Origin of the sequence: Dietzia sp. CH92, assembly GCF_032248695.1 — a bacterium.
GTDB lineage: Bacteria > Actinomycetota > Actinomycetes > Mycobacteriales > Mycobacteriaceae > Dietzia.
This window is the reverse complement of sequence record NZ_JAVHXC010000001.1, coordinates 111,548-226,890: the sequence shown is the minus strand read 5'-3', so window position 1 is coordinate 226,890 and position 115,343 is coordinate 111,548. Positions and strand designations below refer to the sequence as shown.

Annotated in this window: 103 protein-coding genes and 1 tRNA gene (2 of these 104 running past the window's edge); 74 read left to right on the top strand and 30 right to left on the bottom strand. The window is 72.2% G+C overall.

From position 1 onward, the window contains the following. The 27 genes from carA to secG form a co-directional block, all read left to right on the top strand. Window positions 1-758, top strand: the 3' portion of a protein-coding gene (gene carA, locus RWK90_RS01080; RefSeq protein WP_314033843.1) for a glutamine-hydrolyzing carbamoyl-phosphate synthase small subunit. Its footprint begins 451 nt before the window's first position; only the last 758 of its 1,209 coding nucleotides appear in the window; its start codon lies off the left edge, out of view; it ends in the stop codon at window positions 756-758. Then, window positions 758-4,117 (top strand): carbamoyl-phosphate synthase large subunit, encoded by a 3,360-nt coding sequence (carB, locus tag RWK90_RS01075; protein ID WP_314033841.1) that lies wholly within the window; start codon window positions 758-760, stop codon window positions 4,115-4,117. Before carA ends, carB begins: the two co-directional genes overlap by 1 nt. Further along, complete coding sequence (gene pyrF, locus RWK90_RS01070; RefSeq protein ID WP_314033839.1) at window positions 4,117-4,968, top strand: orotidine-5'-phosphate decarboxylase; 852 nt, start codon at window positions 4,117-4,119, stop codon at window positions 4,966-4,968. Before carB ends, pyrF begins: the two co-directional genes overlap by 1 nt. A 425-nt stretch (window positions 4,969-5,393) precedes the next feature. Continuing rightward, entirely contained in the window at window positions 5,394-5,717 is a 324-nt protein-coding gene (gene mihF, locus RWK90_RS01065) for an integration host factor, actinobacterial type (RefSeq protein WP_007631925.1), read from the top strand. Between the two features lie 7 nt (window positions 5,718-5,724). After that, a complete protein-coding gene (gmk, locus tag RWK90_RS01060) occupies window positions 5,725-6,327 on the top strand; it encodes a guanylate kinase (protein ID WP_314033832.1) in 603 nt (200 codons plus the stop codon). 64 nt (window positions 6,328-6,391) lie between these two features. Next, window positions 6,392-6,676 carry a DNA-directed RNA polymerase subunit omega gene (rpoZ, locus tag RWK90_RS01055; RefSeq protein ID WP_314033830.1) on the top strand — a complete coding sequence of 95 codons (285 nt, stop codon included), beginning with the start codon at window positions 6,392-6,394 and terminating at the stop codon, window positions 6,674-6,676. Next, window positions 6,673-7,953: a bifunctional phosphopantothenoylcysteine decarboxylase/phosphopantothenate--cysteine ligase CoaBC gene (gene coaBC, locus RWK90_RS01050; RefSeq protein ID WP_314033828.1), complete on the top strand. Its 1,281-nt coding sequence runs from the start codon at window positions 6,673-6,675 to the stop codon at window positions 7,951-7,953. Before rpoZ ends, coaBC begins: the two co-directional genes overlap by 4 nt. A gap of 61 nt (window positions 7,954-8,014) precedes the next feature. Then, entirely contained in the window at window positions 8,015-9,226 is a 1,212-nt protein-coding gene (gene metK / locus RWK90_RS01045; protein WP_314033826.1) for a methionine adenosyltransferase, read from the top strand. 46 nt (window positions 9,227-9,272) lie between these two features. After that, a complete protein-coding gene (locus tag RWK90_RS01040; RefSeq protein WP_314033824.1) occupies window positions 9,273-11,318 on the top strand; it encodes a primosomal protein N' in 2,046 nt (681 codons plus the stop codon). Between the two features lie 58 nt (window positions 11,319-11,376). Next, on the top strand, window positions 11,377-11,931 hold the full coding sequence (def, locus tag RWK90_RS01035) for a peptide deformylase (protein WP_314033822.1): 555 nt from the start codon (window positions 11,377-11,379) through the stop codon (window positions 11,929-11,931). 3 nt (window positions 11,932-11,934) lie between these two features. Next, a complete protein-coding gene (gene fmt / locus RWK90_RS01030) occupies window positions 11,935-12,867 on the top strand; it encodes a methionyl-tRNA formyltransferase (RefSeq protein WP_314033820.1) in 933 nt (310 codons plus the stop codon). Between the two features lie 206 nt (window positions 12,868-13,073). Further along, complete coding sequence (locus tag RWK90_RS01025) at window positions 13,074-14,411, top strand: RsmB/NOP family class I SAM-dependent RNA methyltransferase (protein ID WP_396230250.1); 1,338 nt, start codon at window positions 13,074-13,076, stop codon at window positions 14,409-14,411. Continuing rightward, window positions 14,404-15,318, top strand: coding sequence for an alpha/beta fold hydrolase (locus tag RWK90_RS01020; protein WP_314033816.1), 915 nt, complete (start codon window positions 14,404-14,406; stop codon window positions 15,316-15,318). The genes RWK90_RS01025 and RWK90_RS01020 overlap by 8 nt, the downstream gene beginning before the upstream one ends. Before the next feature lie 68 nt (window positions 15,319-15,386). Next, window positions 15,387-16,055 (top strand): ribulose-phosphate 3-epimerase, encoded by a 669-nt coding sequence (gene rpe, locus RWK90_RS01015; RefSeq protein ID WP_314033814.1) that lies wholly within the window; start codon window positions 15,387-15,389, stop codon window positions 16,053-16,055. Between the two features lie 2 nt (window positions 16,056-16,057). Beyond that, window positions 16,058-17,104, top strand: a complete 1,047-nt coding sequence (gene ribD, locus RWK90_RS01010; protein WP_314034716.1) for a bifunctional diaminohydroxyphosphoribosylaminopyrimidine deaminase/5-amino-6-(5-phosphoribosylamino)uracil reductase RibD — start codon at window positions 16,058-16,060, stop codon at window positions 17,102-17,104. Then, entirely contained in the window at window positions 17,104-17,727 is a 624-nt protein-coding gene (locus tag RWK90_RS01005; protein WP_314033813.1) for a riboflavin synthase, read from the top strand. Before ribD ends, RWK90_RS01005 begins: the two co-directional genes overlap by 1 nt. A 75-nt stretch (window positions 17,728-17,802) precedes the next feature. Further along, the gene (locus RWK90_RS01000) at window positions 17,803-19,071 is read left to right on the top strand and encodes a bifunctional 3,4-dihydroxy-2-butanone-4-phosphate synthase/GTP cyclohydrolase II (protein WP_314033811.1); all 1,269 of its coding nucleotides are present in this window, start codon (window positions 17,803-17,805) and stop codon (window positions 19,069-19,071) included. Then, on the top strand, window positions 19,068-19,544 hold the full coding sequence (ribH, locus tag RWK90_RS00995) for a 6,7-dimethyl-8-ribityllumazine synthase (RefSeq protein ID WP_314033810.1): 477 nt from the start codon (window positions 19,068-19,070) through the stop codon (window positions 19,542-19,544). Before RWK90_RS01000 ends, ribH begins: the two co-directional genes overlap by 4 nt. Then, window positions 19,541-20,014: a PH domain-containing protein gene (locus RWK90_RS00990; RefSeq protein WP_314033808.1), complete on the top strand. Its 474-nt coding sequence runs from the start codon at window positions 19,541-19,543 to the stop codon at window positions 20,012-20,014. The genes ribH and RWK90_RS00990 overlap by 4 nt, the downstream gene beginning before the upstream one ends. A gap of 6 nt (window positions 20,015-20,020) precedes the next feature. Continuing rightward, on the top strand, window positions 20,021-22,138 hold the full coding sequence (gene uvrC, locus RWK90_RS00985) for an excinuclease ABC subunit UvrC (RefSeq protein ID WP_314033807.1): 2,118 nt from the start codon (window positions 20,021-20,023) through the stop codon (window positions 22,136-22,138). 4 nt (window positions 22,139-22,142) lie between these two features. Further along, entirely contained in the window at window positions 22,143-23,021 is an 879-nt protein-coding gene (rapZ, locus tag RWK90_RS00980) for an RNase adapter RapZ (protein ID WP_314033804.1), read from the top strand. A gap of 8 nt (window positions 23,022-23,029) precedes the next feature. Then, entirely contained in the window at window positions 23,030-24,013 is a 984-nt protein-coding gene (gene yvcK / locus RWK90_RS00975) for a uridine diphosphate-N-acetylglucosamine-binding protein YvcK (RefSeq protein WP_314033802.1), read from the top strand. Window positions 24,014-24,038: 25 nt separating this feature from the next. Further along, window positions 24,039-25,022: a DNA-binding protein WhiA gene (whiA, locus tag RWK90_RS00970; RefSeq protein ID WP_314033800.1), complete on the top strand. Its 984-nt coding sequence runs from the start codon at window positions 24,039-24,041 to the stop codon at window positions 25,020-25,022. Between the two features lie 121 nt (window positions 25,023-25,143). Next, window positions 25,144-26,160, top strand: coding sequence for a type I glyceraldehyde-3-phosphate dehydrogenase (gap, locus tag RWK90_RS00965; protein WP_314033798.1), 1,017 nt, complete (start codon window positions 25,144-25,146; stop codon window positions 26,158-26,160). Window positions 26,161-26,314: 154 nt separating this feature from the next. Beyond that, window positions 26,315-27,532 (top strand): phosphoglycerate kinase, encoded by a 1,218-nt coding sequence (locus RWK90_RS00960; RefSeq protein ID WP_314033796.1) that lies wholly within the window; start codon window positions 26,315-26,317, stop codon window positions 27,530-27,532. Between the two features lie 30 nt (window positions 27,533-27,562). Beyond that, window positions 27,563-28,348, top strand: coding sequence for a triose-phosphate isomerase (gene tpiA / locus RWK90_RS00955; protein WP_314033793.1), 786 nt, complete (start codon window positions 27,563-27,565; stop codon window positions 28,346-28,348). A 123-nt stretch (window positions 28,349-28,471) separates the two neighbouring features. Continuing rightward, a complete protein-coding gene (gene secG / locus RWK90_RS00950; protein WP_314033792.1) occupies window positions 28,472-28,705 on the top strand; it encodes a preprotein translocase subunit SecG in 234 nt (77 codons plus the stop codon). A gap of 98 nt (window positions 28,706-28,803) precedes the next feature. Here the strand turns inward: secG and pgl are convergent, their stop codons facing one another. The 5 genes from pgl to tkt form a co-directional block, all read right to left on the bottom strand. Further along, on the bottom strand, window positions 28,804-29,526 hold the full coding sequence (pgl, locus tag RWK90_RS00945; protein WP_314033789.1) for a 6-phosphogluconolactonase: 723 nt from the start codon (window positions 29,524-29,526) through the stop codon (window positions 28,804-28,806). A gap of 74 nt (window positions 29,527-29,600) precedes the next feature. After that, window positions 29,601-30,521, bottom strand: a complete 921-nt coding sequence (locus RWK90_RS00940; RefSeq protein WP_314034714.1) for a glucose-6-phosphate dehydrogenase assembly protein OpcA — start codon at window positions 30,519-30,521, stop codon at window positions 29,601-29,603. Then, window positions 30,518-32,098: a glucose-6-phosphate dehydrogenase gene (gene zwf, locus RWK90_RS00935; RefSeq protein WP_396230249.1), complete on the bottom strand. Its 1,581-nt coding sequence runs from the start codon at window positions 32,096-32,098 to the stop codon at window positions 30,518-30,520. The genes RWK90_RS00940 and zwf overlap by 4 nt, the downstream gene beginning before the upstream one ends. Beyond that, entirely contained in the window at window positions 32,095-33,204 is a 1,110-nt protein-coding gene (gene tal, locus RWK90_RS00930; protein ID WP_314033787.1) for a transaldolase, read from the bottom strand. Before tal ends, zwf begins: the two co-directional genes overlap by 4 nt. Next, window positions 33,201-35,309 carry a transketolase gene (gene tkt, locus RWK90_RS00925; protein WP_314033785.1) on the bottom strand — a complete coding sequence of 703 codons (2,109 nt, stop codon included), beginning with the start codon at window positions 35,307-35,309 and terminating at the stop codon, window positions 33,201-33,203. The genes tal and tkt overlap by 4 nt, the downstream gene beginning before the upstream one ends. A 284-nt stretch (window positions 35,310-35,593) precedes the next feature. On the opposite strand from tkt, the gene RWK90_RS00920 reads away from it, so the two are divergent. Continuing rightward, complete coding sequence (locus tag RWK90_RS00920) at window positions 35,594-36,502, top strand: heme o synthase (protein WP_396230248.1); 909 nt, start codon at window positions 35,594-35,596, stop codon at window positions 36,500-36,502. Between the two features lie 67 nt (window positions 36,503-36,569). Here the strand turns inward: RWK90_RS00920 and RWK90_RS00915 are convergent, their stop codons facing one another. Then, the gene (locus tag RWK90_RS00915) at window positions 36,570-37,538 is read right to left on the bottom strand and encodes a quinone oxidoreductase (RefSeq protein ID WP_314033781.1); all 969 of its coding nucleotides are present in this window, start codon (window positions 37,536-37,538) and stop codon (window positions 36,570-36,572) included. A 531-nt stretch (window positions 37,539-38,069) separates the two neighbouring features. Between RWK90_RS00915 and RWK90_RS00910 the strand changes: the two genes are divergently transcribed. Beyond that, complete coding sequence (locus tag RWK90_RS00910) at window positions 38,070-39,380, top strand: hypothetical protein (protein ID WP_314033779.1); 1,311 nt, start codon at window positions 38,070-38,072, stop codon at window positions 39,378-39,380. A gap of 156 nt (window positions 39,381-39,536) precedes the next feature. On the opposite strand, the gene RWK90_RS00905 is transcribed toward RWK90_RS00910, so the two are convergent. From RWK90_RS00905 to mptB, 4 genes are read right to left on the bottom strand one after another with little or no spacing between them, the layout of a single operon-like run. Then, window positions 39,537-40,520 carry a COX15/CtaA family protein gene (locus tag RWK90_RS00905; protein ID WP_314033777.1) on the bottom strand — a complete coding sequence of 328 codons (984 nt, stop codon included), beginning with the start codon at window positions 40,518-40,520 and terminating at the stop codon, window positions 39,537-39,539. A gap of 38 nt (window positions 40,521-40,558) precedes the next feature. Next, window positions 40,559-41,350 carry an ABC transporter permease gene (locus RWK90_RS00900; protein WP_314033775.1) on the bottom strand — a complete coding sequence of 264 codons (792 nt, stop codon included), beginning with the start codon at window positions 41,348-41,350 and terminating at the stop codon, window positions 40,559-40,561. Next, complete coding sequence (locus RWK90_RS00895) at window positions 41,347-42,282, bottom strand: ABC transporter ATP-binding protein (protein WP_314033773.1); 936 nt, start codon at window positions 42,280-42,282, stop codon at window positions 41,347-41,349. The genes RWK90_RS00900 and RWK90_RS00895 overlap by 4 nt, the downstream gene beginning before the upstream one ends. A 25-nt stretch (window positions 42,283-42,307) precedes the next feature. Beyond that, entirely contained in the window at window positions 42,308-43,894 is a 1,587-nt protein-coding gene (gene mptB / locus RWK90_RS00890) for a polyprenol phosphomannose-dependent alpha 1,6 mannosyltransferase MptB (RefSeq protein ID WP_314033771.1), read from the bottom strand. A gap of 155 nt (window positions 43,895-44,049) precedes the next feature. Between mptB and RWK90_RS00885 the strand changes: the two genes are divergently transcribed. The 7 genes from RWK90_RS00885 to RWK90_RS00855 all read left to right on the top strand — a co-directional run bounded on the left by RWK90_RS00885 (window position 44,050) and on the right by RWK90_RS00855 (window position 50,488). Beyond that, complete coding sequence (locus tag RWK90_RS00885) at window positions 44,050-44,787, top strand: MarR family transcriptional regulator (protein WP_314033769.1); 738 nt, start codon at window positions 44,050-44,052, stop codon at window positions 44,785-44,787. Continuing rightward, complete coding sequence (gene sufB / locus RWK90_RS00880; protein WP_314033767.1) at window positions 44,784-46,235, top strand: Fe-S cluster assembly protein SufB; 1,452 nt, start codon at window positions 44,784-44,786, stop codon at window positions 46,233-46,235. The genes RWK90_RS00885 and sufB overlap by 4 nt, the downstream gene beginning before the upstream one ends. A 4-nt stretch (window positions 46,236-46,239) precedes the next feature. Beyond that, window positions 46,240-47,448: a Fe-S cluster assembly protein SufD gene (gene sufD / locus RWK90_RS00875; protein ID WP_314033765.1), complete on the top strand. Its 1,209-nt coding sequence runs from the start codon at window positions 46,240-46,242 to the stop codon at window positions 47,446-47,448. A 61-nt stretch (window positions 47,449-47,509) separates the two neighbouring features. Beyond that, a complete protein-coding gene (gene sufC, locus RWK90_RS00870; protein ID WP_259876187.1) occupies window positions 47,510-48,280 on the top strand; it encodes a Fe-S cluster assembly ATPase SufC in 771 nt (256 codons plus the stop codon). Between the two features lie 19 nt (window positions 48,281-48,299). Continuing rightward, entirely contained in the window at window positions 48,300-49,562 is a 1,263-nt protein-coding gene (locus RWK90_RS00865; protein ID WP_314033762.1) for a cysteine desulfurase, read from the top strand. Beyond that, window positions 49,559-50,011: a Fe-S cluster assembly sulfur transfer protein SufU gene (gene sufU, locus RWK90_RS00860; RefSeq protein WP_106386065.1), complete on the top strand. Its 453-nt coding sequence runs from the start codon at window positions 49,559-49,561 to the stop codon at window positions 50,009-50,011. The genes RWK90_RS00865 and sufU overlap by 4 nt, the downstream gene beginning before the upstream one ends. 6 nt (window positions 50,012-50,017) lie before the next feature. Next, on the top strand, window positions 50,018-50,488 hold the full coding sequence (locus tag RWK90_RS00855) for a metal-sulfur cluster assembly factor (protein WP_106386064.1): 471 nt from the start codon (window positions 50,018-50,020) through the stop codon (window positions 50,486-50,488). 88 nt (window positions 50,489-50,576) lie between these two features. Here the strand turns inward: RWK90_RS00855 and RWK90_RS00850 are convergent, their stop codons facing one another. After that, window positions 50,577-51,791: a lycopene cyclase family protein gene (locus tag RWK90_RS00850; RefSeq protein WP_314033758.1), complete on the bottom strand. Its 1,215-nt coding sequence runs from the start codon at window positions 51,789-51,791 to the stop codon at window positions 50,577-50,579. Between the two features lie 34 nt (window positions 51,792-51,825). Here RWK90_RS00850 and RWK90_RS00845 point away from each other — a divergent pair, with 34 nt between their 5' ends. The 4 genes from RWK90_RS00845 (at window position 51,826) to RWK90_RS00830 (ending at window position 55,782) form a co-directional block, all read left to right on the top strand. After that, a complete protein-coding gene (locus RWK90_RS00845; protein WP_314033756.1) occupies window positions 51,826-52,608 on the top strand; it encodes a thioesterase family protein in 783 nt (260 codons plus the stop codon). A gap of 485 nt (window positions 52,609-53,093) precedes the next feature. After that, window positions 53,094-54,725, top strand: a complete 1,632-nt coding sequence (locus tag RWK90_RS00840) for an ABC-F family ATP-binding cassette domain-containing protein (RefSeq protein WP_314033754.1) — start codon at window positions 53,094-53,096, stop codon at window positions 54,723-54,725. A 203-nt stretch (window positions 54,726-54,928) separates the two neighbouring features. Then, window positions 54,929-55,360, top strand: a complete 432-nt coding sequence (locus RWK90_RS00835; protein ID WP_314033752.1) for a universal stress protein — start codon at window positions 54,929-54,931, stop codon at window positions 55,358-55,360. 74 nt (window positions 55,361-55,434) lie between these two features. Then, window positions 55,435-55,782 (top strand): hypothetical protein, encoded by a 348-nt coding sequence (locus RWK90_RS00830; protein ID WP_314033750.1) that lies wholly within the window; start codon window positions 55,435-55,437, stop codon window positions 55,780-55,782. A gap of 56 nt (window positions 55,783-55,838) precedes the next feature. On the opposite strand, the gene RWK90_RS00825 is transcribed toward RWK90_RS00830, so the two are convergent. From RWK90_RS00825 to acnA, 5 genes are all read right to left on the bottom strand, one after another. Continuing rightward, window positions 55,839-57,458, bottom strand: coding sequence for an aminotransferase class V-fold PLP-dependent enzyme (locus tag RWK90_RS00825; RefSeq protein WP_314033748.1), 1,620 nt, complete (start codon window positions 57,456-57,458; stop codon window positions 55,839-55,841). Continuing rightward, on the bottom strand, window positions 57,455-58,882 hold the full coding sequence (locus RWK90_RS00820) for an MFS transporter (RefSeq protein WP_314033745.1): 1,428 nt from the start codon (window positions 58,880-58,882) through the stop codon (window positions 57,455-57,457). Before RWK90_RS00820 ends, RWK90_RS00825 begins: the two co-directional genes overlap by 4 nt. A 250-nt stretch (window positions 58,883-59,132) precedes the next feature. Continuing rightward, window positions 59,133-59,975 carry an aldo/keto reductase gene (locus tag RWK90_RS00815; protein ID WP_314033743.1) on the bottom strand — a complete coding sequence of 281 codons (843 nt, stop codon included), beginning with the start codon at window positions 59,973-59,975 and terminating at the stop codon, window positions 59,133-59,135. A gap of 30 nt (window positions 59,976-60,005) precedes the next feature. Continuing rightward, on the bottom strand, window positions 60,006-60,575 hold the full coding sequence (locus RWK90_RS00810; protein WP_314033741.1) for a helix-turn-helix domain-containing protein: 570 nt from the start codon (window positions 60,573-60,575) through the stop codon (window positions 60,006-60,008). 91 nt (window positions 60,576-60,666) lie between these two features. After that, window positions 60,667-63,468 (bottom strand): aconitate hydratase AcnA, encoded by a 2,802-nt coding sequence (gene acnA, locus RWK90_RS00805; protein WP_314033739.1) that lies wholly within the window; start codon window positions 63,466-63,468, stop codon window positions 60,667-60,669. Window positions 63,469-63,711: 243 nt separating this feature from the next. Here acnA and RWK90_RS00800 point away from each other — a divergent pair, with 243 nt between their 5' ends. From RWK90_RS00800 to RWK90_RS00765, 8 genes are all read left to right on the top strand, one after another. After that, window positions 63,712-64,248 carry a DUF6676 family protein gene (locus RWK90_RS00800; protein WP_314033737.1) on the top strand — a complete coding sequence of 179 codons (537 nt, stop codon included), beginning with the start codon at window positions 63,712-63,714 and terminating at the stop codon, window positions 64,246-64,248. Window positions 64,249-64,636: 388 nt separating this feature from the next. Continuing rightward, window positions 64,637-66,190: an NlpC/P60 family protein gene (locus tag RWK90_RS00795; RefSeq protein ID WP_314033735.1), complete on the top strand. Its 1,554-nt coding sequence runs from the start codon at window positions 64,637-64,639 to the stop codon at window positions 66,188-66,190. Between the two features lie 89 nt (window positions 66,191-66,279). Then, window positions 66,280-67,341, top strand: a complete 1,062-nt coding sequence (locus RWK90_RS00790; protein ID WP_314033732.1) for a MoxR family ATPase — start codon at window positions 66,280-66,282, stop codon at window positions 67,339-67,341. After that, on the top strand, window positions 67,338-68,321 hold the full coding sequence (locus tag RWK90_RS00785) for a DUF58 domain-containing protein (RefSeq protein ID WP_314033731.1): 984 nt from the start codon (window positions 67,338-67,340) through the stop codon (window positions 68,319-68,321). The genes RWK90_RS00790 and RWK90_RS00785 overlap by 4 nt, the downstream gene beginning before the upstream one ends. After that, on the top strand, window positions 68,318-69,298 hold the full coding sequence (locus tag RWK90_RS00780) for a VWA domain-containing protein (RefSeq protein ID WP_314033729.1): 981 nt from the start codon (window positions 68,318-68,320) through the stop codon (window positions 69,296-69,298). The genes RWK90_RS00785 and RWK90_RS00780 overlap by 4 nt, the downstream gene beginning before the upstream one ends. Window positions 69,299-69,364: 66 nt before the next feature. Then, window positions 69,365-70,096 (top strand): 3-oxoacyl-ACP reductase FabG1, encoded by a 732-nt coding sequence (gene fabG1 / locus RWK90_RS00775; protein WP_314033726.1) that lies wholly within the window; start codon window positions 69,365-69,367, stop codon window positions 70,094-70,096. 1 nt (window position 70,097) lies between these two features. Beyond that, window positions 70,098-70,946, top strand: a complete 849-nt coding sequence (gene inhA / locus RWK90_RS00770) for an NADH-dependent enoyl-ACP reductase InhA (RefSeq protein ID WP_314033724.1) — start codon at window positions 70,098-70,100, stop codon at window positions 70,944-70,946. 4 nt (window positions 70,947-70,950) lie between these two features. Beyond that, window positions 70,951-72,015, top strand: coding sequence for a ferrochelatase (locus tag RWK90_RS00765; RefSeq protein ID WP_314033722.1), 1,065 nt, complete (start codon window positions 70,951-70,953; stop codon window positions 72,013-72,015). 73 nt (window positions 72,016-72,088) lie between these two features. Here RWK90_RS00765 and RWK90_RS00760 read toward each other — a convergent pair whose 3' ends face one another. Then, complete coding sequence (locus RWK90_RS00760; protein WP_314033720.1) at window positions 72,089-72,907, bottom strand: hypothetical protein; 819 nt, start codon at window positions 72,905-72,907, stop codon at window positions 72,089-72,091. A gap of 68 nt (window positions 72,908-72,975) precedes the next feature. On the opposite strand from RWK90_RS00760, the gene RWK90_RS00755 reads away from it, so the two are divergent. Then, the gene (locus tag RWK90_RS00755; protein WP_396230247.1) at window positions 72,976-73,797 is read left to right on the top strand and encodes a DUF3097 domain-containing protein; all 822 of its coding nucleotides are present in this window, start codon (window positions 72,976-72,978) and stop codon (window positions 73,795-73,797) included. Here the strand turns inward: RWK90_RS00755 and RWK90_RS00750 are convergent. Next, window positions 73,781-74,416: a TVP38/TMEM64 family protein gene (locus RWK90_RS00750; protein WP_314033718.1), complete on the bottom strand. Its 636-nt coding sequence runs from the start codon at window positions 74,414-74,416 to the stop codon at window positions 73,781-73,783. The genes RWK90_RS00755 and RWK90_RS00750 overlap by 17 nt on opposite strands. A 162-nt stretch (window positions 74,417-74,578) precedes the next feature. On the opposite strand from RWK90_RS00750, the gene RWK90_RS00745 reads away from it, so the two are divergent. The 3 genes from RWK90_RS00745 to meaB all read left to right on the top strand — a co-directional run bounded on the left by RWK90_RS00745 (window position 74,579) and on the right by meaB (window position 79,807). After that, complete coding sequence (locus tag RWK90_RS00745) at window positions 74,579-76,417, top strand: methylmalonyl-CoA mutase family protein (RefSeq protein ID WP_314033716.1); 1,839 nt, start codon at window positions 74,579-74,581, stop codon at window positions 76,415-76,417. A gap of 1 nt (window position 76,418) precedes the next feature. Then, window positions 76,419-78,707 carry a methylmalonyl-CoA mutase gene (gene scpA / locus RWK90_RS00740; protein WP_314033714.1) on the top strand — a complete coding sequence of 763 codons (2,289 nt, stop codon included), beginning with the start codon at window positions 76,419-76,421 and terminating at the stop codon, window positions 78,705-78,707. A 92-nt stretch (window positions 78,708-78,799) separates the two neighbouring features. Then, window positions 78,800-79,807 (top strand): methylmalonyl Co-A mutase-associated GTPase MeaB, encoded by a 1,008-nt coding sequence (meaB, locus tag RWK90_RS00735; RefSeq protein ID WP_314033712.1) that lies wholly within the window; start codon window positions 78,800-78,802, stop codon window positions 79,805-79,807. Window positions 79,808-79,829: 22 nt separating this feature from the next. Here the strand turns inward: meaB and RWK90_RS00730 are convergent, their stop codons facing one another. Beyond that, the gene (locus tag RWK90_RS00730) at window positions 79,830-81,335 is read right to left on the bottom strand and encodes an acyltransferase (RefSeq protein WP_314033710.1); all 1,506 of its coding nucleotides are present in this window, start codon (window positions 81,333-81,335) and stop codon (window positions 79,830-79,832) included. A gap of 147 nt (window positions 81,336-81,482) precedes the next feature. Here RWK90_RS00730 and RWK90_RS00725 point away from each other — a divergent pair, with 147 nt between their 5' ends. Beyond that, entirely contained in the window at window positions 81,483-82,547 is a 1,065-nt protein-coding gene (locus RWK90_RS00725) for an NAD(P)/FAD-dependent oxidoreductase (protein WP_314033709.1), read from the top strand. Here the strand turns inward: RWK90_RS00725 and RWK90_RS00720 are convergent. From RWK90_RS00720 to RWK90_RS00700, 5 genes are all read right to left on the bottom strand, one after another. Continuing rightward, window positions 82,544-83,542: a nucleoside hydrolase gene (locus tag RWK90_RS00720; RefSeq protein ID WP_314033707.1), complete on the bottom strand. Its 999-nt coding sequence runs from the start codon at window positions 83,540-83,542 to the stop codon at window positions 82,544-82,546. The genes RWK90_RS00725 and RWK90_RS00720 overlap by 4 nt on opposite strands. Further along, window positions 83,539-84,045 (bottom strand): DUF664 domain-containing protein, encoded by a 507-nt coding sequence (locus tag RWK90_RS00715; RefSeq protein ID WP_314033705.1) that lies wholly within the window; start codon window positions 84,043-84,045, stop codon window positions 83,539-83,541. Before RWK90_RS00715 ends, RWK90_RS00720 begins: the two co-directional genes overlap by 4 nt. Continuing rightward, window positions 84,042-85,505, bottom strand: coding sequence for an SDR family NAD(P)-dependent oxidoreductase (locus tag RWK90_RS00710; RefSeq protein ID WP_314033703.1), 1,464 nt, complete (start codon window positions 85,503-85,505; stop codon window positions 84,042-84,044). The genes RWK90_RS00715 and RWK90_RS00710 overlap by 4 nt, the downstream gene beginning before the upstream one ends. Window positions 85,506-85,538: 33 nt before the next feature. Next, on the bottom strand, window positions 85,539-86,321 hold the full coding sequence (locus RWK90_RS00705; protein WP_314033702.1) for a hypothetical protein: 783 nt from the start codon (window positions 86,319-86,321) through the stop codon (window positions 85,539-85,541). A gap of 78 nt (window positions 86,322-86,399) precedes the next feature. After that, window positions 86,400-86,485, bottom strand: a tRNA-Leu gene (locus tag RWK90_RS00700). Window positions 86,486-86,676: 191 nt separating this feature from the next. On the opposite strand from RWK90_RS00700, the gene RWK90_RS00695 reads away from it, so the two are divergent. Beyond that, a complete protein-coding gene (locus tag RWK90_RS00695; RefSeq protein ID WP_314033700.1) occupies window positions 86,677-87,219 on the top strand; it encodes a YbhB/YbcL family Raf kinase inhibitor-like protein in 543 nt (180 codons plus the stop codon). A gap of 46 nt (window positions 87,220-87,265) precedes the next feature. Here RWK90_RS00695 and RWK90_RS00690 read toward each other — a convergent pair whose 3' ends face one another. Together RWK90_RS00690 and RWK90_RS00685 are read right to left on the bottom strand one after the other, a co-directional pair. Next, entirely contained in the window at window positions 87,266-88,333 is a 1,068-nt protein-coding gene (locus tag RWK90_RS00690; RefSeq protein ID WP_314033698.1) for a quinone-dependent dihydroorotate dehydrogenase, read from the bottom strand. A gap of 35 nt (window positions 88,334-88,368) precedes the next feature. Then, window positions 88,369-89,400 (bottom strand): hypothetical protein, encoded by a 1,032-nt coding sequence (locus RWK90_RS00685; protein ID WP_314033696.1) that lies wholly within the window; start codon window positions 89,398-89,400, stop codon window positions 88,369-88,371. 171 nt (window positions 89,401-89,571) lie between these two features. Here RWK90_RS00685 and RWK90_RS00680 point away from each other — a divergent pair, with 171 nt between their 5' ends. From RWK90_RS00680 to mshC, 5 genes are read left to right on the top strand one after another with little or no spacing between them, the layout of a single operon-like run. Continuing rightward, window positions 89,572-90,417 (top strand): undecaprenyl-diphosphate phosphatase, encoded by an 846-nt coding sequence (locus tag RWK90_RS00680; RefSeq protein WP_314034708.1) that lies wholly within the window; start codon window positions 89,572-89,574, stop codon window positions 90,415-90,417. 33 nt (window positions 90,418-90,450) lie between these two features. Continuing rightward, window positions 90,451-91,155 carry a histidine phosphatase family protein gene (locus tag RWK90_RS00675; RefSeq protein WP_314033695.1) on the top strand — a complete coding sequence of 235 codons (705 nt, stop codon included), beginning with the start codon at window positions 90,451-90,453 and terminating at the stop codon, window positions 91,153-91,155. Window positions 91,156-91,195: 40 nt separating this feature from the next. After that, complete coding sequence (locus tag RWK90_RS00670) at window positions 91,196-91,783, top strand: DUF3090 domain-containing protein (protein ID WP_314033693.1); 588 nt, start codon at window positions 91,196-91,198, stop codon at window positions 91,781-91,783. Continuing rightward, the gene (locus RWK90_RS00665; RefSeq protein WP_314033691.1) at window positions 91,780-92,562 is read left to right on the top strand and encodes an SCO1664 family protein; all 783 of its coding nucleotides are present in this window, start codon (window positions 91,780-91,782) and stop codon (window positions 92,560-92,562) included. Before RWK90_RS00670 ends, RWK90_RS00665 begins: the two co-directional genes overlap by 4 nt. Window positions 92,563-92,587: 25 nt before the next feature. Beyond that, window positions 92,588-93,841, top strand: coding sequence for a cysteine--1-D-myo-inosityl 2-amino-2-deoxy-alpha-D-glucopyranoside ligase (gene mshC, locus RWK90_RS00660; RefSeq protein ID WP_314033689.1), 1,254 nt, complete (start codon window positions 92,588-92,590; stop codon window positions 93,839-93,841). A 49-nt stretch (window positions 93,842-93,890) separates the two neighbouring features. Here mshC and RWK90_RS00655 read toward each other — a convergent pair whose 3' ends face one another. After that, a complete protein-coding gene (locus RWK90_RS00655) occupies window positions 93,891-94,817 on the bottom strand; it encodes a PAC2 family protein (RefSeq protein WP_314033687.1) in 927 nt (308 codons plus the stop codon). Window positions 94,818-94,867: 50 nt separating this feature from the next. Between RWK90_RS00655 and metH the strand changes: the two genes are divergently transcribed. From metH to hisG, 5 genes are all read left to right on the top strand, one after another. Then, window positions 94,868-98,428, top strand: a complete 3,561-nt coding sequence (metH, locus tag RWK90_RS00650; protein ID WP_314033685.1) for a methionine synthase — start codon at window positions 94,868-94,870, stop codon at window positions 98,426-98,428. 70 nt (window positions 98,429-98,498) lie between these two features. Beyond that, window positions 98,499-99,023: a hypothetical protein gene (locus tag RWK90_RS00645; RefSeq protein ID WP_314033683.1), complete on the top strand. Its 525-nt coding sequence runs from the start codon at window positions 98,499-98,501 to the stop codon at window positions 99,021-99,023. Between the two features lie 71 nt (window positions 99,024-99,094). Further along, window positions 99,095-99,802 (top strand): HAD family hydrolase, encoded by a 708-nt coding sequence (locus tag RWK90_RS00640; RefSeq protein ID WP_314033681.1) that lies wholly within the window; start codon window positions 99,095-99,097, stop codon window positions 99,800-99,802. Next, a complete protein-coding gene (locus tag RWK90_RS00635; RefSeq protein ID WP_314033679.1) occupies window positions 99,799-100,071 on the top strand; it encodes a phosphoribosyl-ATP diphosphatase in 273 nt (90 codons plus the stop codon). Before RWK90_RS00640 ends, RWK90_RS00635 begins: the two co-directional genes overlap by 4 nt. 50 nt (window positions 100,072-100,121) lie before the next feature. After that, complete coding sequence (gene hisG, locus RWK90_RS00630) at window positions 100,122-100,973, top strand: ATP phosphoribosyltransferase (RefSeq protein WP_314033677.1); 852 nt, start codon at window positions 100,122-100,124, stop codon at window positions 100,971-100,973. 71 nt (window positions 100,974-101,044) lie between these two features. Here hisG and RWK90_RS00625 read toward each other — a convergent pair whose 3' ends face one another. Together RWK90_RS00625 and RWK90_RS00620 are read right to left on the bottom strand one after the other, a co-directional pair. Beyond that, complete coding sequence (locus RWK90_RS00625; RefSeq protein WP_396230257.1) at window positions 101,045-101,812, bottom strand: thioesterase family protein; 768 nt, start codon at window positions 101,810-101,812, stop codon at window positions 101,045-101,047. Beyond that, on the bottom strand, window positions 101,812-102,723 hold the full coding sequence (locus RWK90_RS00620) for a RecB family exonuclease (RefSeq protein WP_314033673.1): 912 nt from the start codon (window positions 102,721-102,723) through the stop codon (window positions 101,812-101,814). Before RWK90_RS00620 ends, RWK90_RS00625 begins: the two co-directional genes overlap by 1 nt. Window positions 102,724-102,782: 59 nt before the next feature. Here RWK90_RS00620 and RWK90_RS00615 point away from each other — a divergent pair, with 59 nt between their 5' ends. From RWK90_RS00615 to RWK90_RS00570, 10 genes are all read left to right on the top strand, one after another. Further along, on the top strand, window positions 102,783-103,622 hold the full coding sequence (locus tag RWK90_RS00615; RefSeq protein ID WP_314033671.1) for a tRNA (adenine-N1)-methyltransferase: 840 nt from the start codon (window positions 102,783-102,785) through the stop codon (window positions 103,620-103,622). A gap of 94 nt (window positions 103,623-103,716) precedes the next feature. Further along, window positions 103,717-105,417, top strand: a complete 1,701-nt coding sequence (gene arc, locus RWK90_RS00610; RefSeq protein WP_396230246.1) for a proteasome ATPase — start codon at window positions 103,717-103,719, stop codon at window positions 105,415-105,417. Next, window positions 105,414-106,922, top strand: a complete 1,509-nt coding sequence (dop, locus tag RWK90_RS00605) for a depupylase/deamidase Dop (protein WP_314033669.1) — start codon at window positions 105,414-105,416, stop codon at window positions 106,920-106,922. Before arc ends, dop begins: the two co-directional genes overlap by 4 nt. Before the next feature lie 56 nt (window positions 106,923-106,978). Further along, a complete protein-coding gene (locus RWK90_RS00600) occupies window positions 106,979-107,155 on the top strand; it encodes a ubiquitin-like protein Pup (RefSeq protein ID WP_314033667.1) in 177 nt (58 codons plus the stop codon). Between the two features lie 6 nt (window positions 107,156-107,161). Beyond that, on the top strand, window positions 107,162-108,568 hold the full coding sequence (gene pafA, locus RWK90_RS00595; RefSeq protein ID WP_314033665.1) for a Pup--protein ligase: 1,407 nt from the start codon (window positions 107,162-107,164) through the stop codon (window positions 108,566-108,568). Window positions 108,569-108,579: 11 nt separating this feature from the next. Next, window positions 108,580-109,548, top strand: a complete 969-nt coding sequence (locus tag RWK90_RS00590; protein ID WP_314033664.1) for a WYL domain-containing protein — start codon at window positions 108,580-108,582, stop codon at window positions 109,546-109,548. Beyond that, window positions 109,545-110,507: a WYL domain-containing protein gene (locus tag RWK90_RS00585; RefSeq protein ID WP_314033661.1), complete on the top strand. Its 963-nt coding sequence runs from the start codon at window positions 109,545-109,547 to the stop codon at window positions 110,505-110,507. Before RWK90_RS00590 ends, RWK90_RS00585 begins: the two co-directional genes overlap by 4 nt. A gap of 108 nt (window positions 110,508-110,615) precedes the next feature. Then, the gene (gene tatA, locus RWK90_RS00580) at window positions 110,616-111,059 is read left to right on the top strand and encodes a Sec-independent protein translocase subunit TatA (RefSeq protein ID WP_314033659.1); all 444 of its coding nucleotides are present in this window, start codon (window positions 110,616-110,618) and stop codon (window positions 111,057-111,059) included. A gap of 114 nt (window positions 111,060-111,173) precedes the next feature. Continuing rightward, complete coding sequence (gene tatC, locus RWK90_RS00575) at window positions 111,174-112,187, top strand: twin-arginine translocase subunit TatC (RefSeq protein WP_314034704.1); 1,014 nt, start codon at window positions 111,174-111,176, stop codon at window positions 112,185-112,187. Beyond that, window positions 112,171-114,831: a DEAD/DEAH box helicase gene (locus RWK90_RS00570; protein ID WP_314033657.1), complete on the top strand. Its 2,661-nt coding sequence runs from the start codon at window positions 112,171-112,173 to the stop codon at window positions 114,829-114,831. The genes tatC and RWK90_RS00570 overlap by 17 nt, the downstream gene beginning before the upstream one ends. Window positions 114,832-114,853: 22 nt before the next feature. Here the strand turns inward: RWK90_RS00570 and RWK90_RS00565 are convergent, their stop codons facing one another. Beyond that, on the bottom strand, window positions 114,854-115,343 hold the 3' portion of the coding sequence (locus RWK90_RS00565) for a 5'-3' exonuclease H3TH domain-containing protein (protein WP_314033655.1). It continues 440 nt past the right edge of the window; only the last 490 of its 930 coding nucleotides appear in the window; its start codon lies beyond the right edge, outside the window; it ends in the stop codon at window positions 114,854-114,856.

The window sequence follows — 115,343 nt, the reverse complement described above, 5'->3', positions numbered from 1 at the left end:
GCATCTTCTCCGGGGCCGACCTGGCCGACGACGAGACGATGCTCGCCGCGGTCCGCGCCCAGCCGTCGATGGCCGGGGCCTCCCTGTCGGACGAGGTCACCACCGACGAGCCGTACGTGGTCGAGCCCGAGGGCGAGGCCCGGTTCACCGTGGCGGCCCTCGATCTGGGCATCAAGTCCAACACCCCGCGCATGCTCGCGGCACGAGGCGTCCGGGTCCACGTGATCCCCGCCGGGTCGTCCCTCCAGGACGTCCTCGACCTCGACGTCGACGGGGTCTTCCTCTCCAACGGCCCCGGCGACCCGGCGACCGCCGACGCCGCCGTGCACCTGACCAAGGAGGTCCTCGGTCAGGGCCTGCCGTTCTTCGGCATCTGCTTCGGCAACCAGATCCTCGGGCGGGCGCTCGGGCTGGAGACCTACAAGATGCGTTTCGGCCACCGCGGCACCAATATCCCGGTCATCGAGAAGGCCACCGGTTCCGTCGCGATCACCTCCCAGAACCACGGGTTCGCCCTCCGCGCCCCGGAGAACGAGACCTGGGAGACCCCCTGGGGCACCGCGACCGTCACCCACGTGTGTGCCAACGACGGCACCGTCGAGGGCGTCGCCCTCACCGACGGCAGCGCGTTCTCCGTCCAGTACCACCCCGAGGCGGCCGCGGGCCCCCGCGACGCGGCGGACCTCTTCGACCGCTTCGTCGCCCTGCTCGGCTCCTCCGACACCGGCTCCGCAGACTCCAGAAAGGGCTCGAACTGATGCCCCGGCGCACAGACATCAACCACGTCCTCGTCATCGGCTCCGGCCCGATCGTCATCGGCCAGGCCTGTGAGTTCGACTACTCCGGGACCCAGGCGTGCCGCGTGCTCAAGTCGGAGGGCCTGCGCGTGACGCTGGTCAACTCCAACCCGGCCACGATCATGACCGACCCGGAGTTCGCCGACGCGACCTACGTCGAGCCGATCACCCCCGAGTACATCGACAAGATCTTCGTCCGCGAGGCCGAGCAGGGCCATCCCGTCGACGCGGTCCTCGCGACCCTGGGCGGACAGACCGCGCTCAACGCCGCCATGCAGCTCGACGCGCAGGGGATCCTCGCCAAGCACGGCGTGGAGCTCATCGGCGCCGACATCCCCGCGATCAACCGCGGCGAGGACCGCCAGACCTTCAAGGACATCGTCGCCAGCGTCGGCGGGGAGTCCGCGCGCAGCGCAGTGTGCCACACCATGGAGGAGGTCCACGCGACGGTCGCCGAGCTCGGCCTGCCCGTCGTCGTCCGCCCGTCCTTCACCATGGGCGGCCTCGGTTCCGGGCTCGCGTACACCACGGAGGACCTCGAGCGGATCGCCGGCGGTGGGCTGTCCGCCTCGCCCACCGCGAACGTCCTCATCGAGGAGTCCATCCTCGGGTGGAAGGAGTTCGAGCTCGAGCTCATGCGCGACAACAAGGACAACGTCGTCGTCATCTGTTCCATCGAGAACGTCGACGCCCTCGGCGTGCACACCGGCGACTCGGTGACGGTCGCGCCGTCGATGACGCTGACCGACCGCGAGTTCCAGAACATGCGCGACCTCGGCATCGCGATCATCCGCGAGGTCGGCGTGGACACCGGCGGCTGCAACATCCAGTTCGCCGTCAACCCGGTCGACGGCCGCATCGTCGTGATCGAGATGAACCCGCGCGTGTCCCGCTCGTCGGCGCTGGCCTCCAAGGCCACCGGCTTCCCGATCGCCAAGATCGCGGCCCGCCTCGCCATCGGCTACTCGCTCGACGAGATCACCAACGACATCACGGGGGAGACCCCGGCGTGCTTCGAGCCGACCCTCGACTACGTCGTCGTCAAGGCCCCGCGCTTCGCGTTCGAGAAGTTCCCCGGTGCCGACGACACCCTCACCACCACGATGAAGTCGGTGGGCGAGGCCATGAGCCTCGGCCGCAACTACCGCGAGGCGCTCGGCAAGGTCATGCGCTCGCTCGAGACCAAGGCCGCCGGCTTCTGGACCCTGCCCGACGAGGTCATCGCCCCGGGTCGCTCCACCGACCTGGCCGCCGTGCTCGACGATCTGCGCCGCCCGACCGAGGGCCGTATGTACGACGTCGAGCTCGCGCTGCGCCTCGGGGCCACGGTCGAGCAGGTCCACGAGGCCTCGGGCATCGACCCCTGGTTCGTGGACGAGGTCGCCGCACTGGTCGAGCTGCGTCAGGAGATCGTCGACGCGCCGGTCGTCGACGAGCCCCTGCTGCGGCGCGCCAAGCACAACGGGCTGTCCGACGCGCAGATCGCGGCGCTGCGCCCCGAGTTCGCCGGGGCCGAGGGCGTACAGCGCCTGCGGCACCGCCTGGGGGTGCGCCCCGTCTACAAGACGGTCGACACGTGCGCCGCGGAGTTCGAGGCCAAGACCCCGTACCACTACTCCACCTACGAACTCGACCCCGCCGCCGAGTCGGAGGTAACGCCGCAGACCGAGCGGGAGAAGGTCATCATCCTGGGCTCCGGCCCCAACCGGATCGGCCAGGGCATCGAGTTCGACTACTCGTGCGTGCACGCCGCCCTCACCCTGTCCGAGGCCGGATACGAGACCGTCATGGTCAACTGCAACCCGGAGACCGTCTCGACCGACTACGACACGGCGGACCGCCTCTACTTCGAGCCGCTCACGTTCGAGGACGTCATGGAGGTCTACCACGCCGAGTCCGAGTCGGGAACGGTCGCGGGCGTCCTGGTCCAGCTCGGCGGACAGACCCCGCTCGGCCTGGCCGCACAGCTCGAGGAGGCCGGGGTGCCGATCGTCGGCACCAGCCCGTCCGCCATCGACCTGGCCGAGGACCGCCGCGAGTTCGGTGAGGTGCTGGTGCGCGCCGGCCTGCCCGCCCCCGCGTTCGGCACCGCGATCAACGCGGACGAGGCCACGACCATCGCCGCGGACATCGGATACCCGGTCCTCGTGCGCCCGTCGTACGTGCTGGGCGGCCGGGGCATGGAGATCGTCTACGACGAGGCCTCCCTGCGCTCCTACATCGACCGGGCGACCGAGATCAGCCCGGACCGGCCGGTCCTGGTGGACCGCTTCCTCGACGACGCCGTCGAGATCGACGTCGACATCCTCTGTGACGGCACGGAGGTCTACCTCGGCGGCGTGATGGAGCACATCGAGGAGGCCGGCATCCACTCCGGTGACTCCGCCTGCGCGCTCCCGCCGATCACCCTCGGCCAGGACGACATCGACCGGGTGCGCCGCTCGAGCGAGGCCCTGGCCTTCGGCATCGGCGTCAAGGGGCTGATGAACGTCCAGTACGCCATCAAGGACGACGTCCTCTACGTCCTCGAGGCCAACCCGCGCGCCAGCCGCACCGTGCCGTTCGTCTCCAAGGCGACCGGCGTCCACCTGGCCAAGGCCTGCGCCCGGATCATGATGGGCGAGTCGATCGCCGCGCTGCGCGAGGAGGGGCTCCTGCCCTCCGACCGCGACGGCGGCTCGCTGCCCGCCGACGCACCCGTCGCGGTCAAGGAGGCGGTCCTGCCGTTCAACCGCTTCCGCACCCCGGACGGCGACACCGTCGACTCCCTGCTGAGCCCCGAGATGAAGTCGACCGGCGAGGTCATGGGCATCGGGCCCGACTTCGCCGTCGCCTTCGCCAAGGCACAGCTCGCCGCCGAGGGGGTCCTGCCGACCTCGGGGACCGCGTTCGTCTCGGTCGCGAACCGGGACAAGCGCTCGATGGTCTTCCCGGCGCAGCGCCTCGCCGCGCTCGGGTTCACCGTGCTGGCCACCGAGGGGACCGCGCTCATGCTGCGGCGCTACGGGATCGCGTGCGAGACCGTGGCCAAGCTCAGCGAGTCGGGCACGGGTCCCGTGGACGCCGAGGGCAACGCGGTGCGGACGATCGTCGACCGCATCAACGCCGACGAGGTGGATCTCATCCTCAACATCGCCTCCTCGACGGGCGGCACCCGGGCGGACGGGCACGAGATCCGCTCCGCCGCCATCTCGCGTCGAGTCCCGTGTGTCACGACCGTCCAGGGAGCGACGGCCGCCGTCCACGGCATCGAGGCGACACGCCGCGGAGACGTCACCGTCAGCCCGCTGCAGGACCTGCACTCGGGGTTCGCCTCCTGATGAACGTCTCCGTCCCCCGGGCCCCCTTCGGCGAGCGGTTGCGCTCGGCCGTCTCCGCCCGCGGCAACCTGTGCGTGGGGATCGATCCACACCCCGCACTGCTCGAGGCGTGGGGGCTCGGGGCGGACGCCGACGGTCTCGCCGAGTTCGCCCACCGGTCGCTCGAGGCGTTCGCGGACCTGGTGCCCGCGGTCAAGCCGCAGGTGGCGTTCTTCGAGGAACACGGCTCGGCCGGCATCGGCGTCCTCGAACAGGTCCTCGCCCGGATCGGCGAGGCCGGTGCGCTGTCCGTCGCCGACGCCAAACGCGGCGACATCGGCTCCACGATGGCCGGATACGCACGGGCGTGGCTACGTGACGGCTCGCCCCTCGCGAGCGACGCACTCACGGTCTCCCCGTACCTGGGGGTCGGTGCGCTGGACGCGGCCTTCGCCGCGGCCTCGGACACCGGTCGCGGAGTGTTCGTCCTCGCCCGGACGTCCAATCCCGAGGCGGGTCCGCTGCAGCGGTCGGTGGGCGAGTCCGGTGCGGTCGCCCAGGCCGTCATCGACGAGGTGGCACGCCGCAACGGCGCCGCCACCGCGGGGGCACCCGGGTCGTTCGGCGTCGTCGTGGGTGCGACGGTGTCCGACCCGCCCCGGCTCGACGACCTGAACGGCCCGGTCCTCATGCCCGGGGTGGGGGAGCAGGGCGGCACCGTCGAGGACGTCAGACGGATCGCCGGACCGGCTCTGCCGCACACCCTGGTCAACGTCTCGCGGCACGTCCTGCGGGCGGGACCGGACGTCGACGCCATGAGGACCGTCGTACGGGACCTGGCGGCCCGGTACAGGTTCACCGAGCCCGCCTGAGCCACCGGGAGTGCCTCACCGGTGCCCCGACGTCGCCGCCCGACTCGTCAAGCGGGGTCCGGCGACCCCGCCGATCAGGGGCGCGCGAGTGGCCCGACTCGCGGTGCCGGAGCGGCGCCGCTAGTCTTCTCCTCAACCTCACTACGCCTATGCGCAGTTCAGACGGGGTGCCGCAACGGGCCCCGCGCTGGTACGGGGCCCCTCGGCCGCGTACTGTTGCTGAGGTCATCAGGCCCGGAAACCTGGACATCCCCTCGTGGGAGTCATCAACGCCCGGGTACGGTGAGCACGAGGGAGCGCCCGCTCCCGGGGATGATCCGCAGCCCGCGGACGCGCCGGGGACGGTCACCGCACACCAGGCGGGGGTGTCCTACGGTGGACACCCGCGTGAGTCATGAGACACACACGAACGAGACGGAGGAATTGTGGCCCTTCCCCAGTTGACCGATGAGCAGCGCGCTGCTGCTCTGGAGAAGGCGGCTGCCGCCCGTCGCGCCCGGGCTGAGCTCAAGGAGCGCCTGAAGCGCGGCGGCACCGACCTCAAGCAGGTGCTCAAGGATGCCGAGAGCGACGAGATCCTCGGCAAGATGAAGGTCTCGGCGCTGCTCGAGGCCCTGCCGAAGGTGGGCAAGGTCAAGGCTCAGGAGATCATGACCGAGCTGGAGATCGCGCCCACGCGCCGTCTGCGTGGTCTCGGTGACCGCCAGCGCCGTGCGCTGCTCGAGCGGTTCGACTTCACGGTCGACTGATCGGCGAATGAACACACCGTCGTCCGGGGCCGCCCCGGAGACGACGGCGAAGAGGGGCCGGCTGATCGTCTTGGCCGGCCCCTCCGCTGTCGGCAAGTCAACCGTCGTCGCCCGCCTGCGCGAGCGCCTGTCCGATCTCTACTTCAGCGTCTCCATGACGACCCGCGATCCCCGCCCCGGCGAGGTCGACGGCCGCGACTACTTCTTCGTCACCACGGAGGAGTTCCGACGGGCCGTGGCGGAGGGCCGCATGCTCGAGTGGGCGGAGATCCACCGGGGTCTCCAGCTCTCGGGCACCCCCGCCGAACCCGTCCGCCGTGCCCTCGACGAGGGCCGCCCGGTCCTCATCGAGGTCGATCTGGCCGGTGTCCGGCAGATCCGCGAGTCCCTGCCGGAGGGGACGACCGTCTTTCTGGCACCCCCGTCGTGGGAGGATCTCGAGGTCCGCCTGCGCGGGCGCGGAACCGAACCGGACGACGTCGTCGCCCGCCGGCTGGAGACGGCCAGGGTCGAGATGGAGGCCCGCGGCGAGTTCGACGTCGTCGTCGTCAACGACGAACTCGAGTCCGCCGTGGACGAGTTGGTATCATTGCTGGTCGGCCGCGACTAGCGCCGGACCAGCGTCACCAGGGTGTCACCAGACACCGCCCGCAGTACCCAGAGGAGATCACATAGTGGCCACCATCGAAGCCGCAGCGGCCACCCCGCTGTACGACACCCCGATCGGCATCACCAACCCGCCGATCGACGAGCTGCTCGAGCGGGCGTCCTCCAAGTACGCGCTCGTGATCTTCGCCGCCAAGCGCGCGCGCCAGATCAACTCGTACTACAACCAGATCGAGGAGGGCATTCTCGAGTACGTCGGCCCCCTGGTCGACCCCGGCCTGCACGAGAAGCCGTTGACCATCGCGCTGCGCGAGCTGCACTCCGATCTGCTCGACTGCGCCGAGGGCGAGTGAGCCCCTCCGGGGACGACATGCGCGGCGCGCGCGTCGTCGTCGGAGTGGGCGGCGGGATCGCCGCCTACAAGGCCTGCGGCCTGATCCGGCTGCTCACCGAGTCCGGATGCCACGTCGACGTCGTCCCCACCGAGGCGGCCCTGCGATTCGTCGGGACCGCCACGTTCGAGGCACTGTCCGGTAACCCCGTCTCCACCGGGGTGTTCTCGGACGTGCCGTCGGTCCGCCACGTCGCCCTCGGGCAACGGGCGGACCTCGTCGTCGTCGCCCCCGCCACCGCCGACCTGCTCGCCCGCGCGGCGACGGGCCGGGCCGACGACCTCCTCACCTCCACCCTCCTCACCGCGCGGTGCCCCGTGCTGCTCGCCCCGGCGATGCACACCGAGATGTGGGAACACCCCGCCACCCGGCGCAACGTCGACACGCTGCGGGGGGACGGCATCCACGTCATGCCGCCGGCCTCGGGACGCCTCACCGGCGCCGACACCGGCGCGGGCCGGCTGCCCGAGCCCGCGGACATCGCCCGGCTCGCCTGGCTGCTCCTCGACGGCGGGACCCTGCCGTGGGACCTGGCGGGTCGCCACGTCGTGGTGACCTCGGGCGGGACGCGCGAGGAGATCGACCCCGTCCGCTTCCTCGGGAACCGGAGTTCCGGCAAGCAGGGGCACGCCATCGCCGCCGTCGCGGCGGCCCGCGGCGCCCGTGTCACGCTCGTGACGTCCTCCGACCTCCCGGTCCCCGCGGCCGTCGAGGCCGTCCACATCGAGTCCGCGCTCGAGCTGCGGGCGCAGACCCTGCGCGCCGCCGCCCGCGCCGACGTGGTGATCAAGGCCGCCGCCGTCGCCGATTTCCGTCCCGCGGACGTCTCCGACTCGAAGCTCAAGAAGGGCAGCGAGTCGGAGCCGGCGGAGATCCGTCTGCAGCGCAACCCGGACATCCTCGCCGACCTCGTCGCGGCGCGCGGCGCCGGGGACGTCCCCGCCGGGTGTGTGCTCGTGGGCTTCGCCGCCGAGACGGGGGACGCCTCGGGGACCGTCCTCGAGCACGGCCGCGCGAAGCTGGCCCGGAAGGGTTGCGATCTCCTCGTCGTCAACGAAGTCGGCCGCGACACCACCTTCGGCGAGGACGTCAACGGCGGGTGGATCCTCGACGCCGACGGTGGGGAGACCACGGTGGACCGGGCGAGCAAGGATGTGCTGGCGGACCGGCTCCTCGACGCGGTCGCGGCCATCGCTCACCGCCGGACCCGGCGGAGTGACGCAGACCGCACCGACTAGTCTGTCCTCACGCGATCGGCACCGATCACACGCGATCCCAGACATGGAAGAGAGAACCACTGTGACGCAGGCACGTCGGCTGTTCACCAGCGAGTCCGTGACCGAAGGACACCCGGACAAGATCTGTGACGCGATCTCGGACTCGATCCTGGACGCGATGCTGGAGCAGGACCCGGCGGCCCGCGTGGCCGTGGAGACCATGGTCACCACCGGCCTGGTGCATGTCGCGGGCGAGGTCAAGACCACCGGCTACGTGGAGATCCCGCAGCTGATCCGCGACAAGATCGTCGAGATCGGGTACGACTCCTCCGACAAGGGCTTCGACGGCGTCTCCTGCGGCGTGTCGATCTCCATCGGACAGCAGTCCCCGGAGATCGCCCAGGGTGTGGACACCTCGCACGAGGCGCGGACCTCCACCGAGTCGGTCGAGGACGCCATCGCCCGCCAGGGTGCGGGGGACCAGGGCCTGATGTTCGGCTACGCCTGCTCGGACACCCCCGAGCTGATGCCGCTGCCTATCGCTCTGGCCCACCGCCTGTCGCGACGCCTGACCGAGGTCCGTAAGAGCGGCACGCTGGACTACCTGCGTCCGGACGGCAAGACCCAGGTCACCATCGAGTACGACGGGGACAAGGCGGTCCGGCTGGACACCATCGTCATCTCCACCCAGCACGCGGACGGCATCGACCTCGAGACCACGCTGCGCGACGACCTGACAGCGCACGTGATCAACCCCGTGCTGGCCGACGCGGCCGGGGGGATCGACACCTCCGACTTCCGTCTGCTGGTCAACCCCACCGGCCGGTTCGTGCTCGGTGGCCCGATGGGCGACGCCGGTCTGACCGGGCGCAAGATCATCGTCGACACCTACGGCGGCATGGCCCGCCACGGCGGCGGCGCCTTCTCGGGCAAGGACCCGTCCAAGGTCGACCGCTCCGCCGCCTACGCCATGCGCTGGGTCGCCAAGAACATCGTCGCCGCCGGCCTGGCCGAGCGCGTCGAGGTCCAGGTCGCCTACGCCATCGGCAAGGCCGCCCCCGTGGGGCTGTTCGTCGAGGCCTTCGGCACCGAGAAGGTCGCCATCGACCGGCTCCAGCAGGCCGTGACCGAGGTCTTCGACCTGCGCCCGGGCGCCATCATCCGCGACCTGGACCTCAAGCGCCCCATCTACGCCCCCACCGCGGCCTACGGACACTTCGGACGCACCGACATCGACCTTCCCTGGGAGCGCACCGACCGCGTCGACGAGCTCAAGAAGGCCGCCGGGCTGTAGAGCCTCCGGTCCCCGGGTGTCGTAGCGGGGTGCGAGGATTCCCGACGTGACGACAACGCGCCCGGCGACCCGGGTCGCGGCGGCCGAGAGCCCCGTGGCCCGGGTCCTGCCGTTGCTCGGCGTGCCCCACCTCGACCGCGAGTTCGACTACCGCGTGCCCGAGTCGCTGTCGGCGGACGCCGTGCCCGGGGTGCGCGTGCGGGTCCGGTTCGCAGGGCGCCTGGTGGACGGTTTCCTCGTCGAACGCACCGCGCACACCGACCACCAGGGGGAGCTGGCCTGGCTGGAACGGGTGGTCTCACCGGAACCCGTCCTCACCCCGGCGCTCCTGCGCCTGGTCGACCTGGTCGCCCGCCGCTGGGTCGGCACCCGCTCCGACGTGCTCCGCCTGGCCATCCCGCCGCGCCACGCCGCCGCGGAGAAGTCCGTCCCCGAGGCGGAGCCGCCGGTGGGCGTCTCGCTCGGCCCGGTCGAACTGCCCGCCGGTTGGGAGGACCATCCCATGGTCGCCCGGTTCCTCGAGGCGGTCACGGCCGGCGTGCCCGCGCGCGGGGTGTGGACGGTACCCCCGGGCCGGGACTGGGCGCGGTCCCTGGCGGCCCTGGCCGATTCGGTGCGTCGGCGTGGACTCCAGGTCCTGCTCATCGTCCCGGACCAGCGGGACGTCGATCGCCTGGCCGCGGCCTGCCGTGAGGTGGTCGGTGGCGGGTCGGCCGGCCGCGATCTGGTGGCCGACCTGTCGGCGGGGGTGGGGCCGTCGGCCCGGTACCGGCGATGGCTGCGCGCGGTCCGCGGCCACGCCCGGATCGTCGTCGGCACCCGCAGTTCCGTGTTCGCCCCGTTGCCGGAACTGGGCCTCGTGGTGCTGCACGACGACGGTGACGACTCGTTCGTCGAACCCCGCGCCCCGTACCCCCACACCCGCGACGTCGCCGCCCAACGCTCAGCCCTCGAGGGGACGCCGTTGCTGCTGACGTCCGTCGACCGCACGCCCGAGGTGGCGGAGTACGTGCGGACCGGGTGGGCGCACGAGATCCGGCCGCGGGCGGGCCTGGTGCGGGAGCTGGCCCCGCGGGTGATCGCCGTGACGGACGCCGATCCCGTCCAGGCCCGCGACGTGGCGGGCGGACGAACCCGGCTGCCGGCCGTCGCACTGACGATGGCGCGCGAGGCGATCGACGTGGACGCCCCGGTGCTCGTCCAGGTGCCCCGGAAGGGGTACATCCCCACGCTGCTCTGCGGGTCCTGCCGGACGCCGGCGCGGTGCCGCCGGTGCAACGGCCCCCTGCGGGCGGGACGCATGGACGAGGTCTACGGGCCGGTGGAGCTGGCGTGCGGATGGTGCGGGGCGCCGGAACCGGGGTTCCGTTGCGTGAGCTGCGGATCCCGCGCCCTGCGGGCCGGGGTCGTCGGTGCCGGGCGCACCGCGGAGGAACTGGGGCGGATGTTCCCCGGGGTGCGGATCCGCACCAGCGGGGGAGGGGAGATCCTCGACTCGGTGCCGGCGACCCCCGCGATCATCGTGTGCACGCCGGGCGCCGAGCCTGTCGCCGAGGGCGGTTACGGCGCCGCGCTGCTGCTGGACTCGTGGGCGCTGCTCGGGCGCCCCGACCTGCGGGCCGTGCAGAACGCGCTCCGGCTGTGGATCGGTGCCGCCGGTCTCGTCCGCCCGGCCGATGCGGGCGGCAGGGTGTTCCTGTCGGCCGACTCGGAGTCCGCGGTCTCCCAGGCGTTGGTGCGGTGGGACCCGCAGGGGTGGGCGGAGCGCGAGCTGGCCGACCGGGCGGAGGTCGGGTTCCCTCCCGCCGTGCACATGATCGCGGTCGACGGCCCCGCAGCGGCCCTGGCCGAGTTCCTCGAGGACTTCCGGTTCGCGGACGCCGTCGAGGTGCTCGGCCCCGTCGATCTGCCCGCCGGGGAGGAACTCCCCGGTCATGACGAGGTCCGCGACCCGGAGCGGGTCCTGCTGCGGGTCCCCCCGGCACTGCTCAACGACGTCGCCGCGGAACTGCGGGCCCTCGTCGTCCGGCGGGCGGGCAGACGTACCGCCAGCCCACTGCGCGTCCGCCTCGATCCCGTGCACATCGGGTGAGCGCCGGAGCGCCTAGAATGGTCGTTCACCACTTCCGCCCCGAGGAGACCCGATACGCATGACCGTCCACCCCGTCCGGCTCTTCGGCGATCCCGTTCTGCGGACCCCCGCCGACCCCGTCACCTCCTTCGACGACAGGCTGGCACGTACGGTCACCGACCTCATGGACACCGTCGATCACGAGGAGGGCGCCGGTCTGGCCGCCCCGCAGATCGGCCTGTCCACCCGGGTGTTCGTCTACACCTGTGGAGGACGGCGGGGTCACCTGGTCAACCCGGAGTGGGAGGCGATCGGCGACGAGACCGTCGAGGAGAAGGAGGGGTGCCTCTCCATCCCCGGGGTGTCGCTGCCCACCGAGCGCTTCGCCCGGGTCCGCGCCCGCGGGTTCGACCTCCACGGTGAGCCCGTGAGCTTCGAGGCCGAGGGCATCCTCGCCCGCGCGGTCCAACACGAGATCGATCATCTCGACGGCGTGCTGTTCCTCCAGCGGCTCACCCCGGAGCGTCGCCGCACGGCGATGGCCGAGATCCGCAACTCCACGTGGTTCGGCAGCGCTGCCGTCAGCGCCGGGGTCGTCTACGACGATCTGGCCGACGCGATGGCGGTGAGGTGACCGGTGCGTCTCGTCTTCGCCGGCACCCCCGAGGTCGCCGTCCCGTCCCTGCAGGCCCTCCTCGACAGTGACCGCCACGAGGTGGTGGCCGTGATCTCGCGACCCGACGCCCGGACCGGGCGGGGGCGCGGGCTGTCCCGCAGTCCGGTCGCGGCTGCCGCCGACGCCGCGGGGGTCGAGGTCCTCACCCCGCCGAACGCGCGCGATCCCGAGTTCGCCGAGCGTCTGCTCGCCCTGGCACCCGACGCCGTGCCGGTGGTCGCCTACGGCCACCTCGTTCCCCGGCCGGTGCTCGAGATCCCGGCCCACGGCTGGATCAACCTCCACTTCTCACTCCTGCCCGCGTGGCGGGGCGCCGCCCCCGTCAACGCCGCGATCGCCGCCGGCGACGAGGTCACCGGCGCCACGACGTTCCGTCTGGACGAGGGGATGGACACCGGGCCCGTGCTCGGGACGATGACCGAGACCGTCCGTCCCCGGGACACCGCCGGCGAGCTCCTGGGCAGGCTGGCGGAGTCCGGGGCCGGGTTGTTGGTCGCCACGCTCGACGGTCTCGAGACCGGCGAGTTGCGGGAGGTCCCGCAGTTGAAGGACGGGGTCTCCTACGCGGGCAAGCTCACGGTCGAGGACGCTCGGGTGCGGTGGGCGGACCCGGCACTGGCGGTGGACCGGCACATCCGTTCGGTCACCCCCGCCCCCGGTGCGTGGACGACGCTGAACGGGCAGCGGGTGAAGATCGGCTCGGCCCGCCCGGCCGACGACACCGCACCCGCCCTCGAGCCCGGGCACATCGCGTGGGACAAGAGGACCTTCCACGTCGGCACCGCGTCCGCACCCATGGCGATCGAGACCATCCAACCCCCGGGGAAGAAGATGATGAACGCGCTCGACTGGATCCGCGGCGCACGCCTCGACGACGAGGCGGCCTTCGAGTGAGCAGCGACCGTCAGGCGCCCGGGGGAGACGACCGGCGCCGGGGAGAGCAGCAGGCGCGGGGCCGCGATCAGCAGAGCCGCCGCCCCTCGGGCGGCCGCCAGCCACAGGACCGCCGCCGGGGACAGCAGCGCCCCCAGCAGCGCCCCCGGCAGAGCGCCCAGAAACCACAGCGACGGCCCGATGCGCGAGCGGTGGCGTTGGCCGTGATGGCGGCCGTCCGTGAACGGCAGGCGTACGCCAACCTCACGCTCCCGGCCGAGCTGCGGCGGGCGAAGCTCGACTCCCGGGACGCGGCCCTGGCCACCGAACTGACCTACGGCACCCTGCGCGCGCAGGGACTGCTCGACCGCATCATCACGCTCGCCTCGTCGCGTCCCGTCGAGGAGATCGACCCGCCGGTGCTCGACCTGGTCCGGCTGGGCGCGTACCAACTGCTGTTCACCCGCATCGGCGCCCACGCGGCCGTCGACACCAGCGTCGAGGCGGCGCGCACGGCGGGCCTCGGCCGAGCGGGGGCGTTCGTCAACGCCGTGCTGCGCAAGGTCTCGGCCCGGGATCTCGACTCATGGCTCGACGCGCTGCGCGAGGGGGTGACCGACCCGGTGGCGCGGATGGCGGTGGGGACCGCCCACCCCGAATGGATCGCCCGCGCGTTCGCCGACTCTCTCGGCGCCGCCGCCGGGGAACTACCCGACCTGCTCGCGGCCGACGACGCGCGGCCCAAGGTCCACCTGGCCGCGCGACCCGGTGCGATCTCGGCGGAGGAGCTCGCCCTGGTCACCGGTGGGCGCGAGGGCGAGCTGTCCCCGTACGCCGTCCACCTGGACTCCGGGGACCCGGGCACGCTCGACGCGGTGCGCGAGGGCATGGCGGCGGTGCAGGACGAGGGCAGCCAACTGGTCGCGCTGGCCGCGGCGCGGGCCCCGCTCACGGGCCCAGACACGGGTCGCTGGCTCGACCTGGCCGCCGGCCCGGGCGGCAAGGCGGTGATGTTGGGCGCGCTCGCGGAGATCGAGGGCGGGACCCTCACCGGCGTCGAGGTGTCGCCGCACCGGGCCGACCTCGTCCGCGAGGCCACACGGGACCTGCCGGTGACCGTGCACACGGCCGACGGGCGGGACCCCGGGCTCGAGCCCGGCTTCGACCGCGTGCTCCTCGACGCACCGTGCTCGGGGTTGGGTGCACTACGTCGTCGCCCGGAGGCGCGCTGGCGCAAGACCGCGGCGGACATCCCGGGCCTGGTCGCGCTGCAGCGCGAGCTTCTCGACTCGGCTCTGCGGCTGGTCCGTCCGGGGGGTGTGGTGCTGTACGCGACGTGCTCGCCACACCTGTCGGAGACGGTGTCGGTGGTCCGGGAGGCGGCACGCCGGGACGACGTGGAGACCCTCGACGTGAGGGAGATCCTCGCGGGCATCGGGACCGGGTTCGGCGAGGGCGGCGCACACGCCGCGCCGGGGGACGGCCCGTGGGTGCAGCTCTGGCCGCACCGGCACGGCACCGATGCGATGTTCATGGCGGCGCTGCGACGGAGGCACGATGCGTGACGAGACCCGGTTCACCTCGCACGGGGTGGACTGTGCGGCCTGGATCTACCGCCCGGACGCGCCGGCCGGTGACCCCTCGGCGACGGCGCCGGCCGTCGTCATGGCCCACGGGTTCGGATGCATCCGGGACCTGCGTCTGCCCGCGTACGCCGAACGGTTCCGCGACGCGGGCTTCGTGGTGGTGGTCTTCGACTACCGGCACTTCGGGGCGAGCGGCGGGTCTCCCCGTCAACTGCTCGACATCGGCCGCCAGCTGGACGACTGGCGGTCGGCGCTCGCCTTCACCCGTGCCCTGCCCGGGGTGGACCCGGACCGCGTCATCGCGTGGGGCACGTCGTTCTCCGGAGGGCACGTCCTCACCCTCGCGGGGACGGGGGAGCGGTTGGCGGGGGTCGTCGCCCAGGTGCCCCACGTCAGCGGGCCGGCCGCTGTCCGGGCGACGGGCCTCGCCGCCGTACGCCGGCTCGCCCCGGCCGTGCTCGACGACCTGTGGCGCGCGATGCGGCATCGGGAACCGCGTTATGTCCCCCTCGTCGGTCGCCCGGGGGACACGGCGGTCATGACGAGCCCCGACGCCGATCCCGCCGTCGACCGGCTGGTGGCCGACTCGGGGGTACGCCGCACCGATTTCCGCGACGACGTCGCCGCGCGGATCCTGGCGCGGATCGGCTTCTACTCGCCGATCCGCCGGGCCCGCCGGATCACCTGCCCCACGCTGGTCCAGATCGCGACCGGGGACGCCATCACCCCCGCGGCCACCGCACGCCGGGCCGCGGAGCGGATCCCGCACGGCCGGTACCTGGAGTACCCGTGCGAGCACTTCGACCCTTACGTCGATCCGCACTTCGAGAAGATCGTCGCGGACCAGGTGGAGTTCTGCCTGTCACTAACGGGCCCGACCGCCTGACCCACGGGGCGCGGTGACGGTCCCCGCCGTCGGCCGGCCCCGGAACGCGCCCGCCTAGACTGGACGCCATGTCGTACAAGCCGCTCATCGCGCCGTCGATCCTGTCCGCCGACTTCGCCCGCCTGGACCGTGAGATCGAGCGCATCCCGTCCGCCGACTGGATCCACGTGGACGTCATGGACGGTCACTTCGTCCCCAACCTGTCCTTCGGGGCGCCGGTGGCGAAGGCGGTGGGCCGGGTGACGGACACGTTCATGGACTGCCATCTCATGATCGAGAACCCGCTGCGCTGGGTGGCCGACTACGTGGACGCCGGCGCCTCGAACGTGACGTTCCATCTCGAGGCCGCCGACGACCCGGTGGCGGTGGCTGACCTGCTGCACGCCAGGGGCTGCCGGGCCGGGGTGTCGATCAAGCCGGGGACGCCCGCCGAGATGTGCTTCGAGCTCCTCGAGCACGTGGACCTGGTGCTGGTGATGAGCGTCGAGCCGGGCTTCGGCGGTCAGAAGTTCATGCCGGAGATGGTGGACAAGGTCCGCGCCCTGCGGGCCGAGATCGACCGCCGCGGTCTGGACGTGCTCATCCAGATCGACGGCGGGATCGATGCCGACACGATCGGGGAGTGCGCGGCCGCCGGGTGCGACGTGTTCGTGGCCGGGTCCGCGGTCTACGGCGCGCCGGACCCGGACGCGATGATCGGGACCCTGCGCGAGCGGGCACTCGCCGCGCGGACGTGAACGTGCCCCGGGACGGCGCGCGCGGCCGGGAACGCCGCGCCCTGGCCGAGGCGATCGCGGTCTCCCGGTCCGCCCTCGGCGTGAGCACCCCCAACCCGCCTGTCGGTGCGGTAGTGCTCGACGCGGCCGGCGCGGTGGTCGGCCGCGGGGCGACCGAGGCCCCGGGCGGGCGGCACGCGGAGGTGGTGGCCCTGGACGCCGCGGGCGAGAGCGCGCGCGGGGGGACGCTCGTGGTGACGCTCGAACCGTGCGACCACCACGGCCGCACCGGCCCGTGCACCGCCCGGGCGCTGGACTCCGGGGTCGCGCGCGTGGTCTACGCGGTGTCCGACCCCAACCCGGTGGCCGCCGGCGGGGCCGCGACCCTGCGGCGGGCGGGGGTCGACGTGGCCAGGGGCGACGACGACGAGGTGAGCGCCGCCGAGAACGGCCCGCTGAGGGCGTGGCTCCACCGTCAGGCCCACGGCCGACCGTTCGTCACGTGGAAGTACGCGGCCAGCCTGGACGGCAGGGTGGCCGCGGCCGACGGGTCGAGCAAGTGGATCACCGGGCCCGATTCGCGCCGCCACGCCCACGCCCGGCGGCAGGAGATCGACGCCCTCGTCGTCGGCACCGGGACCCTCACCGCCGACGACCCGGCACTGACCGCCCGCCTCGACCACGGCGGCCTCGCCGCCCGGCAACCCCTCCGGGCGGTGATGGGACTGACCGACGTCCCGGCCGGCGCGGCGGTGCGTGGCGACGACGGCCGGTTCCGGCACCTCGCCACCCGCGACCCCGCCGAGGCGCTGGCGATGCTGGGCGACGTGTGCCACGTCCTCGTCGAGGGCGGGCCGCGACTGGCCGGGGCGTTCCTCGCCGCCGGGCTCGTCGACGAGGTCGAGGCCTATCTCGCCCCGCTCGTGCTGGGCGACGGGCGCCCGGCCGTCTCCGGCGCCGGCGTCACCACCCTCGCCGGGGCGCACGGCTTCACCCTGCGTGAGACCACCGTGCTCAGCACGGACATCCACCTGCGCATGACAGCCAGGCCGACGGAAGGAACCCGCTGATGTTCACCGGAATCGTGGAGGAGCTCGGCACCCTCGAGTCCATCGACCGTCGGGGCGACTCGGCGCGCCTGCGGATCCGCGGCCCGTTGGTGACCTCCGACGCCGGCCACGGCGACTCGATCGCCGTCAACGGCGTCTGTCTCACCGTCACCGACTGGGAGACCGGCGGCCACTTCGACGTGGACGTCATGGCCGAGACCCTCGACCGCACCGCACTGGCCGCCCTCGCGCCGGGGGACCCCGTCAACCTCGAGCGCGCCATGCGCGCCGACGCGCGCTTCGGCGGGCACATCGTGCAGGGCCACGTCGACGGCACCGGCCGGCTCCTGGACCGCGTCGAGCACGAGCACTGGCACGTCCTGCGCATCTCCCTGCCCGCCGACCTCGCCCGGTACGTGGTGGAGAAGGGGTCCATCACCGTCTCCGGCACCTCGCTCACCGTCTCGGCGGTCAGCGCGTCGGGGGCGGCGGACGCGTGGTTCGAGGTCTCCCTCATCCCCACCACGCTCGACGCCACGATCCTCGGCGGCCTCGGAGTCGGCGACCCCGTCAACCTCGAGGTGGACGTGCTGGCCAAGTACGTCGAGCGTCTGCTGGACGGACGCGGTGGCGGGCCCGCCTGACCGGATGCGCCATACTTGAGCCCGGACCCGTGGCCGCCGCCCGGGCCCGTCCTGAGACGAGGAGACCCCGCAGCAGTGACCACCTTCGACGGCATCGAGCGAGCCATCGCCGACATCGCGGCGGGACGGGCCGTGGTGGTGGTGGACAGCGAGGACCGCGAGAACGAGGGCGACCTGATCTTCGCCGCCGAGCTCGCCACCCCCGAACTCATGGGCTTCCTTGTGCGCTACTCCTCCGGCTATGTGTGCGTCGCACTCGAGGCCGAGGACTGCCTCCGGCTCGACCTGCCGCCCATGCGGGCGATCAACGAGGACCGTCACGACACCGCCTACACCGTCACCGTGGACGCGCGCACCGGCGTGTCCACCGGCATCTCGGCCGCCGACCGCGCCCGGACCGCCCGTCTGCTCGCCGCCGCCGACACGGTGCCGGGCGACTTCACCCGCCCGGGACACGTGGTGCCCCTGCGCGCCCGGCCCGGCGGTGTCCTCACCCGCCCCGGCCACACCGAGTCCGCCGTCGACCTGGCCCGTCTGGCCGGACTGCGCCCCGCCGGCGTGATCTGCGAGATCGTGTCCGAAGAGGACCCCACCACCATGGCCCGCACCCCCGAGCTGCGGCGCTTCGCCGACGAGCACGGGCTGGCGATGGTGACCATCGAGGCCCTGCAGGCGTGGCGTCGCGCCCACGAGGTGCAGGTGGTCCACGAGGCCGCGGCCCGCGTGCCCACCCCCGCCGGCACCCTCACCGCGCACGGCTATCGCGACACCCTCCAGGGCGTCGAACACGTGGCGATGGTCGCCGGCGACATCTCCGGCGACGACCCGGTCTCCGTGCGCATCCACTCCGAATGCCTCACCGGTGACGTCTTCCACTCCCTGCGGTGTGACTGCGGTCCCCAGCTCGACGCCGCCGTCGACGCCGTGTGCGCGGAGGGGCGCGGTGTCGTGCTCTACATGCGCGGACACGAGGGACGCGGGATCGGGCTCGTCCAGAAGCTGCGCGCCTACCAGCTCCAGGACTCCGGCCGCGACACCGTCGACGCCAACCTCGACCTGGGGCTGCCCGCCGACGCCCGCGACTTCAGCCTCGCGGCGCAGATGCTGCGGGACCTCGGCGTGACGCGGGTGCGACTCATGACCAACAACCCGGCCAAGGCCGACGCCCTCCGCGCCGGTGGGGTAGAGGTGGTGGAGCGGGTGCCCATGCCCACCGCGGTCACCCCCGAGAACCTGCGGTACCTGCGGACCAAGCGCGACCGGATGGGCCACCTGCTCGAGGGGCTGGACGAGGGCCCCGCCGACCCGGCCGGCGCCGACGTGAACGGAGAGGATCAGCGATGAGCGGCAGCGGAAGACCCGAACCGGTCGTCCCCGACGCCCGCGGCCTGCGCCTCGGCGTGGTGGCCTCGACCTGGCACCAGGAGATCTGCACCCAGCTCGTCGACCGTGCCCTGGCCGTGGCCGAGGCCTCCGGCGCCGCCGTCACCCTCGCCCGCGTCACCGGGGCGGTCGAGCTGCCCGTCGTGGCCCAGGAACTCGCGCGGACCCACGACGCCGTCGTCGCGCTCGGCGTGGTCATCCGCGGCGCCACGCCCCACTTCGACTACGTGTGCCGCTCGGTGACCGACGGCCTGACCCGCATCGCCCTCGACGAGGCCACGCCCGTCGCGCACGGGGTCCTCACCACCGAGAACGAGGAGCAGGCCCGCGACCGCGACGGCCACGACGGCGCCGCGGAGGACAAGGGCGGGGAGGCGGTCGCCGCCGCCCTCGGCGCCGCGATCACCCTGCGTGAGCTGAGGACCGTCCGATGAGCGGGGACTGGGAGTTCGAGCACACGCCCCGGCGCATGCGCATCACCGTGATCGCGCTCGCCGTGCTCGTCGTCGTCGTCCACGTCATCTGGGCGGTCATCCTCGTCGACGGCGACACCGGCGTGACCATCGGCGTCCCCGACCAGCTGGCCTTCGTGGTCACCGGCCTCATCTTCGCCGGGCTCCTCCTCACCCTCCTGCGCATCCGCGTCCGCGCCGGGAGCGAGGGCGTCGAGCTGCGTGGACCCCTGCGCACCCGGGGCTGGGGCTGGGAGCACATCGTCGGCGTGACCTTCCCCCGCTCGAGCTACTGGCCGCGACTCGAGCTGCCCGCGTACGAGCACGCCGGGATCTGGGCCATCCAGACCTTCGACGGCCGCGAGGGCGTCGAGGCCATGTCCCGGTTGCGCGAGGTCATCCGCACCCACAAGCCCTCGGCCGCCGACCCCGAGACCGTCGCCGACCGCTGATCCGCCGTGGCCGACCCGCGTACCTACCGCCCGGCCCCCGGCTCGATCCCCACGGAGCCGGGGGTCTACCGCTTCCGTGACGAGCACGGGCGCGTCATCTACGTGGGCAAGGCCAAGAACCTCCGCGCCCGGCTGAGCTCCTACTTCGCCGACCTGTCGCTGCTGCACCCGCGCACCCGCCAGATGGTGACCTCCGCCGCCGGCGTGCAGTGGACCGTCGTGTCCACCGAGGTCGAGGCGCTCCAGCTCGAGTACACGTGGATCAAGAAGTACGACCCGCGGTTCAACGTCCGCTACCGCGACGACAAGACCTATCCGATGCTCGCCGTCACCGTCGGCGAGGAGGTCCCGCGCGCGTTCGTCTACCGCGGGCCCCGACGCCCGGGCACCCGCTACTTCGGTCCCTACTCCCACGCGTGGGCCATCCGCGACACCCTCGACACGCTGCAGCGGGTCTTCCCCGTCCGCTCGTGCTCGGCCGGGGTGTACAAGCGTCAGGCCCAACTCGGACGCCCGTGCCTGCTCGGCTACATCGACAAGTGCGCAGCCCCGTGCATCGGCCGCGTCACCCCGGACGAGCACCGGCTCATCGTCAACGAGCTCATCGACTTCCTCGCCGGCCGCACCGACGCCATCATGCGGCGCATCGAGAAGCGGATGATGGAGGCCTCCGCCGACCTGGACTTCGAACGCGCCGCGCGCCTGCGCGACGACCTCGGGGCGATGCGCCGCGCGATGGAGAAGCAGGCCGTGGTGCTGGGCGACGGCACCGACGCCGACGTCGTGGGCGTCGAGGTCGACGAACTGCAGGTCTCCGTCCAGGTCTTCCACGTGCGCGGCGGACGCATCCGCGGTCAGCGCGGGTGGGTGGTCGAACACGCGCACGGCGTCGACGAGGACGGCGAGTTCGACGCGGCCCGGGCGATCCCCGGCGTGGTGTCCGACTACCTCGCCCAGTTCTACGGCGGCGAGGCCGACCTCGCGGAGGCGGCCGAGTCCGGCGACATCGCCTCCGCCGTGCCCCGCGAGGTGCTGGTGCCGGCCCTGCCCGAGGACTCCGACGAGCTCGCCGACTGGCTCTCCGGCCTGCGTGGGTCGCGCGTGTCCCTGCGGGTGCCCCGGCGCGGGGACAAGCGGGCCCTGGCCGAGACGGTGCACCGCAACGCCGTCGAGGCCCTGACCCAGCACAAACTGCGCCGCAGCGGGGACCTCACCGCCCGTTCCGCCGCCCTGCAGGAGATCCAGGAGACCCTCGAGCTGGACTCGGCGCCGCTGCGGATCGAGTGCGTGGACATCTCCCACACCCAGGGCACCGACGTCATGGCCTCCCTCGTGGTGTTCGAGGACGGCATCCCCCGCAAGAGCGACTACCGCCTCTACCGCATCCGGGACGCCGCCGGGGACGGCCACTCCGACGACGTCGCCAGCATCGCCGAGGTCACCCGCCGACGCTTCCGGCGCCACCACGAGGACCCCGCGCTCACCCCCGACGAGACGGACGGACCGGTCGACGACGAGGCGGGCGGCACCGACGCCACCCCGCCCGCCCGCCGGTTCGCCTATCCGCCGCAGTTGTTCGTGGTCGACGGCGGGCGCCCGCAGGTCGAGGCGGCAGCCGAGGTGCTGTCCGAGCTCGGGGTGACCGACGTGCCGGTGATCGGCATCGCCAAGCGGCTGGAGGAGATCTGGCTGCCGGGGGAGGAGTACCCCGTCATCTTCCCGCGCCACGGCGAGGGGCTGTTCCTGCTCCAGCGCCTGCGCGACGAGGCCCACCGGTTCGCCATCCGCGCGCACCGGGGCGCGCGCTCCAAGCGGATGACGGCGTCCGTGCTCGACGACGTGCCCGGCCTCGGGCCCACCCGCCGCGCGGCCCTCGTCGAGAAGTTCCCCACCGTCTCCGCGTTGCGCTCCGCGAGCATCGAGGACCTCTGCGCCGTCCCCGGCATCGGGCCCGGCGTCGCGGCGTCGATCAGGGCCACCCTCGGGTCCGGCGGCCCCACCGGACCGGAACCCGGACCCGAACCCGAACCGGGGCCGGGCGTCGGGGTCGGGGACACGGCCGTGGGGGACGTGGAAGACTCGGCGGGGCAGCCCGGGGCGGGCACGACGAACGACGCGAGGTGACACGATGGACGACCACGGCGACGACCGGGGCCGGGAACTCCTGCTGATCAGCGGGATGTCGGGAGCGGGCAAGGGGACCGCGTCGAAGGTCCTGGAGGAGTTCGGGTGGTACGTGGTGGACAACCTCCCACTGCCCTTCGTCGGGGAGTTCCTCGGCATGTTCGACGACTCCGGTGACGAGCCCCGGCGGCTCGCCGTGGTGGCCGACACCCGCAGCCTCGGGTTCGACGAACACCTCGGCGAGCTCCTCGACCAGTTCACCGGTCGCGAGAGGTCGCGCATCCTCTTCCTCGACGCCTCCGACGAGGCACTGGTGAGCCGGTTCAACAACGTGCGCCGCTCCCATCCCCTGCAGTCCGGCGGCGGGCTGATCGACGGCATCACCCGGGAGCGCAGGATCCTCGAGGGACTGCGCGGCCGCGCCGACGTCGTCGTCGACACCACCTCGCTGAGCGTGCACGACCTGCGCCACCGGCTCGAGACCCCGTTCGGGGACCTCGGCTTCGACTTCCATCTCACCGTCGAGTCGTTCGGGTTCAAGTACGGCGTCCCGGTGGACGTCGACATGCTCCTGGACATGCGCTTCCTGCCCAACCCGCACTGGATCCCCGAACTCCAGCCCCACACCGGACGCGACAAGCCGGTCCAGGACTACGTCCTCGCCGACGAGTCGATCGAGGAGTACCTGGGCGCGGCGGTCACGATGATCCGCCTCGCGATGACCGGTTACCGGCGCGAGGGCAAGCGGTACATGACGATCGCCGTGGGGTGCACCGGCGGCAAGCACCGAAGCGTCGCCATCTCCGAATCACTCGCCGGCAGGCTGTCCGGTCTCGACGCGGTCGACGTCCACGTCCGCCACCGCGACCTCGGACGGGAGTGACGGCCCGGATGTCCGCGTCCACCACCCGGATCCCGTCACTCGTCGCGCTCGGCGGCGGGCACGGCCTGTCCGCCACCCTGAGGGCGGGCCGGCTCGTCGCCGACCACGTCACCGCGGTCGTGACCGTCGCCGATGACGGCGGTTCCTCGGGGCGCCTGCGCCGCGAGCTCGGCATCCTCCCGCCCGGTGATCTCCGCATGGCGCTGTGCGCCCTCGCCGGCGAGGACGAGGAACACGAGAGGCTCACCAGGCTGTTCCAGCACCGCTACGGCGGCACCGGGGCGCTGGCCGGCCACGCCGTCGGCAACCTCGTCTTCGCCGGACTGTGGGAACTGCTCGGCGACCCCATCGAGGCACTCGACGCGGTGGGATCGATCCTCGGCGTGACCGGGCGGGTCCTGCCCATGTCCCCGGTCGCGCTCGACATCGCCGCCGAGGTCGTCGGGCTGGAGGCCGATCCCAGGGTCGTGCGCACGATCATCGGGCAGGTCGCCGTGGCCACCACACCGGGCAGCGTCCGGCGGGTCCGCCTCATCCCCGACGCCCCGCCCGCCGCCGACGGCGTCGTCGACGCGATCGAGCAGGCCGACCTGGTGGTGCTCGGCCCGGGTTCCTGGTTCACCAGCGTCATCCCCAACGTCCTCGTGCCGGAGATCGCCGCGGCCCTCGCCCGGACCACCGCCGCCAAGGCGCTCGTGCTCAACCTCGCACCCCAACCGGGGGAGACGGCCGGGTTCTCCGCCGAGCAGCACCTGCACGTCCTGCGGCAGCACGCGCCGGGGATCGACGTGGACGTCCTGCTCGTGGACCCGCGGATGCCGCTGAGCGGGACCGAGCGGGAGCACCTCGAGCGCGCCGCGGCCGGCTTCGGCGCCCGGGTGGTGACCGCGGAGATCGCGAAGACCGGAACGGATGGGACCATGAGGGCTGTCCACGACCCCGCCCTGCTCGCGACGGCGCTCGCCGCTTCGCTGCCGGGAGGCGCGGGGTGACGACCGGAGAACGAAGGAGCAGGGCGTGTCGCTGACCGCACAGGTCAAGTCCGAACTGGTGAGGGTCCCCGTGGGGAACACCGAGACCAGGAAGGCCGAGGTCGCCGCGCTGCTGAGGTTCGCCGGCACCCTGCAGGTGCTGTCCGGGCGGCTCGTCATCGAGGCGGAGGTCGACTCCGGCGAGGTCGCCGACCGGCTCACCGGCGAGCTCGACGCGCTGTTCTCCGTGGCCTGCGAGGTGCACCCGATCGGGGGCTCGGGCGGCCGTCCCGCCCGCAAGTTCGTCATCCGCGTCATCAACCGCGGCGCCGACCTCGCCCGACAGCTCGGACTCGTCGACACCGCGGGCCGGGCGGTCCGCGGTCTGCCCGCGGCCGTGGTCGGCGGCTCCGTCGCCGCGGCCGAGGCGGCGTGGCGCGGCGCCTTCCTCGCGCACGGGTCGCTCACCAAGCCCGGGCGCTCCTCGGCGCTCGAGGTGACGGCCCCCGGCGCGGAGGCGGCGATGGCGCTCGTGGGGGCGGCCCGCCGACTCGGTGTGACCGCCAAGGCCCGTGAGGTCCGCGGAGGGGACCGGGTCGTGATCCGCGACGCCGAGGCGATCGGCGTCCTGCTGGCCCGCCTCGGCGCCACCTCCACCAGGGACGTCTGGGAGGAACGGCGCTCCCGTGGCGAGGTCCGCGCCACCGCCAACCGGCTCGCAAACTTCGACGACGCCAACCTCCGCAGGTCCGCCCGCGCGGCCGTCGCGGCGGCCGCCCGCGTCCAGCGCGCGCTCGAGATCCTGGCCGAGGACGTCCCGGACCACCTGCTCGCGGCCGGCGAGCTCCGCGTTCAGCACCGGCAGTCCTCGCTCGAGGAACTCGGCCAGCTCGCCGACCCGCCCATGACCAAGGACGCGGTCGCGGGACGGATCCGCCGGCTGCTGTCGATGGCCGACCGCAAGGCCGCGGAACTCGGCATCCCCGACACCGAGTCGGTGGTGACCGAGGACATGCTGGACGACGCCTGATCCGCCCCCTGAACACCCTGCACGGGGCCGGGCGGCGGCGGGTAGTCTGGGTCACGTCCCCGGGCCCCACCCGGCCCCGGTGACGTCCAGCGTTCTCGCACCACCAATAAGGAGACATGAAGTGACCGTGCGCGTAGGCATCAACGGATTCGGACGTATCGGCCGCAACTTCTACCGCGCGGTGGAGGCTCTCAAGGCCGAGGGCAAGACGGACATCGAGATCGTCGCCGTCAACGACCTGACCACGAACGACATGCTCGCTCACCTGCTCAAGTACGACTCGATCCTCGGGCGCCTCGGCAAGGACGTCACCTACGACGAGAACTCCATCACGGTCGGCGGGACCAAGATCGGCGCGCTCGCCGTCAAGGAGGGCCCCTCCTCCGTGCCGTGGGGCGACTACGGCGTCGACGTCGTCGTCGAGTCCACGGGCATCTTCACCTCCGCCGAGAAGGCCCGCGGCCACCTCGAGGGCGGCGCGAAGAAGGTCATCATCTCCGCCCCCGCGTCGGACGAGGACATCACCATCGTGATGGGCGTCAACGACGACAAGTACGACGGCTCGCAGACGATCATCTCGAACGCCTCCTGCACCACCAACTGCCTCGCGCCGGTGGCCAAGGTCCTGTCCGACGAGTTCGGCATCGTCAAGGGCCTCATGACCACCATCCACGCGTACACGCAGGACCAGAACCTGCAGGACGCGCCCCACAAGGACCCGCGTCGTGCCCGCGCCGCCGCGCTGAACATGGTCCCGACCTCGACCGGCGCCGCCAAGGCCGTCTCCCTGGTGCTGCCCGAGCTCAAGGGCAAGTTCGACGGCTACGCCGTGCGCGTCCCGCTGCCCACCGGCTCGCTGACCGACCTCACCGTCGAGCTCGAGAAGAAGGCCTCGGTCGACGAGGTCAACGCCGCGGTCAAGGCCGCCGCCGAGGGGCCGATGAAGGGCATCCTCAAGTACACCGAGGATCCCATCGTCTCGTCCGACATCGTCACCGACCCGCACTCGTCGATCTTCGACGCGCCGCTGACCAAGGCGATCGACGGCCAGATCAAGATCGCCTCCTGGTACGACAACGAGTGGGGTTACTCCAACCGTCTGGCCGACCTCATCGGCCTGGTCGGCAAGTCGCTCTGAGACCTTCGGGCCTGACGACACCGCACCACCACCGGGCCCGGTCCGGGTACGCCACGAGCGTCCCGACCGGGCCCGGGCCACATCGACCGGCGCCGCACGGTCAGCTGACCCACCGGTGGCCCAGCCACCTCTCTCCCGACAGGAGTTCCACCACATGGCCGTGAGCACGCTCTCCGACCTGCTCGACGCCGGCGTCGAGGGTCGAAAGATCCTCGTCCGCTGCGACCTCAACGTCCCGCTCGACGGGACCACCATCACCGACGCCGGTCGCATCACCGCCTCCCTGCCCACGCTCAACGCGCTGCTCGACGCCGGTGCGGCGCTCGTCATCACCGCGCACCTCGGCCGCCCCAAGGGCGAGGCCGACCCCGCGTTCTCCCTCGCCCCCGTGGCGGAGAAGCTGGGTGACGAGCTGGGCCGGTACGTCCAGCTGGCCGGCGACGTGGTGGGGCCGGACGCACGCGAGCGGGCCAACGGACTGACCGACGGCGACGTCCTCCTCGTGGAGAACGTCCGGTTCGACGCCAGGGAGACGAGCAAGGACGAGTCCGAGCGCGCGGCGTTCGCGGCGGAGCTCGCGAGCCTGGTGGGCGAGGACGGGGCGTTCGTCTCCAACGGTTTCGGCGTGGTCCACCGCGCCCAGGCCTCCGTCTACGACGTCGCCAAGCTCCTGCCCGCCTACGCCGGCGATCTCGTGCAGAGCGAGGTCGAGGTGCTCGCCGACCTCACCGGTGATCCGGGGCGTCCCTACGCCGTGGTGCTCGGTGGCTCCAAGGTCTCCGACAAGCTCGCGGTGATCGAGGCGCTGGCACCCAAGGTCGACACCCTCGTGATCGGCGGCGGCATGTGCTTCACCTTCCTCGCCGCGCAGGGCCACGGCGTGGGCTCCTCGCTCCTGCAGGAGGAGATGATCGACACCTGCAGGGACCTGCTGGCCAGGTACGGCGACGTCATCACCCTGCCCGTGGACGTGGTGGCCGCCGACGGGTTCGCCGCCGACGCCCCGCACACGACCGTGTCGGCCGACTCCATCCCCGAGGGGAAGATGGGCCTGGACATCGGCCCCGAGTCGGTCGCGGCGTTCGCCGAGAAGCTGCGTCCGGCGAAGACCGTGTTCTGGAACGGCCCCATGGGCGTCTTCGAGTTCGAGGCGTTCTCCGCGGGCACGCGCGGGGTGGCCGAGGCGATCATCACCGCGACGAAGGACGGGGCCTTCTCGGTGGTCGGCGGAGGCGACTCCGCCGCCGCCGTGCGCACGCTGGGTCTGGGGGAGGAGAACTTCTCCCACATCTCCACCGGCGGCGGCGCCTCGCTGGAGTACCTCGAGGGCAAGGAGCTGCCCGGCGTCACCGCCCTCGAGCGCAGCAACTGACCCGGCCACTTCAGGACCACAGGAGAGAACATGGCACGTACCCCGCTCATCGCCGGCAACTGGAAGATGAACCTCAACCACCTCGAGGCGATCGCACTCGTGCAGAAGGTCGCCTTCGCCCTCCCGGAGAAGTACCTCGAGAAGGTCGACGTGGCGTTCATCCCGCCGTTCACCGACATCCGGGGCGTCCAGATCGTCATCGAGGGCGACAAGCTCGGTTTCGCCTACGGGGCGCAGGACGTCTCGGTCCACGAGTCCGGGGCGTACACCGGCGAGATCTCGGCCGCGATGCTCGCCAAGCTCGGCTGCACGTATGTCGTCGTGGGCCACTCCGAGCGCCGCGACTACCACGCGGAGACCGACGAGCTGGTGGCCGCCAAGGCCGCGGCCTCCCATCGTCACGGCCTGTCGCCCATCGTCTGTGTGGGGGAGAAGCTGGAAGTCCGCGAGGCCGGCGACCACGTCGAGTTCGTCGTGAACCAGCTCAGGGGGTCGCTGGCCGGTCTGTCGACCGCGCAGCTGGCCTCCACGGTCATCGCCTACGAGCCCGTGTGGGCGATCGGCACCGGCAAGACCGCCTCGGCGTCCGATGCCCAGGAGGTGTGCGCCGCCATCCGCTCCGCGCTCGCGGAGCTCGCCGACGCCGAGACGGCGGAGTCGATGCGGGTGCTCTACGGCGGCAGCGTCAACGCCTCGAACGTCGGCGAGCTCCTCGAGCAGCCCGATGTCGACGGCGGTCTCGTGGGCGGGGCCTCCCTCAAGCCCGACGAGTTCGCCCAGCTGAGCGCCATCGCGGCCGGCGGCCCGCTGCCCTGACCCGCCCCCGGTGTGCCCGGCCCCCGTCGGCCCGGCACGCCGGGACCGACCACGGACTGCCGACCGGGTAGTCTGTAGCGGTCGCACCCGACCGCCCGACCTGACGTGAGGCACGATCCCTACATGAAGCTCGCCCTGGACATCTTCCTCATCATCACCAGCCTGCTGCTGATGCTGTTCATCCTGCTGCACCGCGGCAAGGGCGGTGGCCTGTCCTCGCTGTTCGGTGGCGGTGTCCAGTCGAGCCTGTCCGGCTCCAGCGTCGTCGAGCGCAACCTCGACCGGGTCACCGTGGTCGTGGCGATCCTCTGGGTGATCGCCATCATCGCGGTCGGCCTGCTCGTCCGCTTCGGCTGATCGCGCCGCGGGGCGGCCCGCACGCATCGCGACACGGGGTGCGCACTCTCCTCGGAAGGGAGGGTGCGCACCCCGTGTCGTGTCGGCGGCTGAGCGGGTCAGCTCACCATGGAGGCGGCGGGTCCGTCGAGGTGGTACGTGGTCGACTCCGTCCCGACGGCCCCGGCGACCGGCCAGTCCGCCGGATCGGCTCCGCCGAGCCCCTCGGCGACGGCCCGGGCCTTCGCGTCTCCCGTCGCGACGATGATGACGTGTCGGGAACGACGCACCGCGGGAAGGGTGAAGGTGAGGCGCTCCGGCGGGGGCTTGGGGCAGTCCCTGACGCCGACGGCCAGACGGTCGGTCTCGGCGATCGCCGGAGTGTGCGGGAACAGCGAGTCGATGTGACCCTCCGGCCCCATTCCCAGGATCGTGACGTCGAAGAGGGGATCGTCACCCGAGGGCAGGTCCCTCGCGGCTAGAAACGCCTCCGCGGCGGCGTCGACGTCGTCGAAATCCTCGCCACGGGCGGGCCACCGGTGCACTGTCGCCCGGTCTCCCACGGCGTCGAGCAGGACCTCGGCGAGCTGTCCGTCGTTGCGCTCGGGGTCATCCGCCGGGACGAACCGCTCGTCCCCGAGGTAGATCGTGACGCGACTCCAGTCGACTGCGGAATCCGCGAGGGCCGCGGCCGTCTTCACGCCGACGGACCCGCCGGTCAGGGACAGCGTCGCCCGCCCGGCGGCGGCGATCCGTTCGTTGAGATGGCCCGCCGTGGCGAGGGCGGCGGCCTCCGCGAGGGCCTCGGCGTCCTCGTGGACGAGGTGACGGCTGACTGGCATCGGCGCTCCTGTCGTTGTGGTGGGTGGGGGACTGACGGCGGACCCGGCGCCCGGCCCGCGGGCCGGGCGGTCGGTCAGCGGATCGACGCGGACGTGTAGATGACCCGGTCGTGGTTGGCCAACGCGTCGGCGTACACGCCGTCGGTGTCCATGCGGCGGAGCTCCTCCGCCAGGCAGTCGGCGACGCTGCGTCCGACGAGTGCCACCCGCGTGGGCGGCTGCCCGGTGATGCGCAGCTCGGCCGACGTCGCACTGACCTGCTCGATCACGATCGACCCCGAGGCCCGTTCCAGGACGACCATCCTGGGCCCCACGGCGCGGAGCACATCGATCCCGAGCCGGGAGGCCAGCCACCCGCCGGCGAGGTCGACCGACGCGGCACGCTCGGGCCCACACACCGTGGCGCCCGTGATCGGCTCGAACGGCGGCCGGTCCAGGGTCGCGGCGAGCAGCGACCGCCAGTGCGTGATGCGGGCCCACGCCAGGTCGGTGTCGCCGGGGGAGTACCCGGCGGCGCGCTTGGCCAGCGCATCCGTCGGGTGGCCCTCCGCGTCCGAGTCGACGATCCGTCGACGCGCGAGCCGTCCCACACGGTCCTCGGACAGCAGCGTCGGGGAGTGACGGGGCCACCACACCGCGAGCGGGGTGTCCGGCAGGAGGAGCGGGGTGACCAACGATGCCGACTGCGAGGCCATCGCGCCGGAGGTGCGCAGCACGACGACCTCTGCGGCGCCGGCGTCCCCGCCGACGCGGATCTGGGCGTCGAGCCGGTCGGCGTCCGCCCGTCGCCCACGGATGACCACGATCACGCGGCACGGGTGCTCCCGACTCGCCTCGTTGGCGGCGTCGATCGCCGACTCGCTGCCGCGGACGTGGTCCGTGATGACGATGAGCGTGAGCACCCGGCCGATCGTGCTGAGGCCCGCCTCCTCACGGATCTGCACGAGCTTCTTGGAGATGTCGCGGGTCGAGGTGTCGGGTAGGTCGATGATCACGGTCGCCTCCATGCGCGGCCGCTACGGGCCAGGATCTCGTCGGCGCCCTTCGGCCCCCACGTGCCCGCCTGATACTGCTCGGGCTGCCCGTCCGACTCCCACTCCCGCAGCACCGGGTCCAGCAGCTGCCAGCTCAGCTCGACCTCGCGCGAGACGGGGAACAGCGACGGTTCCCCGAGCAGGACGTCGAGGATGAGCCGTTCGTAGGCCTCGGGGGAGGACTCGGTGAACGCCTCGCCGTACGCGAAGTCCATGTTGACGTCGCGGACCTCCATCGCGGTCCCCGGGACCTTGGAACCGAAGCGCAGCGTGACGCCCTCGTCCGGCTGGACCCGGATCACGAGCGCGTTCTGCCCGAGTTCCTGCGTCATCGTCGCGTCGAAGGGCAGGTGGGGGGCACGCCGGAACACGACCGCGATCTCGGTGACCCGTCGACCCAGGCGCTTCCCGGTCCGCAGGTAGAACGGCACCCCCGCCCAGCGACGGTTGTGGACCTCGAGGGTGATGGCCGCGTACGTCTCGGTGGTCGAGGAGGGGTCGTAGCCCTCCTCGTCCTTCAGACCCACGACCTGCTCCGAACCCTGCCACCCGCCGGCGTACTGGCCGCGCGCGGCGGTCTCGGAGACGGGCAGGGCCAGCGAGGTGGACTCGAGGACCTTGGTCTTCTCCGCGCGCAGGGCCGCGGCCGAGAAGTCGGTCGGCTCCTCCATCGCCACCAGCGCCATCAGCTGGATGAGGTGGTTCTGGATGACGTCGCGCGCCGCACCGATGCCGTCGTAGTAGCCGGCCCGGCCGCCGAGACCGATGTCCTCGGCCATCGTGATCTGCACGTGGTCGACGTGGTTGGCGTTCCACACCGGCTCGAACAGCTGGTTGGCGAAGCGCAGCGCCAGGATGTTCTGCACCGTCTCCTTGCCGAGGTAGTGATCGATCCGGAACACCGAGTCCTCCGGGAAGACCGCACCCACCACGGAGTTGAGTTCACGCGCGCTGGCCAGGTCGTGCCCGAAGGGCTTCTCGATGACCACGCGGCGCCAGGATCCCTCCGGGCCCCGGGTACAGCCCGTGCGATCGAGGTGCCGGCAGACGGTCGGGAAGTCATCCGGGGGGATGGACAGGTAGAACGCGTAGTTGCCGGCGGTGCCCCGTTCCGCCTCCAGGGCGACGAGCTGGTCCGCCAGGCGGTCGAAGCCCTCGTCGTCGTCGAAGGTCCCGGTCACGAACCTCAGGCCCGCGGCGAGTTGCTCCCACACGTCCTCACGGAACGGCGTGCGGCACCGCTCGCGAGCCTGCTCGCGGGCGAACGCCGCGAACTCCCCGTGCGACCACTTGCGTCGACCGAACCCGATGAGGGAGAACCCGGGCGGCAGGAGACCTCGGTTGGCCAGGTCGTAGATCGCCGGGATGAGCTTCTTCTTGGACAGGTCCCCGGTGACGCCGAAGATCACCAGTCCCGACGGTCCCGCGATCCGCGGCAGTCGCCGGTCCCGGGGATCGCGGAGCGGGTTGACCCACCCCTCGGGGGCGCCGATCGAGGTGTCGGCGACGGACGCGTCCACGCGGTCGGGGTCGGTCACGACTCCGACGGGATCTCGTCGATCCGCGCCCTCACCGTGTCGAGGAGGTCGTCCCACGCGGTGACGAACTTCTCCACACCCTGGCGCTCGAGGAGGGCGAAGACCTCGTCGAGGTCGATCCCCTCGGCGCGCAGCGCGTCGAGCGTGGCCCGGGACGCCTCGGCGGTCCCGCGCACGGTGTCACCCTCCACGACGCCGTGATCGGCGAACGCCTCGATGGTGGCGAACGGCATGGTGTTGACGGTTCCGTGCGTCACGAGTCCGGTCACGTACAACGTGTCCGGGTACGCCGGGTCCTTGACGCCCGTGGAGGCCCAGAGGAGACGCTGCGGCCGGGCGCCGCGGTCCGCCAGTTCGCCGAAGCGGCCCGCCGGGTCGAAGACCTCGTCGTACACCTCCTGGCACAGACGGGCGATGGCCAGACCGGCCTGACCGCGCAGCTCGGACGTCTCGGGCAGGCGCGAGTCGATCTCGGTGTCGAGCCGGGAGACGAAGACGGACGCGACGGAGTGGATCGTCGACAGATCGTGCCCGGCGGCCACGGCCTGTTCGAGCCCGGTGAGGTACGCCTCGGCGACCTCGCGGTACTGCTCGGCCGAGAAGATGAGCGTGACGTTGACGTCGATGCCCTTGCCGATGACGTCGGTGATCGCGGGCAGCCCGGCCGCGGTGGCCGGGATCTTGATCATGACGTTGGGGCGGTCCACCGCGGCGAAGAGTTCGACCGCCTGCCGGACGGTCTCCTGCGTGTCGTGCGCCAGCCCCGGGTCGACCTCGAGGGAGACGCGCCCGTCGACGCCGTCGGTCGCCCGGTACGTGCCCGCGAGGACGTCGCAGGCGTCGCGGACGTCCGCCGTCGTCAACGCCCGGACCACGGAGTCGAGGTCGCGGTCGGCTCGGACGGCCTCGGTGAGTGCGGTCTCGTAGGCCGTCGAGTCCGCCAGGGCCGACTGGAAGATCGCCGGGTTGGTGGTGACCCCCACGATCGAGTAGGCGTCCATCCGCTTCTCCAGCTCGCCGGTGGCCAGCAGCTGGCGGGACAGGTCGTCGAGCCACACCGACACGCCGGCGGCGCTCAGAGCGGCGAGATTGGCGTTGGTCATCATGCCTCCCCGGCAACGGCCGCGAGCGACTCGCGGGCGGCGGAGACCACCGCGTCGGCGGTGATCCCGAACTCTTCGAACAGGGTCTCGTACGGAGCGGAGGCACCGAAGTGCTCGAGGGACACCGCCCGGCCGGCGTCCCCGAGGAACCGGTGCCACGGCATGGCGATACCGGCCTCGACGGAGACGCGGGCGCGCACGGCGCGGGGGAGGACCGACTCGCGGTACTCCGCGTCCTGCTGGTCGAAGAACTCGACACACGGCATGGACACGACGCGGGTGGGCACGCCCTGGGCCTCGAGGGTCTCCCGGGCGGCGACCGCCAGCTGTACCTCGGACCCGGTACCGAGGAGGATCACCTCCGGCGTTCCCGTCGACGCCTCGGCGAGGACGTAGCCGCCGCGCTCGACACCCTCGCGGGCGAGCTCCGCGGTGCCCTCGAGCACCGGGACGTTCTGACGGGTGAGGCACAGGCCCTTGGGGCCGTCGAGGGCCATGAGCATCGCCCGCCACGCGGCGGCGGTCTCGTTGGCGTCCGCGGGACGCAGGATGGCCAGGCCGGGGATGGCGCGCAGTGCGGCGAGCTGCTCGACCGGCTGGTGGGTCGGGCCGTCCTCGCCGAGGCCGATCGAGTCGTGGGTCCACACGTAGTACGCGTTGCTGCCCTGGAGCGCGGCCAGACGGACGGCCGGGCGCATGTACTCGCTGAAGATGAGGAACGTGCCGCCGTAGGGCCGCGTGGGCCCGTGCAGCGCGATGCCGTTGAGAACGGCCGCCATCGCGTGCTCACGGATGCCGAAGTGCAGGTTCCGCCCGTACGGGGAGGCGGTCCACGTGTCGGTGGTGATCGACGCGGGCCCGAAGGAGTCCTCGCCCTTGATCGGGGTGTTGTTGGAGCCGGCGAGGTCGGCGGAACCGCCCCACAGCTCCGGCAGGGTGGCGGCCAGTGCCTGGATCGCCTCGGCCGAGGCCTTGCGGGTGGCCACGCCCTTGGGGTCGGCCTCCCAGGTGGGCAGGCCGGCGTCCCAGCCCGCGGGCAGCTCGCCGGAGTAGAGACGGTCGAACAGCGCCTTGCGCTCGGGGTTGGCCTCGGCCCACGCGTGGAACATGTCGCTCCACTGCGCGTGCACGCGGGCGCCGCGATCGCGGGCCGCCCGGGTGTGCGCGATGACCTCGTCCTCGACGGTGAACGGCTCGGTGCCGCCCATGCCGAGCGCCTCCTTGACGGCGTCGACCTCGTCCTGGCCCAGCGCCGCACCGTGGGCCGCGCCCGTGTTCATCGCGTTGGGCGCGGGGTAGGCGATGATCGTGCGCAGGACGATGATCGACGGCTTGTCCGTCACCGCGCGGGCGTCGGCGATCGCCTCCTCGATGGCCGCCACGTCCTCACCGCCGTTGACCGTCTGGACGTGCCAGCCGTAGGCCTCGTACCGGGCCGCCACGTCCTCGGTGAACGCGATCTTCGTGTCGTCCTCGATCGAGATCTCGTTGTCGTCGTAGATCACGACGAGGTTGCCGAGTTGCTGGGTCCCCGCCAGCGAGGCCGCCTCCGCGGTGACGCCCTCCTGGACGTCGCCGTCGGACGCGATCACGTAGATGAAATGGTCGAACGGGCTCTTACCCGCGGGGGTGTCCGGGTCGAACAGTCCGCGTTCGTAGCGCGAGGCCATGGCCATACCGACCGCGGAGGCCAGCCCCTGGCCCAGCGGGCCGGTCGTGATCTCCACGCCGTCGGTGTGCCGCCACTCCGGGTGGCCCGGCGTCTTGGAGCCCCACGTGCGCAGGGCCTTGAGATCCTCGAGTTCGAGGCCGAAGCCGGCGAGGTACAGCTGGATGTACTGGGTCAGCGACGTGTGGCCGCACGACAGTATGAAACGGTCCCGCCCGACCCATGTCGGATCGGACGGGTCGTGCCGCATGATGCGCTGGTAGAGCGTGTAGGCCAGCGGGGCGAGGCTCATCGCGGTGCCCGGGTGACCGCTCCCGCACTTCTGCACGGCCTCGGCGGCGAGGACGCGCGCGGTGTCCACGGCGCGGGTGTCCAGTTCGGTCCAGTCGGATGGGTGGCGGGCGGTGGTGAGCTCGGTGATCTCCGACGCGCTGGTCACTTGTGGTTCTCCCGGGTCTTTTGGATGCGGCGCGGATCCGCGCGTATGTCTCCACCCACCTTAGTGGTCGCGGCCACGGCGGGCGTACCGTCCCCGCCCCCGCTCTTTCGCGGACCACGTGGGGGGGACGTAGTATCGGCTCGGTAGTGCGTTGACGTCTGCTGCGAGGAGTTCCGGTGCACGATTCCACCCCGACCAGGAGTGGGGGGCCATCAGTCTCCCCTCCAGAGTCCACGGGGCGGCCGGCTCCGGCGAGCGGGCGGGCCCGTGTTGTCGACGTGGTGATGGCGTACATCGCCCTCACCAAACCCCGTGTCATCGAGCTGCTCCTGGTGGCCGCCATCCCCGCCCTCCTGCAGGCGGATCGCGGTAGCGTCCACCTCTCCCTCGTCCTGCTGACCCTGGTCGGCGGATGGATGGGCGCGGCGAGCGCGAACTCGCTCAACATGGTGGTCGACTACGACATCGACCAGGTGATGAAGCGCACGGAACGCCGTCCGCTCGCGCGCCACGCGATCACCCGCCGGGCCGCGCTGATCTTCGGACTCCTCCTCGGGGTGGCCAGCATGCTCTGGCTGGGCCTGCTCGCGAACAGCTGGCTCGCCGCCTTCTTCATCCTGATCACGATCCTGTTCTACGTCATCGTCTATTCGATGATCCTCAAGCGCCGCACCGCCCAGAACGTCGTCTGGGGAGGCGCCGCCGGGTGCATGCCGGTGTTCGTGTCGTGGGCCGTCATCACCGACAACATGCCCGACGGGCAGCCGCACAACTGGTGGCAGGCCGTCGTGTTATTCCTCGTCATCTTCTTCTGGACCCCGCCGCACACCTGGGCGCTGGCGATGCGCTACAAGGAGGACTACGAGGCCGCCGGCGTGCCCATGCTCCCGGTCATCATGGCCCCGGAGGGCGTGACCCGCCGCATCACCATCTACACCTGGGTGACCGTCCTGTGCACTCTGGCACTGATCCCCGCCGCCGGCTGGATCTACGCGGCCGGCGCGATCGGGTTCGGCGCATGGTTCATCGTCATGGCACACCGCCTCGAGGCCGGGGTCCGCCGCGGTGTCGAGGTGAAGCCGCTCAAGCTGTTCATCCTCTCGAACAACTATCTCGCCGGGGTGTTCGTCGCGCTGTCGATCGACGCCGTCCTCGGCCTGCAGACGGTCGCCGAGATCCTCCCGCTGAGCTGACCGCGCGCGCCGCGGCGCGCCGGCGGTTCGCCTCGCCAGCGGTCCGAAACGGGGACGGTTCGCGCGCTCAGCGCCCGGGGTCGAGGGTGACGGACCCGGTGGTCCGCCGTCCCTGCAGCGCCCGATGCGCCTCCGCGGCCTCGGACAGCCCGAACGACGCGCCCACCGACAGTCGCAGCGTGCCGTCGACGACCCCCTCGAGGACCTCGCCGGCCCGGGCCCGGAACTCCTCGGTCGTCGCGATGTAGTCGGCGAGTGTCGGCCGGGTGAGGAACACCGATCCGGCCGCGTTGAGCCGCTGCGGATCGACCGGCGGAACCGGCCCGCTCGCGGCACCGAACAGCACCAGCGTCCCGCGCCGTGCGAGGGACGCGAGACTGTCGTCGAAGGTGTCGCGGCCGACGCCGTCGAAGACTGTGGCCACACCCCCGCCAGACAGCTCCCGAACCCTGTCCGGGGTCGCCTCCGGGTAGAGCAGCACGTGGTGCGCGCCCAGCTCCCTGCAGAGCTCCGCCTTCTCCGCCGTCGACGTGGTCGTGACCACCCGGAAGCCGTGCGCCACGGCCAGCTGGATGAGCAGCTGACCGACCCCACCCGCCCCGGCGGTGATCAGCACCGTGTCGCCGGCTGACGCCCGGTGGGTGTCCGTGATCAGGTAATGCGCCGTGAGCCCTTGGAGGAGCATCGAGGCCGCGACGTCGTCGTCGACCTCGTCGGGCACGGTGACCACCGACTCGGCCGGCGCCACCACGTACTCGGCGTAGGACTCCGGTACCTGGCACCAGGCGACACGGTCCCCGACCACCAGGTCCCGCGTCCCCTCACCGACCGCCTCGATGACACCGGCACCCTCGCTGCCCGGGATGAACGGCAGCTCCCGCTCGTAGATGCCCTCGCGGAAGTAGGTGTCGATGTAGTTGACCCCGATCGCCCGGGTACGGACGAGGACCTCACCCGGCCCCGGGGTCGGTACGTCCACCTCGGCCGGGGTGAGCACCTCTGGTCCGCCGTGGCTGGAGATCTGGATGGCACGCATGGCCACCAGTATCCGACAGCGCGCGACCGGGCGCAGCCGGTGCCCGGCGACGGAGTGGCGGCCATGCGGGAGTGCCGGCTCATCCGGCACGGGGGAGGCGATAGGCTACGCCCCATGAGCCTGCAGATCCTTTCCCAGTACGCCGGGGGGCCGCGAGTCCGGGCCACCGGCCGGTCCGAGATCACCACGACGGGATCCGACGCGGCGCCCGACACCGTCGCCCCGGCGGCTGTCGCGGAGGAGACTGCGGCGACGCCTGCCACCCCGGACACCGCGGCTGACACGGGTGCGGACGAGCAGGCTGCCGCCGCACAGGAGGCTCCGCAGGCGGCTGAGGAGACACCGCCCGCCGCGGCGCCGGCTCCCGCCGCGACCGCGGCGGGCGGGGGCATCTCGCTCGGTCGTCGCGCTCCTCGCGCTCCGGGTGGTGGCGCGTCGACTCTGCACGGTTCCCGGATCACCGAGGTAGGCGGCAGCGGCTCAGTTCCCGCGACCACCGCGCCCCAGGCTGACCCGGCACCGTCGGCGCCCGTGGCGGAGGCTGCTCCCGAGGCGGCTCCCGCGGCTTCTGCTGCCGCGTCGGCGACGCCCGCGGCGGAGGACGCGGCGCCTGTCGCCGATACGCCGGCGTCCGCCACCCCGGCGTCCGACGCCCCGGCGTCCGGTGCCCCGGCGTCCGGCGGCGGTCTCAAGCTGGGTGGCGGTTCCAAGGCGAAGGCCCCCGGCGGCGGTTCCGCCGGGCGACTGGTGCTCGGCGGCGGGGCCGGGGCGGCCGCCGCCGCTGGTGCGGCTGGCTCCTCGGCCGGCGCGGAGAAGCCCGCTGCCACGCCCCCGGCGGCGACCGCGCCCGAACACGAGACGAAGTCCGCGGCGGAAAGCGAGACCGCCCCTGCGGATGCAGCCGACGCGGAGGGCACGACCACCGACGCCGCGCCCGCGGAGAAGAAGTCCGGCGGCCTCACCCTGGGCGGAGGCTCGGGCGCCAAGGCGCCCGGCGGCGGCAAGTCCGGCGGCCTCACCCTCGGTGGCGGCTCCGGCGCGAAGGCACCCGGGGGCGGCAAGTCCGGCGGCCTCACACTCGGTGGCGGCTCCGGCGCGAAGGCACCCGGCGGCGGCAAGTCCGGCGGCCTCCCCCCGGGCGGAGGCACGGGCTCCTACGCGCCCGGCGGCGGCAAGTCCGGCGGCCTCCCCCCGGGCGGAGGCACGGGCTCCTACGCGCCCGGCGGCGGCAAGTCCGGCGGCCTCCCCCTCGGTGGCGGCTCCGGCGCGAAGGCACCCGGCGGCGGCAAGTCCGGCGGCCTCACCCTGGGCGGAGGCTCAGCCGCGGCCGGGAAGGACGAGGCCCCCGCGCCCTCTGCCGCTGATCGTCCGGCGGATGCGCCCGCCGCGTCGCAGCCCGCGGCCGTGCCCCCGGCCGATGCGCCCGCGGAGAAGAAGGAGACGCCCGCCGCGGCGGCCGGCAAGCCCACCGGCGCCGAGGCTGCAGGGGAGAAGCCCGCGGCCGAGAAGGCCCCTGTCGAGAAGATCGAGGCCGCGCCCGTCCCCGCCGGTCCGACCCCGCCGGCCAAGACCGCCAAGTTCGTCGAGAAGTTCCTCTCCCGTCACGGCGGATCGGCGGATGTGGTCCTACAGCCGGTCGGGCGCCGCGGTGTGCGGATCACCCTCGTGGGCGCGGACGGCGTCCTGGGGGACACCATGGTCGACACGCTGGCCGAGGCCGAGGCCGTGCGCGACGGGATCGCCGGCCTCACCGGTTCGGACTGGACGCGCGAACTCGTCTCCCGCACCGATGTCCCGGCCGGGCACTGGAAGCGCATGGCGGGCTCGGGCGCGCTGGTCTGACGGCCGGGCGGGCACCGGTCGCCGGGGCCCGCGCCACCGACAAAAAATCCGCTACTCCACCCCCGGATCCGCTACCCGCACACGGGTAGCGGATCCGGGTTCGGGGTAGCGGATTTGGTCGTTTCGGCGGCGGCCCGGGCGGTCAGCCCGCAGGCGTCACGCCGGGATCCGGTCCCGGATGACCCCGGCCGCCCACAGCGCGCCGGTGACGGCGGTGATCGCGCCGGCCAGCGTCACGTGCGCCACCACGAGGGCCTCGGGCACCCCGAGCTGGTACTGGGTGATCCCCACGACGGCCTGGAGCGCGATGAGCCCGATGAGGATCGCGCACCGCCGGATCGCGGGACCCTGGGTGCGCAGTGCGATGAGCCCGGCCAGCAGGCCGATGAGCAGGCAGACGTAGCCGATCATCAGCTCGGCGTGGAAGTGCACGAGCCACTGGATGGGCAGCTGGAGCCGGTCGGCGGCCTCGATACGCGCGTCGCCGGCGTGGGGGCCGGCGCCGGTGACCATCGTCCCGGTGGCGAGGACGCCGGCCAGCAGGACGGCGGACAGGGCGGTGAGCCAGTCCAGCGGTCGGGGCACGACGCGGCGCGGCGGGGCGGTGTCGTCCTCGCCGATGCGCACGAACAGGATCGCCGCGACCCAGGCCAGCAGCATGGACGGCAGGAGGTGCAGGGCGACGGTCCACCACACCAGCCCCGCGAGCACGGTGATGCCCCCGATGACGGCCTGCGCGACGATACCCAGCGGCATGGCGAGGGCGAGCACCTTCAGTTCGGTCCGACGCCCCGCCCGGAAGACCGCGAGGATCAACGCGGCGGCCACGGCGACCAGGACGAACGTGAGCAGGCGGTTGCCGAACTCGATCGCCTGGTGGATGGCCGGCCCGGCGCCGGGGACGGGGACGAAGCTGTCCTGGTTGCACCGCGGCCAGGTCTCGCATCCGAGCCCGGAGGCGGTGACACGGACGGTCACGCCGGTGGTCATGATGCCGATCTGGGCGATGAGGTTGGCCAGGGCGATGCCCTTCTGTGCCCGCAGTGACGGCATCGGCAGCCGGGACAGCGGGCCGCCGGATCCCTTCGGCTCGGGCGCGGCCGGGGCTCCGGAGGTCGGGGCGTGCGATGTCGACGTCACGGCCCCGATTCTAGGCCGCGCCGCGCGGGTCACCGCTATCAGGTGAACGAGAAGTGACGCACGGCAAATCCGCCGCACACGGCGGTCCACAGCGCCAGGGAGAGCGCGGCCAGGGCGGGTACGCCGCCTCCGGTCGCGGTGACCAGGGCGGTGGTCAGTGCGTAGGAGGGGACGACGACGAGGAGGTCGTGCACCGCGGTGGGGAGGTCGACCACCCCGATGGCGAGTCCGGCCCCACCGATGAGGACGAACCAGATCAGGTTGGCGAGCGCGAGGACGATCTCTGCGCGCAGGGTGCCGCCGAGGAGCAGCCCCATCGAGGAGAAGGCCACCGAGCCGAGGGCGACCGCGACGGCACCGAGCGCGAGCCCCGCCGCCTCGGGGCGCCATCCGAGCACGGCGGCGATGACGCCGAGGATGACGGCCTGCCCGGCGACGAGGACGAGGGTCGCGAGGATCTTGCCCGCGATGATGACGCCCGGCGGGAGCGGCGTGCCGCCGAGTCGCTTGAGGGCGCCGTAGCGCCGGTCGAAGCCGACGGCGATCGCCTGCCCGGTGAACGCGGTCCCCATGACGGAGATCGTGAGCACCGCCGTGATCGCGTGGTCGATGCGGGGCTCGGGCACCGCGCCGAACTCGATGGCGGTGAGCCCGAACAGGATGGCGACGGGGATTACCAGTGCCACGAGCAACTGCTCGCCGTTGCGCAGGAACAGCGCCAATTCCATGCGGGTCTGCGCCGCGGTCATCCGGGCGACGGACGCGGGGGCGGAGGGTCGGGCGAAGGTGCCGGGGGTGAAGCGGTTCCCGTCTTCTGGGGCGTGGGTCATCGCAGTTCCCGTCCGGTCAGGTCGAGGAAGACCTCCTCGAGGCTCCTGGTGCGGGTGGCCAGGGAGGTCAGTTGGACGTCGGCCCGCTCGAGGGCGGCGCACATCGCGGTCATGAGGGCGGGGGAGACGGGACCGTGTACCTCGAGCACCCCGGCGGCGGTGCCCGCCGCGACGGTGTGTCGGTCGTCGAGGACATCGGTGAACAGAGACGGGGACACCTCGCCGTCGACGACGAGGGTGACCCCCTCGGCGGTCCCCGCGCGCTCCAGCTCGGCGGGGCTGCCCGAGGCGACGCGGCGACCGTGGTCGACGATCACCACCTCGTCGGCCAGGGACGCGGCCTCGTCCATGAGGTGGGTGGTGAGCAGGACCGCGGCGCCGTCGCGGCGCAGTGCGTGGACGAGGTCCCAGACGGCGCGGCGTGACTGGGCGTCGAGGCCCGCGGTCGGTTCGTCGAGGAAGACCAGTTCGGGCCGCCCGATGACGGCGATCGCGAGGGACAGTCGCTGCTGCTGCCCGCCGGACAGCCGTCGGTAGGGGGTCCTCACGTGGTCGCGCAGACCCAGTTCGCCGAGGAGCCAGTCGGGATCGAGGGGGTCGGCGTAGTACGAGGCCACGAGGTGGAGCATCTCGCCGACGCGGGCGGAGGGGTACGCGCCGCCGCCCTGGAGCATCATGCCGATGCGGCTGCGAACCCGCTGCCGCTCGGTCACCGGGTCCAGACCCAGGACACGGACCGTGCCGGAGTCGGGGCGCAGGAATCCCTCGCAGATCTCCACGGTCGTGGTCTTGCCGGCCCCGTTCGGTCCGAGCAGCGCCATGACCGCACCGCGTTCGAGTCTGAGGTCCAGACCGGCGACGGCGGTGGTGGCGCCGAACCTCTTGACGAGTCCCTCGACGTGCAGTGCGGGGGAATCCGTCGAAGAGGTCACGGCTGCCGATTGTAGGCCGGTCGCGCTAGCGGTACCGCAACAGCCCCGGCCAGCGGAACAGGGCGATGAGCAGGACGCCGACGATCACCACGGTGGCCGCCCACGCCTGGACCGTGACGAACGGCGGCAGGCCCGCACCGGGGGGCAGGGTGAAGCAGGCGAGCACCGCGCTGACCGCGACCACGGGTACGCGGAACTCCCAGCGGGACGCCCACGCCGCGAGCGGGACGAGCGCCCAGAGGATGTACCACGGGTGCACGACGGGGAAGCACAGCACGATCGCGGCCATGGAGACCCCGAGCCCGCCGACCGGGTCGATGCGGCCCGACTGCACCGCGAAGAGCATGCGCACGGTGAAGGCGCCGGCGACGACCAGGGCCGCGGTCTGGACCATCACGAGGATCTGGGCGGTGTGGTCGCCGAGCCCGAGGTACTGACCGATCCCGCCGACCAGCACGCCGAACGCGGTCGGCGGGGACAACCAGCTCCGCAGTGACGTGGCGGCCCCGAGTTTGGTGACCCAGCCGAAGCCCGACGACGTGACGGCCATCGCGACGGCGGTCGTGAGGCCGGAGATCAACAGCATCACGGCCGCCGCGCGGACCGTCGCCCGCCACTCCCCGCCCCAGCGGCGGGCCAGCGCCATGCCGACGAACCCCAGCGCGACGATCGTCGGCAGTTTGACGAGCGCCGACCCGGTGACGAGGACGGTGCCCAGGACGAAGAGCGGGATCGACCGACTCGGGGGGGCGACGGATTCCACGGCCCGGAGGGACAGGACCAGGCCGACCGCCAGGAGTCCCATCATGAGGGACTCGGAGTGGATCCCCGAGACCAGGTGGAACAGCACCAGGGGGTTGGCGACCGCCAGCCACAGCGCGGCCACGTCCGAGACGCCGCAGTATTCCGCCAGGCGCGGCACCGCCCAGCCGAGCATGAGGATCCCGAGCACGGCGACGACGCGGTGCAGGACGGTGCCCGCCACCACGTCGTCCCCGGTGAGCGAGTGGATGGCCTTCTGGACGCCGAGGTAGAGCGGCCCGTACTGGTTGGGGGTGTCCCGCCAGATGTCGGGGACGTTGATCGTGAGCGCGTGGCCGGCCCCGAGTGCCGAGACCGGGCCGAGTTCGTACGGGTCGTCGAGGGCGTTCCCGATAGCCCCCTGCGCGAGGTAGCTGTAGACGTCCTTGCTGAACATCGGGGGAGCGAGCGCGAGCGGGAGCGCCCACGAGGCGATCACCTTGTCGAGGGTCGCGCGGTCGATCCGCCCGCTCGGACGCCCCCGGCGGTCGCGGCCCAGCACGTACGGGGCGAGTAGCAGCCAGCAGAGCGTGATCACGACCATCCCGGCCATGACCACCGTCATCGACGACTGCTGCAGACGGAGCCAGAGCCCGAACAGTCGCTCACCGGCGATGGGGTTCTGCAGCACCGGTAGCGCCCCGGCCCCGAGAGCCCCCACCGCCATCGCGACGGACGCCGTCGTGCCGATGCGACGGATACGCCACAGGCGCGCCATCTCGGCGGACAGCGGGGAGCCGGTGAACCCCTCGCGGGTGTGGAGCCGCGAGGTGACCGAGCCGGCGCCGCGCACCGGGACGTCTCGCGCCATCGCCTGCTCCCTCCTCCACCTCCACCGCGGGCGAACCTCTCGCCCCGCGGGACGCGCCCGGGGGTGGGGGAATATTTCCGAAACGAATGTGTTGCGTAATATCAGGAGGTGCGCCCCGCCCGGGCGCACAGAGCATATCCGGAAGGGAGTGGCGTATGAGCGTGCAGCACGCGGTAGACAGCAGTACGCGCCCCGACACGCGCTCGACGATCCGGGAACTCCTGCTGGAACGCGGAGCACTCACCGCGGCCGAGATCGGGCGGGAACTGGGGCTCACCGCCGCCGGTGTCCGACGCCACCTGGACCACCTGGTCGAGGCCGGCGAGGTCGAGGCCACCCGCACGCGGCCGGCGGGCACCCGCGGACGCCCGGCCCGGGTGTTCCAGGTCACGGCCACCGGTCGGAGCACCGCCCGCCACGGGTACGATCACCTGGCGGTCGAGGCGCTGACGGCCCTGCGGCGCATCGGCGGATCGGCCGCGGTCACGGAGTTCGCCCGTGAGCGGGTGCGCTCGGTGATCGGACACGTCCGGCCGGCCGAGGGTCCCCATGACGTCGAGCGCGCCGCGACCGACATCGCCGTGGCCCTGTCCGAGGCGGGGTACGCGTCGTCCGTGGAGGACGCCGGCAGGGGGCTGCAGATCTGCCAGCACCACTGCCCGGTGTGGAACGTCGCCTCCCGGTTCCCCGAACTCTGCGAGGCCGAGCAGGAGGTGGTGTCCGAAATCGTGGGCACCCACGTCCAGCGACTCGCGACCATCGCGGGCGGCAACTGCGCCTGCACCACGAACATCCCGACCGGGACCGTGTCCGCGGAAGATCTCGCGGCCACGATCCCCGCACACGCCGACGCAGCCGCGTCGGCACCGACCGCCGAAAGGACAGTGCGATGACCATCACCCCCGATCAGGTGACGGCCGACGTCACGGAGCCGACCACCGATGAGGAGCGGATCGCCTCCATCGGCCAGTACAACTACGGCTGGCACGACTCCGACGATGCCGGTGCCACCGCGCAGCGAGGCCTGTCCGAGGCGGTCGTGCGCGACATCTCCGCCAAGAAGAACGAGTCCGAGTGGATGCTCGACAAGCGACTCAAGGCGCTGAAGATCTTCGACAAGAAGCCGATGCCCAAGTGGGGCTCGGACCTGTCCGGGATCGACTTCGACAACATCAAGTACTTCGTCCGCTCCACGGAGAAGCAGGCCACCAGCTGGGAGGACCTGCCCGAGGACATCAAGAACACCTACGACAAGCTCGGCATCCCCGAGGCCGAGAAGCAGCGGCTCGTCGCCGGCGTGGCCGCGCAGTACGAGTCCGAGGTGGTGTACCACCAGATCCGCGAGGACCTGGAGAGCCAGGGCGTCATCTTCATGGACACCGACACGGCGCTCAAGGAGCATCCCGAGTACTTCGAGGAGTACTTCGGCTCGGTCATCCCCTCCGGGGACAACAAGTTCTCCGCCCTCAACACGGCGGTGTGGTCCGGCGGCTCGTTCATCTACGTCCCCAAGGGCGTGCACGTGGACATCCCGCTGCAGGCCTACTTCCGCATCAACACGGAGAACATGGGGCAGTTCGAGCGGACGCTCATCATCGTCGACGAGGACGCCTACGTCCACTACGTCGAGGGCTGCACTGCGCCGATCTACAAGTCGGACTCCCTGCACTCCGCGGTGGTCGAGATCATCGTCAAGAAGGGCGGCCGCTGCCGCTACACGACCATCCAGAACTGGTCGAACAACGTCTACAACCTCGTCACCAAGCGGGCCCGCGCCGAAGAGGGCGCGACCATGGAGTGGATCGACGGCAACATCGGTTCCAAGGTGACCATGAAGTACCCGGCCGTGTGGCTGACCGGTGAGCACGCCAAGGGCGAGGTGCTCTCGGTCGCGTTCGCCGGCGAGGGCCAGCACCAGGACACCGGCTCCAAGATGCTCCACCTGGCGCCCAACACCTCGTCGAACATCGTCTCCAAGTCGGTGGCGCGTGGCGGCGGACGCTCGGCGTACCGCGGGCTGATCCAGATCAACCCCGGCGCCAAGGGCTCCAAGTCGAACGTCGAGTGTGACGCGCTGCTGGTGGACAACATCAGCCGGTCGGACACCTACCCCTACATCGACATCCGCGAGGACGACGTCACGCTGGGGCACGAGGCCACGGTCTCCAAGGTGAGCCAGGACCAGCTGTTCTACCTCATGAGCCGCGGCCTGGCCGAGGACGAGGCGATGGCCATGATCGTGCGCGGGTTCGTGGAGCCGATCGCCAAGGAGCTCCCCATGGAGTACGCGCTCGAGCTGAACCGCCTGATCGAACTGCAGATGGAAGGATCGGTGGGCTGACCCCATGACCGACACGACCACCCCCGACACCGGGTCCGCCCCGGCCCCCCTCACGGACCGCTACGGCGTCCCCGTCGACGCGACGAAGGGCGACCAGTTCACCTCGTACGACGTGGGCGCGTTCGAGGTCCCCAGCCACAAGGACGAGATCTGGCGGTTCACCCCGCTGCGTCGTCTGCGCGGGATCCACGACGGTTCGAACGTCACCGCGACCGGTCGCCTGCTGGCGTCGGTCGCCGAGCGCGACGGCCTCACGGTGGAGACCGTCGCCATGGACGACAAGCGCGTCGGCGAGGCCGGAGCGCCCCGCGACCGCGTGGCCGCGCAGGCCTACAGCTCGTCCACCGAGGCCACGGTCATCACCGTCGCCAAGGAGGTCGTCCTCGACGAGCCCGTGTACGTCACCGTCGACGGGCCGGGCGAGGGCGAGCTGGCCTACGGCCACACCCAGGTCCGCCTCGAGCCGTTCGCCAACGCGACCTTCGTCGTGGACCAGCGGGGCGGCGGCACCATCGCCGAGAACGTCGAGTTCATCGTGGGTGACTCCGCGCACCTCGAGGTCGTCCTCATCCAGGACTGGGACGACGACGCCCTCCACCTCGCCGGTCACCACCTGCAGGTCGGTCGCGACGCGACGCTCACCTACACCACGGTGACGTTCGGCGGCGAGGTCGTGCGGGTCTCACCGTTCGCGCGCTTCACCGCTCCCGGCGGAACGGTCACGCTGAACGGCCTGTACTACGCGGACGACGGTCAGCACCTCGAGCACCGCCTGCTCGTGGACCACTCGGTCCCCAACTGCACCTCCCGCATCCTGTACAAGGGCGCGCTGCAGGGCGACGCCTCGTCGAACCTCCCGGACGCGCACACCGTCTGGATCGGCGACGTCCTCATCCGCGCGGCGGCCGTGGGCACCGACACCTACGAGATGAACCGCAACCTCGTGCTCACCGACGGCGCCCGCGCCGACTCGGTGCCGAACCTCGAGATCGAGACCGGCGAGATCGCCGGGGCCGGCCACGCCAGCGCCGTCGGCCGGTTCGACGAGGAGCACCTGTTCTACCTCATGTCGCGGGGCATCGCCGAGGACGTCGCGCGACGCCTCGTCGTCCGCGGGTTCTTCGGCGAGGTGATCAACCGCATCGGCGTGCCCGAGGTACGCGAGCGGATCACCGAGGCCGTCGAGCTGGAGCTGCAGTCCTCCGGCATCTGACCGACCCCGCCCGCCCCCGACCGACCCCCGAAGACTTCTCTCACAGATTGCGAGCACATCAATGACCACTCTCGAGATCAAGGGCCTGACGGCCCGCGTCGCCGCGACCGAGGACTCACCCGAGACCGTCGAGATCCTCAAGGGCGTCGACCTCACCATCGAGTCGGGCCAGACCCACGCCATCATGGGCCCCAACGGCTCCGGCAAGTCGACCCTGGCCTACGTCATCGCCGGCCACCCCAAGTACGAGGTCACCGGCGGCACCGTGACCCTCGACGGCGAGGACGTGCTGTCCATGGAGGTCGACGAGCGGGCCCGCGCCGGCCTGTTCCTGGCCATGCAGTACCCCACCGAGATCCCCGGCGTCTCCACCGCCAACTTCCTGCGCACCGCGGCCACCGCCGTGCGCGGTGAGGCCCCCAAGCTGCGCCACTGGGTCAAGGAGGTCAAGGAGGCCATGGCCGACCTCGACTTCGACCCCGCGTTCTCCGAGCGCAGCGTCAACGAGGGCTTCTCGGGCGGCGAGAAGAAGCGCCACGAGATCCTCCAGCTCGACCTGCTCAAGCCGAAGATCGCCGTGCTCGACGAGACCGACTCCGGCCTCGACGTGGACGCGCTGCGTGTCGTGTCCGAGGGTGTCAACCGCTACAAGGCGGAGGAGAACGGCGGCATCCTGCTCATCACGCACTACACCCGCATCCTGCAGTACATCAAGCCCGACAACGTCCACGTGTTCGTCGACGGCCGCATCGCCGCCTCCGGTGGCGCCGAGCTGGCCGACGAGCTCGAGGCCAACGGGTACGAGAAGTACCTGACGCCGGCCACCGCCTGATCGGAACAGCTGGGAGAACATGACCTCGACCCTCGACCTGACAGCAGTCCGCGCGGATTTCCCGATCCTGTCGCGGACGGTCCGTGACGGAAAGCCCCTGGTCTACCTCGACTCCGGGGCGACGTCGCAGCGCCCGACGCCGGTGCTCGACGCCGAGCGGGACTTCCTCCTGCACTCCAACGCCGCGGTCCACCGTGGTGCGCACCAGCTCGCCGAGGAGGCCACGGACGCCTACGAGGGCGCCCGCGCGGACATCGCGCGGTTCGTCGGGGCCGACGTGGACGAGCTGGTCTTCACCAAGAACGCCACCGAGGGACTCAACCTCGTGGCGTTCGCCCTGGGGGACCAGCGGTTCGGCGCGCACGCCGTCGGCCCCGGCGACGAGGTCGTCATCAGCGAGCTCGAGCATCACGCGAACCTGGTGCCCTGGCAGGAGCTGTGCCGGCGCACCGGCGCGACCCTGCGCTGGTACGGCGTGACCGACGACGGCCGGATCGACCTCGACTCGCTCGAGCTCACCGACGCCGTCAAGGTCGTCGCCGTGACCCACCAGTCCAACGTGACCGGCGCGGTCACCGACGTGGCCCGCGTTGTCGACGCGGCCCGCGCGGTCGGCGCGCTGGTCGTGCTGGACGCCTGCCAGTCGGTGCCGCACATGGCCGTGGACTTCCACGGGCTCGGTGTGGACTTCGCCGCCTTCTCCGGCCACAAGATGCTCGGCCCCACCGGGATCGGCGTGCTCTACGGCCGCCGGGAGCTGCTGCACGCGATGCCGCCCGTGCTCACGGGCGGGTCGATGATCTCCACCGTGACGATGGAGGAGTCGACGTACGCCGAGCCGCCGCAGCGGTTCGAGGCGGGCGTGCCGATGGTCTCGCAGGCCGTCGGCCTGGCCGCCGCGGTGCGCTACCTCGAGGCGATCGGGATGGAGACCATCGCCCGCCACGAGGAGGCACTCACCGTAGCCGCGCTCGAGGCCCTGCAGGAGATCCCGGGGATCCGGATCGTCGGTCCGACCGACATGGTCTCCCGGGGCGGCGCCGTCTCGTTCGTCGTGGACGGCATCCACGCCCACGACGTGAGCCAGGTGCTCGACGACGACGGCGTGGCCGTCCGCGTGGGCCACCACTGCGCGTGGCCGCTGCACCGGCGCCTCGGTGTCCAGTCCACCGTGCGGGCGTCGTTCGCGCTGTACAACACCCTCGACGAGGTCGAGGCCCTGGCCCGGTCCCTGCGCCGAGCCCGGGAGTTCTTCGGAGTCGACGGGGGTGGGCTGAAGTGAAGCTCGAGCAGATGTACCAGGAGGTCATCCTCGACCACTACCGCCACCCGCACCACAGCGGGCTGCGAGAGCCCTTCGGTGCCGAGGTGCACCACGTCAACCCGACGTGTGGCGACGAGCTGACCCTCCGGTTGCGCTTGTCGGATGACCTGACCACCGTGGAGGACGTGTCCTACGACGCACAGGGCTGCTCCATCAGCCAGGCCTCCACCTCGATGATGGCCGACCTCCTGGTCGGCCGTCGGGTGGAGGAGTCTCTCGAGGTCGTCGACGCCTTCCAGGCGATGATCTCCTCCCGCGGCCAGGACGAGGGCGACGAGGAGGTCCTCGACGACGCCGTGGCCCTGGCCGGGGTGTCGCGGTACCCCGCGCGGGTCAAGTGCGCCCTGCTGGGCTGGATGGCGTTCAAGGACGCCCTCGGCCGACAGACCGAACACCATCAGGAGTGATGTGACATGACCGAGCAGATGACACCTGCCAACGATCCCGCGGTCGACGACCCCACGTCGGCCGCCGAGAACGACACGCCCGCGGGGACCGCCTACAACGGCGAGTTCCGCCCCGACCCCAACCGGCCGGAGCAGTCCGAGGAGGACCTCGCGCTGGTCGCCGATCTCGAGGAGGCCATGCGCGACGTGGTCGACCCCGAGCTGGGCATCAACGTCGTCGACCTGGGTCTGGTCTACGACATCTGGGTCCGCCCCGGCGAGACCGAGGGATCGACCATCGCGCGCGTCGACATGACCCTGACGTCGGCGGCCTGCCCGCTCACCGACGTGATCGAGGACCAGGCCCGCTCCGCGACCATCGGGGCCGACCTCGTCAACGAACTCGAGCTCAACTGGGTCTGGATGCCGCCGTGGGGCCCCCAGATGATCACCGACGAGGGCCGGGAGCAGCTGCGGGCCATCGGTTTCACCGTATAGCCCCGTCTCGCGACGACCGCTCCGCGCCGGTCCCTCGAGCCGACGAGTGCCCGCTCCGTTCACACGGGGCGGGCGCTCTCGTTCTACCTCACCCGGCTGGAGCCGGAGGCAACGTTCGAGCCGGTCCGCCCGCCCGGACCGCACGACGGGCGGACGGCCGCACCACCGCCGCCACCATCCCGGCCTTGTCCCGGACGGGCATGGACAGCCACATGCCCCACATCGCGGCGGCCACCTGATACGACGGGCTCGCCGCGTCGAGGAACCACCTCTGACGGCGACCGTCGAGCCGACCGAACGCGGCGAACAGCGCCCGGAGGGTCCGGTCGTCGGCCCGGAGCAGCGCCCGCAGGCCCACGCCGTGAAGGGTCGTGCTCAGGGGCGAGCGGGGCTCGGGAAGCGGGTAGCCGGCCCCGAGCGCGAGGACGGCCGCCGGAACGGCCTCGAGCATCGCGGCCACCGAATACCCCGTCGCCGCGTGCCCGTGACCGCCGGCCGTGCCGAACGCCTCGACCAGCGGGTCGCCCGCCCCGCCCGGCCGCGGCACCAGCGGGATACGCACCCGCTCGACCGACAGCGGTTCGTCGATCGCCGCGCGCGACACCCCCCGGCCCGCCAGGCGCGAGCGCAGCCGGCTCGCCAGGACGGCGGGACCCGGGGCGGGCAGCCCCGCCAGACACGTCTCCTCGAGCAGAACCCTGTCCGCGGACAGGGGGATCGCGTACAGGAAGCTGGGGCCGATCTCGTCGTCGTCGTCGCTCCCACCGTGCGCATAGTCGGTGCGCCAGTCCATGAACAGGGCGGCCTCCCCGCCCAGGGCCGGCGCCGCGTCGGCGGCATCCACGACGATGCCGTAGGCCGTCTGCAGCGGCCCCCGGTTGAGGCGGCCCCCGGCGCCGCGGCAGTCCACCACGCGGTGCGCCCGCGCGGTCAGGCCGCGCAGGTCGGCGTCGTCGACCGTCTCCCGCTCGACGGTCACCCCCGGGCCGAGCGGCAGCGCACGCCGCAGGGCGTCGTTGTCGAGCACCGCGTACTCGCGCTGGAGCACCGCACGCCCGGGCGCGTACAGAGCGGGCGAGGAGACCCGGTGCGCCACCACGTCGATCCCGCACGCCTCCGGGCGCAGCCACGGCGGGACCTGGTCGGCCCACACCGACAGCGTCTGGTGCCACGGGGCGTCGGGCCGCGGATCGAGCGCCAGCACCGTGAGCCCGGCTGCGGCGCAGCGGGAGGCGAGCGCGCGGCCGGCGGGTCCGAGCCCGACGACGGCGACGTCGAACATCTCGCCACCCGTAACATTCATCGGGATCGACCCTACCGTCGCGCGAGAGGAACCCATGTCCGGCGCGTTCTACCAGCAGATGGATCACGATCGCTTCGAGTCGACCACGCTCACCGCGGGACCGTGGTCCGCCGACTCCCAGCACGCCGGCCCGCCGAGTGCGCTGCTGGTGAGGGCGATGGAGCGGTTCGAGGCCGACCCCACGCTGCGGCTGGCGCGCGTCGCGGTGGACGTGCTGGGCCCCGTCCCCGTTGCGCCGCTCGACATCGAGGTCCGCACCGTTCGGCCGGGACGCAGCGTCGACCTCCTCGAGGCCACCGCCTCCGTGGCCGGCAGGCCAGCGCTCGTCGCCCGCGGCTGGCGCATGCGCCGCACTCCCGGCGACTTCCCGACGGTCGGGAACCACGACGGGCCGCCCGTGCCCGCCCAGCGCGACCGCGACGCGATGATGAGCTTCGCCCACGCGGACGGCTACCTGTCCGTGGTGGACTTCTCGTTCGCCTCCGGCGGCGGCGACGAGCTCGGACCCGCGCAGGCCTGGGGTCGGGCGCGCGTCGACCTCGTCGCCGGTGAGCGGATGAGCGGCTGGCAGCACACCGTGGTGGTGGCCGACTCCGCCAGCGGGGTGTCCCTGGCCAGCGACCCGCGGAGTCACCCGGCCGTCAACTGCGACCTCGTGGTCTCGCTGCACCGCGACCCCGAACCCGGCTGGGTGCACCTGGACAGCGAGACGGTGGGCGGGCCCGGGCAGGGGGTGCTCACCGACACGCTGATCTCGGACGATCGCGGGCGGCTCGGCCGGTGTGTGCAGAACCTGTACGGGCGGCGCGCGGGCTGAGGTCGGGCGGGTCGTAGGGGCTGCGGGTCGGAGGGCAGGCGGGCCGGCGGGTCGACCGAGCTTCCGCAGCCGGGCATGCTTCTGCAGCCGCCCCTCACGATGGCGTCTGGCCTGCCCCGATGCGCAGGCGAGACGCCATCGTGAGGGGCGAGGAGGGCTGTGGCGGACATCCGCAGAAGCGAGACGCCAGGCAGGGGAGCGGCTGCGCGGGCACGTGACACGCCCGCGGAGGGCGGGAGCGCACGGGCGGGAGCGAGGCGGCAGGTTGAGGAGCAGCTGCGCACGGCGGCAGGCCGCAGAGAAGAAATCGCGGCGGCACAATCCGCTGGAGGCGGGGTCTGCGTGCGCCCTCCGGTGACGGAGACCCGTGTCACCGGACTCGTCGGCGTCCTCGCGCCGCAGGTAGAGTGGCAGGTCGGCCCGAACCCGTCACCGGGCGGGCCGACGACTCTCCCGCCCCGAGCTACAGCGAGGTACCCGCGCACGTGATCACCATCGATGACCTTGAGGTGCGCGCCGGCGTGCGCACCCTGCTCCACATGGACGGGTCCTCGTTGCGGGTCCAGCCCGGCGACCGGATCGGCCTGGTGGGGCGCAACGGCGCGGGTAAGACGACGACGATGAGGATTCTCGCCGGCGAGGGTGAGGCCTACGCCGGGAAGGTCACGCGCACGGGAGATCTGGGCTACCTGCCCCAGGATCCGCGCGAGGGCAACATGGATCAGCTAGCTCGCAGCCGGGTGCTCTCGGCCCGCGGGCTCGATGTGCTCATGGCCGACATGGCCGAGGCTCAGCAGCGGATGGTCGACGCACCGGACGACAAGGCCATGGACAAGGCCGTGCGCCGGTACGGCCGGCTCGAGGACGAGTTCTCCGCCCGCGGCGGGTACGAGGCCGAGAGCGAGGCCGCCCGCATCTGCAGCAGCCTGGGCCTGGAGGACCGGATCCTCACCCAGAACCTCGGGACCCTCTCGGGTGGTCAGCGTCGCCGCGTCGAGCTGGCACGCATCTTGTTCGCCGCCTCCGACGGCGCCGGCAAGTCGCAGACCATGCTCCTGCTGGACGAGCCCACCAACCACCTCGACGCCGACTCCATCACCTGGCTGCGCCAGTTCCTGGAGAAGCACGAGGGCGGACTCATCATCATCTCCCACGATGTGGAGCTGCTCGAGGCCGTGGTGAACAAGGTGTGGTTCCTCGACGCCGTGCGCGGGGAGATCGACGCCTACAACATGGGCTGGAAGAAGTACCTCGACGCGCGCGCCACCGACGAGGCGCGTCGCCGCCGCGAGCGCGCGAACGCCGAGAAGAAGGCCTCCGCCCTCAAGCAGCAGGCCGCCAAGCTCGGGGCCAAGGCCACCAAGGCCGCTGCCGCCAAGCAGATGATCCGCCGCGCCGAGACGATGATGAACGAGCTCGACGAGGTGCGCGTGGCCGACAAGGTCGCCCACATCAAGTTCCCCACGCCCGCCGCGTGCGGCAAGACCCCGCTGTTTGCCAAGGGTCTGACCAAGATGTACGGCTCGCTCGAGGTGTTCGCCGGGGTCGACCTGGCGATCGACAAGGGCAGCCGCGTGGTCGTGCTGGGGTACAACGGCGCCGGCAAGACCACCCTGCTCAAGCTGCTCGCCGGGGTAGAGCGCACCGACGGCGAGGGCGGCGTGGTGACCGGCCACGGGCTGAAGATCGGGTACTTCGCCCAGGAGCACGACACCCTCGACATGGACGCGACCGTGTGGGAGAACATCCGCCACGCCGCGCCCGACGCGGGGGAGCAGGACCTGCGCGGCCTCCTGGGCGCCTTCATGTTTTCCGGCCCGCAGCTGGAGCAGCCCACGGGCACCTTGTCCGGCGGTGAGCGCACGCGTCTCGCATTGGCGGGGCTGGTGTCGTCCGCGGCCAACGTGCTGCTGCTGGACGAGCCGACCAACAACCTGGACCCGATCTCGCGTGAGCAGGTGCTCGACGCCCTGCGCACCTACGAGGGCGCGGTCGTTCTGGTCACCCACGATCCGGGCGCCGTGGAGGCGCTGGAGCCGGAGCGGGTCATCATCCTGCCGGACGGCACGGAGGACCTGTGGAGCCAGGAGTACATGGAGATCGTCGAGCTGGCGTAAGCGGGCGCAGCGAGGGCACGCGACGTTCGCGCTTGTGACCGTCGAACTCGCGTAACCGAGCGCAACGAGGGCACGCGACGTTCGCGCATGTGACCGTCGAACTCGCGTAGCCTCGCCCCGCCCGGACATCCGGTCTACGGTGGATGTTGACGGCGCTGGACGTGTCGTGCGCCGTCGACGATCTCGTCGGAGGAGGAGCGCTCATGGACACAGGACCAGTCGTCGTCGGGGTGGACGGTGGCCCGGATTCGCGTCGGGCTCTGACGTGGGCGGCAAATCATGCACGCACTGTCGAGGCGCCGTTGGTCGCCTTGACGGTGTTCGACGTCCCGCCCGTGTACGGCCCGTACGCGATGTCGGGCTGGGAGTCGGCCTCGGAACTCGAGGCGCAGGCGAGGCAGATTCTGGCCGACACGGTGCGCGAGACCCTCGGGCCGGATGCGGTCGTGCAGCAGGTGGTGATGCGGGGCCACCCGGCGGAGGCGATCGTCACGGCGTCCCGGGATGCCCGGCTCGTGGTCGTGGGATCACGGGGGCGCGGGGGCTTCGCCGGGATGTTGCTCGGGTCGGTGAGCCAGCACGTGGTGCCGCACGCTCACTGTCCGGTGGTGGTGCTGCCGCGCCAGGAGGACTAATGGTCGTCGAGTTGGCGGTCACATAGGCCACCCTTACCAGGGGTTATGCCGTCGCCACCTGAGATGATCGCATCATGGACATCGTCTTCAACATCGTGCTCATCCTGCACTTCATCGGCCTGGCCGGCATCATCGGTGGCTGGCTGGCGACGATCAAGGCGCCTCAGGTCAACAAGGCGATCCTGCACGGCGCCATCCTCCAGGTCGTCACCGGCCTGCTGCTGGTGGGGCTGCGCGAGATGGACGGCGCCGACGTCAACCACATGAAGATCGGCATCAAGCTGCTCATCGCGATCGTCATCCTCGTGGTGGCCGTCCTCGGGGTCCGCAAGGAGGCCCGCGCGCAGGGCAGCACCGCGACCCTGGCCCACGTGGCCGGCGCGCTCGGCATCGTCAACGTCGCGATCGCCGTCTTCGTCTGACACCGCCCGCACCACGCGCCGCCCCTCGACATCAGTCGGGGGGCGGTTCGTCGACCTCACTCCATGACGGCCGCGAGGTAGGCACGCACGAGACGGGCGCCGACGTCGGCGGGTAGGCGCTCGATCGCAGCCATGAGCTCTGCCATGCCTCCGCCCGCTCCGTCGTCGGGGGTCGCCGAGAGGACTCCCGAGACCATGGCGTGGACGTCGTCCTCGGCCAGCGCGAGCAGGTCGGCGGGGGAGAGGGCGCCGGAGTCCAGCGCGGCGAGGACGTCCCCGAACGCGGCCGGCGGTGTGGGGGCGGCCTGACCGCGCACCTCGTCGGCGGCCTCACGCGCCACCCGGAGGATGTCGTCGACCAGCCGTTCGGTCACCGGTGTGATGGTGAGATGGGACGACGACGACAACGCCCCGCGCTCCTGACGGTGGGCCGGTTGCGCCTGGACGGAGATACCTCTCCGGCCGCAGGCGTCAGCCCACAGGTGCGGGTGCACGCGTCGGCCATCGGGGACGGTGTCGTCGGCGGCGACCGCGATGAGCGGGCCGGGGTCGCGGTCGAGGATGCGCAGTCCCTCGATCGTGGACAGTCCCTCGATGAGCTGGTCGGTGGCGCGGGCGGTGCGGGCGACGAGTTCCCGCTGTCCGTCGTCGCCGAGCGCCTCGAGAACCGTCCACGCCGCGGCGGCGGGCTCCAGCGGCTTGGAGCCGGCGAGGGTGGGGTTGACCACCGGGTAACCCGGCCAGTCGACGGTCGCGAACCACGCCGCGCGGTGACGTTCACGCCCCCGGCTGAGCAGGACAGAGGTGCCCTTCGGCGCGAAGCCGTACTTGTGCAGGTCGGCCGAGATGCTCGTGACGCGTCTGACGCGGAGGTCCCAGGGTTGCGCGCCGTCCGGCCCGCCGTCCGCTCGGTGTCTGCGCGGCCAGAAGGGCAGCACCAGCCCGCCGAGGCAGGCGTCGACGTGCAACCCGATCCGGGGATCGTGGTGCGCCTCGAGTCCGGCGGCGACCTCGGCGACCGGGTCGATCACCCCGGTCGGGTACGCCGGGGCCGAGCACACGACAAGCACCGTCCGGTCGTCCACCGCCGCGAGGAGCTCGTCAGCGGACACCCTGCCCGTCGCCGGATCGACCTCCACCCCGACGAACCGCAGTCCCAGCAGGTGCGCGGCCTTGCGGAACGCGGCGTGCACGGTGACCGGGGCGACGATCGTCCCACCGTCCCCGGCGTCCCGGCCGGACACCTCCCGGGCGGCCAGACAGGCGAGCATGCAGCTCTCGGTCCCACCGGAGGTGACGCTGCCGAAGACGGCACCGGCGGCGGCCTCCGCGTCGCCCGTCGCCGTGAAGCCGGGGGCAGCCTCTGCGTCGCCCGTCGCCGTGAAGCCGGACCCTGCGCCGGGGGCGCCCCCGAGGATCGCCCGGACATGGTCGACGATCCCGCCGTGGATCTCGGCGACCGAGGCGAACACCGTGGGATCCAGACCGTTGACGCCGTGCGCCAGCCGCGCCGCGCGGGTGGCCAGCTCGTCGAGCTCCTCGAGCCCGGAGTCGTAGACATAACTGAGGACCCGCCCACCGGTCGTGGGAGGGTCCTGTGCCCGCAGCGCGGCCAACCGGGCCAGGGCGTGCTCTCCGCGGTCGGCGATCTCGACGGCCAGGGGATCGGGGGTCATGTGCGCTCCGTCCATCGGGGATAGGACCTGCCCAGGGTGCGGATCATCAGCAGGCTCGCCCCGGCGAGAACTGCGGGGACCAGCGAGAACGCCAGGACGATCGCCCAGTGCGCCGACCCGGGCTGATCGGCCACCCCGCCGGAGCGGAACCCACCGACCGCCAACAGGGCGAGCACGACCACCGGCCCCAACGCCATCGCGCCGGTCTCCGAGGCCGTCCACAGGCCGCTCATGGCGCCACTTCGTCGTCGTCCCCCCAACGTGCGATCCAGGTCGGTGCAGTCGGGCAGCATCGACATCGGCAGCGCCTGCATGCCCGCGTACGCGACACCCGCCAACGCCACCGGCACGTGCACCCACGCCCCCGGCGCGAACCCGGCCGGGATGAGCAGGAGGGTGGCCACCGTGAACAGGGCGGTCGCCGCGGCCAGCGCCGGGACCTTGCCGTGCGCGTGCGCGAGCCGGGACCACAGCGGCATCACCAGCAACGCCGGTCCCACGAGCGCCAGGAACAGGCCGGTCAGCGCGGTCTCGTCGCCGAGGACGTACGTCGCCACGTACTGACCACCCGCAAGCATCACCGCCGTGGCCACCGCCTGGAGGCAGAAGACGGCCATCAGAAGGCGGAACGGTCGCGTGGTCCGCAGCGCGTCGAGGCCGTCGCGGTACTGATGCGCGAGCCCGCCCGCAGGGGCGTCGGCGCGCATGATCGTGCGGCGGCCGGCGACGAACGTCGACCACACCATCCCCACCAACATCAACGCGGCCACGCCCGCGGCCATCACCACGTACCCGGTCGCCCCGCCGCCGGCCGCGTCCCGCAGCGCCGGGCCGCCGCCGCCGGTGAGCAGGATCGCCGCGGCGAGCACCGCCACCCGCCACGCCAACACCGTCACACGGGCGGCGGAGTCCTCGGTGAGCTCCGCCGGCAACGCGAGGTACGGCACCTGGAAACACGAGTACGCGAGCGACGCCAGCAGGAAGAAGCCCATCACCCACACGCCCGCCGCGGCCGTGCTCCAGCCCGTCGGTGCGGCGAACGTCGCCACGAACAGCACCGGCAGCGCCAGGGCGCCGGACAGCATCAGGCCCGTGCGATAGCCGGTCCGGTGTGACGCGCGGTCGGAGATCGCGCCGATGAGCGGGTAGGCGAGCACGTCCATGACCTTGGGTACCAGCACGAGGACGGTCGCCACCGCCGCGGCGACCCCGATCGAGTCGGTGAGGTAGTACGCCAGCACCAGACCGGGCAGCGTGCCGAACGCTCCCGTGCCCAGGCTGCCCGCGGCGTACGAGGCCAGCACCGGGGCCGTGGTGGCGCCGTCGCGCCCCGTCCGGTCCGGCGCGCCACGGGCGTCGGCCGCGTCGTGCGCGCCGGGGGCGCCGGGGGCGTCGGCCGCGTCGTGCGCGCCGGTGGTGGTCATGGACCGACTCTAGGACGCGCCGGCCCGATCCCGCCGTTGAAAGAGCGTTCCGCACACGCGCCTCTCGGCAGACGTGTGCGGAACTGACTTCTCGACGCCGGGAGCGCAGCCCTAGAGCGAAGAGCCGTCACTTCTGTACGTTTTTCGACCGGCTCTCCTGGGGAAATGCGGACCTGAGTGACGGCTGACGGGCGACAGCGGCTGTCGGGCGACAGCGCGACCCACTCGCCGACATGCGGACGGTTGGCCCTCAGCCGCGCCAGTCGAAGACGTCCGGGTCCGGGCCGGAGCGCGTGCCGTTGTGCAGCGCCGAGATCGACGCCATCTGCTCGTCGGTCAGCTCGAAGTCGAACAGCTCGAGGTTCTCCCGCATCCGCGCGGGGCTGGAGGACTTGGGGAACACGATGTCGCCGCGCTGCAGGACCCAGCGCAGGACCACCTGGGAGACGGTGCGCCCGACCTGCTCGGCCAGGGCCGTCAGCTGGGGGTCGCCGAAGACCGAGCCCTGCGCGAGCGGGCTCCACGCCTCGACCGCGATCCCGCGCTCGACACACGCCGCCCGCAGCTCGTCGTTGACGAAGTACGGGTTCGACTCGATCTGGTTGACCGTCGGGGTGCTCAGCCCGGACTCGGCGAGGCGGGCGAGATTCGCCTCCGTGAAGTTGGAGACGCCGATCGAGTCGACGGGCAGGTCGGAGCGGATTCCCTCCATGGTCTCCCAGACCCGGGCGACGTCCTCGTGCATGGCCAGCGGCCAGTGGACGAGGTACAGGTCGATCCGTCCGCCGAGGGCCTCCAACGACCGCTCGGTGGCCTCGCGCGCCGCGGTGCGCTCGTGGAAGGTGTTGTTGAGCTTGGTGGTGATCCAGAATTCCTCGCGCGGGATCCCCGAGGCGGCCACCGCCCGGCCGACGCCCTCCTCGTTGCCGTACATCTGCGCGGTGTCGAGGTGCCGGTAGCCGGCCTCGATGGCGTCGGAGACGACCTTCTCGGCGTCCGCGGGCGGGACCTGGAACGTGCCGAAGCCGAGCTGGGGGATGGCCCGCCCGTCGGAGAGGGCGATCGTGGGGATGGACGTCCGGGGTGTGCTCATGCGCTACAACGTACGCCGCGACGGCCCGGGTCAGCGCTGACCGGTGCGCAGTGACGCCTCCACCAGATCGAGCATCTCGCTCACGTGATCGGTGCCACGTCCGGTGGCGAGGTGGGTGATGAGGCCGTCGAGGATGACGTCGAGGTAGACGCGCAGCACGTCAGCGGGGATGTCCGTCCGCATCCGACCCGAGGCCTTCTGCTCCCGCAGGCGGGCGACGATCGCCGCGTCGACCTCTGCCTGCCGGTCCGTCCACCGCTCCCGGAACTCCGGGTCGGTACGGATCCGGCGGGCGATCTCCAGCCGCGTCCCGAGCCACGAGAACTCCTGCGGGTCGGCGAGGATCTCCCGCATCACCTGGACCAGGCCCTGCTCGGCGACCGTGGCGGCCATCGCCGCGGCGTCGTCGTGGGCCAGGGCGAGGAAGAGCGCGTCCTTGTCGTCGAAGTGGTGGAAGATGGCGCCCCGGCTCATCCCGGTGGCCTCCTCCAGCCGACGCACGGTCGCGCCCTCGAACCCGTACTCGGCAAAGCACTCGCGGGCGCCCGACAGGATCTGCCGACGCCGGGCGTCCATGTGGTCCTGGCTGACCCTGGGCATCTCACACCATCCTTTCCGATACACCGCGGCGGTGCGCAGTTCCTCGCCTGGTTCAGGGAGTACCGCGCACCGCCGACGATGTGTGAGGGGATCAGCCCTTGATCATGTTGCGCAGCACGTACTGCAGGATGCCGCCGTTGCGGTAGTAGTCCGCCTCGCCGGGGGTGTCGATGCGCACGGTGGCGTCGAACTCGACCGTGGAGCCGTCCTCCTTGGTCGCGGTGACCTTGACGGTCTTGGGCGTGGTGCCGTTGTTCAGCTCCTCGATGCCCGAGATGTCGAAGGTCTCCGTGCCGTCCAGGCCGAGGGTCTCGTGGGACTCGCCCTCGGGGAACTGCAGCGGGATGACGCCCATGCCGATGAGGTTCGAGCGGTGGATGCGCTCGAAGGACTCGGTGATCACGGCGCGGACGCCGAGCAGGCGGGTGCCCTTGGCGGCCCAGTCACGCGAGGAGCCGGTGCCGTACTCCTTGCCACCCAGGACGACGAGCGGGATGTCCTGCTCGGCGTAGTTCTGGGCGGCGTCGTAGATGAACGCCTGCGGCGCGCCCTCCTGGGTGAAGTCGCGGGTGTAGCCGCCCGTCACGCCGTCGAGCAGCTGGTTCTGCAGACGGATGTTGGCGAACGTGCCGCGGATCATGACCTCGTGGTTGCCGCGACGGGAGCCGAAGGAGTTGTAGTCCTTGCGCTCCACGCCGTTGGCGTCGAGGTACTGCGCCGCCGGGGTGCCCGGCTTGATGGTCGAGGCCGGCGAGATGTGGTCGGTGGTGACCGAGTCGCCGAGCTTGGCCAGGACGCGGGCGCCCTTGATGTCCTTGACGGGCTCCGGCTCCATCTCCATGCCGTCGAAGTACGGGGCCTTGCGGACGTAGGTCGACTTCTCGTCCCACTCGAAGGTCTTGCCGTCGGGGGTGTCGAGGCCGCGCCAGCGCTCGTCACCGGCGAACACGTCGGCGTACTTCGACTTGTACTCGTTGGAGGAGATGGAGGCCTTGATGGTCTCCTCGATCTCCTCGGAGGTCGGCCAGATGTCCTTGAGGTAGACGTCGTTGCCGTCCTTGTCCTTGCCCAGCGAGTCGTTCTCGAAGTCGAAGTCCATCGTGCCGGCGATCGCGTAGGCGATGACCAGCGGCGGGGACGCCAGGTAGTTCATCTTGACGTCCTGGTTGATCCGGCCCTCGAAGTTGCGGTTGCCGGACAGGACGGCGGTCGCGGTGAGGTCGTTCTCCTGGATCGCGTTGGAGATCTCCTCGGGCAGCGGGCCGGAGTTGCCGATGCAGGTGGTGCAGCCGTAGCCGACGAGGTGGAAGCCGAGGGACTCGAGGTCGGGCCACAGGCCGGCGCGCTCGTAGTACTCGGTGACGACCTGCGAGCCCGGGGCCATGGAGGTCTTGACCCACGGCTTGGCGGTGAGGCCCTTCTCGTGGGCCTTACGGGCGAGCAGGCCCGCACCGATCATGACCGACGGGTTGGAGGTGTTGGTGCACGACGTGATGGAGGCGATCGAGACGATGCCGTGGTCGAGCACCATCTCGCGACCGTCGACGGTCACCTCGACGGGCTTGGAGGGACGGCCCTCGGACCCGGCGGAGGCGTCGGCGCGGACCGAGCCCTCCTCGGCGTGGACGAGGGTCGCGCCCTCGGCGGGCGCGTCGCCGTACTGCGTGGACCCCTTCCGGGTGTCCTCGAGGGTGGTGGCGTCGTCACCGACGTAGTTGTGGATGTCCTTGCGGAACGCGCTCTTGGAGTCGGACAGCTCGATGCGGTCCTGCGGGCGCTTGGGGCCGGCGATCGACGGGACGACATCGCCGAGGTCCAGCTCGAGGTACTCGGAGAACTCGGGCTCGGCCGCCTCCGGGTCGAGCCACATGCCCTGCTCCTTGGCGTAGGCCTCGACCAGCGCGAGCTGCGCCTCGTCGCGACCGGTCAGGCGCAGGTAGTCGATGGTCTCGCCGTCGATCGGGAACATGGCGCAGGTGGAGCCGAACTCCGGGCTCATGTTGCCGATGGTGGCGCGGTTGGCCAGCGGCACGGCGGCGACGCCGGCGCCGTAGAACTCGACGAACTTGCCGACGACGCCGTGCTTGCGCAGCATCTCCGTGATCGTGAGCACGACGTCGGTCGCGGTGACGCCCGGCTTGATCGAGCCGGTGAGCTTGAAGCCCACGACGCGCGGGATGAGCATGGAGATCGGCTGGCCGAGCATCGCGGCCTCGGCCTCGATGCCGCCGACGCCCCAGCCCAGGACGCCGAGGCCGTTCTCCATGGTGGTGTGGGAGTCGGTGCCGACGCAGGTGTCGGGGTAGGCGACGCCGTCGCGGACCATCACCGTGCGCGCGAGGTACTCGATGTTGACCTGGTGGACGATGCCGGTGCCCGGGGGGACGACCTTGAAGTCGTCGAACGCGCCCTGGCCCCAGCGCAGGAACTGGTAGCGCTCCTCGTTGCGCTGGTACTCGATCTCGACGTTCTTGTCGAACGAGCTGTGGTCGCCGAAGGACTCGATGATCACGGAGTGGTCGATGACCATCTCGGCGGGGGCGAGGGGGTTGACCTTGTCCGGGTCGCCGCCGAGCTTCTCGACGGCCTCACGCATGGTGGCGAGGTCGACGATGCAGGGCACGCCGGTGAAGTCCTGCATGATCACGCGGGCGGGCGTGAACTGGATCTCGGTGTCCGGCTCGGCGTTGGGGTCCCAGTTGGCGAGGGCCTCGATGTGCGCCTTGGTGACGTTCTTGCCGTCCTCGGTGCGCAGGAGGTTCTCGGTGAGGACCTTGAGGGAGTAGGGGAGCTTCTCGGCTCCCGGGACCGCCGACAGGCGGTAGATGTCGTAGGCCTCGTCGCCGACCTCAAGGGTCCCCTTGGCGCCGAAGCTGTCAATGCTTGCTGTCACGTCAGCTCCACTCGTGGTGTATGTCGATTCGTCATCCCTCCCGGCGCCACCACCGCATGTGTGTCGGGCGGCCGCACCGGGGCGGACACACGGTCCATTGTGGACCCTGCCATCCGTCTTCGTCCGCCAATTTACCAGTACGGACGTTCTGTATAAACTCGCCACGCCCGAACGTGGGAACGGCGGCAGCGGTTGTCGCGCCGTCGGCGCGTGGGTTCGATGTGACGACGACGAGGTGGCACCATGTCGGACGTGGACACCCCCGACGATGCCGTGATGACGCTCGCCCACGAGGACGGGCCGATCGTGTCGTTGCGCGAGGGCGAGGTCCCGCAATGGCTGGATTACGCGGCGGTGGAGGCTGACCTCGCGGACGACGGGGTCTCGGCACCCGAGCCGTTCGTGGACGGCCTGCGGACGGTCGTCGCGGAGGCGGCCGACCGTGGTCTCGACCTCAAGGTGGTGTTCACCGAGGCACCCGCCGCCGTCTACACCGACGCACGTGACGTCGCGACCTTCCTCAACCAGACCCACGAGGGGACGATCCTCGTCCGCACGCCCGCCTTCGTCGGCAGTTCCAGCGACACCGTCCCGCGGCACCGGCTCGAGGCCGGCCAGGACGACGCCTGGGAGGAGTTCGACCCGGTCGCCTCGGCCGCGGTCTTCGCCCACAAGGTGACGGCTCCGGCCCCGCCGTGGGGGACCGTCACCGCCGTGACGCTCGTCCTCGCCGTGGTGGCGCTCGTCGCCTTCCTCGTGGCGCTCCGCCGCCGGAGCTGACGTCCGGGGGGCGCTGCCACCGGAACCGACGCCCCGACTCACGCCCCGGGCCCCGGCCCCGACCCCGACCCCGACCCCGACCCACGCGTCGCCCACGGGTCACGTCGCGCGGGCGACACGCCGCGATCACAGCTGTGAAACGAGTTACAGCAGTGTATTTATCCGTCCAATGTTTCACATGGGTTCCCTGTGACTTACGGTGCTTAAGGAACCGTAGGTTCTGCCGAGGCGGCATCAGCCTCCAGTGACGCAGGGGAAGGCATCACCGGAGATCCCCCCGCCGCCCCGGTCACGCGTCCCGCCGTGCGGGTCGCGCGGTCAGCCGCACCGAGGTGCGGTCAGCGGAAGGTGAAACGTGGAGCCTGAGCACTCATCCCCCCGGACCCCGGTGACACGGCTACGACTGAGCCCCACGAGGGCGGCGGGGCGTGCGGCCCTGGCCGCGGCACTCGTGTTGGGCACGGCCTCCGGGCTCGTCCACGCCCCCACGGCGGGCGCCCAGGTCGCCCCGGCCGTCGCCCCGGGCGATCTCTCCGGCCTCATCCGGGCTGTCGCCGACGCCACCGCGAGCCTGGACGCCACGCGCGAATCAGTCGCCGTCAAGCGAGAGGGCGTCAACAAGACGCTGGTCGACCTCCAGATGGCCCGGGTCGACCTCGACCGGGCCATCGCCGAGGCCGAGCGCGCGTCCGCCGAGCGCCGTCAGGCCGAGTCGGGCGTCGAGACCGCGCGCGGCGCCCTCGACGACTACTCCCGGTTGCTCCACCGGCAGGGGACCGCTCCCGGTGCCGCGTCGGCCATCCTGGCCCCGGGCGGGCCGGCCGAGGCCGGGTTGCGTCAGGAATACCTCCGGCGCGCGGCGGCCGACCAGCGTCAGGTGGTCGGCGAGATGGTCGCGGCGGCGGACGAGGCCGCCCACCGGGAGGCCGAGGCGGCCACCGCCCGCGACGCGGCGCAGCAACGCTACTCCGACGCCGCGGCGCGACGTGACGACGCCGAGGCGGAGGTCTCCCGTGTCTCGGCCGAGATCGCCGGACTGGAGGACCGGGTCACGGAGCTGACCCGCGAGCTCGAGGGCCACCGCGCCGCCCTCGCGGAATCCGGTGCCTCGCCCGCGGGCCCCCCGTCCCGGGCCGGGGTCGACGCCGACGCCGAGGCGCTGCGGGCGCAGGCTCTACAGACCCTCGCCGCCCAGCCGGAGGCCGGGGAGCAGGCCGCCGACATCGCGTCCGCTCTGCCCGCCCACCTCGACCTGGGCGCGGTCCGCCAGTTCACCGGCGGGTCCTCGGACCGGGCCGGGCGGGTTCTCGACGACACGCTGGGCGGCGCGGTGAGCGGGGCGATCGACGCGGTCGGAGGTGCCGTCGACGCGGGGAGCGTGGGTGCCGCCGTCGACGCCGGGATCCGCGGGGACGCCGACGCGATCATCCAGCAGGTGGCCGACGCGATCGGCCGGGCGGACCTCGGCTCCGTCGCCCAGGGACCGACCGCACCGGGCACCGGTCACGGCGGGAGCCCCGGCGCCCCCTCGGGCGACGCCAGGGTGGAGACCGTCGTCAACCGCGCACTGTCACAGCTGGGCGTCCCGTACGCGTGGGGTGGGGGAGACGCCAACGGACCCACCCGCGGCATCCGCGACGGGGGCGTCGCCGACAGCCACGGCGACTACAACAAGATCGGGTTCGACTGCTCCGGCCTGATGATCTACGCGTTCGCCGGGATCGGGAAGGCCCTGCCCCATTACACCGGCTACCAGTACACCGCCGGCCCCCAGTACCCGGTCGCGACCCGCAAGCGCGGGGACATGCTCTTCTGGCCCGGCCACGTCGCGCTGTACCTCGGCGACGGGAAGATGGTCGAGGCGCCGCAGTCCGGGGACGTCGTGAAGATCTCGCCCGTACGCATGGCCGGTATCTCACCCATGGTGGTCCGGCTCGTCTGAGGCGGTCGGCGGTACTGTCGTCCCCAGCCCGTTCGGACCGCCCCGCGGGGGATGTCCGGACACACCACCACGCGAAGGAGCCCGCCGCGGTGAGCGATCCCCACCCCGAGCACCAGACCACCGCCGCGACCCCCGCGGTCAGCGCCTCGTCCGCCGCCGAGGACGCCCGTCTCCTCGAGCGCGCGGTCTACGAGGTCAAGAAGGTCGTGGTGGGTCAGGACCGCCTGATCGAGATGATCCTCGTCGGGCTGCTCTCGCGCGGGCACATCCTCCTCGAGGGTGTGCCGGGCGTGGCCAAGACGCTGACCGTCGAGACCTTCGCCGCCGTGGTGGGCGGGAGTTTCCGGCGCCTGCAGTTCACCCCGGACCTCGTCCCGGCCGACATCGTGGGCACCCGGATCTACCGCCAGGGCCGCGAGGAGTTCGAGGTCGAGCTAGGACCGATCCTCGCCAACTTCGTGCTCGCGGACGAGATCAACCGCGCGCCCGCCAAGGTCCAGTCCGCTCTGCTGGAGGTGATGGCGGAGGGACACGTCTCGATCGGCGGCCAGACCTTCCCCATGCCCAGCCCGTTCCTCGTCATGGCCACCCAGAACCCGATCGAGAGCGAGGGCGTCTACCAACTGCCCGAGGCCCAGCGGGACCGCTTCCTGTTCAAGCTCGTGGTGGACTACCCCAGCCCCGAGGAGGAACGCGAGATCGTCTACCGGATGGGGTCCACCCCGCCGGAACCCACGCAGGTCCTCGGCGTGGACGCCCTGCTGCGGCTGCAGGCCGCGGTGCGCGAGGTGTTCGTCCACCACGCGCTTGTCGACTACGTCGTCCGGGTCACCGTGGCCACCCGCGAGCCCGCCCGGCACGGTCTCGAGGACGTCGCCCGGTGGCTGTCCTACGGCGCCTCACCCCGCGCCACCCTGGGCGCCGTGACCGCCGCCCGCGCCCTGGCGCTCGTGCGCGGCCGCGACTACGTGGTGCCCCAGGACGTCGTCGACGTCCTGCCGGCTGTCCTGCGCCACCGCCTGGTGCTGACCTACGACGCGTTGGCCGACGAGGTCTCCGCCGACACGGTCGTCCGGCGCGTACTCGAGGCCGTGCCCCTCCCGCAGATCAGCGCGGTCCCCGCCCAGGCCGGCCCGCCGCCGTCACGGTGACCGCCACGGACGAGGGCAGGCGCGACGATCCCGTCGACGCGTCCTCCCGTGCGGCCCTGACCCGACTCGAACTCCTCGTCACCCGGCGGCTCGACGGCGTGCTCAACGGCGACCACCGGGGACTGCTCCCGGGGCCGGGAACGGAGCCGGGGGAGGCGCGGGCGTACGAGCCGGGCGACGACGTCCGGACGATGGACTGGTCGGTCACCGCGCGGACCACCGTGCCCCACATCCGCCAGACCATCGCGGACCGCGAACTCGAGACCTGGCTCGTCGTCGATCTCTCGCCGAGCCTCGACGTGCAGGGCCGCCACGGCGTGAAGCGGCGCCTGGTCGAAGCGGCGATCGCGACCGTCGGGTTCCTCTCCGCCGGTGGCGGCAGCCGGGTGGGGATGGTCCTCACCGGTGACGGCCGACCGCGGGTCCTGCCCGCCGCCGGGGGTCGGGACCACGTGCGCCGACTGCTCGAGGAGGTGTCCCGCTCCGCGCCGGCGGCCACCACCGGGGGCACCCTCGACGACTGCCTCCACGCGGTCCGCAACGCCGCCCGCCGCCACGGTCTGGTGGTCGTCATCTCCGACTTCCTGTCCGATGTCGACTGGGAACGCTCCCTGCGGGTCCTCGGCACCCGCCACGAGTTCCTCGCCGTCCACGTGGCCGATCCCCTCGACATCGCCCTGCCCGCCGTGGGGGCGGCCCTGCTGCAGGACCCCGCCACCGGCGAGGTGCTGGAACTGGACGTCGACGACGCCCTCGCGGCCGACTACCGCCGTGCCGCCGGCGAGCACCGCGCGCGGGTCCACTCCGCCCTGCGACGATGTGGCGCCCCCGTCCTGGCCCTGCGCACCGACCGCGACTGGATCCGCGACGTCATCGGCTTCGTGGGCATCCGCCGCCGCGGCGGGCTGCCCACCGGCGACAGCGTGGCGCGGGACCTGCCCGGCGATCACGACGGAGCGGGGGAGGTGACCGCCCGGTGAGTCTGTCCGAGTTCCAGCACCCGCTGTGGTTGCTGCTGCTGGTCGTACCGGCCGCGCTGGCGATCGGGTACGTCATCGCGCTGCGCTCCAAGAAGCGGCGGACCGTCCGCTTCGGCAACTTCGGGGTCCTGCGCACCGTCGACCGTGGCGGCAGACGCTGGTTCACGCACGTCCCCGCGGTGCTCCTGATCCTGTCACTGCTCGCGTTGGTCGTGGCCCTGGCCGGCCCCCAGAAGGAACAGAAGGTGCCACGGAACCGGGCGACCGTCATGCTCGTCGTCGACGTGTCCCTGTCCATGGAGTCCACCGACGTCTCGCCGTCGCGCCTCGAGGCCGCGCAACAGGCCGCCACGACCTTCGCGGGCAACCTCACCCCCGGCGTCAACCTCGGGCTGGTCTCCTACGCCGGCACCGCCTCGATGCTCGTGGCCCCCACCACCGACCGGGGCCCGGTCATCCGCGCCGTCGAACGGCTCAGCCTCGACGAACGCACGGCCACCGGCGAGGCCATCTACACCGCCACCCAGGCGATCACCACCTTCACCGAGAGCCTCGGCGGCCCCGACCAGGCACCGCCCGCGCGGATCGTCCTCCTCTCCGACGGCAAGGAGACCGTCCCCGCCGATCCCACCGAGGAACGCGGGGCGTTCACCGCCGCCGAGCGTGCCGCCGAGGCCGGCATCCCCGTCTCCACGATCTCCTTCGGCACCCTCTACGGCACCGTCGACATCCAGGGCAGACCCCAGCCGGTCCCCGTCGACGACGCCTCGCTGCGCACCATCGCCGAGACGTCGGGCGGGGACTTCTTCACCGCCTCGACCCTCGAGGAACTCGATTCGGTGTACCGGACCCTGGAGGAGCAGATCGGGTACGAGTGGAAGAAGGCTGACGCCTCCCGCCCCTGGCTCGTCATCGGCGCGCTGCTCGCGATGGCCGCGGCGGCGGGATCGCTGGCCGCCCACCGTCGGATCCCGTGAGTCCGGCCGACCGGGTTCCACGCACCAGCGCCGGGCCCCGCGCCCCGGCTCGCTAGGGTGGGGGCCATGGTTTCCGAGAGCACGCACGGCACCACCCCACGGACCGTCCTGGTCACCGGCGGCAACCGCGGGATCGGACGCGCCGTGGCCTCCAGGCTCCACGCCGACGGCCACCGCGTCGCCGTGACCCACCGCGGCTCCGGCGCCCCCGACGGCTTGTTCGGGGTGCACTGCGACGTCACCGATCCCGACTCCGTCGACGCCGCGTTCACCGCCGTCGAGGCGGAGTACGGGCCCGTCGAGGTGGTGGTCGCCAACGCCGGCACCACCGAGGACACGCTCCTCATGAGGATGAAGGACGAACAGTTCACCCGCGTCCTCGACGCCAATCTCACCGGGGCGTTCCGTGTGGCCAGGCGCGCCTCGCGCGGCATGCTCAGGGCCCGCTTCGGCCGCCTGGTCTTCATCGGTTCCGTCGTCGGCCAGTCCGGGACGGCCGGTCAGGTCAACTACGCCTCCTCCAAGGCCGGACTGATCGGCATGGCCCGCTCCCTGACCCGCGAGCTGGGGTCACGGAACATCACCGCCAACGTGGTGGCGCCGGGCTTCATCGAGACCGACATGACCGCGGGACTGGACGACAAGACCCAGGAGATGGCCGTGGCGGCCATCCCCCTCGGGCGCAAGGGCTCTGCCGAGGACGTCGCCGGGGTCGTGAGCTTCCTCGCCGGCGACGACGCCGGCTACATCTCCGGGGCCGTGATCCCGGTCGACGGCGGAATGGGAATGGGGCACTGACATGAGCCAGACCGACACCGACACCGACGGCGCGGGCGCCCAGGGGGGCGCCGGACTGCTGGCCGGCAAGACGATCCTCGTCACCGGGGTCATCACCGACGCCTCCATCGCGTTCCACATCGCCAAGCACTGCCAGCTGCACGGCGCACGCGTGATCCTCACCGCGTTCGGCCGTCCGTCGCTCGTCAAGGCCATCGCCAAGCGACTGCCCGAGCGGCCCCCGGTGATCGAGCTGGACGTGCAGAGCGAGGAGGACCTCGACGCCCTGGCCGGGCGCGTGCGCGAACACGCCGAGTCGCTCGACGGCGTGGTGCACTCGATCGGGTTCGCCCCGCCGAGCTGCCTCGGCGACCCGTTCCTCGACGCCCCGTGGAAGGACGTCGCCGTGGCGATGGAGGTCTCCGCCTACTCCTACGCCGCTCTCGCCAGGGCCACCCGGCCGTTGCTCAACCGGGGCGCGTCGATCATCGGCCTGGACTTCGACCCGCGCTTCTCGATGCCCTTCTACAACTGGATGTCGGTCGCCAAGAACGCGCTCGAGGCCGTCAACCGGTACGTCGCGCGTGAGCTCGGACCGGACGGCGTGCGCTCGAACCTCATCGCCGCCGGCCCCGTCAAGACCCTCGCGGCCAAGGCGATCGCCGGCGAGGCCCTCGGCCCCGGCGGCGAGCTCGACCGGATGCAGGACGAATGGGACCGCCGGGCGCCGCTCGGCTGGAACGTCGACGACCCCACGTCCGTCGCGACCACCGCCGTCGCCCTGCTGTCCGATCTCATGACCGCCACGACCGGCACCGTCATCTACGCCGACGGTGGCGCCGGGACCGTTTCCTTCAGCGGACAGGAGTAGCGACATGACCGCACCGACCGACAGCCCCTCCGGCCCCGAGGCCCCCGCGGAGCGGGTCGACGCCCTGCTGGTGCTCTCCTTCGGTGGGCCCGAGGGCCAGGACGACGTGATCCCGTTCCTCGAGAACGTCACTCGCGGCCGGGGGATCCCCCGCGAACGCCTCGAGGAGGTGGCCACCCACTACCGGCACCTCGGGGGCCGCAGCCCCATCAACGACCTCAACCGCGAGATCATCGCGAACGTCGAGGCCGAGCTGGCGAGCCGCGGCCGCGACCTGCCGGTGTACTTCGGTAACCGCAACTGGGACCCGATGGTGGAGGACACCGTCCGCCAGATGGTCAGCGACGGGGTGCGCACCGCCGCCGTGTTCGCGACCTCGGCCTGGGGCGGCTACTCGGGGTGTGCCCAGTACCAGGAGGACATCGCCCGCGCCCGCGAGCAGGTCGAGGGCGCGCCCACCCTGGTGCGACTGCGGCAGTTCCACGACCACCCGCTGTTCATCGAGCGGTTCGCGGCCGATCTCCGCGAGGCGATCGACTCCGCCGCCCCCGGTGCCCGGGTCGTCTTCACCGCCCACTCGGTGCCCACGTCGGCCGACGAGGCCGCCGGGCCGCCGTCCCTCGGCGGACACCTCTACAGCCGTCAGGTGGCCGAGGCGTCCCGGCTCGTCGCCGAGGCGGCCGGGGTCGCCGACTACGACCTGGTCTGGCAGTCCCGGTCCGGCCCGCCGAGCGTTCCGTGGCTCGAGCCCGACGTGGTGGACCACGTGAGCGAGCTCGCCACCTCGCAGGGCGTGACCGACGTCGTGGTGGTGCCGATCGGGTTCATCTCCGACCACGTCGAGGTGATCTGGGACCTCGACACCGAGCTCGTCGACGAGGTGCGCGAGCTGGGTGTCACGGTGACCCGCTGCGCCACACCGGGGCCGAGCCGCGAGTTCGCCCGGATGGTGCTCGAGCTCCTAGACGAGGTCGAGACTGGGTCTCCGCAGGCGCGTCCGGGCGCGGTGCCCGCCCTCGGGCGCAACCGTGACGGCGCCCGCTGCGCCCTCGGGTGCTGCGGCGGCTGAACCCGCCCGCTCGGAGCAGCCGCCGCGGGGCCAGGCCGAACCCGCCCGCTCGCGGCAGCCGCCGCGGGGCCCGTCAGCCGGCGGATCCCCGCAGGGCGGCCGCCCCCGCCGCGGCGACGGCGGCGCGACGCGCGGCGTCCTTGATCGCGATCAGCCGCCGCAGGACGGGCTCGCGCGTCGCCGGGTCGGCCCCGACCTCCGGTTGCGCCAGGGCGACGGCGATGATCGACTCGACCCGGTCGATCCGGTCGACCAGATCCACCACCCGCGGCGGCAGCCCGGCGGGGAGCCGGGTCACGTGGGAGTCGATCTCGACCCGCGCGGCCGGGCCGGACCGCACCGCGGACCGCTCGATGAGGTCCGCGGCCTCGACGACGGCCCGTCCCAGCTCCGCCAACGCCTCGGACGGGCCCGGCGGCTGCGGCGCCACCGGACAGTCCACGACACCCCGGGCCCGCCACCGCAGCACATCCGGGTGCGGCTGCACGCACGTGAGGCAGACCGCCTCACGGGAATCGGCGTCACGGACGAGGACGCCCCAGCCCGCGTCGGCCACGTCGGCGCGGATCGACGGCACCGGCGGCAGACTCGACGAGTCCCCGGGCGCGGTCGTGAGCAGCGACAGGACCTCGGGCGCCTCGTGGGCCCGCCCGGCGCGCCGCAACGTGGTCACCAGACCCGGCAGGAGGCCCGTGGGACCAGCCGCGGGCGCGAGCCCGTCCAGCATCCGCACCGGCTCACCGACGATCTCGAGCAGATGGGACCCGGCGAGGCCGGACACGTACTCGGTCAGCGCGTCGAACGGCTGCTCCGCCCACGCGGTGCGGAGCAGGTGGAGGGGCAGCGGCCAGGCCGGCGACAGCACGGAGCCGCGGGTGAGGGGTCGGGACATGATGATCCATCGTAGGCGACGGTGCGCCGCCGAGGACCCGGGCGGGACTCCGACTACCGTGTCTGGCCATGGCTGACATGTACGGCTCCGACGTCCTGTCCGGCACGGCGCGGCGGCGCCGCCCCGAGGTCCCCGTCGTGGACGCCGAGCGTGACCTGGTGGTGGAGGACGCCGAGTCCGGGTTCTGCGGCGCGGTGGTGGGATTCGACCGGAGTCACGACGGCGAGTTCGTCAGACTCGAGGACCGGCACGGGCGGGTACGCCTCTTCGCGATGACCCCCTCGGCGTTCCTCATCGACGGCTCCCCGGTGACCCTGCGCAAGCCGGCGCCGGCGGTCCGGCGGGGGCCCGCCGTGACGGCGTCGGGGTCGCGGAAGGTCGAGAACCTCCGCGCCCGCACCGCGCGGGCGGGCCGTATCTGGGTGGAGGGAATCCACGACGCCGCGTTGGTGGAGAAGATCTGGGGTCACGACCTGCGGGTCGAGGGCGTCGTGGTGGAACCACTTCACGGCATCGACGACCTGTCCGCCCTGGTCTCCGAGTTCGGCCCCACCCCGTCGGCGCGGCTGGGGATCCTCGTCGACCATCTGGTCGAGGGCAGCAAGGAGTCGCGGATCGTCGCGGGCCTGGGCGGGAACGTCCTGGTGACGGGCCATCCCTACATCGACATCTGGCAGGCGGTGAAGCCGGAGGCGGTGGGCATCCGCGAGTGGCCGGTGGTGCCCCGCGGAGAGGACTGGAAGACCGGTATCTGCCGCCGATTGGGTTGGGGAGAGCCCGCCGACGGGTTCCGCCGGGTCCTGGCGTCGGTGAGTTCCTACCGCGACATCGAGCCGGCGCTGCTGGGCGCGGTGGAACGTCTGGTCGACTTCGTCACCGAACCGGCCTGACCGGCAACCGCGAATCGACGAGCATCCCCACCACGCCGACGGCCGCGAAGCCGACCGTCGCCCACAGCGCGGCGCCGCCGTCGCCGGAGGTGAGCGAATCACCGAGCAACACCGCCGCGACCGTGCCCGGCGCGCTGCCGATCACCGTGGCCGCGAGGAACTGCGGATAGGGGATCGAGGTCAGGGCGGCGGCGTAGTTCACCACCGAGAACGGGACCGCCGGCACCATCCGCAGGCTCCCCACCGACAGCCACCCGCGACGTCGGAGGCGGACGTCCACGGCCGCCACCCGAGGATGGGTCCGGAGCTCGGCGGTCCGCTCGTGCCCGAGCCGCCGGACCGCGTAGAACGCCAGAGTGGCCGCGACGCCGGTGGCCACGAGCGACCACGGGATCGCGACGCCCGGCGCGAACAACACGGCCGCCGAGTACGTGAACGTCGAGCGGGGGATCGGAGCGACGGTGACGACCGCGTAGGCGGCGAAGAAGGCCACCGGGAACCACGGGCCGAGGCGGGCGGCCCAGTCGCGCATCTGCTCGAGCCCGGGCGTGGGCAGGAGCGTGGCCACCACGACGACGAGCGCCACCGCCCCCACCCACGCGATCACCCGTCCCCGCACCGGCACGACTGTAGTCCCCGCGCCCGGCCGGCCCGCGCGGCGTCGCGCCCGAGGGGTTCCCCCGTGCGCGGGCCTGCGGGTATGGCCGTGTTCCCTCTGCGAACAGGGCTCGACTAGAGTCCGACGGTGACCCCCTTCACTCCACACGAGAACGAGGTACCGGTGACCAGTCCGACCACAGGTCCTGACCTTCACTCCTGGTACGCCTCTGTGGGAGCCGTCCTCGCGAAGGCCGCCCGCAAGGATCCCGCCGACATGCCGGAGGACGCGTGGCGCGCCCTCGTGGCCACCACCCGGGACGGTATCGAGATCAACCCGCTGTACACCCGGGTCGACGAGATCGCCGAGCGCCCCGCGCCGGGACAGTTCCCGTTCGTCCGCGGCGGGGACCGGTCGGGCCTGCCCGAGACCGGCTGGCACGTCAGCGCCCGGGTCGAGGCCTCGGACGAGGCGTCGGAGCTCAACACCGAGGTGCTGGAGCTGCTGAACCAGGGCGTCTCGGCGCTGTGGCTGTCCGTCCCGGCCGCCGACCTGGCCACCGTCCTCAAGGACGTCTACCTGGACCTCGCGCCCGTCACCTTCGATGCGGGAGCCGACCTCGTCGAGGTCACCGAGGCGTTCCTCGACCTGCTCGACCAGCGCCGCTCCGCCGGTGACGGGGTCACCGACCGCGCGGCCGTCATCGCCGACCTCGGTGCCGCCCCCGTCACCGCCGCGTACGCCGGTGTCGACTCGATCGGCCTCGAGGCCGCGGTCGACCTCGCCGCGCGGGTGTCGGAGCGGGAGGAGACCCTCCGCACGTTCGTCGCCGACGGGACCGTCTTCCACGCCGACGGTGCCGGGGACGCCCAGGAGCTGGCCTACGCCGTCGCCGCCGGCCTCGAGTACGTCCGCGCCCTCGTCTCCGCGGGCCTGCCGGCCGCCGCCGCCCTGCGGCAGGTGTCGTTCCGGCTCGCCGCGACCGACGACCAGTTCGCGTCCATCGCCAAGTTCCGCGCCGGCCGCCTCATGTGGGCCCGTGTCGCCGAGCTGCTCGGCGCCCCCGAGGCCGGCGGCGCGCCACAGCACGCGGTCACCTCGTCCGCGATGATGTCGCGCCGCGACCCGTGGGTGAACATGCTGCGCACGACCCTCGCGGCCTTCGGCGCCGGCGTGGGCGGCGCGACCTCCGTGACGGTCCTGCCGTTCGACGCCTCGATCCCCGGTGGGCTCGAGAGCACCTCCCGCTCGTTCGCCGAGCGCATGGCCCGCAACACCCAGCTGCTGCTCCTCGAGGAGTCCCACCTGGGCCACGTGGTGGACCCGGCCGGCGGTTCCTGGTACGTCGAGTCGCTCACCGACTCGCTGGCCGAGGCCGCGTGGTCGGCGCTGCAGACGGTCGAGGCCGAGGGCGGCCTGATCGCCGCGATCGAGTCCGGCAGCGTCCGGGACGCGATCGCGCGGGTCCGCGAGGCCCGCGACACCGACATCGCCCACCGCACGGCCCCCCTCACCGGCGTGTCCGAGTTCCCCAACCTGGCCGAGCAGCCGCTCGACCCCTCCCGGCGCGGGGGCGACGACTACCGCTACGGGCGCGCGTTCGAGGACCTGCGCGACCGGTCCGACGCACATCTCGAGGCCACCGGTGCCCGTCCCACGGTGCTGCTGGCGGGTCTGGGTCCGCAGGCCGAGACCACGCCGCGCGTGACGTTCGTCGCCAACCTGCTCGCCGCCGGCGGCATCGAGGCCCGCAACCCCGGCGTCACCGAGGCGGGCCAGTACGCCGAGGCCCGCCGGGACGAGGACGTCGCCGTCCTGTGCGGTGCCGACAAGCGCTACGCCTCGGAGGGGGAGGCCGCCGTGCGCGCGCTCCGCGACGCCGGCGTGACGACCGTGTACCTCGCCGGCGCCGAGAAGGGGTTCCCGGCGGATGCCGCGGACCGCCCCGACGGCTACCTGGCACTCGGCATCGACGCCGTCGCCGCCCTGACCACCCTCCTCGACCAGCTGGGAGTGAAGTGACATGACGACCTTCCCCGATTTCAGCACCGCCTCCCTGCGCGATCCCGCCGGCCCCGACGTCGAGGCGGCCGCCGTCGCGGTCGAGGACGGCATCGCCGCCGACGCCCACTGGGAGACGCCCGAGGGTATCGACGTCAAGCGCGTCTACACCAAGGCCGACCGTGACGCCGTGGAGGCCGGGACCGCCCCGACCGACGACGGCGAGGAGGTCACCCCGTTCCCGCTCGACACCGTGCCCGGTGCGGAGCCCTTCCTGCGCGGGCCGTACCCCTCGATGTACGTCAACCAGCCGTGGACGATCCGTCAGTACGCGGGCTTCTCCACCGCGGCCGAGTCCAATGCCTTCTACCGGCGTAACCTCGCCGCCGGCCAGAAGGGCCTGTCGGTCGCGTTCGACCTCGCCACCCACCGCGGGTACGACTCCGATCACCCGCGGGTCGCCGGCGACGTCGGCATGGCGGGTGTGGCGATCGACTCGATCCTCGACATGCGTGAGCTGTTCGACGGCATCGACCTGTCGTCGGTGTCGGTGTCCATGACGATGAACGGCGCCGTGCTGCCGATCCTCGCGTTCTACGTGGTCGCGGCCGAGGAGCAGGGGGTGACGCCGGAGCAGCTCGCGGGGACCATCCAGAACGACATCCTCAAGGAGTTCATGGTCCGCAACACCTACATTTATCCGCCCAAGCCGTCCATGCGGATCATCTCGGACATCTTCGCCTACACCTCGCAGAAGATGCCGCGGTTCAACTCCATCTCGATCTCGGGGTACCACATCCAGGAGGCCGGGGCGACGGCCGATCTCGAGCTGGCGTACACGCTCGCCGACGGCGTGGAGTACCTGCGGGCCGGCCTGGACGCGGGCCTGGACATCGACAAGTTCGCCCCCCGGCTGTCGTTCTTCTGGGCCATCGGCATGAACTTCTCCATGGAGATCGCCAAGCTGCGCGCCGGGCGCCTGCTGTGGAGCGAGCTCGTGGAGAAGTTCGGCCCCAAGAACCCCAAGTCCAAGTCGCTGCGCACGCACTCGCAGACCTCGGGCTGGTCGCTCACCGCCCAGGACGTGTTCAACAACGTCGCCCGCACGTGTATCGAGGCCATGGCGTCGACGCAGGGTCACACGCAGTCGCTGCACACCAACGCCCTCGACGAGGCGCTGGCGCTGCCCACGGACTTCTCGGCGCGTATCGCCCGCAACACGCAGCTGCTGCTGCAGCAGGAGTCCGGCACCACCCGCCCGATCGACCCGTGGGCCGGCTCGTACTACATCGAGTGGCTCACCGCCCAGCTCGCGGACAAGGCCCGGCTGCACCTCCTCGAGATCGAGGAGGCCGGCGGCATGGCCCAGGCCATCGGCGAGGGCATCCCCAAGCTGCGCATCGAGGAGGCCGCGGCGCGGACCCAGGCCCGCATCGACTCCGGCCGCCAGCCGGTCATCGGCGTGAACAAGTACGTCGTCACCGAGGACCAGGAGATCGAGGTCCTCAAGGTCGACAACTCGCGCGTGCGCACCGAGCAGCTCGCCAAGCTGGACAAGCTGCGGGCCGAGCGTGACGAGGACGCCTGCCAGGCCGCCCTCGCGCGGCTGACCGAGGCCGCCTCCGGTGGCCCCAGCAGCGATCTGGAGAACAACCTCCTCGCGCTGGCGATCGACGCGGCCCGCGCGCACGCCAGCATCGGGGAGATCTCGGACGCGCTGGAGAAGGTCTACGGTCGGCACAAGGCCGAGATCAAGACCCTGTCCGGTGTGTACCGGCAGGAGGTCACCAAGGAGGGCGCCGTGGACAACGTCACCCGGGCCATGCGGATGGCCGACGCGTTCGCCGAGCAGGACGGGCGTCGCCCGCGCATCCTGCTGGCCAAGATGGGTCAGGACGGTCACGACCGCGGCCAGAAGGTCGTCGGCACCGCGTTCGCCGACCTCGGCTTCGACGTCGACATGGGCCCGCTGTTCCAGACGCCGGAGGAGGTCGCCCAGCAGGCCGCCGACGCCGACGTCCACGTGGTGGGCGTGTCGTCGCTCGCCGCGGGCCACCTCACCCTGGTGCCCGCACTGCGCTCCGCGCTGGCCGAGGTCGGTCGCGAGGACATCATGGTCACCGTCGGCGGCGTCATCCCGCCCGGTGACTTCCAGGAGCTCTACGACGCCGGTGCCGCCGCGATCTACCCGCCCGGCACGGTCATCGCGGAGGCGGCGATCGGTCTCCTCGACACCCTCGCCGGTGAGCTCGGGTACGACCTGTCGTCGGCCGCCTCGGGTGAGGGGGCCGGCTCGGAGGTGGCGCCCTGACCCGCCTCGGTTCCGGGCCCGACCCCGCGGGGTCGGGCAACCTCTCGGGCAGCCTGTCGACGACGGCGGGCACCGGATCGGTCCGCGGTCCGGTGCCCCCGGCCGGCGGGCCCCGCCCGCGCCGGGAGATCGACGTCGACGCGCTGCTCGAGGGGGTCCTGGCGGACCGCAGGCCGGTCCTGGCCCGGGCGATCACGCTGCTCGAGTCGACCAATCCGGCCCACCGCGAGAAGGCCCAGCAGCTGCTCCTGGGTGCCCTCCCGCACGCCGGCGGGGCCCTACGGATCGGCATCACCGGCGTCCCCGGGGTCGGCAAGTCGACCTTCATCGAGTCCTTCGGCCTGTACCTGGTGGAGCAGGGGCACAAGGTGGCGGTCCTCGCCGTCGACCCCTCGTCCACCCGCACCGGCGGCTCGATCCTCGGGGACAAGACCCGCATGGCGACCCTGTCCACCGAGCCGCGGGCCTACATCCGGCCGTCGCCGACCTCCGGCACGCTCGGCGGGGTCGCCAAGGCGACGCGGGAGACGATGGTCCTGCTCGAGGCCGCCGGTTTCGACGTCATCCTCGTCGAGACCGTCGGGGTCGGCCAGTCCGAGGTCACCGTCGCCGGGATGGTGGACTGCTTCACCTTCCTCACCCTGGCCCGCACGGGCGACCAGCTGCAGGGCATCAAGAAGGGCGTCCTGGAGCTCGCCGACGTCGTCGCGGTGAACAAGGCCGACGGCCCACACGTCAAGGACGCCCAGCGGGCCGCGCGCGAGCTCGGTGCCGCACTGCGCCTCGTCCGGCCGGCGGATGCCGTGTGGAAGGTGCCCGTCCTGACGATGTCGGGCCTCGAGGGCGAGGGCCTTGACGGCTTCTGGAACGCCGTGCGGCAGCACCAGGACACGATGGCCGAGCTCGGCGAGTTCGAGTCGCGTCGCGCCCGCCAGCAGGTCGACTGGACGTGGTCCATGGTCCACGACACGCTCATGGCGCGCCTGGCCGCCGACCCGGACGTGCGGAGGATCGCGCCGGAGGTCGAGGAGCAGGTCCGCGAGGGCACACTCACCGCGGCGCTCGCCGCGCAGGCGATCATCGACGCGTTCGACGCCTGACCCCGGCCCGCCCGGCGCGGGGTCAGCGCCGCTCGAGCGCCTTCCGGGCGGGCTCCTCGAGCCAGTGGTGGCTGGCCGCGCCGGCGGCCAGGGAGCCCGCCACCGTCACGGGCCAGATGACGCCCATCCGGCGCGACCACAACGGGGTGCGGGTCAGCGGGAAGGCGGCGTGCAGGACGAGCTGGTGCCAGAGGAAGACCCCGTAGGACCACGTCCCGATCTTCTGCAGCGGCGTCGACTCGAGCACGGGGAACCTCGTGCCCTCGGGAGCCAGGACGACCGGGGCGAGGACGAGGAACGCCATCGCACCCGCCAGCCCGGTGCGGGCGGCGAACTCGACCGGACCCGGGTGGACGAACCCCTCGGAGAACCAGGCCGGCACCGTCGTCGCGAGGAGCGCGGCGCCACCGGCTGCCCACCATCCCCACCGCGCGAGCCGGTCGCGGCACGCCCGCACCAGTGTGCCGGGCGGGGCGGTGACGAGCTCGGCAAGCAGCATGCCGGCGGCGAACCACGCGGTGAACGACGGCGGCAGGATCTGCACGTTGACCCCGGCCGGCAACACGCCCAGGCCGTGCCACGGGATGAGCGGGAAGACCAGGCCCGAGGCGCCGAACGCGGCGATGGCGGGGATCCGCCACTTGGCGGCCTCGCCACGCAGGCCCTTCATCGCGGTCCACAGCAGCGGGAACGCGAGGTAGTACGCCACCTCGACCGCGAGCGACCACGCGTGGGTGAGGCCCGCGACGAGGAAGTTCGAGGTGTAGATCTGCGTGAGCGTGAGGTTGGCGATCCACGAGGCGGGCCCGTTGACGTGGTTCTGCTCCAGCAGGAGCATCGCGGCGGCGACCAACACGGCGTACGCGGGCATGATGCGGACGACCCTCGACCGCAGGTACTCGCGTGTGGGTCTGGCGGTCCCCGGCCGGTCCCGGCGGGCGTGGTCGGCGTGCGCGCGCCAGAGCAGGAACCCGGATTTGGCGAAGAAGACCGCGACGGCCAGGTCCAGCCGGCCGAACAGCCTCTTCAGCGGCGATCCGGTGGACGAGCGCGTGACGAACGCGACGTGCGTGGTGAGCACGCCGACCGCGGCCAGGCCGCGGATTCCCTCCAGGGCGGGCACGAAGCCCCTCGCCCCCGCGGGTCGCGTCGCGGCCCCGTCCGTCACGGACCCGGCCGGCCCGCCACCCGGGATCGTGCCACCCGGGATCGAGGCGCCCGGCGCGGACGGAGTGCCCGGACCGGGGGAGGCGCCCGGCGCGGAGGTGGTGCCCGGCACGGTCCCGCCCACCGGGTGGACGGACCCCGGGGTCGCGGCCCCGGGGCCGGGAACGGTGAAGACGCGCCGGCCGGCCCGGCGGCGCAGGGCGTCCCACACCGACGCGCCGGCGGTGCTCACCGTGGCGGCGGCAACCGCCCCACCTGCGACGACGATCAGGGCGGCGGCGACGGACCTCATGGACACTCCCGGGTCGGTGAAGTGGGACGACAGCGCGGACGCGGGGCTCCCGACGGGCGCTCCGGACATCCGGTGGAGCCTAGCACCGGTTCTAGTTCTGTCCGGCCCGCACCCTTCCGGCACGGAGGGCGCCCGGGCAGGGCGCCCGGACGCGGTCCGGTAGTGCGGCGCGACCGGGTCCGTAGGGTGACTACACCTGACCGCGGAAGGAGAGGCATGAGCGACACCCACACGGGGCCCGGCCCCGAGCACACCCGGCATCCCGACGCCGCCGGGTCGTCCGGCCCGGCGGGGGAGACGGTCCCCGCATCGGTGGACGTCCTGGTCGTGGGCGGCGGCCCGGCCGGACTCTCCGCCGCCACCTGGGTCGGGCGGTACCGCCGCTCGACCCTGCTCGTCGACGCGGGGCACCAGCGCAACCTCGCCGCCCGGGAGATCCACGGCATGCTCGGCACCGGCCCCACCAGCCCCGCCGAGTACTACGCGAACATCCACGAGGGGCTCGAGCGCTACCCGACCGTTCGCCGACTGGGCGGGGACGTCGTCGGCCTCGAGAAGGAGGCCGACGACCGGTTCATCGCCCGCATCCGACCGGGCGGGGGCGAGGAGGTCACCGTGGTCGCCAAACGGATCATCCTCGCGACCGGGGTGCGGGACCGGTTGCCCGACCTCGAGGGGATCGGTGCGCATTACGGGACGGACGTGCACCACTGTCCCGCGTGCGACGGCCTCACCGCCGCGGACCAGCGCGTCATCGTGCTGGGGGTCGGCTCGCACGTGCCGGCGTACGCGTCGGAGCTGCTGGACTGGGCCTCGGAGGTCGTGATCATCACGGAGAGCGAGTCCGACCCGGCCTTCGACGACGACCAACGCGCCGCCTGCGCCCGACACGACATCGAGGTGATCGACGGCGTCGCCCGCGAGCTCGTCGGCGAACCGGGGGCCCTGGAGGGGGTGCGACTCGACGACGGGAGACTGGTCCGCGGCGCCAAGGTCTTCTTCTCCTACGCACACCACCCGTCCAACGACCTGGCCGAATCGCTGGGCTGCGAGCTGGACGACGAGGGCGGCATCACCGTGAACTCGCTGCAGCTGACGAGTGTGGCCGGGGTGTACGCGGCCGGGGACATCGTGACGGGGCTGCAGCTGGTCCCGATCGCGGTGGGCACCGGCGCGGCGGCGGGCGTGGCCTGCGCGACCTCCCTGCGCGGGCACGCCACCGCGGACTGCGTGCCCGACCCGGCGCCCCCGACGCGGAACTTCACGCGGCCCGACAACTAGCCCAGCGTCGTGATGGCCCCGCAGACCTCGTCCAGCACCGCGTCCGGCCCGCCCGGCAGCCGCACGTCGGTGGCGATCCGGGCGTTGTCGACCCGCCCCCGCTGACCGCGGACGTCGGCGACGGTCATCCCACGGGTGTGCTCGCCGGCGCACTCCACCCGCACGTGCGCCGGCGCCGACACCACCGCGTCGGGGTGCAGCGCCAGCCACGCCACCAGCGGGTCGTGGACCTGGGCCAGGTAGCCCTCGCCGACGGACTCGTGGAACTCGAAGTAGAAGCGCAGCGCGTCCACCAGGGCGCGGGTGAGCGGGGTGTCGGAGGCGGCCAGGAGCCGCTCGGACCGCGCGGGCGTCCACACGGCCCGCTCGGTGAGATTCAACCCGCACCACAGGGGCGCGGGCACCGCGGGATCGGAGACGCGGGCCTCCTCCCACGCCCGGCACACGCGGTCGGCGGCCTCCGGGTCCACGTCGACGTTCCACTCACTGACCGGCGTGGTGTTGCCCGGGTGGCCGTGGAAGGTCCCGCCCATCACGACCAGACCGCGCAGCAGGCGGGGGAGAGCGGGCTCGAGCGCCACGGCCCGGGCCAGGCTGGACGAGGGACCGGTGACGATCCCCACCAGCCCACCCGGATGTGCGCGCGCCAGCTCCACCCAGAGGCGGGCACCGTCGCGGGGGTCGAGGGCCCTCGTCGTCGTCGCCCCCAGTTCCGCGTGACCCGCGCCGCGGGGACCGTGCGTCTCGGGGGTGAGCACGTGGGGCACGGCGATCGGACCGGGCGCCCCGGCGGCCACCGGGAGCTCCGGCGCGTCCGCGAGGTCGAGCCAGGCCAGGGCGTTGGCGACGGTGTCGTCGAGCCCCACGTTGCCGGCCGTGCACACCAGCCCGGCGAGGTCGATCCGCCCGGCGCGGTGCGCGGCCACCAGGTACGCGATCGCCAGGGCGTCGTCGATCCCCGGGTCGCAGTCGAGCAGGACCGGCGTGCGTGTCACCGCTGGCGGGCCCCGGCGAGCAGGACGTCCCGGGTGAGCTCGAGGTGCCCGGCGTGGGTGGCGAGGTCGTGGAGGATGTGGCCGAGCACCCACCCGACGGTCAGCGTCCCGGCGCGGCGCCCACCGGCGACGTCGAAGGCCGTGCCGGTGGGGTGGGCCAGGTCCCCGCGCGAGAGCGCCGCGGCGGTCCAGGCCGGCAGGCGGTCGACGAGCGCGGCGAGGCGGTCGAGCTCGGGGCCGACGGGGCCGGCGTACGTGAACTCGGCGTCGCGCTCGCGCTCCACGTCCTCACCGCCCAGGCACGCGGCGCCCCACGACGTGACGACGCCGCACAGGTGGTGCACGGTCGCGGCGGCGGTGTTGGTGGGCCACGCGGCCCCCTCGGCCGTCGGGCGGGTGTGCACCAGGGTGCCGGGTCCGTCACCGCCGAGGTCGGCGACCACCGCGCGGAGGGCGGGCACGACCTGGCCGGCCAGGATGAGGTGGACGGCGTCGGCGTTCACCACGGGCTCGGCTCGAAGTCCTTGAGGAAGCAGCCGTAGAGGTCCTCGCCGGCCTCGCCGCGCACGATGGGGTCCACCACGCGCGCCGCACCGTCCACGAGGTCGAGCGGGGCGTGGAAGCCCTCCTCGTGCAGGCGGACCTTGGTCACGTGGGGGCGCTCGTCGGTGATCCAGCCGGTGTCCACGGCGGTCATGAGGATCCCGTGCTCGGTGAACATCTCCTCCGCGGAGGTGCGGGTGAGCATGTTGAGGCCCGCCTTGGCCATGTTGGTGTGCGGGTGGCCGGCGCCCTTGTAGCGGCGCGAGAACTGGCCCTCCATGGCGGAGACGTTGACGACGTACTTGCGCCGCGCCTGCGACGCGGCCAGCGCGGGGCGCAGGCGGGAGACGAGGATGAACGGGGCGACCGAGTTGCACAGCTGCACCTCGAGCATCTCCATCGGCTCGACCTGCTCGACCGTGGCCACCCAACTGTTGTGGTCCACCACGTCCGGCAGCAGCCCGCCGGCGTCGATGGCGGTGCCGGCGGCCATCCGTTCCAGCGAGGACGACCCGGCCTGCAGGGCGAGGGTCGCGATGTGGTCGGCCTCCCGCTCGGCCTCCTCGGACCCGATGAGGGCGGACTCACCGCCCATGAGGGCCGCGGGGTGCAGTTCGGACGTGCGCCCCATCGTGATCATGGGGATGTCGGCGGCGCGGCCGGTGATCGGCGCGGACTCGCCCTCGACCAGACCTGAGTACGAGCCGGGGGAGCGGCGCACCGTCTGCGCGGCGTTGTTGATGAGGATGTCCAGCGGCCCGGCGGCGGCCACCTCGTCGGCCAGGGCGACCACCTGGGCGGGGTCGCGCAGGTCCACGCCGATCACGTGGACGCGGTCGGCCCAGTCGGGGTAGTCGTCCATCTGCGCGAAGCGCCGCACCGCGTCGCGGGGGAAGCGGGTGGTGATGGTGACGTCGGCGCCGGCCCGCAGCAGCATGAGCGCGATGTACATCCCGATCTTCGCGCGCCCGCCGGTGAGCAGGGCGCGACGCCCGGTCAGGTTCATCGCCGGGTCGCGCCGGGCGCGGTTCTTGGCCGCGCACTCGGGGCACAGCTGGTGGTAGAAGGCGTCGACCTGGGTGAAGCGCCGCTTGCAGACGTAACAGGCCATTGCGCGCTGCAGGTGGCCCGCGACGGCCCCCGGCGCGTTGGAGACGAGCCGGATGCCCGCGGTCTCGTCGTCGATGCGGGTGGGGGAGCCGGTGGCCGTGGCCTCGATGACGGCCTTGTCGGCCTCCTGGCGGGCGCGTCGCACCTCGGCGCGCCGCGCCTTCTTGAGGAGCTTGAACATGTGGCCCACCGACCGCTGCACCCGGATCGAGTCGGGGTGGTCCTCGCCGAGCGCCGCGGCCTGGTCGAGGACGCGCAGGCAGGTCTCGAGGTCGGCGGGGTCGATACTGTCTGGGTCGTTGCCGGTCACCCGATTACGGTACGACGACGAGGTGGTCAGCCCCTAAACCGTCCGCCCCCGCAGGGTGGACGCGTCACCGGCGCGCAGACCGGACAGGACCTCCTCGACCGCCCGCAGGTGCTCGTCCCGCCCGGAGAGGGCCGGCGACCTGGTGGGACCGTACCGGGCGGCGTACGCCTCGGACACGAGTTGGGCGTGGGCCTCCACGGGCAGCGCGGTCCGCGCGCGCGTCGCTCCCCGCCTCCGTGCGGTGCCCGACCCGTGTCCCGTTCCCGACCCGTGTGCGGCGTCGCGTCGCTCGAGGGCCGCCCGCCAGTCGTAGGCGCGTCGACCGAGGCGGACCTGCTCGCCCAGGGCCCGCACGACGTACCGCGGGCCCAGGAAGCGCCCCTGCCAGACGTGGACCAGCTCGTGGACGAGTGTCGGGGTGGCCCGCGGCCGGACCGCGGCGGGGTCACTGCCGTCGGGGTCACTGCCGTCGGGTGCACTGCCGTCGGGTGCACTGCCGTCAGGTGCCCTGCTTCCGGGGACGCCGACGACCCCGGGGTCCGCCCCGAGGTAGACGAGACCGGGCAGGGCGAACGCACGCCGGTGCGGGACACCGGGCACGTGACCGCGGCGGATCGTCACACGGGCGGGATCGACGGTGCCGGCGAACACCTCGCGGAGGTCGTCGCGGACCCCGGGCGGCAGGTCGAGCGGCGGCGGGGCCAGCCCCAGGGCGTCGAGACGTCGATCCACCGCGCGCGCGAGGGTGGCCGTGGACCGGCCCAGGGCGTCCAGCACGCGGCCGGGTAGACCGGCGGGGACCGGGGTCCGGGGCATCGGGGAACCTTCCCGCGAGACGAGAGCGGGCCCCGGTTCCTCTCGGATCCGGGGCCCTTCTACTGTCTCGACACAGTGTGCGCGAGGGGGGACTTGAACCCCCACGTCCGTTAATAGGACACTAGCACCTCAAGCTAGCGCGTCTGCCATTCCGCCACTCGCGCCTGCACACTGATGGCCTCCCCGGATCGGTTCTGATCCGTCTTGGCCGTGCGAGGAATGACATTAGTCGATGCCCGGACCAAGGACCAAATCGCGGTCCCTCCGCACGTCCCGCGGGCCGGTCATCGCTGGTAGACAGGGACGTGACCGGCTGGAGGACCACTCCACACCGACCGATCACAGGAGGAGAACCATGACCCAGTTCCGCGTGCCCGACCCGTATGCCGCCCTTCCGGATCTGCCCGCCCTGGAGGTGTCCAGCGAGTCGTTCACCGAGGGCGCCACGCTGACGGCCGCGCAGCTCGGCGGGACGATGGGCGTCGAGGGCGGCCAGGACAAGTCGCCCCAGGTGAGCTGGAGCGCCGGGCCCGAGGGCACCAGGACGTACGTGGTGACCGTGTTCGATCCGGACGCGCCCACCGCGTCCGGGTTCTGGCACTGGTCGGTGGCCAACATCCCCGCGGACGTCACGTCGTTGCCGGAGGGCGCGTGCACGGGGGACGACACCTCGGGCCTGCCCGAGGGCGCCGTGGTGGTCCGCAACGACGCCGGGTTCAAGGGCTTCGTGGGCGCGGCACCGCCGGCGGGTCACGGCCCGCACCGGTACATCCTCGCCGTACACGCCGTGGGAGCCGAGCTCGACCTGGGCGATGACGCGTCGTGCGCGTTCGTCGGCTTCAACCTCTTCGGGCAGGGACTGGCCCGCGGCACCGTGACGGGCATCTACGAGCAGTAGCGGGCCCCGGGCGGTGCGCCCGGGGCCCGGAGGTCGACTCCGCGGCTCAGCGCACCGCCGAGCCGACCGCCTCCGCCAGCGACCCGAATCCGGCCTGGCGGAGGCGCCTGGCCACCAGACGGTTGGTCCCGCGCAGGAGCGAGGGCCCGGTGAAGATGAACCCGGTGTAGGTCTGCACGAGGTGCGCCCCGTGCGTGATGCGGTCCCACACGTCCTCGGGGGTCTCGATCCCGCCGACGGAGATGATGACCAGCCGGCCGCCCGCGCGGGCGTGGATCCGCGCGAGCACCTCGCGCGACCGCGCCGCCACCGGCGCGCCGGAGATCCCGCCCGCCCCCAGGGCCTCGACCTCCGCGGCCGGGGTCCGCAGACCCTCCCGCGAGATCGTGGTGTTGGTCGCGACGATCCCCGCCAGGCCCAGTTCGAGCACCAGGTCGGTGACCGCGTCGATGTCCGCGTCGTCCAGGTCCGGCGCGATCTTCACGAGGACCGGGATCGTGGCCACGTCCCGGACGGCGGTGAGGATGGGCCGCAACGACTCCACGGCCTGCAGGTCCCGCAGGCCCGGGGTGTTGGGGGAGCTCACGTTGACGACGAGGTAGTCGGCCAGACCGGTGAGCATCGTCGCGGACGCCACGTAGTCACCGACCGCGTCCTCCGCGGGCACGACCTTGGTCTTCCCGATGTTGATCCCCACCGGGTCGGTGCTGCGGCGACGGCGCAGGTTGTTGGCCGCGTTCCCGGCACCGTGGTTGTTGAAGCCCATCCGGTTGAGGACGGCGCGGTCCTCCACGAGCCGGAACAACCGCGGGGTCGGGTTACCCGGCTGGGGGGAGGCGGTGACGGTGCCGACCTCGCTGAAGCCGAACCCGATCGCGCCCCAGGAGTCCACGGCCGCGGCGTTCTTGTCGAAACCGGCGGCGAGCCCCAACGGGCCCGGGAAGGTGCGACCGAGGACCTCCTGCGAGAGGACCGGATCGCGAACGCCCAGGACCCTCCGCACGGCGCCGCCCAGGGGCGGTACCAGGGTCAGCAGCTTGAGCAGGCCGAACACCAGGTGGTGGATCCGCTCCGCGGGAAAGCGGAACATCACCTTCTTGAGCAGTGCGTACACGGTCCTCCTCGATGGGACGTGGGTCGTCGGTGCGATCAGCTCGCCGGCTCGGTGAGGGCCGGACGGAGGAGGTGCAACCCCGCGCCGTCGGCGGACCCGACCACCACGGTGCCGGAGGCCGTGACCGCCAGGGAGTCGGGCTGGCGGATCGTCGGGATGTCCGCGCGCAGGATCCCCACACCGTCGCCGAGATCGTACGCCTGGATGGTGTTCGTCCCGGTGGAGGCGACCCACACGACCCGCCGCGCCGGGTCCTCCGCCACCGCCCACGGGGCGGCGGCGACGGGGAACTGCTGGTGCAGCCGGACCGGCGAGGTCGAGTACACCAACAGCGTGTCGCCGACGGTGTCGCTCGCGATCAGCGACCCCTCGCCGAGCTCGTCGACCAGACCGGCGCCCTTGCCGGCGCGCAGGAGCGGGCCCGCGTGGTCCGCCTCGAGGTCGATGGTGGCGATCACGGTGTCCGGCCGGCTCAGTGCGGTCACGGACCCGTCCCGGGCGACGCTGATCGCGTCGACCGACGTCAACCCGTCGACACGGCGCTCCTCGGTGCCGTCGGCATCCCGTATGACGATCTGCCCGTCGGGGCTGCCGGTGAGCAGGCGCCCGTCGAGGGTCAGGGCGGCGGCCGTGACCGGCCCCAGGCCGGAGAGTTCGCGGACCCCGCCGTCGGGGGAGACCCACACGACCCCGTCGGCGTGGGGGACCAACACGGAGCCGTCGTGTGCGGCCGAGGCGGGGCCGGCACCGTCGGGCAGGGGGACGGAGTCCTCCGCGCTCCAGCTGGTGCCGTCGACACGCCCCAGCTCGAGCGAGGGCGGGCTGTCCACCTGCGCGGCCACCAGGTCACCCACGGCGACCAGGGTGCGGACCGATCCCGGGACGGGGACGAGCTCGCCCCCGGCCGGGTCGGAGACCTGCGGGGACTCGGCGGGCACCGCGTTGCCCTGCGCGACCCGGTTCTGCTCCTCGAGCTCGCTGGTGGGCGAGGAGCAGGCGGTCAGTCCTATGGCGAGGGCGGTCAGAGCGGCGGGCACGCCGGAACGGCGGAGGACACGTCGGTGCACGGTGTTCCTTTCGACTGCCCGCCATTGTCCACCACGCGGGTCCACCGTCCCCGTCCAGGTCCGGGCGACTACTCTCGCGGCGTGCCGTGACGCGACCGCGTCCGGACCGCCGGCGGCCGAGAGGAAACAGCGCGCGTGAACACAACGGTCCTCGCCCAGGGCGTGGAGGGGATGTCCTGGCTCCAGGTCGTCGTCCTGTCCGCGCTCCAGGGACTCACCGAGTTCCTGCCCGTGTCCTCGTCGGGACATCTGAGAATCTTCTCCACGTGGCTCTTCGGCGAGGACGCGGGCGCCTCGTTCACGGCCGTGGTCCAGCTCGGGACCGAACTCGCCGTCCTGGTGTTCTTCTTCAAGGACATCGTCCGGATCCTGGTCGCGTGGTTCCGCGGCGTGTTCGACCCCGCCCGGCGGGCAGATCCGAACTACCGGCTCGGCTGGTTCGTCATCGTGGGTTCGATCCCGATCGCGCTCATCGGGTTCTTCGGCAAGGACTTCATCCGCGACGCCGCCCGCAACCTCTGGATCACCGCGGTCGTGCTCATCGTCTTCTCCTTCGTCTTCCTGCTCGCCGAGAAGGTCGGCCGCCAGGACCGCCCCGTCCACGCCAAGACACTCGACGGGCTGACCATGAAGGACGCGGTCGTGATGGGCCTCGCACAGTGCCTGGCGCTCATCCCCGGGGTGAGCCGCTCGGGAGGCACCATCTCGGCCGGCCTGTTCCTCAATATGTCACGCGAGGCGGCCGCCCGGTTCTCGTTCCTCCTGGCCATCCCCGCGGTGCTGGCCTCCGGGTTGTTCAGCCTCCCGGACGCGTTCGAACCGTCGGTGGGGCAGTCCGCGACCGGGGTGCAGCTCCTGGTCGGTACCGCCATCGCCTTCGTCATCGGCTACGCCGCCATCGCGTGGTTCCTCAGGTTCGTCCAGAACCACTCGCTCGCCTGGTTCGCCGGCTACCGGATCCTCCTCGGCGCGCTCGTGATGGTCCTTCTCGGCACGGGCACGATCCCGGCGACCTGACCGCACCCGCCCCGGCGTCGGTAACCTGCCGGTATGACCGTCATCCTGCTCCGGCACGGCCGCTCCACAGCCAACACCGCGCTCACCCTTGCGGGACGCACGCCGGGGGTCGGGCTCGACGACACGGGTCACGCGCAGGCGCAGGACCTGTGCCGACGTCTGGAGGGGCTGCCCGTCGAGGCGGTCGTGCGGTCACCGCTGAAGAGGTGCCGCGAGACCATCGAGCCGCTCGCCGCGTGCTTCGGCCTGGAACCCCAGATCGAGGACGATCTCGTCGAGGTCGACTACGGCACGTGGACGGGCCGCCCTCTCAAGGATCTCGTCTCCGAGAAGATGTGGTCGGTGGTGCAGCAGCACCCGTCGTCCGCCGAGTTCCCGGAGGGCGAATCACTGGCCGGGATGGCCGGCAGGTCGGTCACGGCGATCCGGCGGCACGACCGGCGTCTCGCCGAGCAGGCGGGGCGGGACGTGCTGTGGGTGGCGTGCAGTCACGGGGACGTGATCAAGGCCGTCCTCGCCGACGCCTACGGGATGCACCTGGACCAGTTCCAGCGGATCGTGGTGGACCCGGCCTCCGTGTCGGTGGTGCGGTACACCCCGCACCGACCGTTCGTCCTGCGGGTCAACGACACGGGCGGTGACCTCGCCAGTCTGCGGGGGGAACCGGTCGGCCCGGTCGGCGAGCCGACACCGGGCCATGCCAGCTCCGACGCGGTACCCGGCGGGAACGTACCCTGATGATCCGCACCACCACCGAGCACACGAGGAGACGACCGGCATGAGCAGGGCAGTGCACGAGTTCCGCGATCCGGCCCGGTTCGTGGTGGGCACGGTCGGCCAGCCCGGCGAGCGCGTCTTCTTCGTCCAGGCCAGCGAGGCGGGGCGGACGATCTCGGTCCGCTGCGAGAAGCAGCAGGCGCAGATCCTGTCCGAGCGGATGGGGGATCTGCTCGACGAGATCGCCGCGAAGTCCGACATCCCCGTCCCTCCGGCGGGGGGCGTCGTCGACGATCTCGACCCGCTGGAGATGCCGGTCGACGCGGAGTTCCAGGTCGGGACGATGGGGCTGGGCTGGGACGGCGAGCGCAACCAGATCGTGGTGGAGCTGCTCGCCATGGATCCGTCGGCCACGGACGAGTCGGTGGTGCTGTCGGACGCCGAGGACGCCCCCGACGCGCTGCGGGTGTTCCTCACGCCGCAACGGGCCCGGCAGTTCGTGCTGCGCAGCGAACGCGTCGTCTCGGCGGGCCGGGCGCCGTGCCCGCTGTGCGGGGAGCCCATCGACACGACCGGCCACCTGTGTGTCCGCCTCAACGGGTACCTCCCGCGGTCGGGGGAGGCGCTCACCGACCTCATCGACCCGTGAGCGACCGCCCGTCGGGTCCCGAGCTCACCGTCCTGTCCCGGATCCCGTCCGGGAGCAACGCGGTGTACCACTGCGTCGACGAGCGCGGTGACAGCTGGGTGTACAAGCCGACGGCGGGGGAGCGGCCGCTGATGGACTTCCCGGACGGCAGTCTCGCGGCCCGGGAGATCGCCGCCTACGCGGTGTCGGAGGCGGCCGGCTGGGCCCTGGTGCCCGAGACCGTCGCGGCCCACGGACCGGGCGGCCCGGGCATGGCCCAGAGGTGGATCGAGGAGGTCGACCGCGCAGCGGTGCCGGGGCACGATCCCGTGGACGTCCATCCGGCCGACGCCGTGCCGCGTGGCCGCGCCGTGGTGCTGCGGGGCGAAGGCTCCCGCGGGGAGGACGTGGTCGTCGCCCACGTCACCGACGAGAGGCTGCGCAGGATCGCGCTGTTCGACCACGTGGTGAACAACGCCGACCGCAAGGGCGGGCACGTCCTGGTGGACGCCGCGGGCGTGGTGTGGGCGATCGACCACGGCCTGTCGTTCCACACCGACCCCAAGGTGCGCACCGTCCTGTGGGGGTGGGCGGGCCAGCCCCTCGACGGCGGCGACATCGCCGGCCTGGAACGTCTCCGGGCAGGCCTGGCGGGGGAAGGCGCTCTGCGCGGCACCCTCGCCGACCTGCTCGCCGAGGCCGAGATCGACGCCCTCGCCGCCCGGGTCGACGTGTTGCTCACGAGCCGGCTGTTCCCTGTCCCCGGGCCGGGCTACCCGTTACCCTGGCCGCTGTTCTGACCGGGCGGTCTCTAGACTCGGGCCCATGCACTCGTGGTCTTCGCCTGTCATCCCCTCGGTTCCCGGCGACGGCGTCCCCCTGAGGTTGTTCGACACGGCCACGGGTGAGGTCCGCGAGGTGGCGCCGGGTCCGGTGGCGGGCATGTACGTCTGCGGGATCACGCCGTACGACACCACCCACCTGGGACACGCGGCCACGTATCTCACGTTCGATCTCGTCTACCGGCAGCTTCTCGACGCGGGCCACGAGGTCCACTACGTGCAGAACACGACGGATGTCGACGACCCGTTGTTCGAGCGGGCCGAGCGCGACGGCGTGGACTGGCGAGAGCTGGGGGATCGGGAAACCGACCTGTTCCGCGCGGACATGGAGGCGCTGCGGGTCCTGCCGCCGCGCGACTACGTCGCCGCCACCGAGACGATCGACGAGGTGGTGGAGATGGTCGGTGAACTGCTCGACCGCGGTCACGCCTACCGGATCGATCCGGACGTCGACGGGTACTCCGACGTGTACTACCGACATAGAGCCACCGCCGACTTCGGGTACGAGTCGGGGTACGACGACGACGAGATGGCGGCCGCCTTCGCCGAGCGCGGTGGCGACCCGGACCGAACCGGCAAGGAGCACCCGCTGGACGCCCTGTTGTGGCGGGTCGAACGTCCCGGGGAGCCGTCGTGGCCCAGCCCCTGGGGGGCGGGCCGACCGGGGTGGCACATCGAGTGCTCGGCGATCGCCCGGAACCGGCTCGGGATGGAGTTCGACATCCAGGGCGGGGGCAGCGACCTGGCGTTCCCGCACCACGAGTTCTCGGCGGCGCACGCGGAGGCCGCCACGGGTCGACGACCGTTCGCCCGCTTCTACGTCCACGCCGCGATGATCGGGCTCGACGGCGTCAAGATGAGCAAGTCGCTCGGCAACCTCGTGCGGGTGCAGGCGCTGCGGGAGCAGGGGGTCGACCCCGCACTCATCCGGCTCGGGCTCTTCGCCGGTCACTACCGCGTGGACCGTTCCTGGTCGGACGAGCTCCTCGAGCGGGCCCGCGCCCGCCACGACCTCTGGTGCCGGGCGATCGCCCGGGGTGCGGGCGCGGACGCCGCGCCCGTGATCGCGGCCCTGCGGGAGCGGCTGGCGGACGATCTCGACACCCCGGGAGCACTCGCGGGGATCGACGCGTGGGCCGAGGCCACCGTCGGCGGTGACGATTCCGATCCGACCGCGGGTGCGGCCGTGGCGACCGCGCTGGACGCCCTGCTGGGCATCCCGACCATCCCCGCCTGACGCCCGCGCCCGGCGGGCCCGGCCCGCGGCGCCCGCCCCGGAGACGGGCTCAGCCGGCGTCGGGCTCGTCCCGGTCGCCCCGCAGGAAGCGCTCGAACTCGGCGGCGATCGCCTCGCCGTCGACCAGCGGCATCGCCTCACCGCCGGCGGCGCGGCCACGGTCGGGCTCCGGGTCGACGCCCGGCGTCACCCCCGACGCCTCGTCGAGCCGGTCCTCGAGGGACCGGATGTAGTCGCGCAGGTCCTCGTCCTCGCCCGCCGCGGCGTCGACTCGCTCGGCCCAGGTCCGGGCCTGTACGCGCAGGGCGTCCATCGGCACCGCCATCCCGAGGTTCTCGGCGAGCCAAGACAGCATCGCCTCGGTCCCCCGCGGATTGGGCGGTGAGGCCACGTAGTGGGGCACTCCCGCGAACAGGCTCAGGGTGGGCACGCCGGCCTCGGTGAGCAGCTGTTGCAACACCCCGGACATCCCGGTGGGCCCCTCGTAGTCGGAGGGGGCCACACCCATCGTCGTCATCCGCTGGCGGCTGAACGCCGCGCCGGTCAGGGGGACCGGGCGGGTGTGGGGCACGTCGGCCAGGTAGGCGCCCAGCAGCACGACCTGGGTGACGCCGAGGGTGTCGACGAGGTCGATGAACTCCGACGCGAACCGTCGCCACTTCAGCGCGGGCTCGGGTCCGCGGACCAACAGGACGTCGTTCGCGACGCCGTCCGGCCGGCACGCCGAGACGACGATGCGCGGCCATTCCACCGACCGGGAGACCCCTCCGGAATGCTTCACGACGGGTCGTTGCTCCAGGTAGTCGAAGAACTCGTCTCCGCCGACCTCGGCGATCTGGCGGGCCTCCCAGTTGAGCGCGAGGTGTTCGATGGTGCCGGTCGCCACGTCCGCCGCGTCGTTCCAGCCCTCGAAGGCCACGATCATCACCGGGCTCTCCAGATCGAGATGCCCGTCGGGACTCCATTCGACAGTCATTAGTACAGCCTACGTACCTCTGTTCCCGACCCACCCATACACTGGTCCGCATGTCTGTCGATTTCGATTCGCCCCTGTTGGACGCCGCGCGCCGGCGAGTACTGATCGGCGACGGTGCGATGGGCACGATGTTGCAGGCGGTCGACCTCGACGTGGACGAGGACTTCCTGGGACTCGAGGGCTGCAACGAGATCCTCAACGCGACCCGCCCGGACGTGGTGGAGGACATCCATCGCGCGTTCTTCGCCGCGGGCGCCGACCTGGTCGAGACAAACACCTTCGGGTGCAACCTGTCCAACCTCGGTGACTACGACATCGTGGACCGGATCGGCGAGCTCGCCGAGAAGGGCGCCGCCATCGCGCGGAAGGTCGCCGACGAGATGGGCCCGTCCGAGGACGGGACCCCGCGCATGGTGCTGGGTTCCCTGGGGCCCGGCACCAAGCTGCCCTCGCTGGGACAGACCACCTTCGGAGAGATGCGCGAGGCGTACGCCCGGGCCGCCGAGGGCCTGGCCCGCGGTGGCGCGGACGCGTACCTGATCGAGACCAGTCAGGACCTGCTCCAGGTCAAGGCCGCGGTGCTCGGGTGTCAGGACGGGATGGCGGCCGCGGGCCGCCGGCTGCCGATCATCTCGCACGTGACGATCGAGACCACCGGCACGATGCTGCTCGGCTCGGACATCGGCGCGGCGCTGACGGCGCTGCAGCCGCTGGGCATCGACATGATCGGGCTGAACTGCGCCACGGGACCGGCCGAGATGGTCGAGCACCTGCGCTACCTGTCCCGCCACGCCGACATCCCGGTGTCGGTCATGCCCAACGCGGGCCTGCCGGAGCTGGGCGAGCACGGCGCCGTCTACCCGCTGGGCGCCGAGGAGTTCGGGCCGCAGGTGGCCGACTTCGTCTCCGAGTTCGGCCTGTCGATGGTGGGCGGGTGCTGCGGCACCACCCCGGAACACATCACCCGCCTCAAGGAGCAGGTGAGCAGGCGGGAGAAGGCCGAGCGGCGGGTCGAGCCCGTCAACGCGGTGGCCTCGCTCTACACCTCGACCCCGCTGCGCGCGGACGCCGGCATCCTCATGATCGGCGAACGCACCAACGCCAACGGGTCCAAGCGCTTCCGCGAGGCCATGTTGTCCGGCGACTGGGACACGTGCATGGACATCGCCAAGGAGCAGATGCGCGACGGCGCACAGATGGTCGACCTGTGTGTGGACTACGTCGGTCGCGACGGCTCCGACGACATGCGGGAGCTGGCCGGACGGCTGGCCACGTCCTCGACCCTGCCGATCATGCTGGACTCGACCGAGCCCGCGGTCATCGAGGCCGGCCTGGAGAAGCTCGGCGGACGCTGCGCTGTCAACTCGGTCAACTACGAGGACGGCGCGGGGCCGGACTCCCGCTTCCAGCGGATCATGCGTCTGGTGTCGCGGCACGGCGCGGCCGTCGTCGGCCTGACGATCGACGAGGAGGGCCAGGCCCGCACCGCCGACCGCAAGGTCGAGATCGCGGAGCGGCTCATCGCCGACCTCACCGACAACTGGGGGATGGCGGAGGAGGACATCATCATCGACTGTCTGACCTTCCCCATCTCGACCGGTCAGGAGGAGGTCCGCCGCGACGGCATCGAGACCATCGAGGCGATCCGCAGGCTCACCGAGGCGCACCCGCGGATCCACACCACGCTGGGCCTGTCCAACATCTCCTTCGGCCTGAACCCGGCTGCGCGCCAGGTCCTGAACTCGGTGTTCCTGCACGAGTGCATCCAGGTCGGGCTCGACTCGGCCATCGCGCACAGCTCCAAGATCCTGCCCATGAGCAAGATCGACGAGCGGCAGCGGGAGGTCGCGCTCGACCTGGTCTACGACCGTCGCCGCGAGGGCTACGACCCGCTCCAGGTGTTCATGGAGCTCTTCGAGGGCGTCTCCGCGGCCGGGGCCAAGGACGCCCGCGCGGCCGAGCTCGCCGCGATGCCGCTGATGGAGCGGCTGGCGGCACGGATCGTCGACGGCGAGCGCAAGGGGCTCGAGGAGGACCTCGACGCCGCGATGGAGCAGATCCCGCCGCTGGAGATCATCAACGAGCACCTGCTCGGTGGGATGAAGACGGTCGGTGAGCTCTTCGGCTCGGGGCAGATGCAGCTGCCGTTCGTGCTGCAGTCCGCCGAGACGATGAAGGCCGCGGTCGCCCACCTGGAGCCGCACATGGAGGCCAGCGACGAGGACGGCAAGGGCCGCATCGTGCTGGCCACGGTCAAGGGCGACGTGCACGACATCGGCAAGAACCTCGTGGACATCATCCTGTCCAACAACGGGTACGACGTGGTCAACATCGGCATCAAGCAGCCGATCTCGGAGATCATCGGCGCCGCCCGCGAGCACAAGGCCGACGTGATCGGCATGTCCGGGCTGCTGGTGAAGTCGACCGTCGTGATGAAGGACAACCTCGCCGAGCTCAACGCCGAGGGCATCGCCGACGAGTTCCCCGTGCTGCTCGGCGGCGCGGCCCTGACGCGCTCCTACGTGGAGGTCGACCTGGCCAACATGTACCAGGGCGACGTGTTCTACGCCCGGGACGCCTTCGAGGGCCTGCGGCTGATGGACGAGGTCATGACCGCCAAGCGGACCGGTGTGCCGATGGCGCAGTCCTCGGAGTCCGCCGCCAAGGCGGAGGAACGGCGTGAACGCCGGGCGCGCAGCGAGCGGATCGCCGCCAAGCGTGCGGCCGAGGCCGAGCCCGTGGTGGTCCCCGAGCGGTCGGACGTCGCGGCGGATCAGCCGATCGCGACGCCGCCGTTCTGGGGCACCCGTATCGCCAAGGGCATCCCGGTGGCGGACTACGCCGGCCACCTCGACGAGCGCGCGCTGTTCTTCGGCCAGTGGGGGCTGCGGGGCACGCGCAGCGGCGAGGGTCCGAGCTACGAGGAGCTCGTGGAGACAGAGGGCCGTCCGCGGATGCGCGACTGGATCAGCCGCCTGACCACCGAGGGCATCCTCTCGCATGCCGCCGTGGTCTACGGCTACTTCCCGGCCTACTCGGTCGGCGACGAGATCTGGGTGCTCGCCGAGCCCCGTCCGGACGCGGAGGTACTGCACAAGATCGCGTTCCCGCGTCAGCAGCGGCCCCGCTTCCTGGCGATCCCCGACTTCGTGGCCTCCCGCGAGCGCTGCGAGGCCGAGGGGACCGTGGACGTCCTGCCGTTCCAGCTGGTGACGATGGGCACGCCGATCGCCGACTTCGCCAACGAGCTGTTCGCCGGGGACAACTACCGCGACTACCTCGAGGTCCACGGCTTGTCGGTCCAGCTCACGGAGGCGCTGGCCGAGTTCTGGCACCGCCGCGTCCGCGACGAACTGACCCTGCCGGAGGGGGCCGTCTCCTCGGAGGACCCGGACAGCATCGAGGAGTACTTCAACCTCAAGTACCGCGGTGCGCGCTACAGCTTCGGTTACGGTGCGTGCCCGGATCTGGAGTCCCGCAAGGTCGTGATCGACCTGCTCGAGCCGGAGCGGATCGGCGTGGAACTGTCGGAGGAGCTGCAGCTGCATCCCGAGCAGTCCACGGACGCGTTCGTGCTCTACCACCCGGAGGCGAAGTACTTCAACGTCTGATCCGTCGGACAGAGGTACGGCCGCAGCCCGGGTGAGTAGGCTCACAGTAGTCCGGCTGAAGGAGTCCGTCATGCCCAGCATCCGCAGGTCCGCTGCCCTCGCCGTGGCGGGTGTCGTGCTCGCCGGGGGAGCGGCCGTCGCCGCCGCCCCGGCGGCCTCCGCGCAGGTGTGGCACGACTCTCCCGCGTGGGACGTCCGCATGCCCTTCCCTCTGGGTGGCGAGCACACGATCCGCTTCGGTGTCTTCCCGAGCTGCCTGCGGGGTGGTGACGACAGGTTCCACCAGGCGATCGCCGCCAACGCCAGGGATCTCGACCAGCCGGTCCGATCCTTCGACTTCTCCGCCACCCTCTTCCCGTTCAACTCGGCAACGGTCGAGTGGCACAACATGGACACCGACGCGCGAGGGACGCACACCGTGCAGTCGACGGGTCCCGAGGTGGGGATCGGTGCCACGCACACCGGTCGGGGATGGGTGGCGGTCACCATCACCGCCAGCAGGTCCGCCCTGCCCACGGTGGCCCCCGGTTCGGTGGCGCCGTTCGCCTCCGCCACGCACACGGAACGGTTCATCGTCCCGCCGCAGAGCTGCTGACGTCGATCGGGGCCGCCGGTGTGCTGCCGCGAGTCACCCCCGGTCCACCTGCTTCGGGTAGACAGTAGGCCGTGACCAGCACCTCCTCGGACCATCTGCCCGCCGCCGTCTGCCTCGACATGGACGGCACCCTCGTCGACACGGAACGACTGTGGGACATCGCCGTCTACGAGCTCGCCGAGGAGATGGGCCGGCCGCTGGACGAGGAGACCCGGCGGCGCACCCTGGGCAACTCGCTCCACGGGTTCTTCGAGATCCTCGGCGAGTACACCGGGCGCCGCATCGAGGGGGAGGAATTCGACCGCCTCGCGCATCGTCTCAACTCCCGGGTGACGGACCTGATGCGCAGCGACATGCGTTGGCGGCCGGGCGCCGAGGAGCTGCTGGCGGACATCGCCGCGACCGGCGTGCGCGTCGCCCTGGTGACCAACACCACCGCCGATGTCGCCGTGGTGCCGCTGGAGTTCATCGACCGGTCCCGGTTCGACGTGGTGGTGACCGGCTGCATGGTGACCGAGGGCAAGCCCGCGCCGGACCCGTACCTGCTCGCCTGCGCCGAGCTGGGCGTCGAGCCCGGGTCGGCGGTCGCGGTCGAGGACTCGGTCACCGGGGCCAGCGCGGCGGTCGCGGCCGGGTGCCGGGTCCTGTACGTCCCGTCCACCGACGCACAACCCGACGTCGCCGGGGCCCACACCCACCTGACGTTGGAGGGCGTCGACGTCGCGGGGCTCCACGCCCTCACCTCCGGGACACCCGTGGGCGCGGCTGTGGGAGAATGACCCGCGTGAAGACCTTCGACTCCCTGTTCGCCGAGCTCTCCGAGCGCATCACCGCGCGCCCCGAGGGGTCCGGCACCGTCGCCGCGTTCGACAAGGGCGTCCATCATCTGGGCAAGAAGGTCATCGAGGAGGCCGGAGAGGTCTGGATCGCGGCCGAGTACCAGTCGGACGAGGAGCTGGCGGAGGAGATCTCCCAGCTCATGTACTGGACCCAGGTCATGATGCTCAAGCGCGGACTGACCCTCGAGGACGTCTACCGACATCTGTAGGCGCCGCCCCGCCCACCACCCGCACGCACCGAACCTCCGGAGCCGCCATCATGCTGCGCGTCGCAGTGCCCAACAAGGGCGCCCTGTCCGAGTCCGCCTCCGAGATGCTCTCCGAGGCCGGCTACCGCCGCCGCCCCGAGGGGAGCAAGGACCTCTCGCTCATCGACCGCGAGAACGACGTCGAGTTCTTCTTCCTCCGACCCAAGGACATCGCCGTCTACGTCGGTTCGGGCCGCCTCGAGCTGGGGATCACCGGCCGCGACCTGGCGGCCGACTCGATGGCCGAGGTCGATGAACTGCTCGACCTGGGCTTCGGCCACTCCACCTTCCGCTACGCCGGCCCGGCCGGCGCCGGGTGGACCACCGAGCGTCTCGCCGGCGCCCGGATCGCCACCTCCTATCCCAACATCGTCCGGCGCGACCTGCGCGAGCGCGGGATCGAGGCCGAGGTGATCCGGCTCGACGGGGCGGTGGAGATCTCGATCCAGCTCGGGGTGGCCGACTGCATCGCCGACGTCGTCGGATCGGGTCGGACGCTCAAGGTGCACGGCCTGGAGGCGTTCGGGGACGTGCTGTGCGACTCCGCGGGGGTGCTCATCGGTCGCACCGACGCCGCGTCCTCCCCGGCGGTGGCGCGGATGCGGGCCCGGCTCCAGGGCGTCGTCTTCGCCCAGCAGTACATGATGCTGGACTACGACTGCCCCAAGGAGATTTTCGACTCCGTCTCGGCGATCACGCCGGGGATCGAGTCGCCGACCGTGTCCCCGATGGCCGACCCGGCCTGGGTGGCGGTGCGCTCGATGGTCCCCCGGAAAAAGGTCAACGCGATCATGGACGAGCTGGCGGAGGCCGGCGCGAAGGCGATCATCGCCACCGACATCCGCTCCTGCCGCATGGGCTGATCCGCCCCGGCGTTCCCGGAAACGGTCCGGCCGACCCGGCGCTACGTGCGCGGGGCCGGCCGGCGGCGTTTTCAGACCCGCTCGACGAGCAGGGCCTGCAGGGTGTCGCCGATCGCGCCGCGCTCGTCGAACAGCGTCCCCGAGGTCGCGCCGACCCCGTCGGGCCCGATCGACGCCCGGGCGGCCACGCCGATCCACCGGCCGACGGGCGGCCGGTGCAGGTGCGTGACGAGGTCGGTGTTGAGGAACCGCCACTCGGCGGGGTCGAGGACCGCGCCGACCCCGTTGGCGATGTCGGCCACGCACATCACGTGCTGGACGGGGGTCGGCTCCTCCCCGGCCACCAGCGGCAGCGTGGGCCGGGCCCAGACGGTGCCGTCCTCGGCGCCGCGGATCTCGAGCGAGTCGATGTAGCCGCTGGTCCACCGGCTGAAGAAGTCACCGTCGTGATCGGTGTCCGGCAGTACGCGCGGCGCCTCGGCCGCCTGCTCGACGCCGGTGGTGTCGCCGGTCGCCAGCCGCCACGCGCTCGCCCGCGCGACGGTCCGTCCGCCCGCGACGAGCTCGGACTCGAGCAGCTGGATCCGGCGGCCCGGTCGGGCCACGCGGGCGCGGGTCCGCAGTTCACCGAGCGGGACGGGCCCCAGCAGGTCGACGGCCACGCGGGCGATGCGAGCGTCGCCGCCGGCGTCGAGGCGCTCCATGGCGCGGGTGAGGATGGCCGAGGGCGGGGCTCCGTGCTGCAGGTCCGGGCCCCAGGCGCTGACGGTGTGCGGGGTCGCGCGGAAGACCTCCCAGCCGTCGTCGGATCCCAGCGGCTCGTAGTAGGCCTCGTGCATCATGTGTTCCTCGGTTCTCTCCGACCCGCGAGCAGGTTGTCCGCGCCGGCGGGGACCACGCGGGTGCCCGGCCACCCCGGGTACTCGGGCGGGGTTCCGCCGAACGCCGGGCACAGGGCCTGATGATTGCACCAGTCGCACAGGCGGGACGTCCGGGGTCGGAAGTCGCCGGTCCGACCGGCGCGCTCGATCTCCGACCACAGCGCGTCCAGTGACGCCTCGGTCTCGACGAGCGTCGCGTGATCCGGGGTGAAGGTGAGCCAGCTGCCGTTCTTGAGGTAGATCAGTTTGAGCTGGGCGGGCAGGACCCCGTGGATGCGCTGGTACATCAGGGCGTAGAACCGCATCTGGAACATCGCCTGGTCCTGGAAGCGCGGGTGCGGGGGCTTGCCCGTCTTGTAGTCCACGACCCGGACCTCCCCGGTGGGCGCGACGTCGACCCGGTCGAGGAAGCCGTGCAGCGGGGTCCCGGCCGCGGTCGCGGTGACCAGGTACTGCTCGCAGGAGGCGGGGGAGAAGCGCTGCGGGTCCTCCACCCCGTAGAGCGCCGCGACCAGCGCCGCCACCTGCGACTGGAAGTCGGCGCGGTCGGACAGCGGGACCACCGTCGCGCCGTCCTCCTCGGCGTAGAAGCGCTCGACGGCGGCGGGCACGAGTTCCGCGGCGCGCTGCGGCGCCCGCTCGGACTGCTCGAGTCCGTACAGCTCCTCCAGCACGGAGTGGACGACCGTGCCGAGTACCTGGGCGCGCGTCCTGGGCTCCGGGATGCGGTCCACGGCGCGCAGCCGGTACAGCAGCGGACACTGCCGGTAGTCGGACGCGCGCGAGGCCGACAGGGCGAGGGGCTTGCGCTCCGGAAGGGGTACGTCGCCCGCTGCCGGGATGCCGCCGATTTCGAGGGGATCCGTCACACCTGGCAGGGTAGACAACCGGTCGGACAACCGGCCCCCCGTCCTACTGGAGGTCCCCCGTGCAGCGATCCGGTCCGTTCGTCGTGGGCGACCGCGTCCAGCTCACCGACACCAAGGGGCGCAAATACACCGTCGTCCTGGTCGAGGGCGCCGAGTTCTTCACCCATCACGGCGCGGTGCGCCACGACGATCTCATCGGTGCGCCCGAGGGCTCGGTCATCACCTCGACCAAGGACGCGAACTACCTCGCGCTGCGTCCCCTGCTCACCGACTACGTGCTGTCGATGCCGCGCGGCGCCCAGGTCATCTACCCCAAGGACGCCGCGCAGATCGTCCACGAGGGCGACGTGTTCCCGGGCGCGCGCGTGCTGGAGGCCGGTGCGGGCTCGGGTGCGCTCACGTGCTCGCTGCTGCGCGCCGTGGGCCCGGAGGGCCGGGTGTTCTCGTACGAGATCCGGGAAGATCACGCCGAGCACGCCGAGCGCAACGTCCGCACGTTCTACGGCGAGCACCCCGCCAACTGGGACCTGCGGGTCGCGGACCTGGCGGAGACGTCGGTGGAGGCGCTCGGTGGTCAGGTCGACCGGGTGGTGCTGGACATGTTGGCCCCGTGGGAGTGCCTGCCGACGGTGAGCGAGGTGTTGGTGCCGGGCGGCGTGCTGGTGGCGTACGTGGCCACCACCACCCAGCTGTCGGACGTGGTCGAGGCACTGCGGCGGCAGCAGTGCTGGACCGAGCCCCGCGCGTGGGAGTCGATCAACCGCGGGTGGCACGTCGTGGGACTGGCGGTGCGCCCCGAACACCGGATGCAGGGCCACACCGCGTTCCTGGTGACCGCCCGTCGCCTCGCCGAGGGTGTGACCACCCTCAAGCCCAAGCGGCGCAGCGGCAAGGGCTGAGGGAACGCGCGCCCACCCGCGTCCCACCCCGGCGATAGGGTGGAGGGGACGACGACGAGGAGACCCGTCGACGACCAGGAGGGCAGGTGATCGCGTGACCGAGGGACGTTCCCCGGCCGGTCAGGGTGAGGACAGGGTGGCGGTCGACCGCGCCGAACTCGCACGGCTGCGCAGGGCGGTCGACGAGGGGGCCCGGTCGGATCGCGAGAAGTCGATCAAGATCGACGCCCTCGGCGCCCGCAACGTCCGGCTCGCGGAACTGCTCAAGGACTCGCGCGACCAGCTGGAGGCGCTCAAGGGCGAGGTCGAACGCCTCGGCACCCCGCCGAGCACCTACGGGGTCGTCCTCGCCCGCCCCACCGGTCCGGACACCGTCGAGGTCATGGCCGCCGGCCGGCGGATGCGGCTGGCGATCGCCCCCGGCGTGGACGCAAAGGACCTCACCCCGGGTGTCACCGTGCGGCTCAACGAGGCGATGACGGTCCTCGAGGTCTCCGGCGAACTGCCCGTCACCGGCGTCACCGCCGTGCTGCGGGACGTGCTCGCCGACGGGGTGCGTGCCCGGGTCGTCATGGGCAACGACGAGGAACACATCGTCGTGCTCGCCGCCGCCCTGCGCGGGACGCGCACGGCCGACCACCCGGCGCCCGTCCGCCCGGGCGACGCGGTCCTGGTGGACCCCAAGGCCGGGGTGGCCTACGAGGTCGTACCCAAGTCCGAGGTCGACGAGCTCCTGCTCGAGGAGATCCCCACCGTCGAGTACTCCGACATCGGTGGCCTGGGCCCGCAGATCGAGCAGATCCGCGACGCGATCGAGCTGCCGTTCGTCCACCACGACCTGTACCGCGAGTTCCACCTGGCCCCGCCCAAGGGCGTCCTGCTCTACGGCCCGCCCGGCTGCGGCAAGACCCTCATCGCCAAGGCCGTGGCCCACTCGCTGGCGCGGGCGGCCGCGGTCGCCCGCGGGGACGACGTCACGGACGGCCGGTACCCCAACTCGTACTTCCTGTCGATCAAGGGCCCCGAGCTGCTCAACAAGTACGTGGGGGAGACCGAGCGGCACATCCGGTCGATCTTCGAGCGTGCGCGGGAGAAGGCCACCGAGGGCAATCCGGTGATCGTGTTCTTCGACGAGATGGACTCGATCTTCCGCACCCGCGGGTCCGGGGTGTCCTCGGACATGGAGACCACGATCGTGCCGCAGCTCCTGGCGGAGATCGACGGCGTGGAGGACCTGCGCAACGTCATCGTGATCGGCGCGTCGAACCGCGAGGACATGATCGACCCCGCCATCCTGCGGCCCGGCCGCCTGGACCTGAAGATCCGCATCGACCGGCCCGACAGGGACGCCGCTGCGGACATCCTGGGCAAGTACATCACCCCGGACCTGCGTTTCGACCCGGCCGAGATCGGCGGGACCGACGGGCAGACGCACGTCCGTGAGCTCATCGATCGCATCGTCGACCGGCTCTACACCCGTGACGAGTCCACGACCTACGTGCATCTGGTCTACGCCTCGGGTCGGCGGTCCTCCCTGCATCTCGCCGATCTCACCTCCGGCGCGATGCTGCGCAACATCGTCGACCGGGCCAAGAAGCTCGCGATCAAGGAGATCGTCCACGGCACCGGCCGGGGCCTGACCACAGACGACTTCCTCGACGCGGTCGACGCCGAGTTCGCCGAGAACACGGACCTGCCCAACACCTCCAACCCGCAGGAGTGGGCGCGGCTGTCGGGTGTGCGCGGCGAACGCGTCGTCGAGGTGTCCGTGCCCGACCGGGGCGGCGACCGGTGAGCGGGTCGGAGGCCCCGGGCGCGCGCGGCCGCGTGATCGGCACGGAGATCGAGTTCGGCATCGTCGCGGTCGGTCAGCCCCTGCTCAGCTCGGTGGTGAGCTCCACCCAGGTGGTCAAGGCCTACACCGACCCGGGCGAGGCCGCCGGGGGAGCGGACGGGGCGCGCTGGGACTACGGCTCCGAGTCGCCGCTGCGCGACGCCCGCGGCTTCGACCTCGGCGCGGCGCGCGCGTACGACCCCGGCGAGTTCGGGGTGACCAACCGCGTCCTCACCAACGGCGCCCGCTTCTACGTCGACCACGCGCACCCCGAGTACTCGGCCCCCGAGGTCGACTCCCCGCGCGACGCCGTGATCTGGGACAAGGCCGGTGAGGTGATCATGCACCGCGCCGGCGTCGAGTCCTCGGCCACCGAGGGCAACGCCGAGCTCAAGCTCTACAAGAACAACGTCGACGGCAAGGGCGCCTCCTACGGCGCCCACGAGAACTACCTCGTGCGCCGCGACGTCGACTTCGACGGCCTCACCACGAGCCTGGCGCCCCACCTGCTGTCGCGGCAGGTCTTCAGCGGCGCCGGACGGGTGGGGATCGGGCAGTCCGGCGAGGAGGCCGGGTACCAGCTCTCCCAGCGGGCCGACTACATCGAGGTCCTCACCGGACTCGAGACCACCCTGCGCCGCGGCATCATCAACACCCGCGACGAACCGCACGCCTCGGACGAGACCTGGCGCCGCCTGCACGTGATCATCGGCGACGCCAACATGTCCGAACTGGCGACCTACCTCAAGATCGGCACCACCTGCCTCGTCCTGGACGCCATCGAGGCCGGCGTCGACTTCTCCGACCTCCTGCCCGTCGACCCGGTCGCGGCGGTCCACGTCATCAGCCACGACCCCACGCTCCGGGCGAGCGTGGCGCTGCCCGACGGGCGTGAGCTCACCGGCCTGGCCCTCCAGCGGGAGATCCGGGCCAGGGTCGCGGACGTCATCGGGGACGGCGCCGGCCACCCCGACTGGGCGCCCGGGGTACTGGACGAATGGCGCGGGATCCTCGACGCCCTCGAGGAGAACCCCATGTCCTGCGCCGACCGCCTGGACTGGCCCGCCAAGCTCCGGCTGCTCGAGGGCTTCCGCGCCCGCGACGGCCTGGACTGGGACCACGCCCGCCTGGCCCTCATCGACGTCCAGTACCACGACATCGACCCCGACCGCGGGCTCTACAACCGTCTGGTCGCGAAGGGGGCGATGCGCCGACTGGTCACCGTCGACGAGGTCGAGGCCGCCGTCACGACCCCGCCCGCACGAACGCGGGCCTGGGCCCGGGGACGCTTCCTCGCCGAACTCGGTGACCGCATCCGCGCCGCCGGCTGGGACCACGTCGTCGTCGTCGACTCCCGGGGCCACGACCGCCACGTCGACCTCACCGACCCCTACGTCGGGTCCCGCGAGTACTGCGCGGCCCACCCCGACTTCCTCAGCCCCGACGGCCCCGACCCGTTCCCGTAACCGCACGGGCCCCGCGGGCCGCACCCACGCCCCACCGCACCAGCAAGGAGAGCACCATGTCCCAGATCCAGAAGAACGCCGGCGGACCCGGCGAGGGCGACGACGAGGCCGGCCAGGTCGTCAAGGCCGCCGACACCAGCTCCGCCGACTCGCTGCTCGACGAGATCGACGACATCCTCGAGACCAACGCCGAGGAGTTCGTGAAGTCCTACGTCCAGAAGGGCGGTCAGTAGAGGCCCATGATCCGTCGCATCGTCGGTATCGAGACCGAGTTCGGGATCACCAGCGTCTCCGGTGAGGGCGCCCGCTCGCTCGGCGCCGACGAGATCGCGCGCTACCTGTTCCGCCCCGTCGTCGAGCGGTGGCGCAGTTCCAACGTCTTCCTCGACAACGGCGCGCGCCTCTACCTCGACGTGGGGTCCCACCCGGAGTACGCCACCGCCGAATGCGACGGGCTCCGGCAGATCGTGGCCCACGACAGGGCGGGGGAGCGGATCGTCGACGACCTCGCCCTCGCCGCGGAGGAGTCCCTCGCCGCCGAGGGCATCGACGCCCGCGTCTACCTGTTCAAGAACAACACCGACTCCGTGGGCAACTCCTACGGCTGCCACGAGAACTACCTGCTCGACCGCAGCACCCAGGTCCGCAGCATCGCCGACACGCTCCTGCCGTTCCTGGTCAGCCGGCAGCTCATCTGCGGCGCCGGCAAGATCCTGCCCGGCACCCCCGCCGGCGTGGGCCTGGGGGAGTCCGCCGAGCCGGTGTACTGCTTCTCCCAACGCGCCGAGCACATGTGGGACGGCGTGTCCTCCGCGACCACCCGCTCGCGCCCGCTCATCAACACCCGCGACGAGCCCCACGCCGACTCCACGCGCTTCCGGCGCATGCACGTGATCGTGGGCGACTCCAACATGATCGAGACCACGACCCTGCTCAAGGTGGCCAGCACCCGGCTCGTCCTGGAGGCGATCGAGGCCGGGACCGCCCTGCGGCCGATGGCCGTCGCCCACCCCGTCCGGGCGATCCGCGAGATCAGCCGCGACCTCACCGGCACCCGGCCCGTCGCGATGACCGACGGCAGCACCATGTCCGCGCTCGAGATCCAGCGCGAGTTCCTCGCCACGGTCCACCGTTACCTGGACGCCGGCGGCTGGGAACGCGACGACCGGCCCGACGTCGAGTACTGCGTGGCGCTGTGGGAGCGCATCCTCGACGCCGTCGAGTCCGGGGACCACGACGCGATCGCCGCCGACGTCGACTGGGCCGCCAAGCTCCGGCTCATCCGGCAGGTGCAGGACCGCACCGGCGTCGACCTCGACCACCCGCGTCTCGCGCAGCTCGACCTCACCTACCACGACATCCGGCCCGGGCGCGGCCTGCACTCCGTCCTCGAACGCCGGGGGATGGTCTCGCGCGTGGTCGACGACGCCGCGGTCGAGCGGGCCCGCGGCACGGCCCCCGAGACCACCCGCGCCGCGCTGCGCGGCCGGTTCATCACCGCCGCCCGCGGGGCCGGACGGGACTTCACCGTGGACTGGGTCCACCTCAAGGTCTCCGACGGCACCCTGCCCACCGTCGCGCTGACCGACCCGTTCGCCGAGGTCGACCCGCGTGTCGACGATCTCATCGCCGCGCTCGGACGATAGCGTTCCCTGACGTGTCCACCTCGAAGTCGCAACGACTGGTCAACCTCGTGATCTGCCTGCGGTCGACCAACGCCTTCCTGTCGGCCGAGGAGATCCGCAGGATGGTCCAGGGATACGACGACTGCGAATCCGAGAACGCCTTCCTGCGGATGTTCGAGCGGGACAAGCGGGAACTGCGCGACGTCGGCGTCCCCCTGGAGCAGGGACCGTCGCTCGCCCCCGGCTCGCCGGCCGGGTACCGGATCCCCACCCACGGCTACGAACTGCCGGAGATCACCCTCACCCCCGAGCAGGCCGGCGTCCTCGCCGTCGCCGCGGAGGTGTGGCGCGAGGGGGAGCGCGCCGCCCACGCCGGAGGCGCGCTGGCCAAGCTCACGGCCGCCGGGATCGACCCCGTCCACGACGCCGGGGCCACCGTCTCCGTGGCCGACCCCACCGAGCTGGCCACCGCCGCCCTCGTCGCCGAGGCGATCGCCGGGGGCACCTCCATCACCTTCTCGCACACGGCCGCCGGCGCGACCGACCCCACCACCCGGCGGGTCGAACCGTGGTGGACCGGCTCGCGCCACGGCCACTGGTACCTCGTCGGCCACGACCTCGACCGCGGCGAACCCCGCACCTTCCGGCTCGTCCGCATCTCCGACGTCCGCGTCGGCCGCGCCGCCCGCACCGCCGCCGTGCCGCCCACCGAGCAGGTCCTGGCGCTCCTCGACGACGCCGTCTCCCGGCTCAACCCGCTGCTCGAGGCCACGGTCTGGGCGGCGGACGGTCGCGCGGCCGAACTGCGCGCCATGGCCCGGTCCGCCACGCCGGCCCGGCGCTTCGGGCGCCCGGGCACCGACCTCGAGCTCGCGGCGCCGCTGGGCGAACTGTCCGCGCTGGTGGCCGCCCAGGGCGCCGACGCCGTCGCCCTGCGTCCCGCGGAACTGCGGGTGCGCGTCGTGTCGATCCTCACCGCCGCCGAGGAGGCCGCCCGATGAGCGCCCGCACCGTCCCGCTCGCGACGCTGCTCAGCGTGGTCCCGTACTTCCACACGCGCGGGCCCGTGCCCGTCGCCGACGCCGCCCGCGACCTCGGCATGGGCGAGAAGCAACTGCGCGACGCCCTGTGGCAGCTGTGGTCCTGCGGTCTACCCGGCTACGGCCCCGGCGACCTCATCGACCTGGCGTTCTCCTCCGAGGACCTGGACGACGCCGAGATGGTGGAGGTCACCTTCACCGCGGGCATCGACCGCCCCGTCCGCCTCACGGCCGCGGAGGCGGTGACCCTCGAGACCGGTCTGGCCGTGTTCCTGGACCAGCCCGAGGTGATCGACCAGGGCGCGTTGCGTGACCTGCTCGCGACCCTGCGGACGGCCACCGGGAGCGAGGCCCGCGCCACCGCCGACGACGCCAGGCGGGTCCGGGCGGACACCGACGCCGACGTGGTGCGGACCGCCGTGCACGGCGGCCTCGCCCTGCGCTTCGTCTACCACTCGGCCAGCTCCGACACCTCCACCACACGCGTCGTGGACCCGGCGCGACTGTCCGTCGCCGACGGCCACTCCTACCTCCACGGCGTGGACCGCTCCTCCGGTCAGTGGCGGACCTTCCGCACCGACCGCATGAGCGGAGTCGAGGCGGTGGGACCGCGCCGCGCGCTGGGGCCCGAGCCGCAGGACGACGGCGAGGGCGACCTCCGCCTCGAGGCCGCCCGTGTCCCGGCCGCCGCGGCGTGGTTCCTCGACGAGTTCCGGTTCCACTCGGTGGTCCGCCGCCCGGACGGCGATCTGGACGTCGAGATCGCCTACCACGACCGCCAGTGGCTCCTGCGCTTCCTGCTGGGCCACGCCGACGTCGTCCGGCCCGTCGACCCCGGGCTCGCGGCCGAGGTCGCCCGACGGGCCGCCGACGGCCTCGCCGTGTACACCGTGGGCGAAGACTCGACGGCCGGGGCGTGAACTGGCGGTGAACCCGCTGGTCACCGTGTGTTCAGCGGGTGCGCCCGCCGACGCGGGACGGCGTCGGTGCGTTAGCATGAATGTGTTGTCCGACAAACGGAGGTTGACATGGGTGCGTTGAGCATCTGGCACTGGCTCATCGTCCTCGCGGTGGTGCTCCTGCTGTTCGGTTCGAAGAAGCTCCCGGACGCCGCCCGCGGCCTCGGGCGGTCGATGCGCATCTTCAAGTCCGAGATCAAGGAGATGCAGAACGACGACAAGCCGGCCGAGGAGCAGGAACCGCAGGCTCTCACCCAGGGTCAGCCGAACGCCGCGCAGTACGCGCAGCCGCAGGCCCAGCAGTACCAGCCGCAGGCCCCGCAGCAGTACCAGGCGCAGGGGCAGCAGTACCCCGCGCAGGGCCAGCAGTACCAGGGTCAGGGCCAGCCCCCGGCCCAGGGTTACCCGCAGGCGCCGCAGCAGCCCTACCAGCAGCCGACCCCGCCCCAGGGTCAGCAGTTCAGCGACCCCACCGCCCCGTACCAGGGCGGCCAGGGCCAGCAGGGGCAGTAGGCCGCCTCGTCCATGACACAGACCGGCACCACGGACACCGGCGCCACCCGCCAGGGCGGCGCCGGTCGCCTGCTGTCCCGGCGACGCCGCAGGCCGCGCAACCCCGACGGCACGATGCCGCTCATCGAGCACATCTACGAACTGCGGACCCGCCTGCTCATCGCGTCGGCGGCGATCGTGGTCACCCTCGGCTTCGGCTTCTGGTGGTACGGCACCGGGTTCCTGGGCGTACCCTCGCTCGGCGGCATCCTCACCGGCCCGTACTGCGACATCCCGCCCGGGGCCCGGCTCCAGCTGGGTGACAACGGCGACGAATGCCGCCTGCTCGCGACCGGCCCGTTCGAGCAGTTCATGCTCCGCCTCAAGGTCGCCGCCACCGCCGGCATCGTGCTCGCCAGCCCGGTCTGGCTCTACCAGCTGTGGGCGTTCATCACGCCCGGCCTGCACAAGAACGAGAAGCGGTACGGGATCGTCTTCACCATCCTGGCCGCGGTGCTCTTCATCGGGGGCGCGGTCCTCGCGTACGTCGTGATCGTCCACGCGTTGGAGTTCCTGCTCTCGATCGGCGACAACGTCCAGACCACGGCCCTGTCCGGCACGCAGTACTTCACGTTCCTCATCCAGCTCATCCTCATCTTCGGGGTCAGCTTCGAGATCCCGCTGCTCATCGCCATGCTCAACGTGGCGGGTGTCGTGAGCTACGAGACGCTCGCGCGGTCGCGTCGCGGCATCATCATGGGCATCTTCGTCTTCGCCGCGGTCGCCTCACCCGGCCAGGACCCGTTCTCCATGCTCGCGTTGGCCGTGGCGGTGTGCATCCTCGTGGAGGCGGCCATCCAGTTCGCCCGCCTCCACGACAAGCGCAGGAAGAGGTCCCGCGAGGACTGGCTCGAGGTGGACGACGAATCCGCCTCGCCGCTCGCCCCCGCCGGCGGCCTCGGGGGCTCCGGCCCACTCGAACGACCAGCCCCCCTCACACCCACCTCCGCCGACGCCGCGGGCGCCCGCACCTCAAGTACCCGCACCCCGGGCCCCGGAGCAGACGTCACCGGCACCCGCGCGCCGGGTGACACCCGCCCGCTGCAGGCCCCGGCCGGTGGCGGCTCGATCTATGACGACATCACCTGACGAGACCCGACCCGACGATCTGCTGGAGGGCTTCCTCTCCGGCGAGGGCTTCGCGCCCGACCCCTTCCAACTCGAGGCGTTCGCCGCCCTGGACGCCGGGCGCAACCTGCTCGTGTCCGCGCCGACCGGCTCGGGCAAGACCCTGGTCGGCGAGTACGCCGCCTACCGTGCCCTCGCCGGAGGCGGGCGTTGCTTCTACACGACCCCCGTCAAGGCGCTGAGCAACCAGAAGTTCCGGCAGTTCCGGCAGCGCTTCGGCCCCGAGAACGTGGGCCTGCTCACCGGCGACCACTCGATCGACGCCGACGCGCCCGTCGTGGTGATGACCACCGAGGTGCTGCGCAACATGATCTACGGCGCCTCGTCGGCGCTGCACGATCTCGACTGCGTCGTGATGGACGAGATCCACTACCTCGGCGACCGCTCGCGAGGCGTGGTCTGGGAGGAGATCATCCTCACCCTCGACCCCGCCGTGCGACTGGTCGGGCTGTCCGCGACGCTGAGCAACACCGACGAGCTCGGCGACTGGATCACCGAGATCCGCGGCGACACGGCCGTCGTCCTGTCCGAACACCGGCCGGTACCCCTGGCCCACATGCTGTACACCGACGGCGACCTCGTCCCCGTCCGCGCCGCGGCCGACCAGCGCCGCCGGGTGCGGTCCGGTTACCACGACGAGCGTGTGGCCGCCCGCCCCCGCGCGCAGTGGGCGCGCCGCCAGGACGTCATCGAACGGCTCGACGACGAGCGGCTCCTGCCCGCGATCTACTTCGTCTTCTCCCGGGCGGGTTGCGACGGCGCCGTCGCCCAGATGCGCCGCGCGAGGCTGCGCCTGACGACCGGCGAGGAGGCCCGGCGCATCGCCTCGCACGTCGACGCCGCGGTCGCACAGGTACCGCAGCCCGATCTCGACGCGCTCGACTTCGCCGCCTTCCGCGCCGGCCTCGTCAACGGACTCGCCGCCCACCACGCGGGAATGCTCCCGCTGTTCCGCACGATCGTCGAGGAGCTCTTCTCCGCCGGGCTCATCAAGGTCGTGTTCGCCACCGAGACCCTGGCGCTGGGCATCCACATGCCGGCGCGCGCCGTGGTGCTGGAGAAGACGACCAAGTTCAACGGCGACACGCACATGATGCTCACCGCCGCCGAGTACTCCCAGATCACCGGGCGGGCCGGCCGACGCGGCATCGACACCAAGGGCACGGCGGTGGTGCTGGACCAGCCCGACCTCGACCTGGACGCCCTGGCCGCGCTCGTCGACACGCCCCGCTTCCCGCTGCTCAGCGCGTTCACACCCGATTACTCGATGGCCGTCAACCTCGTCGAGCAACTCGGCGTGGAGGAGGCAACCACCCTCATCGGCCGGTCCTTCGCCCAGTTCCAGACCGACCGCACGCTGGTGTCGCGGTCCCGGGCGATCGAGCGTCGTTCCGACGAGCGCGACAGGATGCGCGCCTCGCTCGAGGACGCCGGGGGAGACGCCGACCTCGACCAGTACATGGGTCTGCGCGCCGAACTGAGCCGGCTCGAGCGCAGGGCGGAGAAGGCCACGCGCGACGACCGGCTCGACTCCGTGCGGGCGGCCATGCTCAAGCAGACCGCCGGCTCGGTCATCACCGTGGGCCGCAAGCGGTTCGGGATGGTCGCGACCGTCCTGCAGGTCCGGACCGACATCCCCTCGGACCCCGCGCTGCTCTGCCTCACCGACACCGGGTGGACCGGGTGGCTGCGCCAGCACGACTTCGCCGCACCGCCCGTCCCGGTGGGCCGGGTCGACCTGCCCAAGGGGCGCCGCAAGCTCGACGGCCGGGCCAAGCGCGCGCTGGTGCAGCGCATGGAACACCTGCGCGGCAAGGCCAAGGGCCGCATGAAGAACGTCGGGGGCAAGCCGGTTCGCAAGGACCCGCGGATCGCGGCGGCCCGCCGGGCGCTGCGTCAGCACCCGCTGCACGACGATCCGCGGATCGACACCCTCGCCCGCCTGCACGATCGGTGGGCCCGCGCCGACGCGGACGTCGCCGCCCTCACCGCGGAGGTCGACGCGGACGCGGACTCGCTCGCCCGGCGCTTCCGGCGGATCGTGGACCTGCTGCGCCACCTCGGCTACCTGGAGAAGGTCGACGGTGTCCTGCGGGCCACCGATGCGGGCCACCTGCTCGCCGGGGTCCACACCGAACAGGACCTGTTCGTCGCCGAGTGCCTGCGCCGCGGCGTCTGGCGGGGACTCGACGCGGCCGGGCTGGCCGCGGTGATCGCCACGATCGTCGCGCACCCGCGCACCGACTCGGCGGTCCGCGAGCCCTCCGACGAGGTACTGCGAACCGCGCTGGCGGACACCGAACGGGTGGCCGGCGACGTGGCCGAGGTGGAGCGAGCACACCGGCTGCCCACGACACCAGACCTGGACGCCGGGCTCGCACCCGTGCTTCACCACTGGGTCTCCGGCGGCGCGCTCGCCTCGATCCTGGCCGCGTCGTGGCAGGAGGGCGTCGAGCTCACCGCCGGCGACTTCGTGCGGTCCGCCCGCCTCGTGGTGGACGTGTTGGCCCAGGTCGGACAGGTCGCCGAGCCAGATCTCGCCCGGACCGCCCGCTCGGCGGTCGGGTCGCTGCGCCGCGGCGTCGTCCTGGACCACATGGCCTGACCCGCGCCCGCCCGGGAGCGGCTCAGACCTGGTCGAGTACCGCCGTCGCCGCCACGAGCCGATCGATCGCGCGCTGCTGGCCCGTCGACTCACCGAGCGACTCGATCCAGCCCGCGTCCACGGGCCCGCGGCGGCCGTCGACATCGCCCTCGAACTGCACGTCGAACGCCCGCCCGCCGAGCCGGACCACCCCTCGCGCGGCGGTGAGGTAGTCGGCGCCCTCCGTGATCGCCTTACGCTGACGGGCACTCAGCCCCGACCCGGGGTCGCCGGCCGCGGCGATGATCCCGTCCAGGTCCCCGTACTCGCGCAGGAGCGCGGCGGCGGTCTTCGCGCCGATCCCCGCGACCCCCGGCAGCCCGTCGGAGGCGTCCCCGACGAGCACCGCGTAATCCGCGTAGACCCGCGCGTCCGCCCCGGCGGGGAGGTCGAAACGCTCCGCCACGACCTGCGGGGTGTACGCGAGCCGCTTCTTCATCCCGGCCCCCACGTACACCACGGTGGTGGTCGCC

Bases quoted from the DNA above. Each gene is read 5' to 3' on its own strand.
- carB (WP_314033841.1), top strand. From the start codon at position 758: ATGCCCCGGCGCACAGACATCAACCACGTCCTCGTCATCGGCTCCGGC.
- pyrF (WP_314033839.1), top strand. From the start codon at position 4,117: ATGAACGTCTCCGTCCCCCGGGCCCCCTTCGGCGAGCGGTTGCGCTCG.
- gmk (WP_314033832.1), top strand. From the start codon at position 5,725: ATGAACACACCGTCGTCCGGGGCCGCCCCGGAGACGACGGCGAAGAGG.
- def (WP_314033822.1), top strand. From the start codon at position 11,377: ATGACCGTCCACCCCGTCCGGCTCTTCGGCGATCCCGTTCTGCGGACC.
- RWK90_RS01025 (WP_396230250.1), top strand. From the start codon at position 13,074: ATGGCGGCCGTCCGTGAACGGCAGGCGTACGCCAACCTCACGCTCCCG.
- RWK90_RS01020 (WP_314033816.1), top strand. From the start codon at position 14,404: ATGCGTGACGAGACCCGGTTCACCTCGCACGGGGTGGACTGTGCGGCC.
- rpe (WP_314033814.1), top strand. From the start codon at position 15,387: ATGTCGTACAAGCCGCTCATCGCGCCGTCGATCCTGTCCGCCGACTTC.
- RWK90_RS01005 (WP_314033813.1), top strand. From the start codon at position 17,104: ATGTTCACCGGAATCGTGGAGGAGCTCGGCACCCTCGAGTCCATCGAC.
- ribH (WP_314033810.1), top strand. From the start codon at position 19,068: ATGAGCGGCAGCGGAAGACCCGAACCGGTCGTCCCCGACGCCCGCGGC.
- RWK90_RS00990 (WP_314033808.1), top strand. From the start codon at position 19,541: ATGAGCGGGGACTGGGAGTTCGAGCACACGCCCCGGCGCATGCGCATC.
- rapZ (WP_314033804.1), top strand. From the start codon at position 22,143: ATGGACGACCACGGCGACGACCGGGGCCGGGAACTCCTGCTGATCAGC.
- yvcK (WP_314033802.1), top strand. From the start codon at position 23,030: ATGTCCGCGTCCACCACCCGGATCCCGTCACTCGTCGCGCTCGGCGGC.
- RWK90_RS00960 (WP_314033796.1), top strand. From the start codon at position 26,315: ATGGCCGTGAGCACGCTCTCCGACCTGCTCGACGCCGGCGTCGAGGGT.
- tpiA (WP_314033793.1), top strand. From the start codon at position 27,563: ATGGCACGTACCCCGCTCATCGCCGGCAACTGGAAGATGAACCTCAAC.
- secG (WP_314033792.1), top strand. From the start codon at position 28,472: ATGAAGCTCGCCCTGGACATCTTCCTCATCATCACCAGCCTGCTGCTG.
- pgl (WP_314033789.1), bottom strand. From the start codon at position 29,526: ATGCCAGTCAGCCGTCACCTCGTCCACGAGGACGCCGAGGCCCTCGCG.
- tal (WP_314033787.1), bottom strand. From the start codon at position 33,204: ATGATGACCAACGCCAATCTCGCCGCTCTGAGCGCCGCCGGCGTGTCG.
- RWK90_RS00920 (WP_396230248.1), top strand. From the start codon at position 35,594: ATGGCGTACATCGCCCTCACCAAACCCCGTGTCATCGAGCTGCTCCTG.
- RWK90_RS00915 (WP_314033781.1), bottom strand. From the start codon at position 37,538: ATGCGTGCCATCCAGATCTCCAGCCACGGCGGACCAGAGGTGCTCACC.
- RWK90_RS00900 (WP_314033775.1), bottom strand. From the start codon at position 41,350: ATGACCCACGCCCCAGAAGACGGGAACCGCTTCACCCCCGGCACCTTC.
- mptB (WP_314033771.1), bottom strand. From the start codon at position 43,894: ATGGCGCGAGACGTCCCGGTGCGCGGCGCCGGCTCGGTCACCTCGCGG.
- RWK90_RS00885 (WP_314033769.1), top strand. From the start codon at position 44,050: ATGAGCGTGCAGCACGCGGTAGACAGCAGTACGCGCCCCGACACGCGC.
- sufB (WP_314033767.1), top strand. From the start codon at position 44,784: ATGACCATCACCCCCGATCAGGTGACGGCCGACGTCACGGAGCCGACC.
- sufD (WP_314033765.1), top strand. From the start codon at position 46,240: ATGACCGACACGACCACCCCCGACACCGGGTCCGCCCCGGCCCCCCTC.
- sufC (WP_259876187.1), top strand. From the start codon at position 47,510: ATGACCACTCTCGAGATCAAGGGCCTGACGGCCCGCGTCGCCGCGACC.
- RWK90_RS00865 (WP_314033762.1), top strand. From the start codon at position 48,300: ATGACCTCGACCCTCGACCTGACAGCAGTCCGCGCGGATTTCCCGATC.
- RWK90_RS00855 (WP_106386064.1), top strand. From the start codon at position 50,018: ATGACCGAGCAGATGACACCTGCCAACGATCCCGCGGTCGACGACCCC.
- RWK90_RS00850 (WP_314033758.1), bottom strand. From the start codon at position 51,791: ATGAATGTTACGGGTGGCGAGATGTTCGACGTCGCCGTCGTCGGGCTC.
- RWK90_RS00845 (WP_314033756.1), top strand. From the start codon at position 51,826: ATGTCCGGCGCGTTCTACCAGCAGATGGATCACGATCGCTTCGAGTCG.
- RWK90_RS00835 (WP_314033752.1), top strand. From the start codon at position 54,929: ATGGACACAGGACCAGTCGTCGTCGGGGTGGACGGTGGCCCGGATTCG.
- RWK90_RS00830 (WP_314033750.1), top strand. From the start codon at position 55,435: ATGGACATCGTCTTCAACATCGTGCTCATCCTGCACTTCATCGGCCTG.
- RWK90_RS00825 (WP_314033748.1), bottom strand. From the start codon at position 57,458: ATGACCCCCGATCCCCTGGCCGTCGAGATCGCCGACCGCGGAGAGCAC.
- RWK90_RS00820 (WP_314033745.1), bottom strand. From the start codon at position 58,882: ATGACCACCACCGGCGCGCACGACGCGGCCGACGCCCCCGGCGCCCCC.
- RWK90_RS00815 (WP_314033743.1), bottom strand. From the start codon at position 59,975: ATGAGCACACCCCGGACGTCCATCCCCACGATCGCCCTCTCCGACGGG.
- RWK90_RS00810 (WP_314033741.1), bottom strand. From the start codon at position 60,575: ATGCCCAGGGTCAGCCAGGACCACATGGACGCCCGGCGTCGGCAGATC.
- RWK90_RS00800 (WP_314033737.1), top strand. From the start codon at position 63,712: ATGTCGGACGTGGACACCCCCGACGATGCCGTGATGACGCTCGCCCAC.
- fabG1 (WP_314033726.1), top strand. From the start codon at position 69,365: ATGGTTTCCGAGAGCACGCACGGCACCACCCCACGGACCGTCCTGGTC.
- inhA (WP_314033724.1), top strand. From the start codon at position 70,098: ATGAGCCAGACCGACACCGACACCGACGGCGCGGGCGCCCAGGGGGGC.
- RWK90_RS00765 (WP_314033722.1), top strand. From the start codon at position 70,951: ATGACCGCACCGACCGACAGCCCCTCCGGCCCCGAGGCCCCCGCGGAG.
- RWK90_RS00760 (WP_314033720.1), bottom strand. From the start codon at position 72,907: ATGTCCCGACCCCTCACCCGCGGCTCCGTGCTGTCGCCGGCCTGGCCG.
- RWK90_RS00755 (WP_396230247.1), top strand. From the start codon at position 72,976: ATGGCTGACATGTACGGCTCCGACGTCCTGTCCGGCACGGCGCGGCGG.
- scpA (WP_314033714.1), top strand. From the start codon at position 76,419: ATGACGACCTTCCCCGATTTCAGCACCGCCTCCCTGCGCGATCCCGCC.
- RWK90_RS00730 (WP_314033710.1), bottom strand. From the start codon at position 81,335: ATGTCCGGAGCGCCCGTCGGGAGCCCCGCGTCCGCGCTGTCGTCCCAC.
- RWK90_RS00725 (WP_314033709.1), top strand. From the start codon at position 81,483: ATGAGCGACACCCACACGGGGCCCGGCCCCGAGCACACCCGGCATCCC.
- RWK90_RS00705 (WP_314033702.1), bottom strand. From the start codon at position 86,321: ATGCCCCGGACCCCGGTCCCCGCCGGTCTACCCGGCCGCGTGCTGGAC.
- RWK90_RS00695 (WP_314033700.1), top strand. From the start codon at position 86,677: ATGACCCAGTTCCGCGTGCCCGACCCGTATGCCGCCCTTCCGGATCTG.
- RWK90_RS00680 (WP_314034708.1), top strand. From the start codon at position 89,572: ATGTCCTGGCTCCAGGTCGTCGTCCTGTCCGCGCTCCAGGGACTCACC.
- RWK90_RS00675 (WP_314033695.1), top strand. From the start codon at position 90,451: ATGACCGTCATCCTGCTCCGGCACGGCCGCTCCACAGCCAACACCGCG.
- RWK90_RS00670 (WP_314033693.1), top strand. From the start codon at position 91,196: ATGAGCAGGGCAGTGCACGAGTTCCGCGATCCGGCCCGGTTCGTGGTG.
- mshC (WP_314033689.1), top strand. From the start codon at position 92,588: ATGCACTCGTGGTCTTCGCCTGTCATCCCCTCGGTTCCCGGCGACGGC.
- RWK90_RS00655 (WP_314033687.1), bottom strand. From the start codon at position 94,817: ATGACTGTCGAATGGAGTCCCGACGGGCATCTCGATCTGGAGAGCCCG.
- metH (WP_314033685.1), top strand. From the start codon at position 94,868: ATGTCTGTCGATTTCGATTCGCCCCTGTTGGACGCCGCGCGCCGGCGA.
- RWK90_RS00645 (WP_314033683.1), top strand. From the start codon at position 98,499: ATGCCCAGCATCCGCAGGTCCGCTGCCCTCGCCGTGGCGGGTGTCGTG.
- RWK90_RS00635 (WP_314033679.1), top strand. From the start codon at position 99,799: ATGACCCGCGTGAAGACCTTCGACTCCCTGTTCGCCGAGCTCTCCGAG.
- hisG (WP_314033677.1), top strand. From the start codon at position 100,122: ATGCTGCGCGTCGCAGTGCCCAACAAGGGCGCCCTGTCCGAGTCCGCC.
- RWK90_RS00625 (WP_396230257.1), bottom strand. From the start codon at position 101,812: ATGCACGAGGCCTACTACGAGCCGCTGGGATCCGACGACGGCTGGGAG.
- RWK90_RS00600 (WP_314033667.1), top strand. From the start codon at position 106,979: ATGTCCCAGATCCAGAAGAACGCCGGCGGACCCGGCGAGGGCGACGAC.
- pafA (WP_314033665.1), top strand. From the start codon at position 107,162: ATGATCCGTCGCATCGTCGGTATCGAGACCGAGTTCGGGATCACCAGC.
- RWK90_RS00585 (WP_314033661.1), top strand. From the start codon at position 109,545: ATGAGCGCCCGCACCGTCCCGCTCGCGACGCTGCTCAGCGTGGTCCCG.
- tatA (WP_314033659.1), top strand. From the start codon at position 110,616: ATGGGTGCGTTGAGCATCTGGCACTGGCTCATCGTCCTCGCGGTGGTG.
- tatC (WP_314034704.1), top strand. From the start codon at position 111,174: ATGCCGCTCATCGAGCACATCTACGAACTGCGGACCCGCCTGCTCATC.
- RWK90_RS00570 (WP_314033657.1), top strand. From the start codon at position 112,171: ATGACGACATCACCTGACGAGACCCGACCCGACGATCTGCTGGAGGGC.